The sequence below is a fragment of the Flavobacterium sp. KACC 22763 genome, assembly GCF_028736155.1.
Lineage (GTDB): Bacteria > Bacteroidota > Bacteroidia > Flavobacteriales > Flavobacteriaceae > Flavobacterium.
This window is the reverse complement of sequence record NZ_CP117879.1, coordinates 3,690,979-3,806,321: the sequence shown is the minus strand read 5'-3', so window position 1 is coordinate 3,806,321 and position 115,343 is coordinate 3,690,979. Positions and strand designations below refer to the sequence as shown.

The following is a 115,343-nucleotide window of genomic DNA, read 5'->3' as shown; positions in this document are numbered from 1 at the left end:
TTTTGGTGTTCAGTGTTCAGTTTTTTGTACATCCAATAAGTGCTCAGCTTAGAAAAAAAATATTTAAATGAAAAATAATCTGAATACTAATAGCTAAATAGTGAATATTAAAAAAGCTCCTGTGGAGGAGCTTTTTCTATTTATCTTATAATGAGTTTTCGTGTTGCCGATGCATTCTGTTCGCTTATTTTGATAATGTAAACGCCAGGTGGCAGGTCTGAAACATTTAATTCTTTTGATACTAAATGTGCCTGCAATACTTTTTTGCCTAGAATATCAAACACAATAATTTCTTTCTCTAAATCGTTTTTAGATGAGATATAGACTTTTCCGTTTGTCACTGGGTTAGGATACAAGCTTAGACCCTCAATAGAAGTAGATTCCTGAGGTCTTGGTAATTGCTTACTATCTTGCGCCGAAACGCTTAAAGTGAAGAAAAATGCCAATAAGAAAGTAATATAAAAGTAGTTTTTTGCCATCGCATGTATTTGATTACAGTAAATATACAAAAAAAAATACAAAAATGACGCCAAAAAAAAAACATCCTAATTCTTTAGGATGTTTTTAACAATTTATATTCGAAGTAAATTATTTGATTAAGCTAGCGCCATCAACTGAAGCCCAAGCTCCTGCTGCTAATGAAGCTCCAGTAGCTGTAGTACTTGTTGTAAAAGTTCCAGCTGGGAAAGCAACTGTAAAACCAGCAGCACCTGCAATAGGAGTTACGTTTGTTGTGTTAGAAATTTTTACATTTAAAATTTTAATTTTAGATGTATTTACTTGGTGAGTGTTAGTTGCTGCATCTAAGATACTAACTACTGCTCCTTGATAAGTTGTAGCTCCAGTTGTGAAGTTTCCGTAACCATCAACAACGATGTTGCTGTATTCTCCGTTACCTTCTCTTTTGAATTGGAAAGCATCAACTTGGTTATCTCCAACTTCAGGAACGTTTCCAGCTTCTCTTTTTAAAGTGATGTTAGTAACTTTTGGTCCGAAAGAATTATCATTAGCAGATGCTTCGATTTCCATTCCGTAGTTTCCTTTTCCAGTTTGGTAAGCGTACCAGTTTGTGTTAGCAGTTCCTTGCCATCCATCTTGCCAGTCAAAAGCATCATCATAGTTACCGTAAGAGATAGCGTTTGTCATACTTACAGTTCCTCCGAAGAATTCGAATCCGTCGTCAGCACCTTTGTAAGCTACTAAGTGATCTAAAGTTGTTCCAGAACCTACAGAGTAGAATGTGAAAGCATTGTTTTCTTTTGTTCCATCAGCTAATTTAGAACCAGCGTACTCAACTCTTACGTAGTTTAATGAACCACCATTGTGAGTTGCATTAGATCCTCCATAAGAAATATTGTTTCCATCTTCTGAAGTCGAAGAAGTTCCTCCTCCAGCAACTTTTGCAGGTGCATCACCGTACATGATGATACCTCCCCAAGAACCAGGAAGTTTAGATTTTTCAGTAAAAACAACTGGTTTGTCAGCAGTTCCGTTGATGATAAGTTTTCCTCCGTTTAAAACAACTAAAGCGTTGTCTCCAGTAGCTTTGTCTATAGTGATTGTAGATCCTGCATCAAAAGTTACAGTTACACCAGAATTAATTTTTACAATTCCTTTTAAAGTGTAGTTACCGTAAGCATAAGTTTTGTTAGCAGTAATAGGACCTGTAATTTCTCCTGTAGCAGGTGTCGGTGCAGGAGTTGGATCGTCGCTGCTTGAGCAAGAATTAAAAAATAAACCTGTAGCAAGTGCTAAAGCAAGAATTTTAGTTTTCATAGTTTTGTGTTGTATTATTCGTTTTTATTTTTGTCAAAATTATGAGGTTAATCCTTTTAGGGTGTTATCTGAGTATTACATTACGGTTATTAAAAATAGACTAAAATGTGAAGGGAATGTTAAGTAGATTTATGCAAATTGCTGCCATAAAAAAAGCCCCAGAATTTCTGGAGCTTTCAAGTATATTGTGTTCTTAATATTAGAATGTATAGCCAACTTTAACTGAGAATCCTACACCTTTTTTATAGCTGTTTGCTAATAAAGATGGTTCATCAACTTTTACAGTTCCGTTATTTCCAAATTCTAACTGTCTTGCTGGGTTTAATAAGTTGTCTGCTGTAAATTTCACATCAAAATGCTCTGAGAGTTTACTTCCCCAAACAAAGTCTAATTGAGATACAGGCAATTCATAAGTATTATCCTGACCGTTTGTTCCTACTGCATAAATTCTTTTTCCGAATACTCCATAAACAAGAGACATAGTGTTTGTCCAGTCTTTGCCTAAGTTAAATTCATATTTCAAATCTGAGTTTACTAACCAGTCTGATGCACCTTGCAATGATCTTGAGCTATGTGTTTCGATTGAATTTTTAACCGTTACATTTCCATCCTCATCCTGAGATTCGTAAGTTTTTGCAACATTTACTTTCGTAGACATTAATGAAGCGTTTAATCCGAAAGAGAAATGCTCAAGATTTTCACTAATTCTGTTTAATCCTAAAAGGAATTCAACTTCTGCTCCGTACAAAGTTGCATTATCTGAATTTAGGAAAGTAGTTACAGTTCCCGATGTAGCGTTTGCAATAAATGTTCTTTCGATCGGATTGTCAATATATTTTCCAAATATTCCAAAAGTGATCATTTCTTTTGCAGTTGGGAATAATTCGTATTTCAAGTCAACATTATAGTTATCACTGTTTTTCAATAATGAGTTACCTTGTGTTGAAGTATTATCTGCATTGATGTATGAGATAGGGAAAGATTCCATTACAACTGGTTTTGTATACGTTTTACTTGCTGCGAAACGAATATTAGACGTTTCTGTCATTAGATATTTCAAGTTTACAGAAGGTAAAACATAAAGATTGTTGTATGTTTTCTTTTTGAATGGATCATCAAAAGAACCTAAAGTTCTGAAGTATGTTTCTTTGATCGTGTTTTCAACTCTTACACCTCCGTTAAGTTCAAACTTGTCAGCAAATTTCCAGAATAAGTTTGCGTATCCTGCATTTGCACTTTCGTTAAGTTTTACTTTATAAGTTGTGTTTGAACTTTCAGCAAAAGCAACTACGTTGTTGTTGATGTCAGTTGTAATTTTCGAATCGATATTGTTGATGTCGTTTGATGAAAAGGTACCACCATAACTTGATACAAAACGGTAAGAAGATTCCATTTTAGAAAAATTTCCGTTATAACCAACAGTCAATTTGTTTTGTTTGTCTTTTCCAAATTTTAAATTGTATTCTAATAATCCAGAAACAAATACATTTCCGTCTACACTTAAATACTGACGTAAGAAGTTGTTACCTCCATAAGAAGTGTTAATTTGGTTGTCAGTTTCTTGAGTACCAGTGTAGAATTTTCTGTCTGGCTGACCGTATTTAGTATTTGCATAAGATACACCACCTTTTAAAGTTTGGTTTTTATCTTCTGTCAAATTGTATTCACCTAATAATTGAGTATTTAGATAATCTGTTTTATCCAATTGATTCGTACGGATAAAGTTGTTCTTGATACCATTATTGCTTAAAACTCCGTATTGATCTAAGATCGAGTTTAATGTAGTTTTCAGGTATAAAGTGTTGAAAGATAATTTGTATCGCTCAGCTGAATAATTTACACCAACTAATGCAGAAGTGCTAGTTTTGAAACGGTATTCAGTATTGATGAAGTCATTGTTGTATTTATCACCAAGTGTTTGTAGTGTTCTGTTAACACCTTCTCTAACTGCAAAGTTATTATCGAAATTAAGAGACAATAAGTATGAAAGGTTACGGTTGTTGCTTAAGTCAAATTTTTCAGCGTGCAGAAAATTGAAGCTTGAGTTTAATGGGCTTTTGCTTTTGCTAACGTTAAAACCTTTATCTCCGCTAACTGAGTTTAATGCCTGATCTTTTGTGAAAGTTGTTCTTCCGGCAGTTTCACTTAAGAAACTTGGCAATTCTCTGTCTTTACCATTAAACCCGAAGAAACCAGCAGCAGAATCTGCGTCTCCAGAAAGCAAGAAATCTTTGAAGCTGTTTCCTGTTGTATATCCTGCTCCAATATTTATTTTAGTGACAGCTTTTGTTGGTTTTGAAGTTTGGATATTGAAAGTTCCTCCAGCGAAATCTCCGTAAATATTTGGATTGAAAGTTTTGTAAACATCAATTACACCAACAATGTTTGTTGGGAATAAATCTAGCGGAACGATTTTTGAATATGGGCTGTTTGATGGAGCAGCAAGATCATTAATCAATAAGTTATTGTAACGATCTTCAAGACCACGTACAAATATACCTCTTGAACCTACTTTTGAGATTCCAGTTACTTTTGTCAAACCCTCTTCAACATCGCTTACACCTTTTCGAGACATTTCCTGTGCACCAATACTTTGTTTGATTACAACAGCATTTTTTTGATCTAAAAGTAAAGCAGTTTCTTTTTCTTTGTTAGCTGTTGATTTTACAACTACATCTTTAAGCGTATAGCTTCCAGAAGAAAGTCCTTTATTAACAGTTATAGTCTCGTTTGCTTTAACAGCTACTGGAGCTTCAACAGATTCATATCCTAAAAAACTAAAGATTAAAGTATAATTTCCAGGATTTACGCTTAAGGAATATTTTCCGTCTACGTCGGTATTTACGCTAATATTTGTACCTTTAACTAAAACATTAGCAAATGGTAGAGATGCGTTGTTCATATCTTTATCAGTTAGAACTCCAGAAATCGTACCTTTGTTTTGCGCGATCGAAATCGTACAGATAAATAATGCAATAAAGAGAAATCTTAAATTGAATTTCATTTTTTTTCAGTGTTGTGTTTGTGTCTTATTATTTTTGTGCAAAGAAAGAACCGCTCTGTGAAGTCCATGTTACCGACTTGTTATGTTTTTGTGTTGTTAAGATTATCAAATTGTTACGAGATTAAATTACGGTTAACACCATTTTTTAAAGGTTCTTTTGTTAGTATATTTACCCTGTGAAATAAGAAATATCGAATGTTTAATGAAGAAGTTTCGATATAAAAATCTCAATTTTTGCTATTTATGAAAAAAACACAAACTAAGATTTTATTAGTTGACGACGAACCAGATATCTTAGAAATCGTTGGCTATAACCTTGCTCAGGAAGGCTACCAGATTGTTACAGCTTCTAACGGAAAAGATGCTATAGCAAAAGCACAGAAAGAGCTGCCAGAACTAATCATTATGGACGTGATGATGGCAGAAATGGACGGAATGGAGGCTTGCGAGCATATTAGAAAAATTCCAGAATTAAATAATGTTATCATAACGTTCCTTACAGCAAGAAGCGAAGATTATTCTCAAGTAGCTGGTTTTGATGCCGGTGCCGATGACTATATAACCAAACCTATCAAACCAAAATTATTGGTCTCAAAAGTAAAGGCGCTGTTAAGAAGGTTAAAAGAACAAGAAGTTGTTACAGATACTTTAAATGTAGGCGGAATCGAGATTAACCGTGAAGAATACAAAATCATAAAAGGCAATGTAGAAATTGCTTTGCCAAGAAAAGAATTCGAATTATTTTATCTGTTGGCTTCAAAACCTGGAAAAGTTTTTAAAAGAGACGAAATCCTAGATAAAGTTTGGGGTAACGAAGTTGTAGTTGGAGGAAGAACAATTGATGTTCACATCAGAAAATTGCGCGAAAAAATAGGCGAAGATCTTTTTAAAACCATAAAAGGTGTAGGCTATAAATTTGAAGTTTAGATTTTGAAGTTGCTAAGGTTCTAAGATACTAAGTTGCTAAGGCACTTAGTTTTTAAATCCATTCAAATTCTTTTAAAAATATTCAATACATTTAAACCATATAAGAATTGAAGCTCTACAATCTTCATTTTCTTATATGGTTTTTGAGTTATTCATTTTTTGTTTTTTGATTTAATCAAAAGAAAAATAGCTTAAAGCAAAACTTAATTTTCTTAATTTCTTAATGGTTCAATTTTTTCAATGAAGATTAATTTTAAAAAAACATACAAATTTGCCATAAAATCGGCATTGTATATCAGTCTCTTTACAACAGCATTTGTACTGATGTTAATGTCATTATTTTATAAAAATCAACTAAAACATCAAGTTGCGTTTGGAATAATTTTCATAATCGTAATCTATATTTTTTCTTTTCTGGTTTTACAATATCGTGTAGAACGATTTATTTACCGAAGGGTAAAGAAAATTTACGATGAGGTTTCATTATTAGAATCCACAACATTAATTAATCAGCCGATTAATACCGATATGGAAACACTTTCGCGTGAAGTGAAAAAGTTCGCGACCGATAAAAAGCTCGAAATCGAAATGCTCGAAATTCGTGAACAATATAGAAGAGAGTTTTTAGGAAACGTTTCGCACGAATTGAAAACACCTTTATTTACTGTTCAAGGCTACGTTTCAACTTTGCTTGATGGAGCAATGGACGATAAAAATATCAGAAAGAAATACTTAAAACGCGCCGAAAAAGGTGTAGAGCGTCTTATCTATATAGTAGAAGATTTAGATATGATTACCAAATTAGAATCGGGAGATTTAGATTTGAATATGACTGATTTTGATATTGTTGAATTGATCCAGAATGTCTTTGAGCTTTTGGAAATGAAAGCAGACAAGAAGAAAATTAAACTGGCTTTTGAAAGTAAAAATGTGCAGTCTGTCATGATTAGAGGAGATCAGGATAGAATTCAGCAAGTACTGGAAAACCTAATTGTAAATTCTATTAAATACGGAAAAGAAGGTGGTCTGACTGAAGTTGGCGTGGTAAACTTAACCAAGAAAAAAGTCCTAATTCGTATTAGTGATAATGGAGAAGGCGTTGAAAAACAAAACATTCCGAGACTTTTTGAACGTTTTTATAGAGTGGATAAAAGCGGAACAAGATCTGAAGGAGGTTCTGGTTTAGGATTGGCGATTGTAAAGCATATTATTGAAGCGCATAAAGAGAAAGTTTATGTAGAAAGTGAGTTCGGAATTGGCTCTGAATTCTCTTTTACACTCGAAAAAGCAAATAAATCACTAAGAACTGACGTTAAAAAAACGTAACGAAGGTTTTGCTAAAAGCCCTAAAACAAAGGTGTTTAACAATAAATAAACATTTCGATTTAGGCCATAACATTAAATTTTTATTATAGTAACATCTGGTTAATGATTTCTTAACATAGGTGCTCCATCTTTGCATCCTGAAATTAAGGGAATTACAGAACTAATGATAAAAAGAAAACTATTGGCAGTTTTATTACTGCTAACTTGTGCTGCCAATGCACAGGAAACAAACAAGCAAGAGCTGAATAAACAGGATGTAAAAAACGAAGTAATGCGTATTTTAGATTCTATAAACAAAGCAAAACTTCCGGAGACTAAATCTGGAGGAGGAGTTGAAGAACATTGGTATGATAGAATCTCTTTAAGAGGTTATGCACAGATTAGATACAATGGACTGTTTTCTACAAACGATAAAGTTTCTTGTGAGCAATGTGATAGATCTTGGGGAACAACTTCGACAGCTCCAGATGCAAAAGCAAACAACGGACTTTTTATTCGCCGTGCCCGTTTAGTGTTTTCTGGACAAGTGCATCCGAATGTATTTTTCTATTTCCAGCCCGATTTTGCGAGTTCACCGTCAAGCGGAATTAATAACTTCGTTCAGATTCGTGACTTGTATTTTGATCTTTCTTTTGATAAGAAAAAAGAATATCGAGTACGTGTAGGGCAAAGTAAAATTCCATACGGATTTGAAAATATGCAGTCAAGCTCGCAGCGTTTAACTCTAGACCGCGCCGATGCAATTAACTCTTCAATTTTGAATGAGCGTGATTTAGGAATATTCTTTTATTGGGCTCCAGCCGAAATCAGACAGCGTTTTGAAATGCTGGTTAAAGACGGCTACAAAGGTTCTGGAGATTTTGGTGTTTTTGCACTAGGTGTTTACAACGGTCAAATCGCAAACAAATTGGATGGAAATAGAGATTTAAACGTGGTGGCGAGAGTAACTTATCCTTTTGTTATTGGAAGCCAGATTATAGAACCTGGAATTCAGGCTTACACTGGAAAATGGGCTTTTACAGGAGAAGTTTCACCAGGAGTTACGGTTAACGATCCTCAATATGTAAAAGATCAGCGTGTTGGAGCAACTTTTGTTTTATATCCAAGACCTTTCGGAATTCAAACGGAATACAACTTCGGAACTGGGCCTAGATACAATACGCTTACCAAAAATATTGACCAAACCGATTTGAATGGAGGTTACGTTTTGTTAAACTATAAATGGGATCTTAAAAAACAGCGTATTTATCCTTTTGCTAAATTTCAATATTATGATGGAGGAAAAAAATATGAAAAAGATGCTAGAAGTTATGTAGTAAGAGATTACGAATTTGGTGTTGAATGGCAGCCAATCAAAGCATTTGAACTTACAGCAGAATACGTTGTAGCAGACCGAACTTTTGAAGATAGCGCACTGCCAATAAACAGACAGCAAGGAAATGTACTAAGATTGCAAGTGCAGTTTAATTTCTAAAAATCAGTACACAGATAAAACGGATTCGCTATCGCGAAGACGCGGATAAAAACTGATTTTTTATTTTGAGAAAAAAATAATTGCCTCCAGCTAAAACTGGAGGTTTTTTTTTATTGTAGTGAAGAATACCGATAAATCCGCCTAATCCGCGTCTTTGCGATAGCGAATCCGTTTCATCCGCGTTTAATTACGCTGTCCTGTCTTCAAAAACCTTAAATAAAGAATCCCAGTCAATATTATTTTCAAATTGAGACAATCCTTTAAATGACTTTACTTTCGACAAGTCTCCAATGGTAAAATCATCCTGCATGGCATACGGTACAAGATTTTCTTCCTGCAGTTTTATCGCTAGATATTCCTGCTCATATTGTCCAGGTGTTGGAATAAAAAAGGCTTTTTTGCCTAGCTTTGCCAAATCCATAACAGTGGTATAACCCGAACGGCACAATACAAACTCACTTTCGTTAAAAGTCTGTTCCAGCTGTTTAGAGTTCATGAAATTATAATAAGTGACATTTCCAGCCTGCCATTTTTCTTGCGATTTTTCTACTTTTCCTTGTACAAAAACCACTTTTCCAGGATATTTTGCCGCTTCTTTCTGCAATTTTTCATCCAAGAAAGTGCGCTGAGGTTCAGGTCCAGACAATATAATCATCAAATCATATATTTTTGGAGTATCCTTTTTTTTCATTCGGCTCAACGGTCCGATATATTTTAGATTCAGCTCATTATTTTTCAAGTGGCCTAAATCTCCAGTCAGGTTTGTTTTTTCGTTGGAGTCGGGAACCCAGCATTCATTGTATTTTTTAATAAAATGCTGATGACATTTACTCGTAAACCAAGTTGTGTTTCCTGTCATGACATTCAATTGATGCGTAATAAAAACAGAAGGCACTTTTTTACTGATAACTCCCAATCTGTTGTCTGAGATAATACCATCAATGCTATGTTTTTTTATCCAATGATTGATCATTTTTTTCTCATCGAGAATAGCTGTAATCATCTTCGGAAGATTTTTAATCAGCTTCCATTTAAAGTTTTTGCCATTCTTTGCATATTCAATATGATAAGAAGGCAATTCTAAAGTTTGTATATATGGAAATTCTTTTCGTAATAGAGCCAGCGCAACACCATCGGAGGCGATAATCGGAATATAATTATTCTCCTGAAGCGCCTTGATAATAGGAATGCATCGAGTGGCATGTCCAAGTCCCCAATTTAATGGAGCCACTAAAATAGTTTTATTCGCAGAATAATCTATGCTCATTTTTAACACGTTTTTAAAAACGAAGATAGAAAAATATGTTTTTTATGTTATTTCGAAGGTATTACGAAATTATTAATTTAAGGTGCTAAGTTTCTAAGATGCTAAGTCTCTAAGTTCAAATATTTTCTGTTTAAAAAAAGAAGCCGAACTATAAGTTCGGCTTAATCTTAGAATCTCAGCGTCTCAGCATCTTAGAAACTTAATCCTGAATATACGTTTTATTACCATTTTTGTTAATGTAGTATTTACCGCCTCTTGGACCTGTATATACTTTTTTACCATTGTATTCGCCAGTAACTTTGTCTGGTACAGATGGCGCTTTTTCGTTCGTTTCTTTTAAAGTTTTAGTAGCCGACTTTTTAGCAGCTGTGGCATCTTTCTTTGTAGCGTCAGCTTTTGCAGTTGTTTTCTTGGCATCAGCTTTAGTTTTGTCTGCTGTGCTTTTTGCTTTGTCAGCAGTACTTTTTGCTTTGTCAGATTCTACAGTAGCTTTTTTTGCATCTGCTTTAGCTTTTGTAGCTTGTTTATCGGCAGTCTTTTTTGCTGCGTCAGCAGATTCTTTTTTGGCTTTTGTTGAAGCTGCTTTTGCATCATCTGCTGCTTTTTTAGATTTTGTGGCCTCTTTTTTTGCATCAGCCGAAGCTTTATCTGCGCTTGCTTTCGTTTTTTTTGCCGAAGCTTCTGTTTTACTTTTCGTAGTTTTTGCAGTTGTTTCCTGTGCGTAAAAATTAGAAGAGAAAACAACCATTAAACATAATAATACTAATTTTTTCATAAGGCTAAAAGTTTAAATTTCAATTAAAATTAAACAATTTATTGTCATCTTTTTCGCAACACATTAAAAATATGCACGAAGCTGAACATTTCCTGTATGAATCGTATTTCCTGTTTCACTTTTTCTTCCCTGATAATTTAAATTAATATCCAAAAAAGACGTAATGTTCTTTTGCAGAAGCAGTTTCCAAACCAAATTTGATCCCGCCTGAAGTCCTTCGAGCATTTGAAAACCGACTGAAGAGAATTCGTTTCCGTTAAATTTATTTTCATAAAAAGAGAATTCTCCATTAACTGTAACTTTCTTTTCGCCCGCATAAGAAAAAGAAGTTCCGATTCTGTTTTGGTCTAAAGTTTCAAAATTTCCAATTTGATTTTTTTTGTTTTGAAGTTCATAAAAGAAATCCAATTTGGTGTTTTTAGAAAATAAATAACTGACTTTTGGTGCCAGCTGCCAACCTTGAATATCATAGTTTTTCTCTGCAAAATCTTTTGAAACCAAATCGGTTTTTATGGTTTTGGTAAAGAAATTAAACAGCCAGCTATTTTGGTATAAATGTGTGTACTGAATTTGATGCGAATAATTTTGCACATGCTGCGAACCTACGGAAAGCAGACTCTTTCCTTTATTTATAAGGTAAGAATACGTAACCGAGTGTTTTTGTTTGCCTCGATTGTAAAATAAACTGTTTCTGAAACTCGAATTCAAACCCAGAATATTTTCTTCTGATGAATCAAACGGATTGAGTTCTAATTTTTCGCCCTCGCTCTTAACTTTTCGATCCATTATAAATGAGGTCTGATTATAAAAATAAGATAGCAATTTTTTAAAGCCTTTTTCATTCTGCCATTGCAACGGATTCAAAGTTAAAGACTGCGAAAATTTATTTTGATTGGTTTTAATGTAAATCTGATTCGGCAAAAAGACTCTAACATAGCGCGCTTGATCTTGGTAAACGGCAACTTCAAACTCTTCCAATTCCTGAATTCCGTTGCCATTATAATCATTCCAAGTATAAACACCTTGACCTGTTGGCACTTCTACATAAGTGAATTCCTGTTGCGCGATAGTTCCCGAACTCGTTTCATAAGCCGTTCCAATCTGCATGAACTGATTAAAAAAGCGGTCATTGTATAAAACTCTCGAATTTAACGAAGGTTCATTTTGTCTCGATTTATCAGTAAAATCTAAATTTCTATAACTCGCATAAACCGCCAAATCGGTTGTTTTGTTTTGAATCAATTTTGATTTTAAATAATACGTCTGCGAATTATTGACATGCTGTAATAATCCGTTTTGCAAACTATCGTTGCGTCTTTGCAGAAAACCAACTTCCACAAAAACTTTGGTGCTGTCGCCACGTCCGGTAAATACACCATATTCTGAAAATCTTTGGCTTAAAGCCGAAAACTGATTGGTAACTTTATCTTTCTGCTGATTGTCTTCCAATTGCATAGTTCCTCCAACCCAGTTTTTGCCAAAATGATATTTGGTTCTGGTTTGGTTTCTAATGAATTTTGAAGTAGAAGCTGTAGCATCAGAATTCAGGAAACTTCCGTTGTTTTCGATTGTCCAATTTTTCAATTTGAATAAAGCGTTTGTAGTATGTCTTGCTCCAGAATAACTTTCGCTGTAATCTAATTTCTCAAATTGATAAGTCAGCAAACCAATATTCGAAGTCTCTTTTTTCGAAAATAAATCAAAATTTAAACCCGTAACCAAAAGACTCTGATTGCCATATTGGGTTCCCGTTAAATTCCAGTCGCGGTTAAATTCGATATTATACAAACGTTCCACCGATTTAAAATTCTGCTGCACGAATTGATAATTCGCGAAAGCGTCTAAGTTCCAGCTTCTAGAAAAAAGACGTTTTTTAAGATTGGTTTTAAAAGCGACTCCTTGATTATTAGCATCATCAATTCCAGAAAATAGATTTTGGTCATTATTGCTGACAGCCAATTCAAAATCAACTAAAGTTTTCTCATTCGGATTATATTTTCCTAAAAACGTTGCCACCTGAAGTTTCATTGGTGCAACAAGCTGTACAATTGGTTCGTAATTTCCCTGTAGAATCCCGTTTACAGGTTCTACATATTGATAAATACGCTCAACAGAATTATTGTTTTGAATGATATAATTTCCAGAATTTGCACCAACTTGGCTAAATCTTACATTGTACAAAACATCAGCGGGATTATTCGAATATTCATAAGCTTCAACCGAATTGATGAGTGTCTTTTTATACAAAATTTTATTTTCGGCATAAGTATCTTCGTAAGCAGAAGGCGCTTTCATTAGATTAACATCATCACCTGCCTGACTTAAAATCTGAACTTGTTCTGGAGAAAGATTTTGCTGCAAAGGCTGATTTTTCATATCATTTTCAGAATAAATATATCCGCCAAAACTCCAGTTTTTGTTTTCGTGAGTTGCGCCTGCGTAAGTAACTAATCGGTTGTAATTTCGTTCAGAATATTGGTATTCCACATTAATACGCATTTCTGAAGTAATGGTAAAAAGCGAAGTAAAGACAATTTCTCCAGCATTATAATCGATGACATAATCGTTGTTTTCGCCTCTTTTTAATAAAACGCCATTTACATAAACCCGTTCAGAACCCGAAATTACCAAAACATACAATTCGCCATTTTGCCCTTTTAGTTTATACGGACCCTGATTTCCTTCCTGACCTGTAAAAGTACTTTTGGCGTATTGGCCTTTTACAAAAGCGACCGAAGCAAAAACATTGGTCTTGCTTTTTTCGGTATCAAAATCAAAGTTGGCAGAAAGTCCCTGAACTTTTTTATTAAAGCCTAAAAATTGAGTTTTTCTATTTTCTAAAAATACATCGCCGGCGCGAATGTTCCAGTCATTGCTAAAAAGTTCTATAAAAATATTGTCAAATTGATCGAGTTTCTGTGAATAACCGCCATCTTGCAACGGAATATTATTGTCCTGAAGAGAAGCCCTTAAACTAACTTTTTCTGAAAGCTTTCCTGTAATCTGTAAATCTAAATTGGAATTTAAAACTGTACTCTGGTTATTACCAACCGTAACGCCACGGGTAATACTTCCAGAAGTTTCAAGTCCGTCAAAAGGAGTTGCTTTTTTGGCATTTGAATTATTGTCTATGCGATACAATTTGTCTGTTCCAACATCACCGCTCACAATTTGATCCGATTTGTAAAGACTGTATTCTTTAGTCAAGAGATCAGGATAATTAAGATAATTGACAATTAAAGTATCTGAAACCGATTGGAAATTTTCATTTAAAAGTAAATATCCTTTTTGAAAATTGACCTTATAAAAAGCCGAATCAATTGGCTCATTTTTAGTATTCAGAATCTGGAAAAATCCAGAGTTAATGGAGACATTTTCGAGATGAATAGTGTCTTTTGAAACGATTACTTTTTTGGTTTTGTACAGAGATTCAGTTTCCTGAGCCTGAAGCGCAGAAAACCAGAAGAAAACCGTCAAAAACAGTAATTTTTTCAACATAAATACTCTAACTCTAAAAAGTCAAAAGTAGTATTTATAATCAAGAAATTACGAGGCTTTTATTTATTGGAAAATGAAGCAGTTTTTAGGTTTTTAAAATTGCAGAATAAAAAATAATTGCAGAAAAAATCTCACCTGAAGACAATCTTTTTTTTAGCTTTGTTAAGGATATAACTAACTTAAATTATGGATACTAGCAAAGAACTTTTATTCTTTTTTAGTGCTTTAGGAGCTTTCAACGGAATTATTCTCGGCATTTATTTTTTCTTTTTCACCAAGAAAAAATATCTGACGAATTATTTTCTGGGCGCGCTTTTGTTTGCACTAAGTATTCGTATTGGAAAATCTGTATTTGTATATTTTCATCCCGAACTGCCAAAAATGTATCTTCAGTTTGGACTTACAGCTTGTTTTTTTATCGGACCATGTTTGTATTATTTCATCAAATCGGCAGTCGATGAAGTTCAGATAATGCCCAAATTATGGAAATTTATTCTGGCATTTTGGGGAACCTTTATTGTAGCTGTTGGCATTTTATATCCGTATGAAACGTATCCGAAATTTTGGGGAGGCTTTTTGATAAGAATCATTTATTTTCAATGGTTTGTTTACATTGTTTCAGCTGGTTTTGCACTTCGTGGCGTTTTGAAAAAAATCCTCAGCCGAAAAGAAAAAGCAACTCCTGCCGAAATGTGGTTTTCAATGCTCTATTTTGGAAATGGTTTATTATTTCTATTTTACTTTTTGGCGATCATTGGCGCGCCAGGTGCAACATACATAAGTGGTGCGGTTGTTTTTTCATTCATTTTATATTTAGGAATTTCGATTCTTTTGTACAGAAAAAAAACAGAAGACTTGTTTTTGTTGAATGGAAAAATCTCGAATAGAAAAATAGAATCAGCGGATGCCATAATCTGGTCAGAAAAACTTGAAAAAGCCATGTTTGAAAAGAGTTTATATAAAAATCCAAACTTAACGCTTCAAGATCTATCTCAAGAAATTAATATTTCAAGTCATCAATTATCGCAGTTTCTGAATAATAATTTAGGAAAGAATTTTACCAGTTATGTAAACGAATTCAGAATCAACGAAGCGTGTAAAATTATCACTTCTTCAGATAAATTAACTTTAGAATCTGTTGGTTACGATGTCGGTTTTAATTCTAAATCTACCTTTTTCACAGCATTCAAAAAACATACGGGAACCACTCCGCTTAATTATCAGATTCAGGCTTTACAGCCGTAAATTGGGGTATTAATTTATAAATCCGTACTCCTGATTTCACTTTTTGGAATCTATTTTATTGATTTTCAGATGACTTTTGTTTCAAATAAAAGTCAAACTGCTAATCGTTAAAATTTATGAGATTTCTAAAATTGGTTATTATTTCTATTTTTTTCCTTGCTTTTTCATCAATAGAAATAAAAGGGCAACGCATAAAAAATAGTAAGGATAAAAGTTATTATAGTGATGATGTACTCCTCGAGAAAAAGTCATTAAAGTCTGCTCAAGACACTGTGGTCATTAAAGAGAAAGAGCACAATGAGTTAAATGAAGTGGTTATAAAAAGCCAACCTTCATTATTAAAATATGGAGCCAACGGAAATATTGATGTCAATGTAAACGGAACTATTCTTGCAACCAGCAGTTCGGTAAACGAATTGCTAGGAAGAGTGCCAAATGTTGTAGTTGCCGACGGAGAAATAAGCGTTGTCGGGAAAGGGGAAGCCATAATTTATCTCAACGGAGTTTTGATTAATTACGAACGATTTGCTGCAATTCCCGTTTCGCAGATTCAAAAGATTGAAGTTATTTCCAATCCTTCTTCGAGGTACGATGCTGAAGGAAAAGCCGTAATCAATATTGTAACCAAACAAAATATGGATAGTGGTGTAATGGGAACGGTCAATCAGCACGTAACAGTTTCTAAGTTTGGAGGAACACTTTATAACACGCTTTTGGATTTTAATTATTCTAAAGAGAAATTCTCTTTTGTTACTAATTATGGATTGCAATTGGGAAGAAACCGCGAGTTGCTGTACACAACGAGAACGCGTCCAAATCCTGATGATTTTATGAAATCTGAATTGACTACCGATTGGAAAAGAAGATTTAATAATTATTCTAATTTCGGATTTGGAGTTCAATATAGTTTTTCTCCAAATAATTATATTTCATTGGCTTATAGCGGAAATGTGAATGATTTAGGCGGAATTACAGAAAGCAGAAATTCCATTGCCAACAATTCTGGAAAGAGTTTTTATGCCACAGATGTTGATCGAAACGATGTTTTATTAAATCAGTTCATCAATTTGAATTATAATTGGACAACGGCCAAAGGTTCTTCACTATTTATAGGATCGCAATTTTCAAATTACAACCAAACCATAAGAGATTTTATTGAAGAAAGCAGTTTGGTAGAAGAAACAGATTCTGAAAGATTTTTAAAGAATAATGTGGGAAGCCGAATCAATATAATCGCAGTTCAAGCAGATTACTCGAAGAAAATAGATGAAAAAACTAAACTCGAAATAGGGGCGAAGTTTAGTCACGCTACAATAAACTCAGGAACAGATTTCTTGATTTCTAATGATGAAATAAATTTTGAGCTGGACGATGAGCTTTCGAGTGATTTTGAATACAATGAAAAAATTGCTGCCGTGTACTTTAATTATATTGGAAAATTAAACAAAAAGGTTAATTTTTCTCTTGGCGTAAGGGCAGAAAAAACGAGTTATAATTTATTTACAAATGCCAACGGAATTCAGAAATTTGATAAATCGTACGGTAATTTTTTTCCAAATGCACTTTTAAATTTTAATTTTTCAGAAGATTGGAAAGGGCATTTTTCGTATGTTTCCAGAATTACAAGACCCAGATATCAGGCTTTAAATCCGTATGTAATTTATCAGGATCCGTTTACGACGATTGAAGGAAATCCGAATCTGCTTCCAGAAAAAACACATGCTTTTGAAATAGGTGCGATGTACAAAAAGTTTGATTTTAAAGTCGGATACACTTATAAAATAGATCCGATTTCTGCGGCAGCTCTGCGTGGCGACACACCAAATAGCTATATTTTAAGAGCGCTGAATCTTGAAAAAGGGCATACTTTTTTTACTTCGCTTTCCAGATCTTTCAACGTCAAATGGTGGAATTCTGTTAATACTGCAAGCATCACATGGCAGAAATCTGTAGACAATTATTATGAGTTTGAATTTAGTCCTGTAGAACCTCAGATTTATTTATATACTAATAATACATTTACGATTCCTAAACTTTTTAAGCTCCAACTTTTGGCTTGGTATTTAAGCGATAGAAGTTATGGATTAGGAAGTGAAAACGGACGTTCGACAGTAACTTTAGGAATAGAGCGAAATTTTTTTAAAGATGCGCTAAGACTCAATTTTACTGCAAACGACATCTTTCATAAGTTTATGGTTTCTGGCGATTATAATGTGGGACAAACTCAGATTTATTATCACCGAACCTATAGCACCAATTATTTTAAATTAATTGCAACATACAATTTCGGAGATTCAAAAAAGACAACTTATAAAAAGTCAGAAGTGGAACAGTCGGAGAATAATAGGGCGAGGTAAATAATTAATTTTTTCTTCTTTTCAGTTGTGTATAGGTTATAAGAATTCCAACTGTAGATAAAAATGGACCGATTACCAATTTAAAATCTGAATAAGAAATGTCTTTTATGTCTTTTGCAAGTAATGGACTTAAAGATATACTGATGTATAATAAACCAAGAATAATGAAAACTAATAAAAAGCCTTTTTTACTCATTTTAAGTTCTTTAGAAAGAAAAGTAAATATAATCAAAAAATGATAAATGAAGAAAATTCTTTCGAAATAAAAAAGGCCTCACAATTATGTGAAGCCTTTTCAATAATTTTTGAATTAAATAATTACCTTTTATAAAGCAATATTAGATTAATTCTTTAGTGACAATCTGCATGGTTTCGCGGCTAACTTGTTTCAATAAAACTTCTTTGTTAGCTTCAACAGTCTGTGCTGCCTCTTCTGTAAAGTGACGGATTGTATATAAAGTTACATTTTCGCTGTATTCTACTTTGAATTTTTTAGAAAGGATAGCATTCAATTCTGGGAAATTTCCAAATTTATCTTCCACACAAACAGAGAAACTAATTGCTGAGTTTTGAATCAGGTTTACTTTGATTTTAAATTCGTGGAATAAACCAAAAATCTCACTAATGTTTTCCTCCATAATGAAAGAGAAATCAATAGAAGAAAGCGAAATTAAAAGCTGTTCTCTTTTTACGATAAAACATGGATATTGCGGTTCCAAATCAACTCCTTTAGAAACGCAAGTTCCTTTTAATAGTGGGTTGATAAATGATTTTACATATAATGGAATTTCTTTTTTCTGTAACGGTTGTAATGTTTTTGGATGAATTACAGTTGCTCCGTAAAACGCCAATTCGATCGCTTCACGGTACGAAATCTGGTTTAACAGACTAGCATTTTCAAAATAACGCGGATCGGCATTCATAACTCCAGGAACGTCTTTCCAGATTGTTACACTTTCTGCGTTTAAGCAATAAGCAAAAATTCCGGCAGTATAGTCAGAACCTTCACGGCCCAAAGTTGTGGTGAAATTATTTTCATCTGCACCTAAGAAACCTTGAGTAATATTTAGCTGTTTTCTAGGTACATTTTTGCTTATGTTTTGTTGTGTAGTTTCCCAATCAACTTCTGCATCTCTGTAGTTGGCATTGGTTTTAATGAAATTACGAACATCAAGCCATTGTGTCTGAATTCCTCTGAAATTCATATAATGACTTAAGATATTTGTAGAAATCAATTCACCAAAACTTACCACCTGATCATAAACAAAGTTGTAGTTTGGAGATTTATTGTGAGCTAAGAAATATTCTAATTCGTCAAACTGAGCATTTACTGCTGCAAAAACCGCATGACTTTCATCTTCAAACAAATCCAATAAGATCTGATTGTGGTATTTTTTAATTTCCTGAACAGAAGCATTTAATTCTGTCGATTTTTCAAAGTAATTCTTGATTACAACTTCGAGAGCATTTGTAGTTTTTCCCATCGCAGAAACTACCAAAATCACGTCTTCATAACCCACTTTTTGTAAAACGTCATATACGTTTTTAATTCCATCTGCATCTTTTACCGATGCACCACCAAATTTAAATACTCTCATTTTTAATTTTAGATTTTTAGATTTTAGATTTCAGATTCAAACCGAAACCTAGTATTTGTTTTTTGGCCACAGATTAAAATGATTTACACAGATTTTAAAATCATTTTAATCCTTATAATCTGTGGCTAAATATTTTTTTTATAATTTTTCTAAGAACGAATTAATTCCCGTTTCATCCATTTGAACAACCTGCCAGCCATCAAGAATTCTCGCGCCAGAATTTTTGTAAAAATTAACAGCTGGAGTATTCCAATCCAAAACATTCCATTCAACTCTTCTAACATTATCTCTTTTTCCTTGTTTCATGATTTCAGCATAAAGTGCAGAACCTAAACCAGTGCCTCGCATCTTTTCTTTTACAATCAAATCTTCAAGGTGAATTGTTTTTCCTTTCCAGGTAGAATAGCGATAATAGTACAATGCTATTCCAACAATTTCTTTTTGTTTTTCTTCATTTTCGATCTCCGCTACAAACACATTAAATAATGGTTTTTCACCAAAACCGTCGCGCACTAAATCTTCTTCTGTAATGACAACTGCATCGGGTTCTTTTTCGAATATAGCCAGCTCCTGAATAAGCCCTAACACCGATTTCATATCTTCAGGATTTCCTTTTCTAATATTCATATATTCCTATTTTTAGCTATTTATTATCTAAAAAAGCTTCATTTTAACTAGTGCTTTTTGCAGATTATTAGCAAATATACAATAGTAGCAAACAAACAAAATAATTTTTAAATCATTCTCACAAAATAAGCGATATTTGTGACTTAAAAATAAAACTATAACGATTTAGAAATGGAAGAACGCAATAAAACACTGGGAGAGTTTATTATTGAGAACCAAAAAGCATTTCAGTATTCGTCGGGAGAACTCTCGCGAATTATCAACTCTATTCGATTGGCAGCAAAAGTGGTCAATCATAAAGTAAACCAAGCGGGTTTAGTAGATATTGTGGGAGCGGCAGGCGAACAGAATATCCAAGGCGAAGACCAGCAAAAATTAGATGTCTATGCAAACGAAGTATTTATCCAGACGTTAATAAACCGTGAGATTGTCTGTGGTATTGCTTCTGAAGAAAACGACGATTTTATTACTGTTCAGGGGAGCGACAACAGTCATAATAATAAGTACGTGATCTTAATGGATCCGCTAGACGGATCTTCAAACATTGATGTAAATGTTTCTGTGGGAACTATCTTTTCTGTTTTCAGAAGAGTAACCCCAATAGGAACTCCGGTAACTAGCGAGGATTTTTTACAGCCGGGAATCAATCAAGTTGCAGCAGGCTATGTAATTTATGGAACTTCAACGATGTTGGTTTACACCACTGGACATGGCGTAAATGGTTTTACGTTAAATCCGGCGATTGGTACATTTTATCTTTCGCATCCAAACATGAAATTTCCAGAAAACGGAAATATTTATTCGGTAAACGAAGGAAATTATGTTCATTTTCCGCAGGGAGTAAAAAACTACATTAAATACTGCCAACGTGAAGAAGGTGACAGACCTTATACTTCAAGATACATCGGAAGTTTGGTAGCCGATTTTCATCGGAATATGATTAAAGGCGGAATCTATATTTATCCAACAAGTTCAAAAGCACCAAAAGGGAAATTACGTTTGTTGTACGAATGTAATCCGATGGCATTTTTGGCAGAACAGGCAGGAGGGAAAGCAACAGACGGCTTCGGAAGAATTATGGAAATTCAACCAACTGAATTGCACCAAAGAGTACCTTTCTTCTGTGGAAGTTATAATATGGTAGAAAAAGCCGAAGAGTTTATGGCCACGGCTGAGTGAAAGTATTCAGTATTCAGTTTTTAGTGTTCAGTCACAGTCGCAGTTTTCAGTCTGGACTATAAATAGCAAACCCGACAGTTTTTTTTTAACCTGTCGGGTTTTGTTTTGAATAAAATTTTTAAAAAGTAAAGTACAAAACTGTTAACTGCGACTGAATACAGAAAACTAAAAAAAAGACGCAACCATTTTTAGTTTTGTCAATCTTTAAAAAGAACCAATTGTTTATGAGAAATTATGGATTAATTTTTTTGTAAATGACTTAAAACTAATCAAAAACCAAAAAGTAAATTATTATGAAGAAAAAACTATTGATGATTCTATTCGGAATGTTTTCAGTTTTGTTTGTTGCCTGCAGTAGAGAAGAGCATGTTGATCCTCCAATTGGATTATCTGAAGATAATATTAAGCTTTCTAAAAAAGAAGCTTCTTTTACAGCAGAAACCAATACAGTTACGATTATTACAGAGTATAAAGGGTGGTGGGTAAATGGTTTTGCATTAGACAAAGTAAGAATTGACAAAGGAACTGTAAATTTGTCTGCTGACAATTTTATCTTTAAAAATGATGTTTTTGAGGTAGAAAGGAAAAACGGAAACACCTTGATTATTACCATGAGTAAAAATACAACGGGTACAGAAAGAATTCTTAATATAGGATTACAGTCAGGAAACTATTTTGATAATATAAATATCACGCAGTCAAAATAAAGGATTAAAAAAACAAAACCCGATAAAATCAATTATCGGGCTTTGTTTTTTAAATTTTTATTCGCAGTCAAGTTTCAGCACAAAAACTGAATACTAAAAACTGATTACTGAATACTATTTATGCATGTGCTGCATTTCGTAGATAAAAGTATCTGCATCAACTTTATTATCAACCAACGACAATGCTTTTGCAATGATATAATCTACGTTACTTGGCGTAAATCCTAACGCAACACTTATTTTTTTCAATAATACTTCTTGTTTGTCTTCAAGATGATGATCAACATGAACCATTCTTGTTAAATCATATAAACGCTCTAAACGTTGAACATATGAATAAGGTGGATTGATCGGATATTTTAAAGGATCGCTAAGAATTTCTTCGTATTCCGATTCTGTAATTTCTAAACGAGAAGCAAGTTTATCTAAAAAGGCTTTTTCTTCTGGATAAACAACACCATCAGCTAAAGCTACACGAACAATAGCAGAAAAGTGTCCTTTGTTTCTTTGCTTGAATTCGCTATCAAATAATTCTGAAAATGACATAATTAAAAGTGTTTTTGTTAAACAAAGATAAATTTTATTTTAAATTATCGATTTTAAAATTCTCATAAAATTTAACTTTTCTTTATTGAAGGATTTGGAGTCTTCAATATTTAAGTTTGAAAATTAATCGTAAGTTTACAACCCCTAATTATTTAATTACATTACACCTATGTCACAATTTTGGATTTATTTTCAAATAGGATTAAAACACGTTTTAGATATCAATGCTTACGATCACGTTCTTTTTTTAATCGCCTTAACCGTTCCGTATCTTTTTAAAGACTGGAAAAGAATTTTCTTATTGGTTTCTCTTTTTACAATTGGCCATACTTTGGCTTTAATTCTTTCTGTTTACGGCATAATTGCCATAAAAGTAGATGTTGTAGAATTCCTGATTCCGATTACAATTCTCATAACAGCACTTTATCATTTGTTTACGGCTGGAAAGACCTCAAAAAATGATGGCGTAAATCTGGTATTTTTCATAACTTTATTCTTTGGAATTATTCACGGACTAGGTTTTTCTAATTATTTCAAAACAATTTTAGGAGGTTCTGCAACCTCAAAATTGTTACCTTTGGGAGAGTTTGCCTTAGGAATAGAAGCTGCTCAGTTGGTAGTGGTTTTTGTTGTTCTGGTAATTTCATATATAGTGCAGACGGTTTTCCGTTTTTCAAAACGCGACTGGGCACTTGTAATGTCGGCTTTTATTATTGGAGTTGTAATTCCGATGATTATTGAAAGCCCAATTTGGAACAGATAAATTTAAATGGAAGTAAAAAAACTGAATAAATACGATAAAGCATATCTGCGAATTGCAAAAGAGTGGAGTTTGCTTTCTTACTGTAAACGTAAACAAGTTGGTGCTATCATTGTAAAAGACAGAATGATCATTTCTGACGGTTACAACGGGACACCTTCTGGATTTGAAAATTGCTGCGAAGACGAAGACGGATTAACACGTTGGGATGTTTTACATGCTGAAGCGAATGCTATCCTAAAAGTAGCAAGATCAACACAATCTTGCGAAGGAGCGACACTATATATCACGCTTTCGCCTTGCAAAGAATGTAGCAAATTAATACATCAATCTGGAATAAAAAGAGTAGTGTATAAAGATGGATATCGTGACGATTCTGGAATTCAATTTTTAATAAAAGCAGGCGTAGAGGTAGAACATATTCCTGTTTTAGAAGAGTAATGAAATTTAATCCGAAATATTTGCCAATAGTAATAGGAGCAACTTTTGCTCTTGGAACAATTGCTGGTAGCCTTATGAACGCTCCAGCAAGCGACCAACTTTTGGCTAAAAATTACTCTAAAACCAAACTTAATAAGCTTATTGATTTTATCAATACCGAATATGTTGATAGTGTCAATACAGATTCGATTGTGAATCTTACAGTCGATAATATACTTTCCAAATTAGATCCGCATTCAGTTTATATTCCGCCAAGCGAACAAGCTGAGGTTGCCGAAAGCATGAAAGGTGATTTTGTGGGAATCGGAATCAATTTTTATATGTATAAAGATTCGGTTGCGATTATAAAACCAGTAGAAAACGGACCTTCAGCAAAAGCAGGAATAAAATCTGGCGATCGAATTTTATTCGCAGGAAAAACCAAATTGTATGGCAGAAAATTGCCTTCAGATAGTTTATTCTCCAAATTAAAAGGACTTCAAGGTTCAGAAATCGAATTGACTGTTTTTAGAAAATCAGAACAGAAGAAACTGAAATTTAAGGTTAAGCGGGACGTTATTCCGATTAAAAGTGTTGATGCTTCTATGCTGCTTGGAAATAATATTGGCTATATCAAAATAAACCGTTTTGCAGAATCCACTTTTAATGAGTTTAAAACTGGTTTGACAAGATTAAAGCAAAAAGGAATTCAGTCGCTTGTAATTGATCTTCGCGATAATGGAGGCGGTTATATGGAAGAAGCGATTGCTATTGCTGATGAGTTTTTAAAAGATAAACAGTTAATCGTTTTCACGAAAAGCAAAAACGGCTCAACTGAAAAAACATACGCAACAAAAGCAGGAAGTTTTGAAACTGGAAAAGTATATGTTTTAATTAATGAGAATAGTGCTTCTGCAAGCGAAATTTTAGCTGGAGCAATTCAAGATAATGACCGTGGAACGATCGTTGGGCGCCGTTCTTTTGGAAAAGGTTTAGTGCAACGTGAAATGGACTTTAACGACGGATCTGCAGTAAGATTGACTGTGGCTCGTTATTATACGCCAACAGGAAGATCAATACAGAAACCATACAAAAAAGGAAACGAAGAATATTTTAAAGAATCAGAGTCTAGAATTGCTACAGGAGAACTTTATGCAAAAGACAGTATAAAAGTGGCAGATTCTTTAAAATTCAAAACTCCGAAAGGAAAAATAGTTTATGGCGGCGGCGGAATTGTTCCAGATGTTTTTGTACCAATGGAAGCAGAGCACGGAAATGAAAATGTGGCTTATTTGTTGCAAACAGGAATTGTTGGTCATTTTGTCTTTGAAGAATTAGATAAAAACAGAAATGCTTTTGCAGGCGATAGTTTTGCTGAGTTTTTAGCTAAAATGAAAAACTCAGATGTGTATTTCAAAAAGTTCAAAAATTATATCTTGATGACAGGTCTGGATCTGAAATTGGATAAAACGAAAGCGCTCGTAAACCGTCATATTACAGCTGAATTCGCACGACAGCTATATGGAGAATTGTATTATTATGATGTAATCTTAAAAGAAGATGCCATGATAAAAACAATTCTAACCCCGAAGAAATAACTTCAATCCTTATATCATGAAAATAGAAACCGTTGTTGATGCAGAAATCGAACTCTTGACTGCAATTAAAAAATCGGATGTTATGGCTTTGGAAACAATCCTTCATGATGATTTATTGTTTAATATGCCCGACGGACAAACCATCACTAAAGATTTCGATTTACAAACATACCGTTCTGGAAAGATTAAAATTGATTCATTGGAAGGTTCAGATCAAATCGTGAATATAATTGGCGATTCTGCCGTAGTCACTGTTACAGTCGCGTTAAAAGGAGCTTATGATGGCAATCCGATTAACGGAGTTTTCAAGTACATCAGAGTCTGGAAAAAAATAGGGAAAAATCTAAAAGTTATAGCAGGAAGCTGTGTTCAGCTGGCGTAAAGTTTGATGAAATAATTTAATGTTAACTTAAAATACAACTTTGCGAACCTTGCGTAAATCCTCGCGAACTTCGCGGTTAAGCTAAAATATATGAAAAATCTAAAAAGAATAAGTTTTCTTGTACTCTTAATGACCTTTGTAATCTCTTGCACCACTATGAAAAATGATGCGAATGCTATAGTTTCAGGAAAAGTTGATGGCATAGAAGCAGGTAAAGATGGTTACACGGCTAAAATTACAACAGACGCCAAAGAAGTATACTTTGCAACAATCAGTATTGTAAACGTTGGCGGACCTCAAAACTACAAACAATTAAAAATTGGAGATGTGGTATCTGTAAAAGGAGAAAAATGGAAAACCGAGGAGGAAAACCATATTAAAGTAACAGAAATCGTTTCGGTTAAATAATCGACAGACTAACAAAAAAATAAAGCATTAAGAGGTTAAGTTTATTAAGCTTTATAGCTTGTTTTCTTAATCTCTTAATGGTTTTTTGTTTGGAGTTTTTTTTTTTTTTTTTTTCTTCTTAATGAAACTTGATAATTAAGTTTTCGTCAGAATAACACTTAATTTTCTTAATCTCTTAATGGTAAAAACAAAAAATTATCGAATACTATCGTGAGCGTGAGTTTGCACGCCGTTATTCCATAAAGTAAGAATATCTGTTGCAACAGCCGCACCACTTCCAGCTGCAATTGCCAATTGACTTCTCCAACCCGCTAAAGTTCCGATTGCATAAATGCCGTCAGCTACTTTATGATCTTCATTTTTAAGTTGAATACGCTGTTTTTCTGGAAGTGCTTTTTTGTGAGGTTCAACAAATTGTATTAAACCTTCAATGTCGAAAGTATTGGCAGAACCAATTCCGACCACAATATTTTTAGTTTTGTATGAATTCTTGTTGGTAACTACAGTAAATTCAGGATAGCTGCCCTCAATTTTTATTACCTTTTCATTTGGAATCTGAGTAATATGCGGGTAAGTTGTGGCTAAATCCTGTGTGCTTTCAGTTAAAAGTTCAGAACCTAATTTTCCTGGTGTAATTCCGTAAGCGTTATAAAATATTGCCTCTTGTAAAGAAGAATTTTTCTGGTGGGTAAAAATTCCGATTTTTTTATCAGTAACAAAAGTTTTGTTTTTTGCGGACCCTAAGACCAGAGCACAAGACATGCCTGATACTCCTCCGCCGATAATTAAAACATCAAACATATTATCTGTTGTCATTCATTTTTTCTTCAATTCTTTTAGAAATTCTAAAAATCAAAAGAATCAAAACAGCGCAAAATGAAGCGGCGATTCCAATAAAAGCTACCATACTATCTCCTTGAAAAGGGTTTTGAAAGTCTAATAGCGTAATATTAAAAACAATTAAAGCTAATGCCAAAAGCACTAAGATTGAAGTGAAAATTTTCATAAGGTTGTTTTTGTTTTTGTCTAAAAATATAAAGTAGAACTTTATGGGAAAATTGCCTTAAAGTTGTATTTTAGAAATTTTACGGGTAAATTTATAAAAATAAAATTTAGACAAACAAACCTTTAACATTAGCAGCGAATAATTTAACAGCAATTGCTAAAAGTATCACTCCAAATGTCTTGCGAACCACTCCAAGTCCGTTCTCTCCCAATAGATTTTCTATTTTTTTAGAAGACTTCAAAACGATATAAACCAATATAATATTCAGCACAATTGCAATAATAATATTAATCGTATGAAACTGAGATCGAAGCGATAATAAAGTGGTCATGGTTCCTGCTCCTGCAATCAAAGGAAAAGCCAATGGAACGATAGAAGCAGATCCAGGTTCTTCGTCACGATAAATTCTGATTCCTAAAATCATTTCTAAAGCCAGAAAGAACAAAACGAACGATCCTGCAACAGCAAACGAATGAACATCAATACCAATTAAATTTAATAAACCTTCCCCAACAAAAAGAAAAACAATCATAATGGCACCTGCCACAATAGAAGCTTTTTCAGATTCGATGTGTCCGACTTTAGCTCTTAAATTCACTATAATCGGAATTGAACCAACAATATCAATTACGGCAAAAAGCACCATACTAACGGTAATGATTTCTTTAAAATCGATTTCTAACATATCGCTTTGATTTTTAGGGTTTAAAAAACTGCTGCAAAAGTAGTTAATAAAGTTAGGTGTTTTTTCGATACAATGTATTTTTGTTATAAAAACATGTTTTATTGATTAAAAAAGTGATATTTGTAACAATTGTAATTTTTGCCACAAAGTTTCACAAAGATTTTTCGCAAAGACTCGCGAAGTAATATTTTTTAAAATGGCAATATTCGAGAGAAATCTTTGTGGAACTCTGTGTTTAGCTTTGTGAATCTCTGTGATACATTTTTTATCTGCTTTCTTTGACTATCTTTGCACTTTATAAATTACAGTATTAAATATCATGTTTCAGTTAGGTAAAACTATTATTTCAGAGGACATTCTGGAAAAAGAATTTGTGTGCAACTTGTCTGCTTGTAAAGGAGCTTGTTGCGTTGATGGAGATGCGGGCGCGCCTTTGAATGAGGCTGAAACTAAAATCTTAGAAGAAATTTATCCAAAAGTAAAACCTTTTTTACGAAAAGAAGGAATAGAGGCAATCGAAGCTCAAGGAACTTGGGTAAAAGGAACTGATGGTGATCTTGAAACTCCGCTTATTGATAATAAAGATTGCGCTTACGTAATTTTTGATGGAAAAACTGCGCTTTGTGGAATTGAGCAAGCATATAATCAAGGAGTAGTCGACTGGAAAAAGCCAGTTTCTTGTCATTTATATCCAATTCGTGTAAAAGACTTCACAGAATTTGCAGCGGTAAATTATGATAAATGGGATATTTGCGATGATGCTTGTTCTTTAGGAAAAGAATTGGAAGTTCCGGTTTACAAATTTGTAAAAGAAGCGCTGATTCGCCGTTTTGGAGAGGACTGGTATTTGGAACTTGAAAAGGTAGCAGAAGAACTCAAAAATTCTTAAAATTTAAAGTGTGATTTATACCTTTTTTTGACTTCATTTTTTGACTCAAAAAAACAAAGTTTTAACTCAAAAAAAACTTTTTAAAACTATTTAAAATTTCTTGCTTTTTATATTTAAAAGTCTATATTTTACGGGGCTTTCGGGTGTAATTATTGGTTTTAAATGTTTCATTTACAGTAAATTAATTATTGTATGAAAAGTTTCTCAAAAAATTAACGTTGTTAAAAACTACAGCAAATTGTGAATAAGTTTGACTTTCATTTTTGGCGTTAATTGACAATCTTTGTAGTCTATTGAATTAGTAAAAAATTCGGTATAAAAATTAAATAAAAATTGTCATGTCTCAAGTAGAACCAATCTTACAAGAAAATAAAAATCGTTTCGTTATTTTTCCTATCAAACATCATGATATTTGGGAATGGTATAAAAAAATGGAAGCAAGTTTCTGGACTGCTGAAGAAATCGATTTGCACCAAGATTTGACAGATTGGAATAACAAACTGAATGACGATGAAAGATATTTCATTAAACATATATTAGCATTTTTTGCTGCTTCTGACGGAATCGTAAATGAGAATCTGGCTGAGAACTTTGTTAATGAAGTTCAATATGCTGAAGCGAAGTTTTTCTATGGTTTCCAGATTATGATGGAAAACATTCATAGTGAAACGTATTCTTTATTAATTGACACTTACGTGAAAGACGAAGCAGAAAAAACAGAATTGTTTAATGCTTTGGAAGTTTTTCCTGCTATTGCTAAAAAAGGAGAATGGGCTTTAAAATGGATCGAGTCAGATTCATTTGCTGAAAGACTTATCGCTTTTGCTGCAGTTGAAGGAATCTTTTTCTCAGGAGCTTTCTGTTCAATTTATTGGTTGAAAAAACGTGGTTTAATGCCAGGTTTGACTTTCTCTAATGAGCTGATTTCTCGTGACGAAGGCGTACACTGTGATTTTGCAGTTCACTTGCACAATCATCACTTGGTTAACAAAGTTCCAAAAGATAGAATCAAAGAAATCATAGTTGATGCCTTAGATATCGAAAGACAATTCGTAACAGAATCTCTTCCAGTAAGTTTAATTGGTATGAATGCTACTTTGATGACGCAATATTTAGAATTTGTTGCTGATAGATTATTAGTAGAATTAGGTTGTGAGCGTGTGTATGGATCAGCGAATCCGTTTGATTTCATGGACATGATTTCTCTTCAAGGAAAAACCAATTTCTTTGAAAAACGTGTTGCAGAGTATCAAAAATCTGGTGTAATGAACACAGATAGTGATGCTCAGAAAATTTCATTTGATGCAGATTTTTAGACAACAAAAATACTTTTAGCGACTGTTCTTCAAGAGACGCTGAAAAAAGATTAACAGAATATTTTTAGGTTGAATCTCTTTCCCCAAATCGTAGATTCAATAACAATTTTTGACGTATTTAAGTTCGGTTTTCGAATTTGAAACGAGTAACTATTGAGAATTTGGTAATTCTCAAAAAATAATTTAAAAACACGCAATGTTTAAGTGCTGGAGTCCGTTCTCTAGTTACTTTCATTTTTTCAATAACTATAAATGGTAAGCTTATGTATGTAGTAAAAAGAGATGGCCACAGAGAGCCCGTAATGTTTGATAAGATTACAGAAAGAATCAAAAAATTGTGTTACGGCTTGAATGAGCTCGTAGATCCAGTTAAGGTAGCTATGAGAGTTATCGAAGGATTGTATGATGGGGTTTCGACTTCTGAATTGGATAATCTTGCAGCAGAAACGGCGGCTTCTATGACAATTGCGCATCCTGATTATGCTCAATTGGCAGCTCGTGTAGCAATTTCTAACCTGCATTCAAATACAAAAAAATCTTTCTCAGAAACGATGAAAGATATGTATCACTATGTAAACCCAAGAAATGGTCAAGATGCGCCATTAATTGCTGATGATGTTTACAAAGTGATTCAGGAAAATGCTGCTTTTTTAGATTCTCATATCATTTATACAAGAGATTTTAATTACGATTACTTTGGTTTTAAAACCTTAGAGCGTTCTTACCTTCTTAAAATAAACGGAAAAATTGTTGAGCGTCCGCAGCACATGTTAATGCGTGTATCTGTTGGTATTCACTTAGACGATTTAAAATCGGTTATTGAAACTTACGATTTAATGTCTAAAAAGTTCTTCACGCACGCAACGCCAACGTTGTTTAATGCAGGAACTCCAAAACCTCAAATGTCTTCTTGCTTCCTTTTGGCAATGCAAGATGATAGTATTGACGGTATTTATGATACATTAAAACAAACGGCAAAAATTTCGCAATCTGCGGGAGGAATTGGCTTGTCTATTCATAACGTTCGTGCAACTGGATCTTACATTCGCGGTACAAATGGAACTTCAAACGGAATTGTTCCGATGTTGAGAGTTTTCAACGATACTGCTCGTTATGTAGATCAAGGTGGTGGAAAACGTAAAGGAAGTTTTGCGATTTACATCGAAACTTGGCATGCTGATATCTTTGATTTCTTGGATTTAAAGAAAAATACAGGAAAAGAAGAAATGCGTGCAAGAGATTTATTCTTCGCGATGTGGACATCAGATTTATTCATGAAACGTGTTCAGGAAGATTCAACATGGACTTTAATGTGTCCAAACGAATGTCCAGGATTATATGACGTTTATGGAGAAGAATTTGAAGCTTTATATACTGATTACGAATTTCAAGGAAAAGGAAGAAAAACAATCCGTGCTCGTGAATTATGGGAGAAAATCCTAGAATCTCAAATCGAGACTGGAACGCCATATATGTTGTACAAAGATGCGGCAAACCGTAAATCGAACCACAAGAATTTAGGAACTATCCGTTCTTCTAACTTGTGTACAGAGATTATGGAGTTTACTTCTAAAGATGAAATCGCAGTTTGTAACTTGGCTTCAATCTCTTTACCAATGTTTATTGACAACGGACAATTTGATCACCAAGCGCTTTACAATGTTACAAAACGTGTAACTCGTAACTTGAACAAAGTAATCGACAGAAATTACTATCCAGTAAAAGAAGCTGAAAATTCTAATATGCGTCACCGTCCGGTTGGTTTAGGTGTACAAGGTTTAGCAGATGCTTTCATTATGTTGCGTATGCCGTTTACAAGTGATGAAGCTAAAAAATTAAACCAAGAGATTTTCGAAACATTATACTTCGCTGCTGTAACTGCTTCTATGGAAATGGCAAAAGAAGAAGGACCATATTCTACTTTCGAAGGTTCGCCAATGTCTCAAGGAGAATTCCAACACAATATGTGGGGAATGAAAGATGAAGAATTATCTGGTCGTTGGGACTGGGCTTCATTAAGAAAAGAAGTTGTAGAGCATGGAGTTCGTAACTCTTTATTAGTTGCGCCAATGCCAACTGCTTCTACTTCTCAAATCTTAGGAAACAACGAAGCTTTTGAACCATATACATCAAACATTTACACACGTCGTGTATTGTCTGGAGAATTCATCGTAGTAAACAAACATTTACTAGAAGACTTAGTAAAACTAGGTTTATGGAACGAAGATTTGAAACAAGAAATTATGCGTCATAATGGATCTGTTCAGAATATTGATAAGATTCCGCAAGACTTGAAAGATCTTTACAAAACAGTTTGGGAAATGTCGATGAAAGATATTATCGATATGTCTCGTCAAAGAGGATATTTCATTGACCAGTCTCAATCGCTAAACTTGTTCATGCAAGATGCAAACTATTCTAAACTTACGTCAATGCACTTCTACGCTTGGCAGTCAGGTTTAAAAACAGGTATGTATTACTTAAGAACAAAAGCGGCTGTAGATGCGATTAAATTCACATTAAACAACGATAAAAAAGAAGAAACAGCTCCATCATTAGTTGCAGAAACTGAAGCAATCAGCGTTGAGGATTACAAAGCGATGTTGCTTAAAGCACAAGCTGCAGATCCTGAAGATTGTGAAATGTGTGGATCTTAATGATTTTAGATTTTTAAATTGATATATGAAAAGCAGTTATCGTCATGATAACTGCTTTTTTCGTTTATTTGTTGTTAAACGTATTGAGTATTAATATGAATAAAACTTTGATCTTAGTTTTCTTTTTAATGAATTCTGCATTTTCTCAGAAAAGAGATGTTATTTATAGAATCTCATATGATTCTTATACTGCAGGTGGATATTTTTATGGAATAAGTGTTTTGTATTTGCGAGATGATCATAGTTATAGACTTTCAGATCAAAAGTATAATGCCAGAAAAATGGCTAGAAAAAATGTTTTAAGGAGTTCGGTTGATGAATATGGTAAATGGAAAATGTCTGGAGATACCTTATTGCTTTATGATAATAGGCAGCAAATGAAGTTTATCAAAGTGAATAATAAAAAAATAGCTTTTTTAATTGATGATGTTGAAAGAGCTGATTATTGCTGGAAAAAAGTAAAATATTAATGTTCGAATGGATTTAAAAGTTATTCAGTGTAAAAATGAATATTATGAGTTAGCTCAAGAATATTTAAAAAAAATGGATATTCTTGACTTTAATATTAACGAAATCATTTCAAAATCAATCTCAATTTTAGTAGATCATGATTTTATTCCTACTCCATGCATTGAAATCAAACTAGATCTTTTCGAAAATCAAAAAAAGACGGCGAATTATTTTCTATATCTAAATGAAAATAAAGAATTCATAGACGAATTTTTATATTAAAAAGGTTAACGTTTTTTTGTAAAACATAGCCCGTGGTTTCAACCACGGGAGCACAATGCATTTCCCCAATCCGTTTCCCGTGGTTGAAACCACGGGCTATGTTTGATTATGATTATCAAATGTTGCGTAAACAATATCACCAAAAATTCCCCGTTCTAATTATTACCAAAGACTTTTAAAACTTAGCACCTCAGAATCTTAGTCCCGATAGCTATTGGGATAGCATCTTTTAAAATTAAACCTTTAAGAGAAAGGAAAGTCTTATTGTAATAATTTCTGAACGATGAAAAAAAGCAGTCTTTGGTCCTTACGATTAGGCTTCTCAGGAAAAGAAGCCGATGAAATCGAGAAATTAGGAATTGAAAAATTTCTGAAAAAGTCTTATGCTTCAAAAGCTGATAAACAACTCCCCGCTTTTTTAGAAGACGATCCTAAAACACTTCTTCAACTAAAGGAATTAAAACAATCCATTAAAGATGCTGATTCAGAAGCTAAGAAGAAAGTTCTGAAAAGAGAAATTTATTCGGCTATAGAATTCAGAAAGTGGTGGATTGATAAAATGCGGACGGATGAATTTCCCCTTCGCGAAAACATGGTTTGTTTCTGGCACAATCACTTCGTGTCGACGACCCAAAAAGTAAAAGTCAATTACTGGATTTATCAGCATAACATGATTTTGCGCGAAAATGCTTTTGGGAATTTTAAGGAATTAACCAAGCAGATTCTAAAATCGAATGCCATGATTAAATATCTGGATAATGTCGATAATAAAAAAGGGAAATTCAACGAAAATCTAAGTCGGGAATTATTGGAATTATTCACAATCGGAATTGGGAATTATTCTGAAAGCGATATTAAGAACGGCGCGCGGGCATTGGCTGGGTTAAATTATGGTGATGATGGCGCAGTTTATAGAAAAAATATAGAAGATAACAGCGATAAAATCTATTTCGGGAAAACCGGAAACTGGAAGGCAGATGACTTAGTCGATATTATTTTTGAACAGAAAAACATTCCGTATTTAATCACGCGAAAAATTCTTAAATGGTTTGTTTATGACAATCCGCCAGAAGATTTGGTGGTTCATTATGGCGATTACTTTCGAAAGAAAAACTTCGAAATTGAACCTTTGCTGACCAAAATTTTCACAGAAGAATATGCCAAAGACAATGCGGGAAACAAAATCAAAGATCCATTGGTTTATATTATACAGCTTATTGATGAATTGGAAATTAAAGATTTTGACAATGCCATGATTGCACTTTTCTTGAGACAACAAGGAATGGATTTGTACAATCAGGTGAATGTAAAAGGTTGGGATGGCGGAAATTCATGGTTGACTTCTCAGGTGTATTTGCAGCGAAACAATACTTCAGATTTACTTTGTAATGGAAGGACAATTTCGAGAAAAATATTAAACACAATGGATGGGCAAATTCAGTCGCCAAAAGCAGAATTTGAAAAAATCGATGTGAAGATTGATTTTGATTCCAGCGGAAACAATAAAACCATTATTACTGAATTATCTAACAGACTTTTATTTGATGTAAACGAATCGATGCAAAAAGATATGGAGAATCTTCTGAAATACGATTTTGACCCCAAAGATCCGCACGCTGATTTTGCTGTTGTCCGACTTTTCAACTACATCACAAAACTTCCCGAATATCAATTAATCTAAAAAGCAGTAATCATGAACAGAAGAAATTTTCTAACATTGACGGGAACTTTTACAGGCGGATTGCTAGTGCTTCCTGATTTTTTACACGCTTTTGGTTCTCAGAACAATTTGGTTGTGGGAGAACAATGTGTTGTTTTTGTACAGCTGAATGGAGGAAATGACGGTTTAAATACTTTCATTCCGTATGATGATCCTTTGTATTATGATTTACGAACGAAGATTGCTTTAAATAAAGATATTGTTGTTGGGAAAAATAAAGGAATGGCATTTCATCCTTCGTTAAAAGATTTTGCCCAAATGCAGCAAAATGGTGATTTAACGGTAATTCAGAATGTGGGTTATCCTGAGCCAATTCGTTCGCACTTTAGGAGTCAAGAAATTTGGCAGACTGCAACGGATTCTAATAAATACATAAATGAAGGCTGGCTCGGAAGATTTCTGGATTTGCAATGCAACGGACATCAGGCAACAGCTGGAATAAATTTAGATTCGATTGATAATTTGGCTTTAAAAGGAGTGGAGCCGAATTTTATAACGGTAAAAGATCCAAACCGATTTAAAGTCAAATCAAAAGAAGAAAATGTGACTTTGTCTCAGAATCCGCATTTGGATTTTGTTCGAAAAATAGCCAATTCGGTAACTGAAGGTTCAGATGAAATTCAGAAAGCTTTGGCAAAGTCTAAAACCGAAATCAGTTATCCAAAAACAGAATTATCTAAAAACTTAGAATGGATTGCGAGATTGATAAAAGGAAATCTAAATTCAAAAATATACTACACATCGCTCAACGGATTTGATACACACGATAACCAGCTTTCTATTCACGAAAGAAAACTAACTGATTTAAATGATGCCTTATATAGTTTTTATTCTGATTTAAAGCAGTCACAATTAGTGCAGAATGTCACAATTGTAGTTTTCTCAGAATTCGGGCGACGAGTAAAAGACAACGGCAACGGAACAGATCACGGAACTGCGGCGCCAATGTTTATCATTGGAGGAAATAATAAAGGAACTATTTTAGGGAAAAATCCAAATCTAGCAGACTTGGATAATGGCGATTTAAAATACGAAATTGATTTCAGAAGTGTCTATGCTTCTTTATTAAAAGAAAAAATGAACTTCGATTATGCTAAAATAGGGATTTCGAATAAGCCGATTTCGGGATTGTTTACATAAATAGCAATCTTGTCATTTCGAGGAACGAGAAATCTTCGCAAGTAACTCCATAATCAAAATCGCCAATCTTTGTCGAGCTTCCTGTGGAGATTTCTTGTTCCTCGAAATGACAAAAACACCGAGAGTAATCTGTGTAATTTGAATGAATTAACTACAAAGATTTGCCCTAATTCGTGAATTCGTGGCAAAAAAACTTAGAATCTTAGGAGCTTAGTATCTTAGCATCTTAAAAAAAGCCATTGTATATATCTCATTTTAAGCCGATTTTTTTATATTATCATACAAAACCTGCTAAATTTGTTAAGAAATCCCTTTTTGTTTCATAAAATGCAATCTTTTTTTTGGTGCACTAAAAATAATTTATACATTCGCAGAGAATTTACAAAATAACACAAACAAAATGGCAAGTAACCGTTTTTATTTTAGCAACAATTTTTATTTCTTCTTTAGTAGAAGTCAGGATTGTGCTATGGTTATTTGAGAAAAATTTTAAGACAAATAAAACTAATATACAATCCTGATGCAAATCAGGATTTTTTTTTGACTATATGACAACGAAAATTGCAATACAAGGTATAAAAGGATCATTTCATCATCAGGTTGTGAAAGAGTATTTCTCTGAAAATGTGGATATTGATGAATGCTTGTCTTTTGAAGAATTGATCGACAGCCTTATTGCCGGAAAATCGGATCAGGCTGTTATGGCAATCGAAAATTCAATTGCAGGGCCAATTATTCCAAATTATGCATTGATTGACAAGAATAATTTGCACATAATTGGAGAGCATTATTTAAACATTCAGCAGAATTTAATGGCTTTAAAAGGTCAGAAAATTGAAGACATAAGAGAAGTTCATTCACACCCAATGGCACTTTTGCAATGTATGGATTTCTTGAAACAATATCCAAATATCAAATTGGTTGAGGATAAAGATACAGCTGAAACAGCTAGAAGAATTCAAGAAAAACAGTTGACTGGAATTGCAGCAATTGCAAGCGTAACTGCTTCTGAAATGTACGATCTGGATATTATTGCATCATCGATTCAAACGATTAAAAACAATATGACACGTTTCGTAATCATTAAAAAGCAAAATTCATTTTTGCCAGAAAGCGAAATTAATAGAGCTTCTGTAAAATTTGAATTAGATCATAAAAGAGGAAGCTTAGCAGCAGTTTTGAATGTAATGAGTGACTGTAAACTGAATTTGACAAAAATCCAGTCGCTTCCAAAAATTGAAACACCTTGGAAATATTCATTCTTCGTAGATGTAACATTCGAGAAATACGAAGATTTTGCAAAAGCTAAAACATTATTAAACATCATGGCAGAATATTTCAAAGTGTTAGGAGAATATAAGAATACAAGACCTTAAAAAAAGGAAATTCCAATTTTGAAATTCCAAAGGTTAAAAATAATGAATTGTCAGGCTGAGCGAAGTCGAAGCCTACAAAGTTAGAAAGTTAAAAAAGAGCCTAAAGCCTAAAGCTTACGGCCTAAAGCAATAAAAAAATGATTACAACAGCAAAACGATTAGACACAGTTGAAGAATACTACTTCTCATCAAAACTAAGAGAAGTTCGTCAGTTGATGTCTGAAGGAAAATCGATCATCAACATGGGAATTGGAAGCCCTGATTTGAGTCCGTCAAAAGCAGTAATTGAGGCAGTCGCTGCAGCAATTCAAGATGAAAACGGGCATGGTTATCAAAGCTATCAGGGATTACCAGAAATGAGGCAGGCGATGGCAGATTTTTATCGTGATCAGTTTGGTGTTGAAGTGAATCCGAATAATGAGATTTTACCTCTTATGGGTTCGAAAGAAGGAATTATGCATATTTCGTTGGCATTTTTAAATGAAGGCGATCATGTTTTGATTCCGAATCCAGGTTATCCAACTTATACTTCGGTAACCAATTTGGTTCAAGCAGTTCCGGTTTATTATGATTTGAAAGAAGAAAACGGATGGGAACCAGATTTTGAAGCTCTTGAAAAACTGGATCTTTCGAAAGTAAAAATTATGTGGTTGGGATATCCACACATGCCTACAGGAGCAAGAGGAAGTTTAGCGTTATTTGAAAAATTGGTTGCTTTTGCTAAAAAACACAATATATTATTGATCAACGACAATCCGTATAGTTTTGTTTTGAATGATAATCCGATGAGTTTATTACAGGTTGAAGGCGCTAAAGATGTGGCTTTAGAATTGAATTCATTGAGTAAAACATTCAACATGGCAGGCTGGAGAGTCGGAATGGTTTTAGGAAATCCTGAAATTATCGACGCAGTTCTAAAAGTAAAAAGCAATATGGACAGTGGTATGTATTACGGAATTCAAAAAGGTGCAATCGCAGCGTTAAAATGTGATAAATCTTGGTTCGAAGATCAAAACAAAATTTACAGACGCCGTAGAGAATTAACAGAGAAATTAGCTGAAAAGCTAAACTGTAAAGTATATAAAGAAGGAGTTGGACTTTTTGTTTGGGCAAAATTGCCAGAAGGAATCGAATCAGCAGAGAAGTTCATTGACGAAATATTATATGAGAAACATATTTTCATTACACCGGGAACCATTTTTGGAAGTAACGGCGAAGGCTATATTAGATTCTCATTGTGTGTAAAAGAAGAAAAAGTACAGGAAGCTATTGATCGATTTTAGAGTATTGAGATTTTAGAAGCAAGAATCAAGACTTTTATCCAGATTGTCAGGCTGAGCGAAGTCGAAGCCATTTAATTGGAATTTGGAATTTTAAGACTTGGAATTTTTAAAAATTATGAAAGTATACGTAATAGGAATAGGGTTAATAGGTGGTTCAATGGTGTTAGACATCAAAGGGCGTTATCCTGATGCGACTATCTTAGGAATCGACAATAACGAAAAACATTTGCAGGAAGCAATTGACCTTGGAGTTATTGATGAAGCAGGAAGCTTCGAAGATTTACAAAAAGCAGATTTTGTAATCGTTTCGGTTCCAGTAGATGTAGCGCTGACAGTTTTGCCTAAAGTTCTGGATGCAGTTGGAGACAAGACAATTGTTTTTGAAGTAGGATCGACCAAAAAGCCAATTTGTGATGTGGTGGCCAATCATCCTAAAAGGAGAAATTTTATTGCCACGCACCCAATTGCAGGAACCGAATTTTCGGGTCCATCAGCAGCAATAAGAGGTTTGTTTCAAGGAAAAACAAACATTATCTGTGAAGTTGAAAAGACTGCTTTTAAATTACAAGAAAAAGCATTAAATCTTTTTACTTCAATTGGAATGAGAATTCGATATATGGATCCCGTTTCGCACGATAAACACATTGCTTATGTTTCGCATTTATCGCATATCAGTTCGTTTATGCTCGGAAAAACAGTAATGGTAAAAGAAAAAGACGAACAAGATATTTTTGATATGGCGGGAAGTGGATTTGAAAGTACCGTTCGTCTAGCAAAAAGTTCACCAGCAATGTGGACACCCATTTTTAAACAAAACAAAGAATACGTTCTGGAAACCTTAGAAGGTTATATTGCAAATTTAACTCAGTTTAGAGATTTGCTGGCAGAGGACAATTACAACGCCATTTTTGAAGAAATGGAAAGTGTAAATAAAATTAGAGAAATATTAAACGGAATAACTATAAAAAAGTAAACTATAAAAACGATGGAAAATAAAAAAGAAATGAGAAAGTGGTTAGAGGATTTCAATTTAAATCACCCACTTGTGATAGCTGGACCTTGTAGTGCAGAAACTGAAGATCAAGTATTGAAAATTGCTCACGAATTGAAAGATTCAAAAGTAAGCGTTTTCAGAGCTGGAATCTGGAAACCAAGAACTCGTCCAGGAGGATTTGAGGGTGTTGGTGAAATTGGATTGAAATGGTTACAGAAAGCTAAAGCTGAAACTGGTTTATTAATGGGAACTGAAGTTGCAACTGCAGCGCACTGTAAACTAGCTTTAGAACACGATATCGACGTATTATGGGTTGGTGCACGTACAACTGCAAACCCTTTCGCAGTTCAAGAAATTGCTGATACATTAAAAGGAACTGATAAAATTGTTTTGGTGAAAAACCCTGTAAACCCAGATTTAGCTTTATGGTTAGGTGGTGTTGAGCGTTTACACATGGCTGGAATCGAGAAATTAGGTGTTATTCACAGAGGTTTCTCTACTTACGAAAAAACAAAATACAGAAACATTCCAGAGTGGCAGATTGCTATCGAATTGCAAAACAAATTCCCTGATTTACCATTAATCATCGATCCATCTCACATTACAGGAGATCGTAAAATGATTTTCGAAGTAACTCAAGAGGCTTTAGACTTGAACTACGATGGTATGATTATCGAAACGCACATCGATCCAGACAACGCTTGGTCTGATGCGGCTCAGCAAGTAACTCCAGATGCTTTGAAACAAATCATTAAAGATTTGACTATCAGAAAAACGGATGATACTACAGATGAGTACAGCCAAAAAATGAAAAAACTAAGAGCTAACATCGACGTTTTGGATGCTAACTTATTAGAATTGTTAGGAAAACGTATGAAAGTGGCTGATGAAATTGGTCAAGTGAAAAAAGACGCTAACGTTGCGATTCTTCAAAACAACCGTTGGAACGAAATCTTAGGGAAAATGATTTTGGAAGGTGAGAAAAAAGGTCTTACTGAAGAGTTTGTTTTGAGAATGTTCAAAGCAATTCACCAAGAAAGTATTGGTCACCAAGAGAAAATTTTCAACGCATAATTTTGTTTTAAACCATATAAGTGATATAAGATGATTTAAGTTTTTTAAAAGCTTTGTTGTTGAGTTTAATTATATCACGCATTTAAAATTAGATTGTTTTTTAAAAATCCCTGTTGCTTTGAAAAAAGTGATGGGGATTTTTTTTGTTTTAAGAAGTGGCTATTTATATTCACTTATATAACTTATATGGTTTAAATTATTCATTTATCTTTGCAAAGATTTAGGTTTAGAATTTAAAAATCTAAAATCAGCAATTTAAAATTAAAGAATGACAGGAACCGTATACAAATCTACAGGAAGCTGGTACACCGTAAAATCTGAAAAAGGAGATTTTATAGAATGCCGTATGAAAGGGAAATTTAGAATAAAAGGTATCAAAAGTACCAACCCAATTGCTGTAGGCGATATTGTTGATTATGAATTGGAGGAAACGTCAGATGCCGTTACCGGAATGATTCATAATATTCACGAAAGAAAAAACTATATCGTTCGTAAATCGGTTAACTTGTCAAAACAGATTCATATTATTGCTTCCAATATCGATCAGGTTTTTTTATTGGTTACAATTGATAATCCGCCAACAACTACAAGTTTTATTGACCGTTTTTTGGTTACTGCCGAAGCTTACGGAATTGAAGCTATTTTGATTTTTAATAAAATCGATACTTTAAATGATCAGACTTTAGATGATCAGCTTTATTTGCAACATATTTATCAAGAAATTGGATATAAGTGTTTGAGAATTTCTTCAACAGAAAATAAAGGTGTTGACAAATTAAAGGAAATGATGATTGGTAAAGTAAGTATGTTTTCTGGACATTCGGGAGTTGGAAAATCAACTTTGGTCAATGCAATGGAACCTAGTCTTCATTTAAAAACAACAGTAATTTCAGAACAAAGTAAACAAGGACAACATACTACAACTTTTGCAGAAATGTACGATTTGTCTTTTGATGCCCGAATTATTGATACTCCAGGAATTAAAGGTTTCGGAATCGTTGATATGGAACCAACAGAAATCACCGATTATTTTCCAGAGTTTTTCAGATTGAAAGATCAATGTAAGTTTAACAACTGTTTACACAAAGAAGAACCGCATTGCGCCATAAAAGCTGCTTTAGAAAAAGATGAAATTGCTTGGTCGCGCTACAACAGTTATCTTAAAATCCTTGAAGGCGACGATGAGCATTATCGTACCGATACTTACGGTGAAGATCGCGCAGCGAGTGATGAAACACGTAAGTAAATAAAATCCAATTTTTAAATTCCAAATTCCAAAACAGAATACGAAAATGATTTATTGTAGTTAGATGCGCTGCAGTGCATCTAACATTAGAATTTAAAATCTCTTTAATCCTTTTAATCTGTGGCTAAAAATAAAATAAATGAAAGTTGTAATCCAAAGAGTTTCAGAAGTATCAGTGACCGTTGATAATAAAAGAACAGCCGATATTAAAAAAGGATTATTAGTATTAGTTGGAATTGAAGAAGTCGATACTCAGGAAGATATTGATTGGCTTGCTGGAAAAATCATAAAAATGAGAATCTTTGGTGACGAAAATGATGTCATGAACTGTTCGGTTCAGGATATCGACGGCGATATTATTGTTGTAAGTCAGTTTACGCTTCACGCATCAACCAAAAAAGGAAATCGCCCTTCTTATATAAAAGCCGCCAAACCAGATTTTGCAATTCCAATGTATGAAAACTTTGTTCAGGCATTAGAAAAAGAGTTGGAGAAGAAGGTTCAAACTGGAATTTTTGGTGCGGATATGAAAGTCAGCCTTTTAAATGATGGCCCAGTTACAATCGTAATGGATAGCAAAAACAGGGAGTAAAATATTATTAAACATTTGTTAAGGATTTCTGAAAATAATATATATTTGACGAAAATACCTACTAATGAAAAACCTGTTTTGCGCGTTATTTTTTATATTATTTACCGCCAATATTTCTGCTCAAAAGAACATATATCCTATAGCTGCCGTTGCTGATAGTTTAAAACAAAATGCGAATGCTGTTCTTCGTTTAAACCAAATGGATATCGTCATTGCTTCGCAAAGAAGTATGAGTATCAAAACTCAAAGAGTCGTTTCGGTTTTAAATGAAAAAGGTTTAAAAGATATTGATGCCTTTAGTCACTATGATAAAACAACTTCGATAAATAATATTGAAGCTATAGTTTATGATGCTTTAGGAAATGAGATAAAGAAAATCAAAAGAAAAGACTTTAGGGATCAGAGCGCTGTAAGCGGAAGTACACTTTTTTCAGATAACCGCGTGCTTTATTTAGATTATACCCCAATTTCGTATCCATTTACAATTGCTTTTTCGTGCGAGACTGAAACTTCAAATACAGCCTTTATACCGCAATGGTATTTTATTGATAGCTACAACTTGAGCGTAGAAAAATGTATTTTGAATATTACTTTTCCGAAAGGATTGGGATTTAAGAAAAAAGAGTTTCGATTTGATAATTTTAATATACAAAAAACAGCCGATACTGATACCAATTTAAGTTATATAGCAACGAATATAGTTGCTCAAAAACAAGAAGACCTTAGTCCTTCTCCTTCAGATCTTTTTCCTAAAGTTATGATGGGATTAGAAAACTTCCACTTAGAAGGAGTTGACGGAAATGCAACCACATGGGAAGCATTTGGTAAGTGGTATGGTGATAAAATCTTAACAGGAACAACTATTTTACCCGAAGAAACCAAAACAAAAATCAAAGCTCTTGTTGGAGATGAGAAAGATCCTGTCAAGAAAGCCAAAATCATTTACGATTATGTGCAAAAAAAATCCCGATATGTAAACATCGCAGTTGGCATTGGTGGCTGGAAACCTATGTTGGCAAATGATGTTGATCGTTTAGGATATGGCGATTGTAAAGCATTGTCAAATTATACAAAAGCACTTTTGCAAGTTGTAGATGTTCCGTCATATAATACGATTTTATATGGTGATCGCTACAAAGCAGATATTCAGTCCGATTTTGTATCGATGCAAGGAAACCATATGATTCTCGCAATTCCAAATAAAGATAAATACATCTGGCTAGAGTGCACAAGTCAGGAAGATCCGTTTGGTTATCAGGGAACTTTTACTGATGATCGTGATGTTTTGGTTGTAAAGCCAGAAGGAGGAGAAATTGTTCGTACTAAAATCTACGATGATAAAGGAAATACTCAAGCTGGCAAAGGAGTCTACACAATTGATGGAGCTGGAAATTTTTCAGGAACATTAAAAATAGCATCAGAGGGAAGCCAGTATGCTACTAAATTGCGCGTTGAGACCATGCAACCAAACGAAAAAGAAGATCATTACAAAGATTATTGGGATAATATCAGCAATTTGAAATTGGGTAAAATAACTTTTACCAACGATAAAGAGAACATTCGTTTTACTGAAGATGTTCAGTTAAGTGCTGCAAATTATGGAACGTTGACTGGGAATAAAATGATTTTTGTAGTTGACGCTTTTAATCAGTATACAGGAAATGTAAAACGAATTAGAAACCGAAAAAATCCATTTCAAATTCAGCGTGGCTATTTAGATACAGATGAAATCGAGATAAATCTTCCCGAAGGTTATCAGATAGAATTCCTGCCTTCAAATTATGAGCTAAAAGGAAAATTTGGTGAGTACAAAACAGAAATCATTAAAAAAGACAATAACAAATTGACTTATAAAAGATCAATGTTTTTGAACAAAGGAAATTATACAAACAAAGAATATGATGAGTATCGTTTGTTTATGGAACAAGTTTCTCGAAACGATAATGCTAAGATAATATTGACCAAAAGTTAACAATTATAACCTAAAATAAACCAAAAATTACCAATGAAAATTATTAAATTATTTAGTCTCACTGTGATTTTATTGATAGCTTCAAAAGCAATGTCGCAGGAATTTAAATTAGGAAAAGTATCCATTGCAGAATTAGAACAAAAAGTGCATCCGAAAGACTCTACAGCTGCAGCAGCGATTTTGTATAAAAGAGGGACAGCAAGAGTTGAATATGATCCTAATGATGGTTTTGTCATATTAACTGATGTGGAAACTAGAATTAAAATTTATAAAAAAGAAGGATACGATTGGGCTAATCAGGAAGTATGGTATTACAATACTACTAATTTAAAAGAAAAAGTCTTTTTTGATGATGCTGTTACTTATAATTTAGTGAATGGTAAAATTGAGAAAACAAAGCTAAAGAGCGATGGGGTTTTTGATGAAGTCTTGAATAAATACAGAGGTCAGAAGAAAATGACAATGCCGAATGTAAAAGAAGGTTCTGTAATAGAGTTTCGATACACTATAAAATGTCCGAGTGATAGAATCATTAGAGAATGGGCTTTTCAATCCAGCATTCCTGTTAATTATTCTGAGTTCTCAACTTTTATTCCTGAATATTATGTTTTTAATTCAAGACAAAAAGGATATCTTTTTCCGAAAGTTACTACAACAAAAAATCCAAAATCTATAACTTTTAATATTAAAGAAAGAAATAGTGGATATGCTTCTAAAACTACTTCTTTTTCAACAGAGAAACTTGATTATATAGAGAATCAGAGCACTTTTATTGCTGTAGATTTACCGGCAATGAAAGATGAGTCTTATGTAAATAATATAGAAAACTATATGTCAGCGGTTTCTCATGAGTTATCATTGACAAAGTTTCCAAATTCTCCAATGAAAGAATATTCTTCAGATTGGAATTCTGTTGTAAAAACAATTTATGAATATGACGATTTTGGCCCTGAATTAAATAAAACAGGATATTTTGAAGAGGATTTAAAAAAGCTGCTTGCAGATACTAAAACGTCAGAAGAAAAGATTTGGGTTATTTTTAATCATGTAAAATCAAACGTAAAATGGAACAATTACACAGGGTATAGCTGTGATAATGGGGTAAAAAAAGCCTACAAAGAAAAAACAGGAAATATTGCCGATATAAATTTAATGCTTACAGCAATGTTGCGTTATTCGGGTTTAACTGCAAATCCAGTTTTAGTTAGTACGCGCTCAAACGGAATTGCCCTGTTTCCAAACAGAACGGCATTCAATTATGTAATTGCTGCTGTCGAAACTCCAAACGGATATATTTTACTAGATGCTTCAGAAAAATTTTCGATTCCGAATGTTTTACCGCTAAGAGTTTTGAATTGGTCAGGAAGATTGATCAGAAAAGACGGGTCGTCGGAAGAGATTAATTTAATGCCAGAAAAAACTTCGGCCGATAATGTTTTTATGAATTATAGTATTGATAATACTGGGAAAGTTACAGGTAAAACAAGAAGACAGTGCATGGATTATAATGCAATGATTACACGAAGTAATATTGAAAGCTTAAAAGAAGAAGAATATTTAGAAAAACTAGAAAACCAAAATAATAAAATAGAAATTAGTGAGTACTCAAAAACGAATGAAAAAGATATGCTTCTTCCTATTATAGAAACGTATTCTTTTACAGGAAATAATCTATGCGAGCTAATTGGCGATAAAATATACGTAAGTCCAATGTTGTTTTTTACCAACGATAAAAACCCTTTTAAGCAAGAAGTGCGAGAATATCCAGTTGATTTTAGTTATCCTTTTGCAGATAAGTATAATATCACAATTAAGATTCCAGAAGGTTTTGCAGTTGAAACATTGCCAGCTCCGGCGGCACTAACAATGGAAGATAATCTGGGTGCTTTTAAATTTAATATTGCAGCCAATGGTGATACTTTACAATTGTCTATTTTACATCAGATAAATGAAGCGATTGTTTCTACCGAAAAGTATGATATGCTAAAAGAATATTATAAGACGATGATTGCCAAACAAACAGAAAAAATCGTTTTAAAACGTATTTAAATTATGCTAAGAATTTCCCTAGTTTATATTGCCTTTTTTTGGAGCGCAATGACGATTCAAGCCCAAAATTATGAATTGGGAAAAGTAACAATTGCCGAATTAAATGAAAAAGTTCACCCTAAAGATAGCAGCGCACCCGCTGCTATCTTGTTTAAAAAGGGAAGAACTTATTTTGGTTATAACAAAGACGTTGGATTTTATGCCAATCATGTATGTGAAGTAAAAATCAAAATCTATAAGAAAGAAGGTTTAAATTGGGCAGACCAGAAAGTGCGTTATTATATCGGGTATGAAAATTTAAATGAGGATCGTTTAGAGTTTTCAGAAGCGGTGACTTACAATTTAGAGAACGGAAACATTGTAAAAACAAAACTAAATAATCAGGGAGAATTTAAAACCAAGATTAATAAGTATTGGAAAGAAAAGACTATTACTTTACCCAATGTAAAAGTGGGGGCTATTATTGAGTACAAATATGTTTTGAGGTCAGAAAATCTTGTGAAATTCCCTGATTTCGACATTCAGTTTGATATTCCTCTTAACTATTTTTATTATAAAACACAGATTCCAGAGTTTTATATCTATAAACCGCTTTTGATTGGAGGAATTCCGCTTGAAACAGAATCTAAATTTACAAATGGTAGTCAGAGCTTTGATAACCTCTACAGTCAGACAAGCTCATTTAGCTATAAACAAATTGAAACTTTTTATACAGGAAAAGACGTTCCAGCATTAAAAGAAGAACCTTATATTAATAATCTTGAAAATTATCGTGGAAGCATTCAGCAAGAACTTGAAAGGGTTCGTCTTCCTGATCAGCCTGTAAAAGACTACAGTTTAACTTGGGAAGGTGTTGCCAAAACTATTTTTAAAGACGAAAGCTTTGGAAAACAGCTTAATCAAGGGGCTTTATTTACGGATGATCTGAATACATTATTGACTAACGTAGACGATAAAAAAGAAAGATTGAATCTGATTTTTACGTATGTCAAAAATCGAATGAATTGGAACGAAATTAATAGTTGTTATACAGAAAAAGGAGTTGAAAAAGCTTATAAAGAACAAACTGGAAATGTTGCAGAGATCAATTTTATTTTGATAAATATGCTTCGAGCAGCAGGTATAGAAGCAAATCCTGTTTTGGTAAGTACAATTCAAAATGGACTTCCGGTTTATCCCACAAGAACAGGATTCAATTACGTTATAGCGGCAGCCGAAATTGATGGTAAAAGAATTCTTTTGGATGCAACTCGTAAGCTTACAGCTCCCAATATTTTGCCATTAAATGTTCTAAATTGGAAAGGAAGGTTAATTACGAAAGATGGAAATTCGCAAGAAATTGAATTAGATCCGGCAATACAGTCGAAAGAGATTTACAGCCTTGTAGTCAAAATTGAACCTGACGGAAAAATGAACGGGCAGGGTAGAGTGCAGCGAACAGAATATGATGCCTATAGTTTTAGAGAAGAAAACAAAGCTAAAACGGAAGACGCTTATCTTGAAAAATTTGAGAATAATTTAGGAGGTTTGAGTATTTCAAATTATAAAATAGAGAATCAGAAATCAAATTTAGATCAGTCTGTTATTGAAACTTTTTCTTTTGTTTCAGGCAGTCGTTCGGATATTATCCAGGGTAAGATTTTTGTCAATCCACTATTGTTTTTTACGCGAAGTAAAAATCCTTTCAATCAGGAAAAAAGACAAATGCCAGTTTATTTCGGATATAAAAACATGGAAAAGTACAATTTTAGTATTCAGATTCCAGAAGGATATGCTGTAGAATCTATTCCAAAACCGGTAAAAATAACTTCAGAGGACAAACAGATGTCCTTTATCTTAAATTTTTCAGTTACAGAAAACAAAATTCAAATTGTAAGCCAAAAAGAAATCAACAATAGTATTTTTGCAGCGGAGGATTACGGAATGATAAAAGAGTTTTTTCAGAAGATGATCGTAAGCCAAAATGAAAAAATAATTCTTAAAAAGATATAGAAGATGGATTTGAAAAATGCACAGTTAGATGTTGATACCTGGATAAAAGAACATGGAGTTCGTTACTTTAATGAATTGACCAATATGGCGCAGCTTACAGAAGAAGTTGGCGAGGTTGCCAGAATTATTGCACGTCGTTACGGAGAACAATCTGAAAAAGAAAGTGACAAAAACAAAGATTTAGGAGAAGAATTGGCAGATGTTGTTTTCGTAGTGCTGTGTTTGGCCAATCAAACAGGAATCGATTTACAAGCGGCTTTTGACAAAAAAATGGATCTGAAATCGGTTAGAGATAAAGATCGTCACAAAAACAACGATAAATTGAAATAATTGTGAAATATCGCTTATAAGTTTTGAATTATGGGTTTTGAATTTTGAATTATGAATGGGGAGTGGTAAATTGCGGGGCTGAATTATGTTTCTAATCATTCATAGTTCATAAGTCACAACTTACAATTAAAAAAATGAATTTAAAACTAAGCACGAATTCAATATTCACTATTGATGATTCGCAACTAAATATTACAGGTTCTAAAAGTGAAACGAACCGTTTGTTATTACTAAAAGCATTATTTCCAAACATCACTTTAGCCAATACTTCAAACTCAGACGACAGCGAAGTAATGCAGAAAGCTTTGGCTGGAAATGACGAAATCGTAGACATTCACCACGCTGGAACTGCAATGCGTTTTTTAACTGCTTATTTTTCTGTTAATGAAGGTAGGGAAGTAGTTCTGACAGGTTCAAGCAGAATGCAAGAACGCCCAATCAAAATCTTGGTTGATACTTTAAGACAATTGGGAGTTGAAATCTCTTATGAAAAAGAAGAAGGATATCCGCCAATTCGAATTAAAGGAAAAAAAGTTACGGCTTCAAAAGTAAACTTGGCAGCAAATGTGAGCAGTCAATATATTTCGGCACTTTTATTAGTGGCTTCAAAATTAGACAATGGTTTAGAGTTGACTTTAGAAGGAGAAATTACTTCAATTCCATACATCAAAATGACCTTGGCTCTGCTAAATGATTTAGATATTCAAACAAGCTTTGAAGGAAATGTAATCAAAGTATTTCCTAAAGAATCAGTTGAAACTAAAGAAATGGTTGTTGAGTCTGACTGGAGTTCTGCTTCATATTTCTTTAGCTTAGTTGCTTTGGCCGATGCAGCAAAAATTACTTTGAGTAGTTACAAAGAAAACAGTCTTCAGGGAGATTCAGAATTAGTTTCTCTTTACGAAAAAATGGGCGTGAAAACGACTTTTCAAAACAACAAAATGACTTTGGAAAAAGTAGCTGGATTCAATTATCAAGATGTAAATTTTGAATTAAATAATACACCAGATATCGCTCAGACAATTGTAGTAACTTGTTTAGGTTTAGGAATTGGATGTCACCTAACAGGACTTCATACTCTAAAAATTAAAGAAACAGATCGACTAGAAGCTTTAAGAATTGAGCTTACAAAATTAGGAGCAAATATTTCAGTTACTAATGATAGCTTGACTTTATTGCGTTCTGGCGATATTAATCATGATGTGCATATTGCAACTTATAATGATCACCGTATGGCAATGGCATTTGCTCCATTAGCTATCAAAGTGCCAATTATTATTGATGATGCTGAAGTAGTTTCTAAATCGTATCCGGATTTCTGGAATGATTTAAAAGCTTTAAACTTTCAAATCTCAGAATTGTAAATTTTTTTTTGAACCATATAAGAAAATGTAAGTTCATTTAAATTAAAGCGCAATAAAACATAGCCTCTGGTTTTAACCAGAGGTCTTTTTATGTCTAAGTTTGAATATAAACGCAAAGTTTGTCATTTCGACGAAGGAGAAATCTCCGCAAGTAGCTCCGCAATCAAAATCTAATCTTTGTCGAGTTTCTTGTGGAGATTTCTCCTTCGTCGAAATGACAATAAAATGCTGAAAATGTTTTTTGTAGAAAAAAAACGTTTTTAATGGTTCTAGAAACCTCACTAAATCAAGGACTTTTGAAAATAAAAGCCAAAACACTTGACAACGCCTATCTCACAATCGTATATTTGCAACCGATTTAAATTTTTAGATAAACAAATCTAAAAGCTACACTCTAAAATCAACAACTCAAATATGAAATTATCACACTTCAATTTCAATTTACCGAAAGAACTTTTGGCTGAATTTCCAGCAGAAAACAGAGATGAATCTCGTTTAATGGTAATTGACCGTAAAAAAAACACAATCGAACATAAAATGTTTAAAGACGTGATCAACTATTTTGATGACGGAGACGTTTTAATTCTTAATAATACAAAAGTTTTCCCTGCTCGTTTGTACGGAAACAAAGAAAAAACTGGAGCTAGAATTGAAGTTTTCTTATTAAGAGAATTAAATTCAGAGCAACGCCTTTGGGATGTTTTAGTAGATCCTGCTAGAAAAATCCGTATTGGTAACAAACTTTATTTTGGTGATGACGATTCGTTAGTTGCTGAGGTAATTGACAATACAACTTCTCGTGGTAGAACTTTACGTTTCTTATACGATGGTTCTTATGAAGAATTCAGAAACAAATTGACTGAACTTGGAGAAACTCCAATTCCTAAATACATCAACAGAGAAGTAACTGCTGAAGATGCTGAAAGATACCAAACTATCTATGCAAAAGAAGAAGGAGCTGTAGCGGCACCAACTGCTGGTTTGCACTTCTCAAAACACCTTTTGAAAAAATTAGAAATCAAAGGGGTGAACTTTGCTGAGGTAACTTTACACGTAGGTTTAGGAACATTTAACCCAGTTGAGGTTGAAGATTTATCTAAACATAAAATGGATTCTGAGGAATTAATCATTACTCAAGAAGCTTGTGATATTGTTAACGAAGGAAAAGCAAAGAAAAAACGTATCTGTGCTGTAGGAACAACTTCTATGCGTGCCATCGAAAGTTCTGTTTCTTCTGCAAATACTTTGAATCCATACGAAGGATGGACAAATAAATTTATTTTCCCTCCTCACGATTTCAGTATTGCAAACTGTATGATTACAAACTTCCACACACCAAAATCAACATTATTAATGATGATTTCTGCTTTCTGTGGTCACGATTTAATGAAAAAAGCATATGAAGAAGCGATCAAAGAAGGATACAAATTCTATTCTTACGGAGATGCAATGTTAATCTTATAATCGTTGTAAAGATTTTGATAGAATAAAACCCGTCATTGACGGGTTTTTTTAATTTTTGGGTGTTATCTAAAAGATTTTGAAATTCGTGGCAATATGCTTTCAATTATTTCTTTATATTTTGTATCGTACATAATATGTAAACTATAAATTTGTCCTTTTTTAAAAATGGTTTTCTGATAGTTTATAATATTATTATTCTTTTCACTAATCACAAAAAAATTATCCTTCAAAGTATTATATTTAATACCTGTTTCAGTCTTAATACGTTGTTTGTATTCGTCTGTTAGATCTTTTTTTGTGCTTTTCCCATACATTTCTATGTAAAAAATTGTGTTTTTGTTTGGATTATCAGTAAGATAGCTGTCATAATATTGTATTTGAGAATTTGTAAAAATTCCTTCTTTGAAGTAACTAGGAAATTCAATCGTTACATCGTAATATTGATTATTTATTTTAAATATCTTCCAATTATTGGTCTGTGCTTTTGCTATTAATGTTATTAATGAGAAAAAAGTAATAAAGATTTTTTTTGAAAATTTCATTTTATTGTAATTGAGATCTGAATTTAGATATTCAAAGTTGAAACACTGTAAAATTAGTAGTTTTTTGGCTACAAAATGTTAAAATTTAATTAATTATTTAGATTTAGTATTGTCGATTTTTGGATGAATTAGCTAATTGTGTGTACTATATTCTAAAAGTTGTTATTTTAGCATCCAAAACAAAAACACAATGACTTTTCAAAATACACGCGAATTTGCACGAGAGCTAGATTCGAAAGATGCATTAAAACATTATCAAGACCAATTTATTTTTCCTAAAGTAAATGATAAACGAGTAATCTATTTTACAGGAAACTCATTAGGATTACAGCCAAAACGTACCAAAGCCTATATTGATGAAGTAATGAATGACTGGGCAGAATTGGCTGTTGAAGGTCATTTTTATGCCGAAAAACCTTGGTGGGATTATCAGGAAAGATTTGCAGAACCGTTGAGTAAAATTGTTGGTGCACTTCCGTCTGAAGTTACAGTGATGAATACTTTGACAGTAAATCTTCACTTATTGATGGTTTCTTTTTATCAGCCAAAAGGGAAACGTTATAAAATTATCTGCGAAGAAAAAGCTTTTCCGTCAGATCAATATATGTTTCAGAGCCAAGTGAATTTTCACGGATACAAACCTGAAGATGCGATTGTAGAAATTAAACGCAGAGAAGGAGAACATAATATTCGTCTAGAAGATGTTTTATCCAAAATTGAAGAAGTTGGAGATGAATTGGCTCTAGTTTTAATTGGCGGAGTAAACTATTATACAGGACAAGTTTTTGATATTAAAACGATAACCGCAGCAGGACAAAAAGTTGGAGCAAAAGTAGGTTGGGATTTGGCTCACGCTGCTGGAAATATCAAACTAGAACTTCACGATTGGAATGTAGATTTTGCCGCTTGGTGCAGTTATAAATATATGAACTCAGGACCAGGAAATGCTTCTGGTTGTTTTGTTCACGAAAAGCATCATAATTCAAATCTGCCAAGATTTGCAGGTTGGTGGGGACACAACAAAGAACGTCGTTTTAAAATGGAACCTACTTTTGACCCAGTTCACGGCGCAGACGGATGGCAAATTAGTAACTTACCAGTTCTATCTTTAGCGCCATATTTAGCATCTGTAGAAATGTTTGCTGAGGTTGGAATGGATGCTTTAATTAAAAAACGTGACCATATTACTTCATATCTGGAATTTATTCTTCACGAGATTGATAAAGAAGTAGAAAGTACTTTCGAAATCATTACTCCTTCAAATCCTGAAGAAAGAGCTTCGCAATTATCTGTTTTTCTTCATGGAGAAGGAAGAGCTTTGTTTGATTATTTAATGAAAAATGGTGTCATTACAGATTGGCGTGAACCAAACGTTATTCGTCTTGCACCGGTTCCTTTGTATTGTTCTTATGAAGACATGTATGACTTTGGACAAATTCTTAAAAAAGGAATTTTAGGGAAATAAATAATAATCTCGCAATCCCGATAGGTATCGGGATTGCGAGATTAAATCATCAGTTTAAAAAATAAAACTCAGCGAGAAACACCGCAAAAATCTTCAAATCTTATAAACTTTCTTAAAAATTCTGTAATAACCATTATAGCAGATATTAAGAACTTTGTGATGTATAATTATTTAAAAACTTATAATCATGAAAGGCTTATATATTTTATTGACCGTGATATTTTTAACTTCTTGCCAAAACCAAAGCAAAGAAGATATAAATAAAGCCAAACAAGCCAGCATTGATTCAATGAAAGTTGAGATTAACAAACAGCGTGTTATCGATTCGATGAAGACTGAAATGGCGAAATTAAATGAAGAGAAGATCGAAGCTCAAAAAGAGAAAGTTGTTGTAGTGCATCAGCAAGATGCAACGGCTGCTGCACCAGCTAAAAAGAAAGGTTGGAGTGCGACTGCTAAAGGAGCTGTAATTGGTGCTGGAGTAGGTGCTGCAACAGGAGCAATTGTTAGTAAGAAAAAAGGAGAAGGTGCCATTATTGGTGGTTTAGCCGGAGCTGCAGTTGGAACAGGAACAGGAGCTGTTATTGACAGTAAAAACAAAAAGAAAGAATAGTTATTCTATGCATAAAAAGAAACCCCAAATTAGCTGATAATTTGGGGTTTTCAATTTTAAACCAACTCTGAAACGGGAATTTTTATACCAACTAATTCTGATTTACAAGAATCGAGTTGATTTAAGTCTCCTTTAAAGGCTATAGTCGATTCAAATAAATTTTTATAATACTCAATTCCATCTAACAGATTAGATTTAAAAGTAGTCCATTTTTTAAGTTGAGCTGCTGTAAGTTCTCCAGAAACAGATTGAATCTCATTTCTAAAATAAGTAACATACATTTTAAGCTCTTTTATAAACAAGTTTGGGCGTTCGGTTCTAATAATCGATTTTCCTTGATAAATATGATGAATCATATCTTTTAAAGAAACTTCTTGATCAAAATAAGCTAAGTTCGGGCCCGGACAAATGACAACGCCTTGCGCTTGACCTTTTATTTTTATATCATTTTCTAGATAAGAAGCATTGGCCAGACCAACACATAAACATGATTTTTCGGTAATCTTGACTTTGCTTTTTTCAAATTCATCAGTAGATAGCGAATCTTTTTTTGCCTCTAATTCTTCCAATTTTATATCCTGATATTTTTTTGAAGCTGTGCAAATTCCGTGTGGGTCGTATTCTCTGCTTAAAGCTAAAAATTTCTTCGGACACGAACTTCCAGCTTTATTTTCGTGAATTCGTTTTTGTTTTAAAAACTCATTCGTGGTTCCTTTCAAAGTATTAAATGGAACTCCCAATGGAGAGATATTGCTTAAGTAAAAATCATCTTCTTTGGCATTCATTAATAAGTTGCGAGTTTCTTTATCGACAGATGTTGCTTCTGGAACCAATAAAAATGGCGAACCCCAACCTACAGAATCAACTTTATATTTGTCTAATAAAAACTCATGTTCTGCCGCTGTTCCAACTCCGCCTTGGACTGTAATTTTTAACTCTAAAGAATTTTCAGGAACAGGCAGATTTTTGGCCTGTAAAGCTTTAATCATTAAATCGTGGGCTGATTGTACCAATTGATCTTTTTTCTGCTTGAATTCCTCTAAAATGGTGCCCAATAAGAGGCCGTCAGTAGCAAAAGCATGTCCGCCACAGTTTAATCCCGATTCTATTCTGTATTCTGAAACCCAAAGCCCTTTTTTAGCCAAGAAATTTCCTTGAATCATAGCCGATCTAAAATCACTTACTTTTAAGATGATTTTCTTTCTGAGCTCATTATTTTCATTTGGAAAAAAATCTTTGAAGTTTTCGAAATAGCCAAACAATCTCGGATTCATTCCAGCGGAAAGCACTACTGAAGATTCCAAATTACTATTGGCAAAACCTCTTAACGCAGCATGCGCGTCGTTAAACTCAACTGGAAGCTGTTCGTTTTTGATGAAATTATCTTTGTCTAATTTCGTCATGATGTTTACATCAATTTCTCCTGGAAAAAGGTGTGTTTCGATATAATTTTGAATATTTTCCTTAAAAGCAATTCCGTCGTCCAATAAATTCTGAAATCCTTTTTTGATATCAGAAGTATTCGGCAGGATCGACATGAAGTTTTCTAAAGCCGTTTTGCTTTCAGCCAATTCTGTTTTAAAGTTTTCGAATTTCTCTTTTACAATTTTATCAACTAAATTCAAATAAGAGGTAATTCTTTCAGCGCGGTAATCATGAAATTTCTGGGTAATTTCTTCATAAGGAATGTTGAATTTGGTGCTGTAAAAATTACGCATCTTCTCAATCAGATCATCGTCTGCCAAGGCAACAACAGATGAAATTCCGTACTGCGCTACTCGAATAGGACTGTCAATGGTATAAGCAAGTCCCATTACTGGAATATGAAAAGTATGCAGATTATTTTTTGTCATTTGTATTCGGATTAAAATAGTGACAAATGAAAAAAAATATTTTCTCCTAAAACCTGATAAATGTCAGGTTTGCAGATTGGTTGCCACGAATTACACGAATTAACACAAATTGATTTTTTAAATCAGCCAGTAAGAATTAGTGAAAATTAGTGTAATTCGTGGCTAAAAAAAACTCCTAAATCAAAATCTTCTTCAAAGATTCGGCTATGCTTCTCCACAAAAGGTTGTAGAACGATCTGTCTTGAAGACGTTCTACTTCAACTTCGGCTGTTTTGGGTTCGTTTTTCGAATCGTTTTTAACTAATAAATTGGCAACAGCAGTTTTGAGTTTGGCCTCTTTTTCTGGTTTATTTTTTTTATATAATTTGACTTTGAGATCGTCATAATCTAGAGAAGCATTTCCTTTTGAGCCATTATCATTTCCGTAGAAATTAAATCGGTATTTATTGAAAGTTCCAGTAAAAGTTGTGTTGATGTATGGTTTGGTGAATCTTGTCATTCCTTGAACGTTAAAATTCGAAATCACGCCTTGAATATGAAATCCGTCACTTTTGTCCAGAACATTAAAACTCCAATCGACATCAAGAGGAGAATTTTTCATAAAAATACATTTGACCTTGATTTTTAAATCATCTGTTTTTGTTAAGCCAAAACCGCTTTTTAAATTGGTAGCCTGCAAATTGAATTTATCGAAAGTTAAAACTCCAGGACCTTTGGCAAAATCAAGTTCCTCTTCATAAACCAATTTCGATTTTAAAACTTGCAATGTGTCAATTTGAAGCGGAAATTTTAGATTTCGCAATAAATGGTTGTAAAGATACTTTTTGCTCGGATCGTCTTTCAGCATTTTACCACGATAAATATTGGCATCAAAATGATGAATTACAAGCGAATTGGCTTTAAAATAAAGACGGTCATTTTTGAAACCCCAGTCCATTTTTGCGACTTGAGCCGAATCAAATTTTAAATTGTAAATGTCCTTTTCTTTTTCAAGACGCTTTAAAAATTCGTATCGTTCAAATTGGGGAAGATTAGAAAAATTATTAATCTTTAAAAAATTCTTTTCGGTGCTTATTTTTCCAATATTGATGTAATAGAAACCATTTGGTCTGTAAAACAAACTGTCGCAAACCAAGGCGTAGTTTTTATATTGAAGCGGAATTTTTTCTTTTAATGTAGCATCGGTAATTAATATTCCTTCCAATTTTAAAAGAACTTTTTTTATGCTGAAAATAGGTTTTTCTGTATCTAAAGAGACAACATCAACAGATCCGTCGTTGAGGTAAATATTAGAAACTGCAATAATTTTTCGAAAAGGATCAATAATTTCTTTTTCAATGCTTTTACTGTTATTGATTAATTTTTCGCCTTTTTTGTATAAAATGATTCGCGGTTTATTGATTATAATGCTTTCCGCCTGAATGATATCCCGAAAAGCCAAATCCCAAATATTGAAGTGTTTTATAGTGATAGATTCGATTTTAGAGAAAAGTCCATTTTTGCTATCTTTTGGTTCATTTTTCGGGCTAACCAATAAAGTCTGTGCGTTGATATTTCTAGAAAAAAGAGAGACTTCAATTTTTTCATAATTGATATTATAAGCCGTTTTATTTTTTTCGTGAATAATAATCGGAAGCTGTTTTTTGATCCAGTAATTCAGCCCGATATTGACAAGAATTACAAGGGCAAGCAGAGAAAGTACGACAATAGCTATTTTTTTATAGATGGACATTTATAGTATTAATTTTAAATACATAAATTTAGAGTTTTAAAGACGGCTGTCTCTTATAAAATTTTGCGGAAAAGTTATATCATTACAAATTTCATTTTTTTAGAATATGAGAATAATTAAAAAAATCTTGTTGACATTATTGGTTCTTATTGTGATTCTTGCGATTGGTTTGTGCGCTTATATTTTTCATTTAAAACCGAAATATGAAGGTTCATTAGAATTAAAAAATCTTGAGAAAGAAACCACAGTCTATTTTGATGATTTTGGAGTGCCTCATATTTATGCAGATTCTGAAAAAGATGCTATGCGAGCACTTGGTTATGTGCATGCGCAGGAAAGATTATGGCAAATGGAATTGTTACGTCGAATAGCGCCGGGACGTTTATCTGAAATTTTTGGTGGAGTCGCGCTTAAAAATGACAAGTTTTTTGCGGGAATAGGAATTGAAGAAGCTTCAGCAAAAGCGATTGCAAAGTTGGATAAAAACAGCGAAAGCTATAAACTCACTCAAGCATATTTAGACGGAATTAATCAGTATTTAGAAGAAGGAGTAACGCCAATTGAGTTTACTTTGGTTGGCGTAAAAAAGCAAAAGTTTACTATAAAAGACGTTTATAATATTTTTGGATATATGTCTTTTAGTTTTGCTATGGCGCAGAAAACAGATCCATTGTTGACAGACATAAAAAATAAATACGGCGCTGCTTATTTGAAAGATTTAGGTATTGAAGGAGAATTCAATACTACTAGAATTAAAATCTCAAAAGAGAAAACTGAAGAATACACCGAGATTTCAAAATCTATAACTGCAATGTTGGATCAGTCTCCGATTCCGCCGTTTGTTGGAAGTAATAGCTGGGTTGTTGGGCCTCATAAATCGAAAACTGGGAAAGTTATTTTTGCGAATGATCCGCATATTGGATTTTCTCAGCCTGCCACTTGGTACGAAGCGCATATTGTAACTCCGAAACACGAATTGTATGGCTGTTATTTGGCAGGAACTCCATTTCCGCTTTTGGCACACAATAGAAATTATGCTTACGGCTTAACGATGTTTGAAAATGATGATATCGATTTTTATCAAGAAAAAAACAAAGCAGACGATGCTTCTCAATATCAGACACCGACAGGTTTCAGTAAATATGAAATCAGAAAGAAAACGATTAAAGTAAAAGATTCTTCGGATGTTGTCTTAACAATAAAGATTACGCGTCACGGACCAGTTATGAATGATTTTATAGATCGTTTAGAAAAGAAAAATCCAATTGCAATGTCATGGACGTATACGCGAGAACCAATCTTGATTCTAGATGCTGCTTACGGACTTTCGCATGCTAAAAACACTACCGATTTTAAAAAATCGGTTAGTTTAATTGCCGCTCCTGGATTGAACGTAATGTACGGCGATGCCAAAGGAAACGTGGCTTGGTGGGCGAGCGGGAAATTGTATCGACATAATGAGGGAGTTAACACTCATTTGATTTTAGACGGTTCAAGCGGAAAAGATGATATTACGAAGTTTTTGGATTTTGAAAAAAATCCATCAGCTGAAAATCCAGAATGGGGATATGTGTATTCTGCCAATAATCAGCCGGAAGCTATAGATAATGGTTATTTGTATCCAGGATATTATCTGCCAGAAGATCGCGCTAAAAGAATTTCAGGAATTCTAGATGCAAAATCAGACTGGGATAAAGAAGCCATCAGTAAAATGATTTACGATAATACTTCTGATGTGGCCGTTGAAACTACTAAAAACTTAATTGCAGCTTTAGATAATAAACCGCTTTCCTATAATGAAAAAGAGATTCTGGGTGTTTTAAAATCTTGGAAAGGAACAACAAATTTAGAAGATGTTGCACCAACGATTTATAACAAATGGATTTATTTGTATCTGAAAAACACATTTGAGGATGAAATGGGCAAAGACAACTTCAATTTATTTTTAGGAATTTCTCTAGGAAAACAAGTTATCGCCAATCAGATAAAAAATGAAAATTCGGTTTGGTGGGATAATATCAAAACAAAAAATGTGAAAGAAACGAGAACAGAGGTTGTTTCAAAATCTTTTCATGACGCTGTTATTGCTTTGCAAAATCAGTTAGGAGAAAATATTGCAGAATGGAATTGGGGAAAAGTGCATACGGTAGAACACGAACATCCATTAGGAAAAGTCAAAGCGCTTCGCGGATTATTTAATGTTGGGCCTTTTAATTCTCCAGGTTCAAATGAAGTAATCAATAATTTATTTTTCGGATTTAATGACGAAGGAAAATATTACACCAAAGGCGGACCTTCAACAAGAAGAATTGTCGATTTTGCCGATGTAGAAAATAGCTGGAGTATTTTGCCAACAGGTCAATCTGGAAATCCTTTCAGCAAACATTATAGCGATCAAGCCGAAATGTACAATGCAGGAAAGTTCAGAAAAATGAAATTGAACAAAGACGAAATTATAAAAACATCGACAAAATTGGTTTTAAAACCGAAGAAATAAAATTTTGTTTCAAGTTTAATGTTTCAAGTTTTAGCCTTTGTCAAAGTTTTAAACTTTGACAAAGGCTAAAAAAAACTTAGAACCTTAGTATCTCAGAACCTTAGCACCTTATTTAGAAATATACTTTCCCTTCACAATATCATCAGCAAAAATGTTCAGATTATTAATAAGCACTTTATTGTTGGTCATAACATTTTGCGTTTGATAAAGTGGATCTTTTTCATAGGCTTTCAATAAAGTTTCCAGTTCAACTTCATCAAAAACAACAAAACTGTTGTAAATCGCATCTCTAAAATTTTTGTAATTGATGCTTTGGGTAATTTCCATTGCTTTTTGTTCGTTCCAGCCTTCTTTTGCCGAAGCTTCATTTATTTTAGATAAGCAAAAATCGATCACATAGTTTTTATAACGTGCTGCTTCAACAATTTTATCAATTATAATTTTGTTTTGCTGACTTGGCATCAGTGGCTGATTGTTTTGCGATAAGGATTTAGAAGAAATAAAAAGGCATAATAATACAGCTAAGAAATTGTGATTTTTTAGATTTTTCATAGGTCATTCAATTATTTTGGGTGGGCTAAAATAGTACTTTAGAAAAATAAATCATCAGGTTTGAATGTCCCAAGTTGTAACAAAAAAAGCTCCGAAAAAACAGATTTTGAATCTGCTTTTTCGGAGCCATTTTTTAAGAATTTAAGCTATAATTATCTGTCTTTATTTTTTAGAAAGTTCTTCCAAAACCTTTTTTCCGCCTTCATTTGTAGGATCCAATTCAACAGATTTCTTGTAGTTAACCATTGCTAGTTTTTTATCTCCATTAGCCAAATAAGCTTCGCCTAAACTATCATAAGCATTTCCAGATTTTGGAAAAGTATCAACATTGATTTTGAAAACTTCAATGGCTTCTTTCTTTTTTCCAGTTTGCAATAATTGATATCCAACTCGGTTCATATCGCCTTCTTTAATCGCATAAGTTGGATCGGTTTTTAGCTTTTTGTAAGTTTCTGTTCCTGCTGTTGCACCTTTTTCAGTATAAACATCTAATAAATCAAGAGCCAGAGATTTTTTCGGCTGATTAAATGGCTGATTGTATAAAATATTGCGAATTGCAGTATTCATTTCGCCTAAAACAGTTCCGCCAGTATTATTCAATAAAACAACAAGATTTTTATCTTTAGGAATACGCGAAATAATGGTATTAAATCCGTTGATTCCACCTCCGTGCTCAACAACAGTCAATTTATCGTTTCCGTTTGGCACTTCATAAGTTGACCATCCGTATCCGTAGAAACCATTCCAAGCTTTGATGTAAGGTTTGAATAAAGATTCCATTGATTTTTCAGAAAGCAATTTATTGGTATAAAGAGCCTGATCCCATAAATACAAATCTTCTACAGTAGAATACAAAGATCCTGCAGCATACGGAATACTCATGTCAATGTACGAAGCATTGACAATTTTTTTGCCTTCTTTTTCGTAACCGGCAGCTCTATTTTTTATAATAACTTCACTATGGTCATAACCTGAATTTACCATTTTTAAAGGTGTGAAAATCGTTTCTTGTAAATTTTGCTCATACGTTTTGCCTGTAATTTTTTCGACAATGTAACCTAATAGAAAATAACCTGAATTGCTGTAATTAAACTTTTCACCTGGAGCGAATTCAAGTGGCAGACTAGAAAAAGTTTTTACAAAAGCTTCTGGAGTATAAGGATTTTTTGCTTTATCTCTAAGGAAATTTGGCGCGTTAGTATAATTTGGAATTCCAGATGTATGCGTCAATAAATGGTGAATCGTGATTTTATCGCCATTTTCTTTTGGATAATCTGGAAGATAAGTAGTAATAGGGACATCCAGTTTTATTTTTCCTTCCTCAGCCAATTTTACAATTAAAAGTGCTGTAAACTGTTTGCTGATAGAACCCAATCTGAATTTAGTATCCGTCTGGTTCGGGATATTCCATTCCATATTGGCAGAACCGAAACCTTTTTTGAAAATTACTTTTCCATTTTCGGATACTAAAGCAGAACCATTAAATTGTCCGTATTCGTTGTATTTGTTTAAAAGCTGTTCAATTTGTTGTGCTTTATCTTGAGCAAATGTGCTAAAGGATGAAAATTGAAAAGCAACAAAAAGTGCAACAAGTTTGATTGATTTTTTCATAATGGATTGATTATGGTTTAAGATTAATGAATGATTCGTTTTTTGATTGATGATTGAAACTTCTTAAATGAAATAAAAAAGATGCTCTAAAACTTTAGACGATTGATTTGCGATTTGGTTTCACGATTAACCCACTTTTTTTTATTTTTTTTAGAATATAAAAAAGTAGAGCACAGACAAGTTGTTTTAAAACTTAGTCTATGCTCATAACTAACAAATATTTTTAATGCTATTAAGCAGTCAAAATTTTACAGATGTATAATAATAAAAGGATAAAAAACTTTAGCATGTTCTTAGATTAGGGTTAATATCCAATTGAGGTAAAATTATTTCGTTTCAATATCAACTATTTTTTGGCCGTTTTCTCCGAGATAGTGCACAACAATATTTTCATAAACTTTATAGCCGTCATCAACATTGGTAAAAATGACTAAACCTTGTTTTGTTTTGGGAAGCAAAATAAAAATAGTCTGAACACCTTGATCTGCACCGCCATGCGAAAGAGCGTAGTTTTTATTTCCTAAGTCGTAAATTTCGAAACCTAGACCAAAATATTTATTCTTCTTGGTCTGAACTTGATGCGAAATCATATCTTCAGCAACCTTCTTGCTTAATCCTTCGCTGTTCATTACGCTCGATAAAAATTTGCCATAATCTTCAATCGTGGTCAATAAATCGTCGGCAGCATTTGCAGTTTTATTTTTTGTCAGTTCATAAGGATTGCCGTTTTTGTCATAATTGACAGCATATCTCGAAAGATCTATTTTATCATTCCAAATTAATTGAGAATCGGTCATTTTTAAAGGTTCAAAAACGAATTCTGAAGCCAATTGATCTAATGTTTTGTGGAATTTTTTCTCCAGCGCTTTTCGCAGATATTCAAATCCTTCACCCGAATATTGGTATTGTGTTCCAGGTTTAAATTTGAAATCTAATTTTTTAGATTCGTTAAAAGATCTCCAATTTGGAAAACCTGTTTGATGACTCAAAACAATTCTCGTGGTTAGTAATTTTAAATTTGGATCTTTTGCAATATCTGGATCGATCCAATATTTGTAAAGCGGTTCGTCCAAATCCCATTTTCCTGCGCTTACCAATTTCAAAACCGTTATGGCAGTTATAGGTTTTGTCAGCGAAGCTACATTCCAGATAGTATTATAAGGTGCTGAAACACCTTTTTTAAGTTCACCAAAAACTTTTACCTGTTTTAGTTTTCCGTCAGTAATAATTCCAATTCCTAAAGCGGGAATATTATTCTCTTTAAGCCATTTTTCGGTTTCTTGATCATTATCAAAAAGATTTGATATGCCAGCAGTAGAACTTGTCATTTGATGATTATAACTCAATGATCTTGCTAGTTTCCATTCTTTATTTTTTAAAAGCCATAGATGAGTAAATTTGGCAAAACTTCCAGCTTGTTCTGCATTTCCGGCAGAGCTTTCGTAAAAACGATGTGTTCCCATTTGTATCGCGCCATATAAAACACCATTTTTATACAAAGGATAAATTTCTGTGCTTCCGTTTATTAATTCTCTGCGATAATTATATTTTCTTGTTGGAGAACAGATTCCGCTTTGAAATGTTTTTAGAAATCGTGCTTTGTCAGAAATGCTGTCTTTGTCGTGATAAAATTCGAAATCTTCCGTGTAAAGATTTTCAAATTGTTTTACATCGCAGGTATTAAAACCAATGTCGAAAAGAAGACTGTCTTTTGCCATAATGGTTTTATATAAAGCCGAACTTTTAGCTTCTTGAGAAAATCCAAATTGAATTTGGATGAATGAAATTCCAATTAAAAGAAATTTTAATCGAAAATACGATTGATTGATTTTCATTTGTAATTGATTTTGATTGATGATTCTGCAAAAGTAAATCAATCAAAACTCATAAAATTGTACAAATGCGAAAACTTATCTTTTATGAGAAAGAAAATACGAATCGGGGTCGAATGTTTTCGGAGTGGTTTTAGTCACATCTTTAAACTTTTTGATAAAATGAGACTGATCAAAATATTTGTTGTAAAGTGCAATATCAGTCAGTTTTAGCTTTTCTAAGTCAGAATTCACCATTTGATCTACCGATTTTCTGAACTTCAAAATCTGAATGTATTTTTTGATCGTAAGACCAGTTGCGGTTTTAAATTTAATTTGAAGTGAACGTTGAGAAGATTTTAAAGCTTCACTAATTTCTGAAACAGATACTTCTTCTTTATTTTTAATGATTTCGCAGATTTTTTCAATTATGGTTTTCTCCGAATTTAGATCAGATAATGCTTCAAAATAAGCGTTGATTGTATTTAAAATAATTTCAATATCAGAAACAATCTTAATTTTAAAAGGCAATTCTTCAAGATTAATTTTGATAATAGAATCTGTAAAATCGCTTAAATCATACTTAGGAAACAAGGAAAGTGTCCAAGTGTGAAGCTGAACAATTATAACTTTAGTTTTTGGATGGATGTTGACTAAAACTTTATTAGTCATCTGCGAACAGAAGTAAACACCTGCGTTCATTTCATACTTGGCTTTACTTGTATGAACTTCGATAGCATTTCCAGTTACAAAAGCGAGATTAAAACAACCGTTTGGGAGAACGAGTTTGTTTTCGATCAGGCTTTCGCCAATGCTGTTGTCCAAACACCAAATTTTATTGACGAATCTTTCAGATTTTTGGGTCACGTAATGTTCTGAGTATAGTTGCATTTTAGTTCTGCGATATCAATTCATGATCTGAAATCGCAGACTAAATTACAGTTTTCTGCATTATTGTTTAGACAAACTCTGCAAAATAATCTCGTTTAGTATTTTTCCATTCCTCCAAAATAATACTGAAATAAACATCATCCTTACTGTTTCCGTCAGAATCTACATAATTATTTCTAAAAATGCCTTCTTTTACAGCGCCCAGTTTTTCAATAGCTTTCTGAGATCTTAAATTTTCAAGATCTGCACTGAATTGTATTCTTCTAAATTGAATTTGTTCGAAACCAAAATCCAATAGCTCATATTTGCACGCTTTATTTAAGCCAGTTCCCTGAAATTCTTTTCCGTACCAAGTCCAGCCAATTTCACATTTTTGGCTAGCGTGATTTAAATAACCGTAACGAGTGCTTCCTGCAACTTTGTCTGTCGCTTTATCTATAATAAGGAAAGGATAACAAATTCCATTTGCTTTTTGGTGTAATGTGTTTTTAATATAGTTTTCAAAGTCTTGATCGTTTCGAACATACATTCCCATATATTTCCAAATTTCCTCATCAAAAATGATTTCTTTTAGTTCTATATTTCTTTTGCTTTCAAAAGGGAGTAAAAGAACTTTTTCATTTTCTAAGATAATGTCCGATTGTAAAATTTCGCTGTTCATGAATTTTGTTTTTATAGAATGAATTAAATCGAAAGCGAAATTAGTTGTTTAATTTTTGTGAATAAATCAGATAAAACAACAATTTGTTATATTTTTTAAATGCCAAAAAACAGAATAATCTTTGTGAATCACTATTTGCAAACAATTTGTTCATTTATTTTAAGGCTCATGTACAATTATTAGTTATTTTTACGACCCAATATTAGATTTTCCCTCGATGCAAACATCATTAAAAATTGCTGTAGTTGGTTCTGGACTTGTAGGGTCGCTTCTGGCAATTTATCTTAAAAAAGCTGGTCATACTGTTCATGTTTATGATCGTAGCCCAGATATCCGAAAAATAAATTTTTCTGGCCGTTCTATTAATCTAGCAATGTCCAACCGTGGCTGGAAGGCTTTGGATGCAGTTGGTGTTGGAGATTCGGTTCGGGAAATTGCAATTCCGATGGATAAACGTGCCATTCACTTGGTAGACAAATTAAATTTTCAGAATTACGGTCAAGAAGGCGAATCTATATATTCTATCTCAAGAGGAAAACTAAACAGAAAGATGATCGATCTTGCTGAAGAAGCTGGAGCCGAATTTCACTTTGAACAGAAAGTTTGGGATGTTACCTTGAACGATGCTACGCTTCATATTGGTGAAAGCGAAAGAGGCGAGTGGGAAGAAAGAAAGTTTGATATGGTTTTTGGTGCCGATGGAGCTTTCTCTAGAATTCGTCACAGAATGCAGCGTCAGAGTATGTTCAATTATTCGCAGGAATTTTTGAATATGGGATATAAAGAATTGAACATTCCGGCAAATCCAGACGGAACTCATAAATTAGATAAAAACTCATTTCATATTTGGCCAAGAGGCGAGTATATGTTAATTGCGCTTCCTAATCTTGATGGAAGTTTTACTTGTACATTATTCATGCCTTTTGAAGGAGAAAATTCTTTTGAATCATTGACAGATCGTAAAATGGTCGAAGATTTCTTCGAGAAAAATTTCCCAGATTCTATTGATGTAATTCCAGAATTAGCAAATGATTTCTTTAAAAATCCAACGAGTACTTTGGTAACCATGAAATGTTTTCCTTGGACTTACGAAAATAAAATTGCCTTGATTGGAGATGCTTGTCACGCCATAGTTCCATTTTACGGACAAGGTATGAATGCTGGTTTTGAAGATATCACTGTTTTGAGCGAAATGATTGAAAAGTACCAAGACGATTGGAAGAAGATATTTTCAGAATATCAAATCTCTAGAAAACCGAATGCAGATGCGATTGCAGAGCTTTCGTATCGAAATTTCTTGGAAATGAGTACCAAGACAGCAGATGAAAAATTCTTGTTGCAAAAGAAAATAGAAAAAGTCTTTTCAGACAAACATCCAGACAAATGGATTCCGCTTTATAGTCGTGTTACTTTTAGTGACCGCCCGTATGCCGAAGCTTTAGCAATCGGAGATTATCAAAATGGAATTATGGAAGAAGTACTTCGAATGGAAAATATCGAAAACATCTGGGATGGTCCAGAAGTAGAAAACAAGATTCTGGAGTTATTAGAAAATAGATAAAATTTTTAAACCATATAAGTTATTTAAGTCAGTATAAATGCGTTTCGCATAAATTAAATGAACTTATATAACTTATATGGTTTAGTTTTTTATTTCTTAAATATTTTAGTTAAAACACCAAAAACGCCTCGTATAAAAGTAGCGCTTGTTACCACTTTCAAAACAGATTTTGTAACAACTTCTGTAGTGCTTGGCCCAGCTTTTGATGATTTGGCAGGAGCCTGCTCTTCTTGTTGTGCTGCGACCTCTGCTGCTTCCGTCAGTTTTTTGTTCAAAATTTCAAAAGCACTTTCGCGATCAATTTCTTCAGCATATTTTTTAACTAGTTTCGATTTACCGTTTATTTCATCAATTTCAGATGGAGACAAAACATCCATTCGACTCATTGGCGCACGCATCATAGTCGCCACAAGCGGAGTCGGAATACCTTTTTCGTTAAGCGCTGTCACCAAAGCTTCCCCAATTCCTAGACTCGTCAACAGTTCATCAGTCTTATAATAAGGAGAAGTAGGGTAGTTGTCGGCTGTTTTCTTAATCGCCTGACGGTCATTTGCTGTAAAAGCTCTAAGCGCATGCTGAATTTTTAATCCTAACTGAGCTAAAACACCACTCGGAACATCCATTGGGTTTTGTGTAACAAAATACAGACCAACACCTTTAGAACGAATTAATTTTACAATCGTTTCAATCTGTTCTAATAATGCTTTGCTAGCTTCATTAAAAATTAAATGCGCCTCGTCAATAAAAATAACCAATTCAGGCTGATCTGCATCTCCTTTTTCTGGCATCTTCTGATAAATTTCGGCCAAAAGGCTCAACATAAAAGTCGAGAATAATTTTGGTTTATCTTGAATATCCGTCAAGCGGATAATGTTAACGTAACCTTTGCCATTTTCATCAATTCGCATTAAATCATCAGTTTCAAAAGACAGTTCGCCAAAAAATAAATCGCCGCCTTGCTGTTCCAATTCTATTATTTTTCTAAGAATGGTTCCTGTCGTGGCAGTTGAGATTTTGCCATAACTAGCCGCAATTTCATCTTTACCTTCTTCAGTAATATAATTGATTACTTTTTTAATGTCTTTTAAATCAAGTAGAGGCATTTTGTTATCATCGCAATATTTGAAGATAACTGCTACAACTCCAGCTTGAGTATCATTTAGATCTAAAATTCGTGAAAATAGGACAGGGCCAAACTCAGAAACAGTAGCACGCAGACGAACACCATTTTGTTTAGATAAAGACATCAACTCAACAGGAAATGCGGATACATTATAAGGTATATTAATTTTAGCATGACGTTCTGTAATAAAACCTTCTTCTTTACCTTCTTTGGCTATACCGCTAAAATCCCCTTTAATATCCATCATTAATACAGGAATTCCTGCACTAGAAAGCTGTTCAGAAAAAACCTGAATTGTTTTGGTTTTTCCTGTTCCAGTTGCACCAGCAATTAATCCGTGTCGGTTTAAAGTTTTTAGCGGAATTTTCACATGGGCTTCTGCAATTGGCTCACCGTCAAGCATTGCCCCTCCAAGTATAATACTGTCTCCCTTCGAAGAATACCCTGTAGTTATATCTGAAATAAAATTCTCTTTTTTATTCATGTTTTTATTTGTAATTTAGATTGTTATATGAGTATTGCTTTGTTTTTGGGTGCTTTTTATGTGGTTTTTTTTAGTAAGAAAAAGCTTTTTTTGATTGAAAATTTAATAAAAAAAAAATTCGCAACTTTTTAAGAAGATATCAAAGGAATCTTTGAATATTTACTAAAACGTTGTAATTTTTCTAATTATCCTCCTTTTTTTTGTTTTATCTAAAAAATGACGTGGCCAATTTAATGAGATATTTTTTAATTTGAAGTTAAATTTCGGTCAATTAAATTAAAAAAAGTTTTTTTATTTAAACTAAACGTATAAATTTGCTCCTCTACAAGTTAAATATAACTAAAAAATAAAAATTATTTAAAACTATTAAAATTAAAAAAAATGGCAAACGTTAAAGTTAAAAAAGAAAGCACTTCAAATGGCGGAGGAATGATCACAGGAATCATTATTGTAGCGTGTATCTTAGTAGGGGTGTTTATTTGGAAAGTAATCATGGGGGATTCTGCGAACTTCGAAGGAGGTAATCCAGAAACAGGACATCCAATCAATACATTAGGACAAGTATATAAAGGAGGTTTCATCGTACCAGTATTATTAGGTATGTTTTTAATGGTTGTTGTTTTTTCTATTGAAAGATTTATTGTTATCGGTAAAGCTGCAGGAAAAACTAACCTTGACAAATTCATGAAAAGCGTTCAAGGTAGTATTAAAGAAGGAAACATCGAAGCTGCTATCGCTTCATGTGACAAACAACAAGGTTCAGTTGCAAACGCAATTAAATCTGCTTTGGTAAAATACCAAGATGTTAAAAAAGAAGGATTCAACAGCGAAGAAGCTTCAGAAGTAATCCACAAAGAAATCGAAGAGGCAACTTCATTAGAAATGCCAATGTTAGAGAAAAACATGACTATTATCTCTACTTTAGTATCTTTAGGTACATTAGGAGGATTATTAGGAACTGTATCTGGTATGATTAAAGCGTTTGGTGCGTTAGCTTCTGCTGGTACTCCTGACCAAGCTGCTCTTGCAACAGGTATCTCTGAGGCACTTATCAACACTGCTACAGGTATCTCTACTTCTATCTTAGCAATTGTTTCTTACAACTTCTTTACTGCTAAAATTGACGATTTAACTTACTCTATCGATGAGGCTGGTACTACTATCGTTAATACTTACAGAAAATTCAGAGGAAGTTTAAGACAATAATTAATTTTTGATTTTATAATCAAAAAAATAAAATAAAAGATAATGGCTAAAATAAAAATGAAAAAAAAGTCTACATCGACAGATATGACTGCGATGTGTGATGTAGCGTTCCTTTTGCTAACGTTCTTTATTTTGACCGCTACTGCTAAAGTGCCTGAGGCATTGCCTGTGGATATGCCTGCTTCTGTTGCGATAAGTAAACTGCCAGATACTGATTTGGCTATTATTACAGTAGGAAAAGGGAAAGTATTTTTTGACATCAAAGGAAGAGAAGTCCGTAAAAGAACTCTTGAAGGAATGGGTGCAAAATATGGTATTGAATTTTCAGAAGAAGATAAAACCAAATTTGCTCTTATGGATGATTTTGGTGTGCCAATTACAGGTTTAAAGCAAATCATTGATATGAAAGCGGCGGACAGAACCAAAGCAAACCAACCTGGAATTCCTTTGGATTCATTAGATAATCAATTAAAAGAATGGCTTCTAATTTCTAGAAGAGCTACAATTGATTTGGATGACAAAGAATTGCAGATTGCGATTAAAGGAGATGCTAAAGAAGAATATCCAAGAATTAAAAAAATTATGGATATTTTGCAAGATCAGAAAATCAATTCCTTTAACTTAGTTACAGGTAAGAGAGGAAGAGACTTTTAATTAAAAAATATACACTAAGATGGCTGAATTAAATACCGGCGACGGCGGTGGTGGTAAAGGTGGTAAAGTAAGAAGTAAAAAGCAGAATTCGAAAGTCGATTTAACAGCGATGGTGGATTTGGCATTCTTATTGATTACATTCTTTATGTTAACTACTTCGTTGTCAAAACCTCAATCGATGGATTTGTCATTGCCTAATAAAGAGGAGGATGAAAAACCAACCGATAAAACTAAGGTAGATGAAAACCGTACCATGACAGTGATGTTAGGTGGTGATAATAAAATGGTTTTCTATATGGGATTATTGGCATCACCAAAAGTGGGGCCGAAAGATATTACATATGGTAAAGATGGTATCCGTAGAGAATTGTTAAAACAAAAGAAAAATGTTTTGGCGTATTCTGCAGCTTTAGGGAAACCTAAAAACGGAATCATTGTGATCATTAAACCAACTAAAAAATCAAATTACCGTAATTTGGTTGATATTTTGGACGAAATGGCTATCACTGGAGTTGATACGTATGCGATTGTTCCTGAGTTTACACCGGAAGAAACAAAAGTGATAGATAAAAAATAAGAGCAATCTTAAATTTTATCGACTTAAAAATCAAGAAGTATGAAATTAGATATTATAAAAAATCAGTGGCTTGATATCGTATTCGAAGGACGTAATAAGATATATGGAGCATACGAGCTGAGAAAATCAAACGGAAAAACAACTGTGAAAGCACTTGTTATTGGTTCTCTTATCTTTAGTGCTGCTGTAGCTGCTCCTCTTATTGCGAGTTTGTTACCAGACTCTACAGAAGAAGAAGAGGTTAAAGAGGTTAAGATGGCTGCGGTAAAATTACCTCCGAAAAAAGAGGAAGTTAAGCCTAATATGCCACCGCCACCGCCACCGCCACCAAAAGTGGATCAGGTTAAATTCGTTAAACCTGTGGTTGCAAAAGCGGAAGAAGTTACTGAAGACCCACCAAAAATTGTTGATTTAAAAGACAAAAAAGTTGGTGCTGAGACTATCAAAGGAGATCCAGATGCAGTTTTAACTGTTGATGAGCCAGTTGGAAAAGGACCAGTAGCAGAGGTGGTACAAGAAGATAACACTGTATATAATACAGCTGGTATCGAAGTAAAACCAGATTTCCCAGGAGGTATTGATAAATTCTACAAATTCGTAGGAAACAACTACAAAACTCCTGAAGAAGAAGGTTTAAAAGGTAAAGTTTACGTTACGTTTGTAGTTGAGAAAGACGGGTCATTAACAGATATCAAAGTTTTAAGAGATATCGGTTATGGTACAGGAGCAGAAGCAATTCGTGTTCTTAAAAAATGTCCGAAATGGACTCCCGGCGAGCAAAATGGTAAAAAAGTTAGGGTATTGTACTCTCTTCCTATTACTATTCAATCTGCAGAATAATGTTAAAAGATATGCTTAATAATATTCAGAAGAAATCGCTCAAAGAGCGATTTCTTCTTGTTTTAGGAATACTGTTTTTTTTAATTTATCTTGTGCTCGGTTTAATGATTATGTTCTGGGAGAAACTCCCGCTAAACATGGAATGGAAATACAGATATGCTTTTGGAGGATTGCTAATTGTGTATTCGGGAATAAGATTTTTAAGATTAATTAATTCAAAAGAAGAATAATTATGTTGAAATATAGTAAGGCTTTGGGTTTGGTTGTTTTTGTCTTTTTGTTTGCCATGTGCAACCAAAAAAGCAAAAGTGAAACTGAAAAAGAGACCATTTTGAAAGGATCACTTGATATTGCGGTTGACGAAACAGTAAAGCAAATTGTAGACGATCAGGTTGCTGTTTTTGAAGGTACTTACTATAATGCAAAAATAACAGTAAAGCCAAATTCAGAAGCTGAAGTAATTAATGATCTATTAAATCAAAAAACTAAGGTTGCAATTACAACTCGAGATTTAACTGCAGAAGAAAGAGCTCGTTTTGATAAAAGTAAAATTAATCCGAGAGTAACTCCATTTGCCCATGACGCTATTGCTTTTATTTCAAACAAAAGCAATAATGATACTTTAATTGCGTTGAAAAGTGTTATTGATTTCATGCAAGGTAAAACAGATGGTAAAATTAAAGGACTAGTTTTCGATAATCCTAATTCAAGTACTGTTCGTTACATGAAGGAATTAGCGAAGGTGAAGGAAATACCTAAATCAGGAGTTTTCTCATTTAAAACAAATAATGAAGTAATCAAATTTGTTTCAGAAAACGAAGGAATGATTGGGGTTATTGGTATTAATTGGTTTTATCAGCCAACACCTGATATGACTGAAACTATTAATAAGATAAACGTCCTTTATGTTAAAGGGTTGAATAGTAATGAATATTACAGTCCTACTCAGAATGACTTAGAAATTGGGAAATATCCTTTGGCACGTGATTTGTTTATTATCAATTGTCAAGGTTATTCGGGACTTGGAATGGGATTTGCTTCATTTATAGCAGGCGATATAGGACAGCGAATAGTTTTAAAATCTGGATTGCTGCCATATAAAACTCCAGGGCGAAAACTAAAGATTAGAAGTGAAATTATAAAAGATAAAGAATAAATTAATTACAATAAAGATGAATAAATTTAAAATTTTAAGTCTTGCATTAGTTGCTTCGGCTACCGCAGCAAAAGCGCAGGATATCAACCAAGCAAAGAAGGCAATTGATGCTGAACAATTTGATAAAGCAAAAACAATCCTTAAATCAATCATCAAAAGTAAACCTTCAGATGGGGAAGCAAATTTTGTTTTAGGTAATGTTTATTTAAATCAATCTGTTGTCGATTCTGCAAAAATCTATTACAATAATGGATTACAAGCTTCAGACAAGAAAAATTTAAGCTATATCGGTTTAGGACAATTAGATCTTGATGCTAAGAATAGTGCTGCTGCTCAAGCTAATTTTGCTTTGGCAACAAAAGACATGAAGAAAAAAGATGTAAATGAATTTATTTACATCGCAAGAGCTTACATGAATTCTGAGAATCCAGATTATAAAAATGCTACTGAAGTTTTGAAAAGAGCTTTATTAGTTGATCCTCAAAACGCACAAGCATTATTAGCAATTGGTGATGCTTACTACGGAGCAAACAACCAAAATGATGCTTATAAAGCTTACCGTGATGCTTTTACTGCTGACAACACTTTGTTGAGAGCAAAAATGCAATTAGGAGTTTTATTAAAAGGTGCTAAATCTTATGATGAAGCAATTAAATCATTCAATGAAGTTATCGCATTAGATGCTAGCTACGGGCCAGTTTACAGAGAACTTGCTGAAACATATTACAAATGGGCAAGAAACAAACCTTCTACTGCTAAAGTTAACTTGCAAAATGCAATTACAAACTACGAGAAGTACTTAAGTTTGACAGATTACTCTCTTGATTCTAAAATGCGTCATGCGGATTTCTTGATCTTGGTTAAAGATTACAAGCAATTAGAAACTGTTGCAAACAAAATGATCGCTCAAGATAAAGTAAATCCTAGAATTTTCAGATATTTAGGATATGCAGCTTACGAAAACGGAAATGTTGATGTAGCTATTAAATCTCTTCAAGATTATATTAATACACCGTCAAACAAAGTAATTGGTAGAGATTACTACTATTTAGGACTTTCTAAAATTAAAAAAGGAACTGGAGCAGATGGTACAGTAAATCAAGCAGCTTTTGATGCTGGTTTAGCAGATATCAAAAAAGCGATTGAATTAGAGCCTTTAGTAGTTGAAGAATTCGCAGATTTTGGAAAAGAATTATTCGGTAAAAAACAATATGCTCAGGCAGCATCTATTTTTGAACTTGGAGCAAACAACCCTGAGTCTAAAAATTACTTAGATGACAGTGTTTATTATGGAATTTCTTTATACTATGGTAATGCTAGTAAACCAAAAGAAAGCCGTGATGCTGTTGCTTTAGGAAAAGCTGATGCAGTTTTCGATAAAATTTTAACTACTGCTCCTAGTTATGATGAAGCATATTTATATAAAGCTAGAATCAACTCTCTATTAGATAAAGATGATATGATCATTAAAAACTACGAAGAGTATGTTGCTAAAATTTCAGCAAAAGGTGCAGAGGAAGTGGCTAAGCCAGCTGTAGCTAAAAAGTTTGTTGAAGCTTACAATGGTATTGGTGCTGCTTATGCTAATACAGATAAAGCTAAAGCTATTGAGTATTTCAATAAAACTTTAGTTTTAGATCCAGCTAATTCATATGCTACACAATCTATAAAAGCTTTAAAATAATTAGAAGATTTTAAAGAGAATATAAAAACCGATAGTTCTAAAAAAACTATCGGTTTTTTTGTTCCGTATTTTATTGACTATCTTTGCACTCTTAAAATAGTATAATGTTACCAAAAGAAATACAATTAGAAGTAAATAAAGGAGCTATGCTTCCGTTGATGGAAGAATTTTATACCATTCAAGGAGAAGGTTCGCATACAGGAAGAGCTGCTTACTTTATTAGGATTGGTGGGTGTGATGTAGGTTGTCATTGGTGTGATGTGAAAGAAAGCTGGAATGCTGAACTTCATCCTCCAACGAAAGTAGATTTAATTGTGGAAAATGCTGCAAAATATGCTGATACAGTTGTTGTAACTGGTGGAGAGCCTTTGTCTTGGGATATGACTTTTTTGACAAAACGTTTAAAAGAGAAAAATTTAAAAGTACATATTGAAACTTCAGGTGCTTTTCCATTATCAGGAACTTGGGACTGGATTTGTCTTTCACCTAAAAAGAATAAACTGCCAACTCAGACAGTATATGATAATGCTCACGAATTAAAAGTGATCATTTACAACAAACATGATTTTATTTTTGCTGAAGAACAAGCAGAATTAGTAAATGATAATGCGATTTTATTTCTTCAGCCAGAATGGAGCAAAAAAGAAGAAATGACTCCGCTCATTGTTGATTATGTTATGAATAATCCAAAATGGAGAGTTTCATTACAAACGCATAAATATCTTAATATTCCATAAAAACAACAAAAAAACTCTTCAAGTGAAGAGTTTTTTTGTTTGGTAAAGATACATCTGTATTAAAACTGACGAGTGATTATTTCCAGTTTTTATATTTTTTCAAAGAAGTGATATGTGTCAAATGGTGATTTCCATGCCAAGCATACATTCCAATCATTCTTTTGAGTTTAATTTCTGAATTATCAGAAGGATGTATAAAAGTTTTTTCTAAATCAGTTGTTGATAAACTTCGCATGATATAGCCCAATCTGAAATGAAGTCCTTTCAGTAAATCTAGAGTTGGTTGGATTGGCATTGTCAGATTGTCGCTTAATTCAGACCAAAGAACTTCGTCATAAGGCTTAATTACGGGATTATTTTCCGTTAAAGCCCATTTTAGGCGAACGTAGCAATTCATATGGCTTTCGGCACAATGATGAAGAACTTGTCTTACTGTCCATCCGCCAGGTCTATAAGGAGTATCCAGTTGTTCGTCGGTTAAATGAATCGTTTCTTTTGCTAGTTTTTCAGGGAGAGTTTCAATTTCTGTAATTTTTTCAGAAATATATTCTGTTGAATACTGCTCTGGAGCTGTAAATTTTCCAATCGGATATTTTAATTTCTCTAAATCTAGTTCATTCATGGTTTTATGGTTTGTTTTAAATGGAAAGTTTAGCTAAATAATCGTAATGTTCTCCTTCAAGAATAAGTTCGCAGTTTAAGCCATTTGCAACTGCTGCATTTTGAAGCGTATTATAATCTAGATATAACCAGTCAAAAGATTCTTCTTTTTCTCCTTTATAACTAATATTAAAAACAAGTTCACCATAATAATCATTTTCAGACGGAATCCATTTGCCGCCATCTTCATCTTCATCAAACATATAAATGATGTCAGAACTGTCAATTAAAATTTGTCCGCCAGGATTTAAAAGAGATTTTAGCTTAGACAAATATTTATTACAGTTTTTTAGCTGGCCAAAAATACCTGTACCATTCATTAAAAGGAGGATTGTATCAAATTTTTCTCCTTGAAAATCTAAAACATTTTCAACTTTAGCATTTTTTATTCCTCTAAGGCGACAGGTTTCAATTGCCTTTTCTGAAATATCAATTGCGGTTACCTCTAGATTACGTTCATTTTGCAATGATAAAGCATGGCTTCCGGCTCCACATCCCACATCCAATATTTTTCCTTTAGCCAATTGTAAAGCTTTTTGCTCAATTTTAGGCATTTCATTGTAAGTTCGGAAAAGATATTCAACACTCATTTCGTCTTCTTCAGAAATCGAAGTTTCGGTGATAATATCTTCAGGCGAATTTTTGGTATAAAAATCAAATATTGCTTTCCCAAAAAGATCTTTCATTGTTTTAGTTCAAAGTTTAAGGTTTCAAGTTCAAAGTTGCTTAATTTTGCAGATCAACTTTAAATTTTAAACTTGAAACAGATTTTAAATAACTTAAGTAAGTTAGCCAAAGATAAGCATAACGAGAATAAAAAGTATTTCGGTAAGCTTAAAAAGAAGCCACCAAAAAATTTAGACTATATTATGCAGGATTTGCACAATGCTGAATTTAAAAAAACGGATTGCTTAAAGTGCGCTAATTGCTGTAAAACAACAGGCCCCCTATTTACTTTGGCGGATATTGAGCGAATTTCGAAACATTTTAGACAAAAGCCACAGCAATTTATTGATCAGTATTTGCGAATTGATGAGGATAAAGATTATGTTTTGAAAAGCGTTCCCTGCACTTTTTTGGATAATGAGAATTATTGTATGATTTATGATGTTCGTCCAAAAGCCTGTCGAGAGTTTCCTCATACAGATAGAAATAAATTCTATCAGATTTCAAATCTAACTCTGAAAAACGTCGAAATTTGTCCAGCGGCATATAATATAGTAGAAGAAATGAAAAAGAAATTACCATTATAAAAAGAAAGGGACAATTGTTAGTGGTAATATCATCGTTTTCTTTTTTTAAGATGTACTTTTGAGAAAGGAATAATTAATCAACCTAGAGAAAACTTATAATTTGAACTTAGAATATTTTATAGCCAAAAGACTTATTACTGCAAAAGATTACAAAAGCAGTATTTCGGCACCTATTATAAAAATTGCTATTTCTGCAATAGCGATCGGAATTATTATGATGATTGTTTCTGTAGCAACTGGAATTGGTTTACAGAAAAAAATTCGAGATAAAGTCTCTGCATTCAATGGTCAAATTATAATTTCTAATTATGATAATAATAATTCAGAAGTTACAACGGTTCCAATTTCGAAGAAACAAGATTTTTATCCTAATTTTAAGTCAGTGCCAGAAGTAAGCCATATTCAAGCAGTGGCAAGTAAAGCTGGAATAATTCGAACAGAAAACGCTTTTGAAGGAATTATATTTAAAGGAGTAGGGGCAGATTACGATTGGAACAATATTAAAGAGTACATTGTAGAAGGTAAACTGCCAGATTTTACAAAAGCATTAAATGAAGATGTTATTATTTCAAGGTTTCTAGCAGACCGTTTAAATTTGAAAGTCGGAGACGAATTCAATACCTTTTTTATAAAAGAAGAACAAGGGAAACTTCCGAACAGTCGCCGATTTAAAATCGCAGCTATATTTAACTCAGGTTTCCAAGATTTTGATGCTACATACATTATTGGAGATATTCGCCACATTCAAAGAATTAATAAATGGAGCGAAGATCAAATTGGAGCATTTGAGATTTTTGTAAAAGATTTTGACGAAATTAAAGCAGTTGGGAATAAAGTTTATGAATCAACTTCGTCTAATCTCGATACAAAAACCATTATAGAAAAATACAGCTACATTTTTGATTGGCTCCAATTATTTGATTTTAATATCGTAATTATTTTAGGAGTTATGATATTGGTTGCAACAATTAATATGGTAGTAGCCCTCTTGGTGCTTATTTTAGAAAGAACCCAGATGATTGGAATAATGAAATCTATGGGAGCCAATAACTGGTCAGTTCGTAAAATATTTTTGTATAATGCCTTTTACTTAATTCTACGCGGATTGTTCTGGGGAAATCTAATAGGAATTTCAATTCTTTTAATTCAGCAGCAATTTGGAGTAATTCAGCTCAATCCTGAAAATTATTATGTTAATCAAGCTCCAGTTTATCTAAATTGGATTTATATACTCTTGTTAAATTTGCTCACTATTACTGTTTGTTTCTTGGTATTATTAATTCCGTCTTATATAATAACAAAAATATCCCCAGTTAAAGCAATTCGTTTTGATTAGATAAAGAGATTTCAGATAAATACAACCCGACAGGTTTTTAAAACCTGTCGGGTTTTTTATTATGCACTATAATATATAGAGTCAGTCTGCCGGTCTGAGCGTAGCGAATCGCATCCGGTTTTGGGATCTGGGATTTAAAAGATTGGAATTTTGCGTTTAATCAGGAGCCTGATCCCGCTATCCGCTTCAATCTTTTGGGGCCGAACCCCGGCCCCAAAAGGATTTCCGCTCCTATCGGGGCTATGGGCTTCGGCTTTCAGAAGAAGCTTTTGGCAGACGGGCCCCTTAAAAAGAATGGAAAATCGGCAGAAAGAAGGGGGAGGGGCTGAAAATTCCCTAAAAATGGAAAGCTTCAGCCCGCAAAAAATACCGAAAAGGCATGTAAAGGAAGAAAAATCCCACGCATATCCGAAAAATCATAAAATGTAAACCATCTGTTATGAGACAGTTAAGGAATAATCCGAAAAAAGACTGAAAAAAGCTGGGCAAAAGCATTGGAAAAGCGGAAAAAGGTTCTACTTTTGCACCCGCAACAGCGAAAAACGCTCTTAGACATTCCGGCAGCTTGATCACATTTGAGGAAAGAGATTTCCGAAAAAAAAGATTAAAAAAAGCTTGCGGGAAAAGAAAAAGCTTTTTACATTTGCACCCCGCAAAACACGGAAAGTTCCTTGAGATACTGGTAAGAAAAACGAAAAGATGAGGCGAAAAGAAAGCTTCAAAAATTTTTTAAGTTTTTCTTGCGAGAAACAAAAAGAAGTTTTAGTTTTGCACCCGCTTTGAGATACAGGCGAAGACAGAAAAAGATACGTTCGTAGACATATTGAATTGACAGCCGTTTTGAAAGAGATTTCAAAACAAAATAGAATAAGAGTAATGGAATCGAGAGATTCGAAAAGAACCGATAGATAAAGGCATCGAATATATAATATTAAAATATACGATGAAGAGTTTGATCCTGGCTCAGGATGAACGCTAGCGGCAGGCTTAACACATGCAAGTCGAGGGGTAGAAGTCTTCGGGCTTTGAGACCGGCGCACGGGTGCGTAACGCGTATGCAATCTGCCTTCCACAGAGGGATAGCCCAGAGAAATTTGGATTAATACCTCATAGCATAGCCAAACCGCATGGTTTGGCTATTAAAGTCACAACGGTGGAAGATGAGCATGCGTCCCATTAGCTAGTTGGTAAGGTAACGGCTTACCAAGGCTACGATGGGTAGGGGTCCTGAGAGGGAGATCCCCCACACTGGTACTGAGACACGGACCAGACTCCTACGGGAGGCAGCAGTGAGGAATATTGGTCAATGGGCGCAAGCCTGAACCAGCCATGCCGCGTGCAGGATGACGGTCCTATGGATTGTAAACTGCTTTTGTACGGGAAGAAACACTCCTACGTGTAGGAGCTTGACGGTACCGTAAGAATAAGGATCGGCTAACTCCGTGCCAGCAGCCGCGGTAATACGGAGGATCCAAGCGTTATCCGGAATCATTGGGTTTAAAGGGTCCGTAGGCGGTCTTGTAAGTCAGTGGTGAAAGCCCATCGCTCAACGGTGGAACGGCCATTGATACTGCAGGACTTGAATTACTGGGAAGCAACTAGAATATGTAGTGTAGCGGTGAAATGCTTAGAGATTACATGGAATACCAATTGCGAAGGCAGGTTGCTACCAGTGGATTGACGCTGATGGACGAAAGCGTGGGTAGCGAACAGGATTAGATACCCTGGTAGTCCACGCCGTAAACGATGGATACTAGCTGTTGGGCGCAAGTTCAGTGGCTAAGCGAAAGTGATAAGTATCCCACCTGGGGAGTACGAACGCAAGTTTGAAACTCAAAGGAATTGACGGGGGCCCGCACAAGCGGTGGAGCATGTGGTTTAATTCGATGATACGCGAGGAACCTTACCAAGGCTTAAATGCAGACTGACCGATTTGGAAACAGATCTTTCGCAAGACAGTTTACAAGGTGCTGCATGGTTGTCGTCAGCTCGTGCCGTGAGGTGTCAGGTTAAGTCCTATAACGAGCGCAACCCCTGTTGTTAGTTGCCAGCGAGTCATGTCGGGAACTCTAACAAGACTGCCAGTGCAAACTGTGAGGAAGGTGGGGATGACGTCAAATCATCACGGCCCTTACGCCTTGGGCTACACACGTGCTACAATGGCCGGTACAGAGAGCAGCCACTGGGTGACCAGGAGCGAATCTATAAAGCCGGTCACAGTTCGGATCGGAGTCTGCAACTCGACTCCGTGAAGCTGGAATCGCTAGTAATCGGATATCAGCCATGATCCGGTGAATACGTTCCCGGGCCTTGTACACACCGCCCGTCAAGCCATGGAAGCTGGGGGTGCCTGAAGTCGGTGACCGTAAGGAGCTGCCTAGGGTAAAACTGGTAACTAGGGCTAAGTCGTAACAAGGTAGCCGTACCGGAAGGTGCGGCTGGAACACCTCCTTTCTAGAGCCCAAAGTGTTAGCTGTAAGGCACGCTTGGGAAATAAGATGCCGGACATTAGGTTCTGGATCTTGAAATTGCATTACTCTTGCTGTTAATTTAAAGAAATAAACTTTTAAGTAAAAAAAAACAGAGTCTCGTAGCTCAGCTGGTTAGAGTACTACACTGATAATGTAGGGGTCGGCAGTTCGAGTCTGCCCGGGACTACTTTTTAAGGCTTAAAGAGAAGGAAATTCTAGAGTTGAAGCGTTATGAATCTTAATTCATAATTCATAATTCACAATTCATCATTAGATTTGGGGGATTAGCTCAGCTGGCTAGAGCGCCTGCCTTGCACGCAGGAGGTCAACGGTTCGACTCCGTTATTCTCCACAGTTCCGAAAGGAAAAAAGTTCATTGACATATTGAGATAAGAAAATAATAAGAAAGTAGAAAGCGTTTTTTGCAGCTATGCTGTAAAGGACAGAACAAAACGGTCTTGTTTTAAGGAACAAGATTGGTGCAATAAGCAAAATAAGGGCGCATGGGGGATGCCTAGGCTCTCAGAGGCGATGAAGGACGTGATAAGCTGCGAAAAGCTGCGGGGACGGGCACACACCGATTGATCCGCAGATATCCGAATGGGGCAACCCGCTATATTGAAGATATAGCACACCGATAGGTGGGCAAACCCGCTGAACTGAAACATCTAAGTAGGCGGAGGAGAAGAAAACAAAAGTGATTCCGTAAGTAGTGGCGAGCGAACGCGGATTAGCCCAAACCAGGATTGTTACGGCATTGCTGGGGTTGTAGGACCGCGACATTTCTTGCATAAAGAATTAGAATCTGCTGGAAAGTAGAGCCATAGAGAGTGATAGCCTCGTATAAGTAATGAATGTAAAGGATAGCGGTATCCTGAGTAGGGCGGGGCACGTGAAACCCTGTCTGAATTCGGCGGGACCATCCGCTAAGGCTAAATACTCCTGAGAGACCGATAGTGAACCAGTACCGTGAGGGAAAGGTGAAAAGAACCGTGAATAACGGAGTGAAATAGATCCTGAAACCATGCGCTTACAAGCGGTCGGAGCCCCTTCGTGGGGTGACGGCGTGCCTTTTGCATAATGAGCCTACGAGTTAACGCTGCTGGCAAGGATAAGTGGTTAAGCCATGGATCCGCAGCGAAAGCGAGTCTGAATAGGGCGCTTTAGTCAGTAGTGTTAGACGCGAAACCGTGTGATCTACCCATGGGCAGGTTGAAGCTGTGGTAACACACAGTGGAGGACCGAACCGGTTGACGTTGAAAAGTCTTCGGATGACCTGTGGGTAGGGGTGAAAGGCCAATCAAACTCGGAAATAGCTCGTACTCCCCGAAATGCATTTAGGTGCAGCGCTGATAATAGTTATATAGAGGTAGAGCTACTGATTGGATGCGGGGGCTTCACCGCCTACCAATTCCTGACAAACTCCGAATGCTATATAATGTTTTACAGCAGTGAGGGCTTGGGTGCTAAGGTCCAAGTCCGAGAGGGAAAGAACCCAGACCATCAGCTAAGGTCCCCAAATATATGCTAAGTTGAAAGAACGAGGTTTGTCTGCCCAGACAGCTAGGATGTTGGCTTGGAAGCAGCCATTCATTTAAAGAGTGCGTAACAGCTCACTAGTCGAGCGGACGAGCATGGATAATAATCGGGCATAAGCATATTACCGAAGCTATGGATTTTGTGGCAACACAAAGTGGTAGGGGAGCATTCTGACAGGGCTGAAGGTGTATCGTAAGGTATGCTGGACCGGTCAGAAAAGAAAATGTAGGCATAAGTAACGATAATGCGGGCGAGAAACCCGCACACCGAAAAACTAAGGTTTCCACAGCTATGCTAATCAGCTGTGGGTTAGTCTGGACCTAAGGCGAACCCGAAAGGGACAGTCGATGGCCAACGGGTTAATATTCCCGTACTTCTTATTGCTGTGATGGGGTGACGGAGTGATGAAAGCGCCGCGAACTGACGGAATAGTTCGTTAAAGCACCTAGCTATAGGCTCTCTAGGCAAATCCGGAGAGTTTGGTGAAATGCGATAGTACTCGGAGTCTTCGGACAAAGAGATAGTGCGCCTAAGGGCTTCCAAGAAAAACCTCTAAACTTCAGGCAGTAAGAACCAGTACCGTAAACCGACACAGGTAGTTGAGGAGAGAATCCTAAGGTGCTCGAGAGATTCATGGCTAAGGAATTAGGCAAAATAGACCTGTAACTTCGGGAGAAAGGTCGCCCCGAGCAATCGGGGCCGCAGTGAAGAGGTCCAGGCGACTGTTTATCAAAAACACAGGGCTCTGCAAAATCGTAAGATGAAGTATAGGGCCTGACACCTGCCCGGTGCTGGAAGGTTAAGAGGAGATGTTATCTTCGGAGAAGCATTGAATTGAAGCCCCAGTAAACGGCGGCCGTAACTATAACGGTCCTAAGGTAGCGAAATTCCTTGTCGGGTAAGTTCCGACCTGCACGAATGGTGTAACGATCTGGACACTGTCTCAGCCATGAGCTCGGTGAAATTGTAGTAACGGTGAAGATGCCGTTTACCCGCAGTGGGACGAAAAGACCCTGTGCACCTTTACTATAGCTTAGTATTGACCTTGGATAAATGATGTGTAGGATAGGTTGGAGACTGTGAAGGGGCGTCGCCAGGCGCTTTGGAGTCATTGTTGAAATACAACCCTTTGTTTATCTGAGGCCTAACCCCGCGATGTGGGGGACAGTGCTTGGTGGGTAGTTTGACTGGGGTGGTCGCCTCCAAAAGAGTAACGGAGGCTTCTAAAGGTTCCCTCAGTACGCTTGGTAACCGTGCGTAGAGTGCAATGGCATAAGGGAGCTTGACTGAGAGACATACAGGTCGATCAGGTACGAAAGTAGAGCATAGTGATCCGGTGGTTCCGCATGGAAGGGCCATCGCTCAAAGGATAAAAGGTACGCCGGGGATAACAGGCTGATCTCCCCCAAGAGCTCATATCGACGGGGGGGTTTGGCACCTCGATGTCGGCTCGTCACATCCTGGGGCTGGAGAAGGTCCCAAGGGTTGGGCTGTTCGCCCATTAAAGTGGCACGCGAGCTGGGTTCAGAACGTCGTGAGACAGTTCGGTCTCTATCTACTGCGGGCGTTAGAAATTTGAGTGGATCTGATTCTAGTACGAGAGGACCGAATTGGACTAACCTCTAGTGTATCTGTTGTCCCGCCAGGGGCACCGCAGAGTAGCTACGTTGGGAAGGGATAAGCGCTGAAAGCATATAAGCGCGAAACCCACCACAAGATGAGATTTCTTTTAAGGATCGTGGAAGATGACCACGTTGATAGGCTACAGATGTAAAGGCAGTAATGTCACAGTCGAGTAGTACTAATAATCCGTAAGCTTATGCACACCCTTTTTCCCGAGCCAATGGCTCGGGAAGGAACTTTCTTAAATAAAGCTTATTTGTTTCTTTATCTCAGTATGTTAAAATATTGTCTGATTGATAATTAACAATTTACAATTGATAATTAATAATCAGAAGCTGCTTGCAGCGAATAGCCTTAAGGTGGTTATTGCGGCGGGGCTCACCTCTTCCCATCCCGAACAGAGAAGTTAAGCCCGCCTGCGCAGATGGTACTGCATTATTGTGGGAGAGTATGTCGTCGCCTTTCTTTTAAGAATCCTCATCATTATCTGATGGGGATTTTTTGTTTTATGCCGGTTTGGAATCTGATAGAAATCAATCTTCAGATACTTGAAAGATTCTCTTTGGGAAAACCTCTTAAAAATAATGTCTTTTTACAGCGATATTTTATTTTGTGATTGAGACGCTGTAATTTTAATATTTTAGCTTTAAATAGCAAGTCTCAAGGTTGGATGCGGGTTCAGCAATAGAAAGCCGTGTTAGTGATGGGAGCGACATCCTTTTGCGGGACACGCAAATCTTCTTTTTTCTCCTTATTCTTCTCCTGCAGAAGATACGGATCGCTGCGTGACTCCAAGGGGAAAACAGCGCTAATTGAGTTGTTTGTTATTAAGGCTGATTTATGTGCTTTAATTGCATTAATTTTTATTATTAAAGTTGTAATGTCAATTTATTATTAGGCTTCAAGGCTCTTGTGGTCTATTGGAAATATTGGTTTGTTAATAGAAGTTAGCTTTTGTCTTAATAAAGAAAAGGTGGAAGCGAAAACTTTTTGAAAAGCTCTAATTTTTTGAGGATTTTGATAAAGCTTTTTGTGTCATTCGTAAAAAGTTAAAATTGGCAAAAGAATGAAGTATTTATCAAGAATTAATATCTAAAGAAGAAGTCCTGGATTTTAAACCGGAATCACTTCAGTTTCACTCGGTCTAAAAACTCTTCTTTTTGGGGTTGTATTTTAAGTAGTATGTGGTAAAATAAAAAAGAGAGATCTATTGGTGTTGTGCTTCTGTGTCAAATTAACAATTTAAAAGATTGTATTGGTGAGGATTTTTATATTTTCCAAACGTGTAATTAGGGATATGTAGTAAGGTTTTGAAAATTATAAAGATTCTGGTAAAGGAATAAAAAGAATAAAACATTGTAAAAACGGAAAGCTTCAGCCTGCAAAAAATGCCGAAAAGCCATGCTAAAGAGGAAAAGTCCTACGCATGGCTGAAAATATCCAAAATGCAAACCTGCCGTTATCAGTGCATTAAGAAATAATCCGAAAAAAAATCAAAAAAAGCTGGGCAAAAGCATTGGAAAAGCGGAAAAAGGTTCTACTTTTGCACCCGCAACAGCGAAAAACGCTCTTAGACATTCCGGCAGCTTGATCACATTTGAGGAAAGAGATTTCCGAAAAAAAAGATTAAAAAAAGCTTGCGGGAAAAGAAAAAGCTTTTTACATTTGCACCCCGCAAAACACGGAAAGTTCCTTGAGATACTGGTAAGAAAAACGAAAAGATGAGGCGAAAAGAAAGCTTCAAAAATTTTTTAAGTTTTTCTTGCGAGAAACAAAAAGAAGTTTTAGTTTTGCACCCGCTTTGAGATACAGGCGAAGACAGAAAAAGATACGTTCGTAGACATATTGAATTGACAGCCGTTTTGAAAGAGATTTCAAAACAAAATAGAATAAGAGTAATGGAATCGAGAGATTCGAAAAGAACCGATAGATAAAGGCATCGAATATATAATATTAAAATATACGATGAAGAGTTTGATCCTGGCTCAGGATGAACGCTAGCGGCAGGCTTAACACATGCAAGTCGAGGGGTAGAAGTCTTCGGGCTTTGAGACCGGCGCACGGGTGCGTAACGCGTATGCAATCTGCCTTCCACAGAGGGATAGCCCAGAGAAATTTGGATTAATACCTCATAGCATAGCCAAACCGCATGGTTTGGCTATTAAAGTCACAACGGTGGAAGATGAGCATGCGTCCCATTAGCTAGTTGGTAAGGTAACGGCTTACCAAGGCTACGATGGGTAGGGGTCCTGAGAGGGAGATCCCCCACACTGGTACTGAGACACGGACCAGACTCCTACGGGAGGCAGCAGTGAGGAATATTGGTCAATGGGCGCAAGCCTGAACCAGCCATGCCGCGTGCAGGATGACGGTCCTATGGATTGTAAACTGCTTTTGTACGGGAAGAAACACTCCTACGTGTAGGAGCTTGACGGTACCGTAAGAATAAGGATCGGCTAACTCCGTGCCAGCAGCCGCGGTAATACGGAGGATCCAAGCGTTATCCGGAATCATTGGGTTTAAAGGGTCCGTAGGCGGTCTTGTAAGTCAGTGGTGAAAGCCCATCGCTCAACGGTGGAACGGCCATTGATACTGCAGGACTTGAATTACTGGGAAGCAACTAGAATATGTAGTGTAGCGGTGAAATGCTTAGAGATTACATGGAATACCAATTGCGAAGGCAGGTTGCTACCAGTGGATTGACGCTGATGGACGAAAGCGTGGGTAGCGAACAGGATTAGATACCCTGGTAGTCCACGCCGTAAACGATGGATACTAGCTGTTGGGCGCAAGTTCAGTGGCTAAGCGAAAGTGATAAGTATCCCACCTGGGGAGTACGAACGCAAGTTTGAAACTCAAAGGAATTGACGGGGGCCCGCACAAGCGGTGGAGCATGTGGTTTAATTCGATGATACGCGAGGAACCTTACCAAGGCTTAAATGCAGACTGACCGATTTGGAAACAGATCTTTCGCAAGACAGTTTACAAGGTGCTGCATGGTTGTCGTCAGCTCGTGCCGTGAGGTGTCAGGTTAAGTCCTATAACGAGCGCAACCCCTGTTGTTAGTTGCCAGCGAGTCAAGTCGGGAACTCTAACAAGACTGCCAGTGCAAACTGTGAGGAAGGTGGGGATGACGTCAAATCATCACGGCCCTTACGCCTTGGGCTACACACGTGCTACAATGGCCGGTACAGAGAGCAGCCACTGGGTGACCAGGAGCGAATCTATAAAGCCGGTCACAGTTCGGATCGGAGTCTGCAACTCGACTCCGTGAAGCTGGAATCGCTAGTAATCGGATATCAGCCATGATCCGGTGAATACGTTCCCGGGCCTTGTACACACCGCCCGTCAAGCCATGGAAGCTGGGGGTGCCTGAAGTCGGTGACCGCAAGGAGCTGCCTAGGGTAAAACTGGTAACTAGGGCTAAGTCGTAACAAGGTAGCCGTACCGGAAGGTGCGGCTGGAACACCTCCTTTCTAGAGCCCAAAGTGTTAGCCTCAGGGCACGCTTGGGAAATAAGATGCCGGACATTAGGTTCTGGATCTTGAAATTGCATTACTCTTGCTGTTAATTTAAAGAAATAAACTTTTAAGTAAAAAAAAACAGAGTCTCGTAGCTCAGCTGGTTAGAGTACTACACTGATAATGTAGGGGTCGGCAGTTCGAGTCTGCCCGGGACTACTTTTTAAGGCTTAAAGAGAAGGAAATTCTAGAGTTGAAGCGTTATGAATATTAATTCATAATTCATAATTCACAATTCATCATTAGATTTGGGGGATTAGCTCAGCTGGCTAGAGCGCCTGCCTTGCACGCAGGAGGTCAACGGTTCGACTCCGTTATTCTCCACAGTTCCGAAAGGAAAAAAGTTCATTGACATATTGAGATAAGAAAATAATAAGAAAGTAGAAAGCGTTTTTATTAGCAATAATAAAAACAAAACAAAACGGTCTTGTTTTAAGGAACAAGATTGGTGCAATAAGCAAAATAAGGGCGCATGGGGGATGCCTAGGCTCTCAGAGGCGATGAAGGACGTGATAAGCTGCGAAAAGCTGCGGGGACGGGCACACACCGATTGATCCGCAGATATCCGAATGGGGCAACCCGCTATATTGAAGATATAGCACACCGATAGGTGGGCAAACCCGCTGAACTGAAACATCTAAGTAGGCGGAGGAGAAGAAAACAAAAGTGATTCCGTAAGTAGTGGCGAGCGAACGCGGATTAGCCCAAACCAGGATTGTTACGGCATTGCTGGGGTTGTAGGACCGCGACATTTCTTGCATAAAGAATTAGAATCTGCTGGAAAGTAGAGCCATAGAGAGTGATAGCCTCGTATAAGTAATGAATGTAAAGGATAGCGGTATCCTGAGTAGGGCGGGGCACGTGAAACCCTGTCTGAATTTGGCGGGACCATCCGCTAAGGCTAAATACTCCTGAGAGACCGATAGTGAACCAGTACCGTGAGGGAAAGGTGAAAAGAACCGTGAATAACGGAGTGAAATAGATCCTGAAACCATGCGCTTACAAGCGGTCGGAGCCCCTTCGTGGGGTGACGGCGTGCCTTTTGCATAATGAGCCTACGAGTTAACGCTGCTGGCAAGGATAAGTGGTTAAGCCATGGATCCGCAGCGAAAGCGAGTCTGAATAGGGCGCTTTAGTCAGTAGTGTTAGACGCGAAACCGTGTGATCTACCCATGGGCAGGTTGAAGCTGTGGTAACACACAGTGGAGGACCGAACCGGTTGACGTTGAAAAGTCTTCGGATGACCTGTGGGTAGGGGTGAAAGGCCAATCAAACTCGGAAATAGCTCGTACTCCCCGAAATGCATTTAGGTGCAGCGCTGATAATAGTTATATAGAGGTAGAGCTACTGATTGGATGCGGGGGCTTCACCGCCTACCAATTCCTGACAAACTCCGAATGCTATATAATGTTTTACAGCAGTGAGGGCTTGGGTGCTAAGGTCCAAGTCCGAGAGGGAAAGAACCCAGACCATCAGCTAAGGTCCCCAAATATATGCTAAGTTGAAAGAACGAGGTTTGTCTGCCCAGACAGCTAGGATGTTGGCTTGGAAGCAGCCATTCATTTAAAGAGTGCGTAACAGCTCACTAGTCGAGCGGACGAGCATGGATAATAATCGGGCATAAGCATATTACCGAAGCTATGGATTTTGTGGCAACACAAAGTGGTAGGGGAGCATTCTGACAGGGCTGAAGGTGTATCGTAAGGTATGCTGGACCGGTCAGAAAAGAAAATGTAGGCATAAGTAACGATAATGCGGGCGAGAAACCCGCACACCGAAAAACTAAGGTTTCCACAGCTATGCTAATCAGCTGTGGGTTAGTCTGGACCTAAGGCGAACCCGAAAGGGACAGTCGATGGCCAACGGGTTAATATTCCCGTACTTCTTATTGCTGTGATGGGGTGACGGAGTGATGAAAGCGCCGCGAACTGACGGAATAGTTCGTTAAAGCACCTAGCTATAGGCTCTCTAGGCAAATCCGGAGAGTTTGGTGAAATGCGATAGTACTCGGAGTCTTCGGACAAAGAGATAGTGCGCCTAAGGGCTTCCAAGAAAAACCTCTAAACTTCAGGCAGTAAGAACCAGTACCGTAAACCGACACAGGTAGTTGAGGAGAGAATCCTAAGGTGCTCGAGAGATTCATGGCTAAGGAATTAGGCAAAATAGACCTGTAACTTCGGGAGAAAGGTCGCCCCGAGCAATCGGGGCCGCAGTGAAGAGGTCCAGGCGACTGTTTATCAAAAACACAGGGCTCTGCAAAATCGTAAGATGAAGTATAGGGCCTGACACCTGCCCGGTGCTGGAAGGTTAAGAGGAGATGTTATCTTCGGAGAAGCATTGAATTGAAGCCCCAGTAAACGGCGGCCGTAACTATAACGGTCCTAAGGTAGCGAAATTCCTTGTCGGGTAAGTTCCGACCTGCACGAATGGTGTAACGATCTGGACACTGTCTCAGCCATGAGCTCGGTGAAATTGTAGTAACGGTGAAGATGCCGTTTACCCGCAGTGGGACGAAAAGACCCTGTGCACCTTTACTATAGCTTAGTATTGACCTTGGATAAATGATGTGTAGGATAGGTTGGAGACTGTGAAGGGGCGTCGCCAGGCGCTTTGGAGTCATTGTTGAAATACAACCCTTTGTTTATCTGAGGCCTAACCCCGCGATGTGGGGGACAGTGCTTGGTGGGTAGTTTGACTGGGGTGGTCGCCTCCAAAAGAGTAACGGAGGCTTCTAAAGGTTCCCTCAGTACGCTTGGTAACCGTGCGTAGAGTGCAATGGCATAAGGGAGCTTGACTGAGAGACATACAGGTCGATCAGGTACGAAAGTAGAGCATAGTGATCCGGTGGTTCCGCATGGAAGGGCCATCGCTCAAAGGATAAAAGGTACGCCGGGGATAACAGGCTGATCTCCCCCAAGAGCTCATATCGACGGGGGGGTTTGGCACCTCGATGTCGGCTCGTCACATCCTGGGGCTGGAGAAGGTCCCAAGGGTTGGGCTGTTCGCCCATTAAAGTGGCACGCGAGCTGGGTTCAGAACGTCGTGAGACAGTTCGGTCTCTATCTACTGCGGGCGTTAGAAATTTGAGTGGATCTGATTCTAGTACGAGAGGACCGAATTGGACTAACCTCTAGTGTATCTGTTGTCCCGCCAGGGGCACCGCAGAGTAGCTACGTTGGGAAGGGATAAGCGCTGAAAGCATATAAGCGCGAAACCCACCACAAGATGAGATTTCTTTTAAGGATCGTGGAAGATGACCACGTTGATAGGCTACAGATGTAAAGGCAGTAATGTCACAGTCGAGTAGTACTAATAATCCGTAAGCTTATGCACACCCTTTTTCCCGAGCCAATGGCTCGGGAAGGAACTTTCTTAAATAAAGCTTATTTGTTTCTTTATCTCAGTATGTTAAAATATTGTCTGATTGATAATTAACAATTTACAATTGATAATTAATAATCAGAAGCTGCTTGCAGCGAATAGCCTTAAGGTGGTTATTGCGGCGGGGCTCACCTCTTCCCATCCCGAACAGAGAAGTTAAGCCCGCCTGCGCAGATGGTACTGCATTATTGTGGGAGAGTATGTCGTCGCCTTTCTTTTGAAAAACCCTATCCAAATCGGATAGGGTTTTTTGTTTTTATATGATTTTGAAATCTTGATCGAAATCAATCTTCAGATACTTAAAAGATTCTCTTTTGGAAAACCTCTTAGAAATAATGTCTTTTTACAGCGATATTTTATTTTGTGATTAAGACGCTGTAATTTTAATATTTTAGCTTTAAATAGCGAAAAAAGAGGCTTTGGATAGATGTTTTCATTTGCCGGTTATATTGCTTTATAATTTTCGAATTAAAACTTTAAATTTGAAATTATAATATAGAAAATAAATGGAAGAGCTAATTCAAGTCATTAATAGTTTTCAGGAATTAGATTCGGAGACAGAACTTGCGCTGAAAAAATATTTTGTAGAAGAAACTTTTAAAAAGAATGATTTTATTATTAAAGGTGGTAAAATTTGTGATAGGATCTATTTTATAAAATGTGGGGCGGTAAGAAGATTTTGCATTGAAGATGGTATAGAAGTTACGAAGTGGATTTATACCGATAATCAGTTTATAACTTCGATGAGTAGTTTTTTTGAACAAAAGCCATCATTTGAGAATTTTCAAATTTGTGAAGAAACAATCGTTTATTCGTTGTCTTATTTGGATGAACAGGTTTTGCTAGAGTATCCTTTATTTGTGAAGTTTCATATTAAACAGCTTCGATATTATCTTTCTAAAATAAACGAATTCAATCATTTATTTCGTTTAATGACTGCTGAGAAAAAATACTTATTTCTGTTGGAGTCATTTCCTCAAATTATTAAAAAAGCCAAGTTGAAGCATATTGCATCATTAATCGGGGTAAGCCAAGAAACATTGAGCAGGATTCGAGCATCAATTATTTGATATTACATCAAAAAAAAAGATTTAAACTTTTTCAACTTTTGTGTTTTATTTTAAAATACTAAAAATTGAAAAATACTTTCATTCATAAACAAGCTGTAATTGGGACCAATGTCAATATTGGAAACTGCGTTACTATAGAAGACGATGTAATAATTGGTAAAAACACTCAAATTGGAAATAACGTTTCAATTTTAAGAGGAACAAGAATCGGTGAAAATTGCCAGATACATTCTAATGCCGTTTTAGGTGGAATTCCGCAAGATCTTAAATACAAGGGAGAATGTACTTTTTTAGAAGTAGGGCATAACAATATAATCGGAGAATTTGTTACGATAAACAAGGGAACTATTTCCAAAGGCATAACTAGTATCGGAAATTCTAATTTGATTATGTCCAATGCCCATATTGGTCATGATTGCGTTATTGGCAGTAATTGTATAATTGGCTTTAGCGTCGGAATGGCAGGTGAAGTAACTGTCGAAGATTGGTCTAATATTAGCGGATTAACAGCTATTCATCAGTTTTCATTGATTGGTGAAAATACTATGATTAGTGGTTTAAGTCGGGTTGTAAAAGATATTCCTCCTTATATCATGGTTGCACATGAACCTTTACGTTTTGCTGGGCTAAATACAGTAGGATTAAAAAGACGTGAATTTGACTCTTGCAAAATTGATGAGCTAAAAGCTATCTATAAAATTATATTTCAAGAAAAAAGAAATACAAAATTTGCGTTAGAATTAGTCAAAAGAGAATTTGAACAGACTTTAGAGAGAGATAAAATCTTAAATTTTATTCATAACTCAAAAAGAGGAATTCTTAAAGGGGTTGAATTTTAATTAAATGATTTATTATCTTTAGTAAACTATTTTTTAATGAAATTGTATATGACAAAATATAGCGCAAACTCTAAAGTTGATTTTTATTTTGAAAAAGCTGAAAAATGGAAAGCCGAAATAGAACAAATGAGAGAAATTGTTTTAGACTGTCATTTGTCTGAAGAATTGAAATGGGGATCTCCTTGCTATACGTTTGAAGAAGCAAATATTGTATTGATCCATTATTTTAAGGAATATTGTGCTTTTTTGTTTTTCAAAGGTGCTTTAATGAAAGATCCAGATAATATTCTGATTCAACAATCAGATAATGTTCAGGCAGCGCGTCAAGTTCGATTTACGAATGTGGAAGATATTTTGGCTAAGAAAGAAATTTTAAAAAAGTATATTTTTGAAGCTGCTGAAATTGAAAAATCAGGACAAAAAGTAGAGTTGAAAAAAGTTTCTGAATTTGAAATTGCCGTAGAACTTCAGCATAAATTTGATGCTGATTCTGATTTTAAAAAAGCTTTTTATGCTTTAACTCCAGGAAGACAACGTGCATATTTGCTTCATTTTTCTCAGCCTAAACAATCTAAAACAAGAGAAGCGAGAGTGGGAAAAAATATTTCGCGAATTTTAGATGGAAAGGGATTGAATGATTAAAAAGTATCGATAAAAAGAAAAACTCCTTTTGTACAAAGGAGTTTTTTGTTTTATACTGCTAAGAGATTGGTTGCTCTACCGTATCTTTCTTTCGGATAGAAATTATAGATTGGAGCAGAACGGAAGTCATTACCAAACTTATTCCTATGTAAAAAGAGAAATTAACCGATTGGCCTTCATTAAAAAATAAAAAGGCTAATATTATTGAATAAATTGGCTCTAGATTGAAAGTTAGATTTATCGTAAAAGCAGGAATCTTTTTAAGCGATTCTGCAAACATTACATAAAGAGCAACCGTACAGCATGAAGCCAAAATCAATAAATAGTAAATGTCTTTTAGACTTGGAATAAAATTCTGTTCTGGAAAATTATAAAAATAAAGTGGTAGAATTAGTCCTAATGCTAAAGTTCCGCCAAGCATCTGATAAAAATTAATGAGTTTACTGTCATAAAATTGTACTAGCCTTTCATTGTAAATAGTGTACAAAGCAGCAAATGCAGAAGAAATTATCCCGAGTAAAATTCCGAGCTGATAAGAAGAATCAAAATGAAAAATCAGACTAATTCCTAGTAAGGTTAGCATACTTAATAAAACCTGAACCAAATTGAATCTTTTTTTGTTGAGTATAGGTTCAAAAAAAGCTGTAAAAAAACTTGTCAGACAATAACAGACGACACCAATTGAGATGTTAGAATATTTAATGCTGGCATAGAAGAAAATCCAGTGAATGGTAATCAACACTCCAGCTTTGGAAATTTTTATGGCTTCAGAAAAAGACTTCAGCATTTTAAGATTATAAATTTTTAAAATGAAAAAGAGAATAATTGAAGCAAAAAATACTCTGTACCAAACTAGGGTAATTTCGTTGAGAGAAATAAGTTTTCCGAAAACGCCAGTAAAACCAGCAAGTAAAACTGCAGTGTGCAGTATTAGATAAGATTTTTTCATAAGAAGTTGTCTATCCTTTTTTGGAGGATATATTTTGAATATTAATAATGTGATTGAGGTAAAGACACAAGAAATCGGACTGAAGATTCAGTCGAGTGTCAATACTAAAAAAGTAGTATTAATTTTCTGGTGGTGAAAGACAACCTGCTACGTGCATGCTTAAATTTGAATTTTAGCAAACTTATGCAAATGACGGGAAATGAAAAAATGTAAAAAGTTATTTAAATGTGAAACTTCAAACATTTTAACAATTGAATTGAATAAATCTGATTTTGATTTCAGTATTAATTTGTAGAACTTGCAACGATACCAAATTACCTAATTTATAAGTTTATTACAATCTAATGAGTACAAGCCAGCCTACTACAGTAGTTCTTGAAACAAAACAGCATTTTGAAATTTTAGATGGATTAAGAGGTATCGCAGCTTTTGCAGTTGTTGTGTTTCATTTTATGGAATGGATTTTTACTGATCCAAGTCAGAATTTTATAGGACATGGATTTTTGGCTGTCGATTTTTTCTTTTGCCTTTCGGGATTTGTAATAGGATATGCTTACGATGATCGTATTGCAAAAATGGGACTTCGCAATTTCTTTATATCGAGAATTATCAGATTACATCCTTTAGTTATAGCAGGATCAATATTAGGATTACTGGCTTTTTTGTTTGATCCGTTTGGGGGACATTTGGAATTGTATAGTACAGGAAAAATTATTTTGACATTTATTTGTTCTCTGTTTCTTATTCCCTTTCCTGTTATTGCCGATCGCGGATTTAATTTATTTAGTTTTAATGCGCCTGCTTGGTCATTGTTTTGGGAATATATTGCCAATATAGTTTATGCATTTGTTCTTTATAGAATTAGAAAAAGCTTTCTGTTGCTGTTAACTATATTATCTGCGATTGCTATTTGTTATGTCGGATATAATTCAGGAAATTTATTAGGAGGTTGGAGCGGACCAACTTTTTGGGATGGATGTGCTAGAATTTCATATTCTTTTTTAGCAGGATTACTTATTTACAGATCCAATTGGATTATTAAAAATAAGCTTGGTTTTGGCGGATTAACCTTTTTATTGCTTTTAGCTTTTATTATGCCATTTTCAGAATTGAATTGGATTGCGGAACCATTAGTTGTGTTGGTTTATTTTCCATTATTAATTTCTTTGGGAGCTGGAGCTGTCTTAAGACCTGGATTAAAAAAAGCCTGTATTTTTTCTGGGAAAATATCTTATCCATTGTATATGACGCATTATGCAGTTTTATGGATGTTTGGAAATTATTATACCAACTATAAACCAGATACAACACAATTGACTTTAATTGTAACAACTTCTGTCATTTCGTTGGTTGGGTTTGCATATTTAGTAATGGTTATATATGATATTCCGTTACGAAATTATTTGAACAATAAAAGAAAGAAAAGGGCAACAGCAAATCCTTAAGTATAAATTTTCGATATGAGCTTCTGGTTATTTCTGTTAATTGCGATATCAGAATTAATAAACATAGTATATTAGCTTTATAATCTTACAAACGGTTTAATAACTTAAAATAAGTCAGCTTGAAAATTAATATTGTAACAAAGTATTTGTTTCTTCTTTTAGCAGTACAAACATTTGGGCAAAATGCCACTTTTAAAATTAAATATTCAGAACAGTTGGCTGTTTTTGTTTTTTTGGAAAATTTATCTGATTATTATCCAGACAATGCTTTTAAAACAGAATTTCAAAACTCAAGATACAATATTGAGAAGTATAAAAATATAATCTCAAAATTTGATCAGTTGTCTATTTCTTATAGTTTTCGATTTGAAGATTTTCCGTACGGATCAAAGAAAACAATGCAGACGCAGGATATTTTGAAAAAGAATTTGATTGAAACGAATAATTTAAATGATTTCAAAGTTCGTTCTATGGGAATGATTCCTAATAAAACTTTGAGCGATTTAGGAGAATGTATTTCGGAATTTACCCCGATTTACAATGAATTGATCTATAATCAGAATAGAGAAAAGTTCGAAAAGCAGCTAGATGAAATTAAAAAATATTCTGAAGAACATCAGATAGAAAATTATTTTAAAACAGGATTAGTGTTTTATAATTCCAGTTGGGATAATTCAATTCCGTTTGAAGCTGCTTTTTATCCGCTACCCAATTCAAAAGGATTTACGGCCTCTGCTTTTTGCAATAATTTCGTGAGTGCAATTCAAACAGATTTAAAATCACATAAAGATTTGTTTAGTGTAATGATGCACGAGACCTACCATATCATTTATGACGAACAATCGCTGGAAGTCAAAAGAGAAATGGACACTTATTTCAAGGAAAACAAATCAAAATACAGCAATTATGCGTATCAGTTATTAAACGAAGTTTTGGCGACCGTATTGGGCAACGGATATGTTTATGAAAAATTGGATGGAAAAGTAGATGCTGGAGAATGGTACAATAATAAATATATCAATTTGATGGCAAAACAAATTTATCCGTTAGCCAAAGAATATATTGAACAAAAGAAGCCAATTGATAAAAATTTCATAGATCAGTACATTCAGCTATATGAAGCCAATTTTCCAGATTGGATTAACGAACTAGACAACATAATGACGTATCGTTATGTGATTACAGAAAACGAAAAAGATTTTAGAGATATAAACAAGATATTTCGTTATCGTTCCAGAACAGAATACGAAGATCAAATCACAGAAAATAGTATAGAAAAAATGAAGCAGACGCCATTGACCAAAATGGTAATTATTTCAAAAGACAGTAAGGGAAAAATTAAATTGCTAAAAAATAAGTTTAATGAATTGAAAAACTGGAAAGCAAATCCCGATAAAGAATTTGCAGACAAGTTTTTTTTAGCCGATAAAAGTCAGTTGATAATTGTGAATCAGAAAAAATCTGATTTGCAAGTATTAATTAATTCTATAAAATAAGCTCGGCGATAATATTTCTTATATTCGTCTGATTGAAAAAAAATAAAACCAAAAAATAAAATAGTGAATGGATAAGATTAATGTATTAATTATTGCAACCATAATTACTTTGTTCATTTCATTATTGCTAATATTTTTTCTGCTCACCGTTAAAACAAAAAATAAAACAAGTAATATTCTTTTTGCTGTTTTTCTTTTTATAAATGCAATAGACTTAACAGATCCTCTCTTCGGATTAATGTTTGATGGTCCCTCAAATCTTGGAATGTTTAAAACTACAATTGCTTTTTTTCAAATTCCGATATTTTACCTTTATGTATTATCCGTTTCCTATTCTGACTTTAAATTAAAACCGAAATATCTCATACATGCAATTCCGTTTTTAATAGTAAATGCAGTTTTAGTGCCACGTTTTTATGCTGTGGATGCCGCTTCGAAAATGGATTTTATTATAAATCGCAGAAGTATGATCGAACTGCAGTTTACTCATATTTTAATACATATTCAGATCATTGTTTATTTTACAGCTATTTTTATGCTATTAAAAAAAGCGAAAAAGCTGTATCTCGAGAATAATGCTGGCACTCATATTAATTCTTATAATTGGTTATTTCAGTTTACAACTGTTCTTGCGATTCTGTATTTGATTGTCATTGTAAAAAATATTTTCAAATTTTCAGAATATCCATATATCTCTGAATGGATAAAAGTTGGAATTATGGTATTACAGCTCTTTATTATTTGCTGGTATTTGTTTAAAGCTTTAAATAATCCTGATCTATTCAGGAATATCGATTCAAAATTAAAACTGGTAAAAGATATCGTTTCTGAAGAAAAAACTAATACACCTACAGTAGTAGGCGAAAAAGAGTACAATGAGGAGCTATTGAAACTGCAGCGTTATATGAATGAAAAAAAGCCATTTCTTAATCCTTCTCTAACAATTCAAGATGTCTCAAATGAAATTCAAATTCCTGTTCGAGATTTATCTCTTTTGATCAACCATAAACTAGAACAGCACTTTTACGATTTTATTAATGCTTATCGCATAGAAGATGCAAAGAATATTTTAAAAGATATTACAAAAAGTAAAGTGACTATTTTAGAAATTTTGTACGAAGTAGGCTTTAATTCAAAATCTTCTTTCAATACTGCTTTTAAAAAACATACTGGTTTTACTCCTACTGATTTTCGTAAATCCTTGTAGATTATAGTTTTGTAATTATTCGTACGCGTTTTTTTTTAAGAAATGCGTACGAGTAGTTTTATTCGGTCGCGTACCATAAGTTTCTTTCCCAAGTTTGTATCGAAATAAATTTATAACCATAAAAAACGATACGATGAAAACTTCAGTAAAACTTTTAGCAGCACTTTTATTAGTAACTAATTTTTCTTTTGGACAAGGAATTTCTCAAAAGATTGATTCGATAATAAAAGATACTCACCAAAAAAATCCCAATGTAAGCATTAGTGTAGGCTTTGTTTTAAACAATGAAGAATATTATACAGCATACGGAAATTTGAATGCTGAGAGTCAAACAAAAATTGACAAAAAATCAATATTTGAAATTGCGTCTATTACTAAAATTTTAACCTCTAACTTAATCGCACAGGCTGTTATTGAGAAAAAATTAAAACTAGAAGATTATATTGACAGCTATTTGCCAAAAGAATATGTGCTTCAAAACAATCTTAAAAACAAAATTAAAATTTCAGACTTAGCATCTCATCAATCAGGTTTGCCAGACATAGATTTTGGAAAATTAATAGAATTAAATCCGCAACAGCCTGTAAGTAGCGTAACCAAAGAATCATTGGCTGCAATTGTAAATAACTGCACAGAATTAAAAGATTATGGAAAATACCGTTATTCTACAATCGGATATACTTTGCTTGGGCAAATATTAGAAAAAGTGTATAACAAAAGTTACGATGAGATTATCACCAGCAAAATGATAAAACCATTAAAAATGACTCATACCTTAACTAAAGATTTTAATGTAAAAAACCGTACCGTTGCCCACAATCCTGATGGAGGCATTCAAGAGTTTTTTAATTGGAATATTACTGCACCTGCAGGATTAGTAAAATCTAATGCTTCTGATATGGTTACATATTTAAAAGCAATTTTAAACAAAGAAACTAAAGTAGGAAAGGCAGCCCTGGTTACCGAAAGTATATTTTATAAAGATGAAAAGAGAGAATTAGGATTGGGTATAAATATTGTAACAGATGAGAAAAATACGATTTACATGAAAACAGGCGATTCAATGGGACAGTCTTCAATAATATGTTATGACAGAGCTAAGAATTGGGGAATCGTAATACTGTTAGATTACAGAAATTCAAAAATGAGACAAACGCTGTTCAATACTATTTATGACACGATCTTAAAAGATATGAAGTCAGATAATGCAAATTTGTAATAGACGTAAATAATATCATTAAAATAGAATGCAAAAACTCCTTAAGAAATTAAGGAGTTTTTTACGTTTTAATAGTTCCATTTTTAAACGATCGATTTATGTAATAAGGTAGATTTTATGTGTGAATAGAGAAGTGGGAGATTTTTATTTTAGTCCGAATAAAAGAAACGGTCTATCAAAAGAATATTTACTTTCTGTTTTAAGATGTTGTTTTACAGTGTTTTGTAATTACTCGTACGCATTATGCCAGACAAATGCGTTCGAATAGTTTTATTCGGTCGTGTAGGTTTAATTTCTCCCACATCTTTGTACCGAAATAAATTACTAACCTTAAAAAATCCAATATCATGAAAAACATTATTTATTTATTACTTCTTATAGTAACAGTTACAAGTGGTCAGACAAATAAAAAAGTACTGTCAAAAGAAAAAGATTATGGCTTTCTTACTGATAGCTTAAATATCGAATCACAATTAGAAAAAAATAAACTTGCTGGATTTAGTGTTGTTGTTTTTGAGAATTACCAGATTGTATACTCAAACCAATTTGGTGTAAAATCGATAAATTCAAAAGAGAAAATAGATCAAAATACTGCTTTTTCTACGGCTTCAATTTCAAAACCAATTACTGCACTTCTTTGTTTTATTCTGGAAGAAAAAGGACTCATAAATTTAGACACTCCAATAGATGGTTATTTAAAACGCTGGCATTTGCCAAAAAGTAAGTTTACCGAAAATAACAGTCCAACATGGAGACAATTTCTTAATCACACGACGGGCACAAGCCAAAGCGGATTTGCAGATTATTATGAAGGTGATACCATACCGACAATAAAAGAAAGTCTTTTAGGGAAAATTCCGAGATATGATAAAGAAATTGAATTCTTGTTTGCACCAGGAACAGATTGGGCATACAGTGGCGGAGGTTATGTAATTGTTCAAATGGCATTAGAAGATACTTTTAAAAAGTCTATTGGAGAACTTGCCAAAGAGTATATCTTTTTACCTCTTGGATTAAAAAATACTACAATGATACAGCCTAATGAAAAAGGTTTTCCAACAAACGTAGCTCTTGTACATGATGAAAACGGAAAAGTGATTAGAACAGGTTTACCTATCACACCGCAAGTTGGGGCTTCAGGAATGTGGTCAACGCCAACTGATTTAGCTAAAATTGCTATCGAGATGCAAAATGCTTTGCGTAATAAAAACAATAAAGTGATTTCTAATACTGTGGCAAAAAAAGTAACTCAAGTAACTGCCTTAAAAGATGCTGTTGGCGGATGGAGTTACGGATGGCAAAAGTCTTTTGGTTATAATAACTATGATTGGTTTGTGTGTAATGGTTCAAATACAGGAGTTGGAGGAAGTGTTTTTGCGACGATGACAGACGGAAATGGCTTTGTGTTTTTGACCAATGGCGAAAAACCAAATCGTTTTCCCGTGATGAAACAAACTCAAAGAAAGATTTTAAAAGTGATGAACTGGAATAAAAATGCATCTAATGAAGAAGTTCAGGAAATGCCTTCTAGCCTAAAAGAAAAACTAATTGGTTCTTATGATGATTTTCTTTATGCACAAGGTGTAGAAACTAAAATTGTAGAGAAAAATAATCGCCTGTATGTTGAATCCATGTTATTGGATCATTTTAAAGGAAAAAATGATAATGAGCTAATATATCTTAAAAACGGATATTTTAAAATTGTTGATTATCCGAACTTACTGAAATTTGGTTTTAGCGATGGAAAATTAACTTCTGTAACTTTAACAAGAGATAAACTCAGTACAGAAGCTCAAGTTCAATTAACCAAAAAAGAAAAATAATCTTTTAGAAAAAAAACTCCAAATTCAACTGACTTTGGAGTTTTTTAATTTATTAAATAAAAGCGAACTTCTTTTATAGATTATCTTTAATTCGTTTTGTTATTTCTTCAATTGTTCCCATTCCGTCAAAAGTTAAAACTTTAATTTTTGACTTCATGTATTCGATTGCAGGTCTAGTAGAACTTTCAAAAACATCAATTCTTTTAAGATGAATATTGGCATCTTTATCATCTTTTCTGTTAGAAGTTTCAGCTCTTTTTTGCGCTCTCTTTAAAAGTTCTCCTTTTGGAACATCAATATTAATTACTTTTCCGATTTCCAGATTTTTAGATTTTACGAGTTCTAATAAATCATTCACTTGTGGTTTAGTTCTTGGGTAACCATCAAGAATAATTCCGTTAGCATTTCTGTTTTCATCCAATATTTTACTAAAAAGATCTTTCATTATAGAATCTGGAACCAAATCTCCTTTTTCTTCATATTGAGACATGATTTTTCCAATCTCGGTTTCATTTTGTTTTTCCAAACGGCATCTGTCTCCGGTTGAAATATGTTCAAAATGAAGTTCGTCTTTTAAAATTTCGCACTGAGTGCCTTTTCCAGAATACGGAGGACCAGTAATTATTAATATTTCCATTTTATTTATAAAGTTTTTAATTCTCTTTTGATTCTTTAAAGTTAAGAATGATTTATTCTATCCTTGCAAGGAATCGTAAAATTTAAAAGAAAAATATCTCTTTTCTCTGATAATGTAAAGCTTCATTATATGAGATATTGATAAAAAAAAATGTTGAAGAATGCGACAATTCATCAGTTGTAAACGACAATTCGGTCAATAAAAATTGAATGTTGTATTGAATAAAAATACTTTTACATCAAAATCAAAACAACCATAATCCATAACCATGAAGAAAATTTTAAAATTTATCAAAATCACGTTTATTAGCCTTTTGAGTATTATTTTACTTTTTATTGCTTATTTATACATCAGCAATAAAATATTTTTAGAATCGAAAGATGATGATAATGTAAAGTATTTGGCAGAAAACAATGTTCAGATTGGAGCTTCTATTGACGAAAAGTTGTTTGATGCAGATTTTTATAAGTCACAAGTTTTTTTACTAGGAGAAATTCATGGTTATGCCGATAATCAAAAGATAGATCAAGAAATGCTTTTTTTCTTGAATAAAAAATTAGGAATCAAATATTATATTGCCGAGATGGATAGTTTGACAGCTAAAAAGTTAAATGCTTTTTTATTTTTAGAAAGGGAAAAAAATAAAGTGGCTTTGAGAGAAGTCGTTGAATCTATCAAAAGAAGAATTCCACAGCAATCTAGCCAAGAATTATTTGATAAATGGAGCGCTGTGCATGATTACAATCAAAATTTGGCTGACTCTCTAAAAATTACGGTTATCGGAATTGATAAAAATTTTGATGATGAATCAAAAGGTTCTAGAGATGAAGCAATGGTGAGTAATTTTAAAAATGCAATTCAGAAAAAGCATCTTGAAAATGAAAAATTCTATGGACTTTTCGGATATTTCCATACACTGCAAAAGAAAACAGAATCGGGCAGAGCAACTTTTGCTGCAGGATTAAAAGATTCGGGAGTAAAAGTGACAAGTTTTGTAAGTTATACAATTGACAGCGAAATGTATCTGCCTAAAAATCCTCAATTTCCAACTCCTAAAGATGAAAAAGTAAATTGGATAAATGCCGATGGACCATTAATGCTAGTAAAAGGAATTAATGATTTGAAAGAACTGAGCAAACCAGAATCAATCACACTTTTTAAACTTGATTCGAAAAATTCACCTTATTCAAAATCTCAGAATCTAATAACAGTAAAATCGAGAGCGTTTGGAGAAAATATTGTGCCTCTGAAAGATGCTTCTGCGACTGATTATTTTCAATACGTGTTTTTGCTGAGAAATTCTAAAGCGTTGACGAAATTGAAATAAAAAACTTCTATATAAAAAAAAGCTCCATTAGAAATAGTGGAGTTTTTTTTATGTAAAACCTTATTTCTCGTGTTTTAAAATTTTAAAAGTAAAAACAATTAGTATATTTGTATCTCATAAGTATAGACTATACTCTATGCTTTATTGTTTTTAAAAAAAATAAAGTTATGCTAGTAAACGAATTATCAAAAAGAACAGGATTGTCAATACATACTATTAGATATTACGAAAATTTAGGAATGATCAAAGGGGTGACTGATGAAAATGTGACATCTAATAATTATAAACATTATGATGCTAATACTATTGAGCGTTTAGAAATCATTATAGAAGCAAGAGAAGTCGGATTTACATTAGCAGAAATAAAAAAAATATTGATAAGCTGGTTCGAGACAACAGATTCGAAACCAGAAACGCTAGAGCTTTTTCAAGCCAAAATAAAAGAGATCGATGATAAAATGAAATATTTCAAGCAAACCAAAAGTCTTCTTGAAAAAGTATGCGAGAAAATACAAAGTAATAATGATTGATTATTAAAGTTTAAAAGCGTGTAGAGAACTCCTTAAGAAATTAAGGAGTTTTTTTATGGTTCTTATTTTAACTGTTTAATAAAAGTTTTATGTGGAATTTAAGAAATTAGTAAGAGATTTTGCAAATAGTCTTATATTCGCTTTTGAACTTATAGAATTAAATACCGTAATAAAAGAAACTACAAATAACAACCAGAATTAAAATTTCAAAATTAAATTATGCAAGAAGAAATAACCAAGCATTCAAACAAAATTTATAAAACTGTGAAAAATACAGAACATACATTAGGAGAGAAAGTAAAAGAAATCATAATAGAAATATTCATAATCGTTTTTGCAGTGACGCTTTCAATATGGCTACACGGATGGAGTGAGCATAGACACCAACAAGAAGAAGTATCTGTTTTTCTTGCTAATATGAAGAATGATTTAAAGAATGATGTAGAAAGTATCGACAGAGAAATACACGCATACCAAAAGACAAATGCAGACTACGAAAAAATTTTAGCATTAACGCCTTCTCAACTAGATAGTATTTATAAATCTAAAGGTAAAGTAAACTTTCCAATTCATTCGCACGGACAAACATTAACTATAGGTAACTATGAAAGTTTTAAGTCTAGTGGTAAACTGGGCTACATTGAAGACGAAAAATTGAAACAGAAAATCTTAAACTACTACCAAATATTTGTTCCAGCTGCTAACGAAGTTGATAAAATGTACACTGAGTTTTTGTTTAAGTGTTTTGATAAAGAAATAGAAAATGCAGATAAGCCAGAAAAAGAATTATACTCTGACCCAAAATATAAAAAGACACTTGCATATCTTGTTAAATTAGGTAAGAATAATATAAGGGTTTATAAAGAAAATACAAAACCACTTGCAGTTGAGCTTATTAAAGAAATTGACAAAGAGTTGGGTAAATAAAAAAGTTTAATCATAAAAAAACTCCATTAGAAATAATGGAGTTTTTTTATGCTTTACTCTTCTATTCCTTGATCTTCATATTTCCAATATTCTGTTCCATACTTTTCTCTTAACAAATGATATTTTTTAAGGCCATTAGCTATAGCTTCAAAATCATTTTTGTTACAGAAACCTAGTTTTACGTAATCTTTTGGTCTAGTGTCTCCATGAGTTTCTTCCTTATGTAATTTGAAAAGTATTTTTGGAATTTCTTTTTCAAATCTAAAAACTAATAAATTTTTGTGTCCCCTGTCAATAGTGTCTGTTGGCGCCCATCCTTCATAGATTGATTGAGTTAAAATAAATTTCTCGAAAACAAACTCGTCAGGGTTGTTGATGTTGAAAATGCAATCGAATTCTTTATATATCTTTAAGTCTGCATAAGCATAAAGTGTAAAGACAATGATTTCATTTTCTTTTCTTTCCCAGTTTATATATCTGTGGTAGAACTCATCTTTATTGCGATTTTCGAATCGTTTAATTATTGCCTTTTTTGACAATTCAATTCCTTTGTCAGATAGATACATATCAGAAAATAAATATCGATGAATTCTTGGGTAATCTTCTTCATTTTTCATGTATGCTTTTTTTGCTAAGTAAAGAGTTCTTTAATTTTTCAAACGCAATTATATCTGCTTTTAAAACAAAAGGGTTGTTTTCTGAATCAATATCAATCCATTCTAATTTTTCCAATCCCGGAATTTGAACATTTAAATCTTCAATATTTAGTATTTTGACAGTATAATAAATATTAAGAATCTGTTTGTTGTCTTTAATACGAGATTCAATAAAATCTTCCTGTGTATAGTGATGGTCTAATATTTCAATCTTTAAGTTTAGTTCTTCCTGAAATTCTCGATGAAGACATTCAATTGTTCCTTCTCCAAATTCAAGACCACCTCCAGGTAATTTGCATATTGGTGTTCCTGCATATCTTTCGTGCAGTGCCAAAATTTTATTTTCATTTATACAAAAGGCATAAACCCTAATATTGAATCCGATCAATTCACTCATAATTTTAAATTTTAGAAAAACAGAATTAAGTAAAGGGCAAAAAAAAACTCCTTAATTTCTTAAGGAGTTTCTTGGTGGGCGATGAGGGGTTCGAACCCCCGACCCCCTCGGTGTAAACGAGGTGCTCTGAACCAGCTGAGCTAATCGCCCTATTTTACTAGGTTGCTATCGTTTGTGATTGCGAGTGCAAATATACGCTAGTTTTTGAGTTCTGCAAAGAAATTCGAATAAAAAATAAAACTTTTTTAAAAATAGTTTATATCTCCTTGTTTATGAATTTGTTATTAAAATGACTTTTTTGAAGTTTTTTCTATATCAAAAGTATATTTTAATTCAAAGGCAGTTCGGCAACCACAAAAGTGCTTCCGCCAACATAAATAAAATCATTTTCCGAGGCATTTTTCTTTGCTTCCGCGAAAGCGATTTCAACAGAATCGTATTTTTCTCCTATTAAACTGAATTTTTCGGCTGCATTCTTTAAAGTTTCGGCAGGCAAAGCTCGTGACGAATTCGGATGACAGAAATAATATTGCGCTTCTTTTGGGAAAAGAGGTAAAATAGAATCCAAGTCTTTATCATTTACAACACCCAAAACAATATGAAGTTTCTCGTATTTTTCGTTTTTCAGCTGATTCATTACAACCGATAATCCGTGTTTGTTGTGAGCCGTGTCGCAGATTATTTTTGGATTTTCTCCCAATTGCTGCCATCTGCCTTGTAAACCAGTATTTTTTACAACATTAAGCAAACCTTCTTTTAATTGTTCGGTCGAAATTTTAAAATCGGTTTCGTTATTCAAAATCGAAATCGTCTGCTGAACCGTTTTTTTATTATGAAACTGGTAATCTCCAATCAAATCAGACAAATAAATCTGGTCAATCAAATCTGAAGCAAAATAAATTGGCGCGTTGTTCGCTTCGGCTTTAGCCAAAAATACAGGTTTAGTTTCATCGGTATATTCTCCAATAACAACAGGGACGTTTGGTTTAATAATTCCAGCTTTTTCGCCTGCAATAGCTTCCAGAGTATTTCCTAAAAACTGAGTATGGTCTAAACCAATATTGGTAATTACCGAAACCAAAGGCGTGATAATATTAGTAGCGTCCAATCTTCCGCCCAAACCAACTTCGATAATCGCAATATCTACCTTTTCGGCAGCAAAATAATCAAACGCCAATCCAACCGACATTTCGAAGAAACTCATATCATTGGCTTCAAAAAAAGATTTGTGTTTTGCGACGAATTCAATCACGAATTCTTCAGAGATTTCTTTTCCGTTTATTTTAATTCTTTCTCTAAAATCTTTCAAGTGCGGAGAAGTATATAATCCGACTTTGTAACCCGCTTCTTGTAAAACAGAAGAAAGCATGTGAGAGGTAGAACCTTTTCCGTTTGTTCCCGCAACATGAATGCATTGCAATCTGTTTTGCGGATTATCAAGATGAGCTGTCAATAATTTGATATTCGTTAAATCCTCTTTATACGCAGAAGCACCTTGCGATTGGTACATTGGAAGCTGATTAAACATCCAATTGGTAGTCTCTTGATAGTTCATTTGTTTAGATAAAATGGTTGTTCATTGAAATAAATTTCGATTTTTGTAGTTTAATATTACAGCGAAAATTATCTTTATTGCAAATTTCAAATATTTTTTAGAATTAATTATTAAAAACCAGAATTAATATATGTTTACTTTTATTCAGTTACAAACAGATACAATCGCAAATGCTTCAAATGTAGTGGTCGAAAAGATCGCAGCACCGCAAAATGAAATTTCAATGTTTGGTTTCATTATGAAAGGGGGAGTGTTCTTAATTCCAATCGCGTTGTTGTTGTTTTATACTATCTACCTGATTTTTGAACGTTATATGTACATTAGCCGCGCGTCTAAAATTGACAGCAGATTAATGCAAGATATTGGCGAAAAATTACATTCTGGAAATATTGAATTGGCAAGAACAATTGTAGAAAGAAACAATACTGCGGCTGGAAATATTTTAAAAGAAGGCGTTCTAGTAATTGGAAGACCAATTGCCGAAATTGAAGCCAACATGGACCGTGCTGCCGATATCGAAATTGGCGAAATGGAAAGACATTTAGGTCATCTTGGACTTATTGCTGGTATTGCGCCAACGTTAGGTTTCATTGGAACGATTTCTGGGGTTATTAAAATTTTCTACAGCATTTCGGTTACCGAAAACATCAGTATCGGAAACATTTCTGGAGGTTTATACGAAAAAATGATCAGTTCAGGATCTGGATTAATTGTGGGTATTATTGCTTATAGCGCTTACCACTTATTGAACGGAAAGATTGATAATTTTGCTTTAAAAATTCAGAAACAGATTTTAGAATTTGTCAATATAATTCAAAGAGCATAAGCCATGTCTATTAAAAGAAAAAGAAGATTTCACGCCGAAGTTGCGACTTCATCTTTGAGCGATATCATGTTTTTCCTGCTGTTGTTTTTCTTAATTATCTCAACACTGGCAAATCCGAACGTGATTAAGATGACATTGCCAAAAGCTAAAGCGAATGAAAAGACCAATAAACAGTTAATTAGTTTATCGGTTACCGAAGATAAAAAGTTCTACATTGACAAACAGGAAGTAGATTTTGAAAATCTAGAAACCAGCTTAATGTCAAAAATAGGAACAGATAAAGAACAAACTGTTGTTGTTCGTATTCCGTTTAACCTGCAAGTTCAAGACTTAGTAGATGTTTTACAGATAGGAGTGAAGAATAATTTGAAGTTTGTAATTGCAACGAGTCCGAAGTAGTCATTGCGAGGAACGAAGCAATCACATTAAGGAATGTGCTACAATCTTGTCATTTCGAAGAAGGAGAAATCTGCACAAGTAACTCCGCAACGAAAATCCAATCTTTGTAGAGCTTCTCGCGAAGATTTCTCCTTCGTCGAAATGACAAACTAGACGAAGTGAGCGAGTCGAAATAAAACTCAATAAAAAAAGGCTTTCAGATTCCTGAAAGCCTTTTTCTATGACGGCAGATTTAGTGTAAATCTGTATAACTCGTGTTTTTTAATCCAAACTGAAATTATAAATAATTTTTCCAACTTGTTTAGCAGGAGCATCACTATCAGATTCCCATTTGGTATTCATTGCCGCAATTCTTGCTTGATCTAGCAAGCATTTTGCAGTATTGGTAGTTCCTTTAATTCCAGCTGTTGCGCTTATCGTTTTTCCGTTCTGATCCACGCTAACTTCAACTACAACCTTGCCTTCTTCATTACAAGTATATTTTGGTGCAGGTTTAGAAAGTGCTTTTCTGTTTCCTAGAGAATACCCAGTTCCTCCACCAGAACCGCCACCAGTTCCTGCTCCGTAACCGCTTCCGGTTCCAATGCCATTTCCAGTTCCGTTACCGCCTCCAGTTCCTCCGCCAGAACCACCAGAACCGTAATATCCGCTAGAGTTTAGACTTCCGTTTGCTTTTCCTTTATTTCCTGCTGCTTTATCGTCTCCGTCACCACCTTTGTTTGAACCTTTCATTATACTAGCTAACGCATCGTTTGTCGAATTAGAAACTTTTGGTTTTTCTGGTACCGGCTTTTGTACAGGTTTCTCAACAGGGACAGGTTTCTTTGGTTTTTCCTTCGTCGGAATCACAACATCATTGTCTGCAGTTGTATTTTCCTGTGTAATTATTGATTCCTCTTCTGGAGTTGCTTTTGCTGGAGCTTGTTTTACATTGTTTTTTACATCTAGAACTTCGCTTTTATAATTGGCGCCAGAACCTAAATCACTGTCTCCAAAATTTATGGTTACGCCACCGCCGCCTCCGCCGCCATCGGCAAGAGCTACATTATTTTCTGGATTGTATGGTGGCCAGAAACGGATAAAAAACAGTAATAGAATTATTACTGCATATATAGCTGTTGTGAATAGCAATGATTTCTTTTGATCTGAAGAAATTGAGGAACTCATTTAAATTCTAAATTTTGAAATGTATTATTTTAAAAACGTTTAAAAGTAGTAAAAATTGTTTAGAATGAAAGAGAGAATTTAACCGCAAAGGGTGCTAAGGTTTTTTAAAAAATTATAACGCAAAGCACGCTAAGATTTACGCAAAGAAACGCAAAGTTTTATTTGTCTTAACTTTGAGTAAATCTCCGATTGAAGTTCGCAAAGCTAGATGTACACAAAGCTTTGCGAACTTAATATTTAGATATTGCTTGCGCTTCAAATTAAAATGCCTTAGCGTACTTTGCGTTAAAAACTGCTAGCTATTTAACCGCAAAGCACGCAAAGGTTTACGCAAGGTTCGCAAAGCGGTTTTTTTTAATCTCGCAAAGGCGCAAGGTCGCAAAGAAACTTAAAAAAGAAAAACTTTGCGACTTCGCGACTTTGCGAGAAATAAACTAGCGTTCCTTGCGCAAAACCCTTGCGTGCTTTGCGGTTTAAAAATCTACACTACAAAAAACGAGCCAAATAGAAATCAGGCTCGTTTATATATTAAAGTGTAGAATATATTACACTAACTGTTTCAATGCAATCTCAAAAGCAGTTGCACTAATATTTGTTTTTGACGAACTCAAAGCGTGAGCTTTAACAATAGCATTTTTAATTGTATCTGAAGTATCATTAAAAATAGCCTCGTCTGTCATTTGAACTTTTTTCTCCATGAAATAAGCAAAAACTCTTGCCATTCCGCAGTTTGAAATAAAGTCAGGAATCAAACTTACTTTGCTGTCTACTTCTTCCATAATAGAACCGAAGAAAATTTCTTTGTCAGCAAAAGGAACATTTGCACCACAAGAAATTACTTCCAATCCGTTTGCAACTAAACTGTCAATTTGAGCTTGCGTTACCAATCTTGAAGCGGCGCAAGGTGTGAAAATCTCAGCACCAATTGTCCAGATTTTAGAATTGATTTCCTCAAACGGAATCATATTGTCGGCAACTAATTTGTTTCCGTCTTTATTTAAAAACAAAGTTCTGATTTCTTCAAAAGAAAAACCTTCTTCTTTAATTAATCCACCATCGCGATCAATAATTCCGATTACTTTTGCGCCCATTTCAGCTAAATAGAAAGCAGCGGCAGAACCTACGTTTCCGAAACCTTGCACAATTGCTTTTTTACCTTTAATATCTCCGCCGTAAGTCGCGTAGAAATGACGAACTGCTTCTGCTACACCATATCCAGTAATCATATCGGCAACAGTATATTTTCTAGTAACGTCTGGTGAGAATTTTGGGTTTTCGATTACCTTAATTACACCTTGACGCAATTGCCCAATTCTATTGATTTTGTCAGCTTCTGTTGGTTTGAAGTGTCCATTGAAAACACCTTCCTGCGGATGCCAAACACCACATTCTTCTGTCATTGGAATAACTTCGTGAATCTCATCAACATTCAAATCTCCTCCAGTTCCGTAGTAGCTTTTTAATAACGGAGAAACGGCTTTGTACCAACGCTGCAAAACACCTTTTTTGCGGGGATCGTTCGGATCAAAATTTATTCCAGATTTAGCTCCTCCAATTGCAGGACCAGAAACTGAGAATTTAACTTCCATAGTTTTAGCCAAAGACAAAACTTCGTTCATGTCCAGACCTTTTCTCATTCTTGTTCCTCCACCCGCAGCTCCTCCACGAAGTGAATTAATAACAGTCCACCCTTCGGCTTCTGTTTCTGAATCTTTCCAATTGAAAACAATTTCAGGTGCTTTGTTTTCAAATTGTTGTAATAAATCTTTCATTTTGTTGTGATATGTTTATTTTGCGTAAATGTATAAAATAGAATAATGCGAATAATGTATTTCGCATCAAATTTATAAAACAAAAAAGAAAAGCCAAAAACTATTCCGTTTTCGGCTTTTCGAATATTTAAAAAATTAAGATTTATTGTCCTAATAAGTGTTTTTTCAAAGTTTCGTCAACTGGTTTGTCAGAAAGCCAGATTCCGAATAATGCTTTTTTAAAATCGAATCCAGGAATTTTTCCTTTCAGAACTTCATTTTTACTTACGTAAACATTTTGATCTAAAGGATTGTATGCTAAAATGAAAACATCTTTTTCAGTAATGGCATCACTTAGATAACTTTTTAACTGCTCAATTCTTGGGCGCAACTGCTCAAGATTTGCTCCCGCAGATTTTTCAAAACCTGTATTCATTGCTTTTGTCAGTTTACTTGAAGAAACCATAGAAGAAGTAATTTCGATTCTAACAGCCATTTCAGTATCACTATCGATAATGAATTGAGGATCCTGAGTTAATTGTGATAAGTACAATGCTTGAACATAAACTTCCAACCACATTTTTGATCTTCCGCCTGCTCCGTTTAATTGTAATGGCTTGCCTTGAAATTCTATTTTTCTAGGAACTGTAACACCATTAACATCAATTTGGGTTTGGGCTGAAACAGTAGAAAATTGCAAACTTAAAAGGACTGTCAGTAAAAGTAAAATCTTTTTCATATTCTATCAAATTTTTATTTTTAAGGCAAAAATAATAGTAATTTATTAATATTTAGGTCATATTGAAAATGTTTTTTTACTAAAATTTTGATGTTTGGACTTTGTATTACATTAACAATCAAATTAGTAAGAGTAGGTTTACGTACTTTTGCTGATTTTAAGAATTGTTTAATTTTTTGGGTGGTAAAAAACCGCATTTTTCAAATTTTAGAACACTTTCGAGCCTAATTTTTCAATCAGAAATTTTATAGAAATTGTTATCAAATTAATGCTCTTTTCAAAAAAAAGTTAAATAATAGCGAAAACGTTATCGTAATCTTTGCTGATCTATTAATTTTATATGCGCGCATTGTAATTTAAACATTTAAAAAGTATCTTTGGAAGCCTTTGTATAAAAAAATAAGGCAACGAAAAATCACAAAAAAACATAAAAAATCATCAACTAAAGAAATCTGTTTGAAATCTGGTTGAGAAAAACATTTAAAGTAAACTACTATGGATTTTAATCTTACCGAAGAACATTTAATGATTCAGCAGGCAGCAAGAGATTTTGCTCAAAATGAATTATTGCCGGGAGTTATTGAACGTGACGAAAAACAAATTTTTCCAACTGAGCAAATCAAGAAAATGGGTGAGCTTGGATTTTTGGGAATGATGGTTGATCCTAAATACGGAGGAAGCGGTCTTGACGCTATTTCTTATGTTATTGCGATGGAGGAAATTTCTAAAGTTGATGCTTCTGCTTCTGTTGTTATGTCAGTAAACAATTCATTAGTTTGCTGGGGATTGCAAGAGTTTGGAACCGAAGAGCAAAAACAAAAATATCTGCCAGGTTTAGCTTCTGGAGAAATTCATGGTGCATTCTGTTTAAGTGAGCCTGAGGCAGGAAGTGATGCAACTTCACAAAAAACGACTGCAATCGATATGGGAGATCATTATTTAGTTAATGGTACAAAAAACTGGATTACAAACGGAAATACAGCATCTGTATATTTAGTAATTGCACAAACTCATCCAGAATTGAAGCATAAAGGAATCAATGCTTTGATTATGACGAAAGATATGCCAGGTTTCTCAGTTGGTCCAAAGGAGCAAAAAATGGGAATTCGCGGTTCTGATACGCACTCTTTAATGTTTTCTGATGTGAAAGTTCCAAAAGAAAACAGAATCGGTGAGGATGGTTTCGGATTTAAATTTGCAATGAAAACTCTTGCTGGAGGAAGAATTGGTATTGCTTCTCAAGCTTTAGGAATTGCTTCTGGTGCTTATGAATTGGCTCTTAAATATTCAAAAGAGCGTAAAGCTTTTGGAACTGAAATCTGCAATCATCAAGCAATTGCTTTCAAATTGGCTGACATGGCTGTTAATATTGAAGCAGCGCGTCATTTATGTATGAAAGCGGCTTGGGATAAAGACAATCATAAAAATTACGATGTGAGTGGCGCAATGGCAAAATTATTTGCTTCGCAAGTTGCAATGGATACTACTGTAGAAGCGGTTCAAATTCACGGAGGTAACGGATACGTAAAAGAATATCATGTAGAGCGTTTAATGCGTGATGCAAAAATTACTCAGATTTACGAAGGAACTTCTGAAATTCAGAAAATCGTAATTTCTAGAGCGGTTATTGCTGGATAAATAATCTTAGATTTTTTTTTATACCCTTTCGGCTTTTAGTTGAAAGGGTTTTTTTATGAATATTCTATTACTTTTCATAAGTTTATACTCCAATAAAATTTATTATCAATCATCAATAAAAACAGAAAACCATGAGAAAGCTTTACTTTTTGCTTCCAGTTATTTTTTTAGCCTGTAAATCGGGAACTTCTACGACAAAGGAAAATGAAGTAAAAACAAATGCAAAACCACTAGAAATTAGCTATAAAGTAAAAGAAAATGAAATCTCAGATTTTTTGAAGTATCTTTCTTCTGATGAATTGGAAGGACGTGAAA

General features: G+C 34.4%; 92 protein-coding genes, 5 tRNA genes and 6 rRNA genes (1 of these 103 running past the window's edge). 70 read left to right on the top strand and 33 right to left on the bottom strand.

Annotated elements, in window-relative coordinates; all coding sequences use genetic code 11:
- Positions 1 to 140: 140 nt before the first annotated feature.
- The 3 genes from PQ463_RS15885 to PQ463_RS15875 form a co-directional block, all read right to left on the bottom strand.
- Complete coding sequence (locus PQ463_RS15885) at positions 141 to 479, bottom strand: T9SS type A sorting domain-containing protein (RefSeq protein ID WP_274254499.1); 339 nt, start codon at positions 477 to 479, stop codon at positions 141 to 143.
- Between the two features lie 109 nt (positions 480 to 588).
- Positions 589 to 1,776, bottom strand: a complete 1,188-nt coding sequence (locus PQ463_RS15880) for a beta-helix domain-containing protein (RefSeq protein ID WP_274254498.1) — start codon at positions 1,774 to 1,776, stop codon at positions 589 to 591.
- Positions 1,777 to 1,975: 199 nt separating this feature from the next.
- Positions 1,976 to 4,780, bottom strand: a complete 2,805-nt coding sequence (locus tag PQ463_RS15875; protein WP_274254497.1) for a TonB-dependent receptor — start codon at positions 4,778 to 4,780, stop codon at positions 1,976 to 1,978.
- Between the two features lie 243 nt (positions 4,781 to 5,023).
- Here PQ463_RS15875 and PQ463_RS15870 point away from each other — a divergent pair, with 243 nt between their 5' ends.
- The 3 genes from PQ463_RS15870 to PQ463_RS15860 all read left to right on the top strand — a co-directional run bounded on the left by PQ463_RS15870 (position 5,024) and on the right by PQ463_RS15860 (position 8,507).
- Positions 5,024 to 5,707, top strand: coding sequence for a response regulator transcription factor (locus PQ463_RS15870; RefSeq protein ID WP_008465097.1), 684 nt, complete (start codon positions 5,024 to 5,026; stop codon positions 5,705 to 5,707).
- A gap of 240 nt (positions 5,708 to 5,947) precedes the next feature.
- The gene (locus tag PQ463_RS15865; RefSeq protein ID WP_274254496.1) at positions 5,948 to 7,033 is read left to right on the top strand and encodes a sensor histidine kinase; all 1,086 of its coding nucleotides are present in this window, start codon (positions 5,948 to 5,950) and stop codon (positions 7,031 to 7,033) included.
- Positions 7,034 to 7,196: 163 nt separating this feature from the next.
- Positions 7,197 to 8,507 (top strand): porin, encoded by a 1,311-nt coding sequence (locus tag PQ463_RS15860; RefSeq protein WP_274254495.1) that lies wholly within the window; start codon positions 7,197 to 7,199, stop codon positions 8,505 to 8,507.
- Between the two features lie 187 nt (positions 8,508 to 8,694).
- Here the strand turns inward: PQ463_RS15860 and PQ463_RS15855 are convergent, their stop codons facing one another.
- The 3 genes from PQ463_RS15855 to PQ463_RS15845 form a co-directional block, all read right to left on the bottom strand.
- Positions 8,695 to 9,774: a glycosyltransferase gene (locus tag PQ463_RS15855; protein WP_274254494.1), complete on the bottom strand. Its 1,080-nt coding sequence runs from the start codon at positions 9,772 to 9,774 to the stop codon at positions 8,695 to 8,697.
- Between the two features lie 199 nt (positions 9,775 to 9,973).
- Positions 9,974 to 10,549, bottom strand: a complete 576-nt coding sequence (locus PQ463_RS15850) for a hypothetical protein (protein WP_274254493.1) — start codon at positions 10,547 to 10,549, stop codon at positions 9,974 to 9,976.
- A 63-nt stretch (positions 10,550 to 10,612) separates the two neighbouring features.
- The gene (locus PQ463_RS15845) at positions 10,613 to 14,047 is read right to left on the bottom strand and encodes a DUF8818 domain-containing protein (protein WP_274254492.1); all 3,435 of its coding nucleotides are present in this window, start codon (positions 14,045 to 14,047) and stop codon (positions 10,613 to 10,615) included.
- Between the two features lie 186 nt (positions 14,048 to 14,233).
- On the opposite strand from PQ463_RS15845, the gene PQ463_RS15840 reads away from it, so the two are divergent.
- Positions 14,234 to 15,292 carry a helix-turn-helix domain-containing protein gene (locus tag PQ463_RS15840; protein WP_274254491.1) on the top strand — a complete coding sequence of 353 codons (1,059 nt, stop codon included), beginning with the start codon at positions 14,234 to 14,236 and terminating at the stop codon, positions 15,290 to 15,292.
- A 116-nt stretch (positions 15,293 to 15,408) separates the two neighbouring features.
- Complete coding sequence (locus PQ463_RS15835; RefSeq protein ID WP_274254490.1) at positions 15,409 to 17,649, top strand: TonB-dependent receptor domain-containing protein; 2,241 nt, start codon at positions 15,409 to 15,411, stop codon at positions 17,647 to 17,649.
- Positions 17,650 to 17,653: 4 nt separating this feature from the next.
- Here PQ463_RS15835 and PQ463_RS15830 read toward each other — a convergent pair whose 3' ends face one another.
- From PQ463_RS15830 to PQ463_RS15820, 3 genes are all read right to left on the bottom strand, one after another.
- Positions 17,654 to 17,845, bottom strand: a complete 192-nt coding sequence (locus PQ463_RS15830; RefSeq protein ID WP_274254489.1) for a hypothetical protein — start codon at positions 17,843 to 17,845, stop codon at positions 17,654 to 17,656.
- A gap of 142 nt (positions 17,846 to 17,987) precedes the next feature.
- Complete coding sequence (locus PQ463_RS15825) at positions 17,988 to 19,247, bottom strand: aspartate kinase (protein ID WP_111365939.1); 1,260 nt, start codon at positions 19,245 to 19,247, stop codon at positions 17,988 to 17,990.
- Between the two features lie 138 nt (positions 19,248 to 19,385).
- The gene (locus PQ463_RS15820) at positions 19,386 to 19,874 is read right to left on the bottom strand and encodes a GNAT family N-acetyltransferase (protein WP_111376506.1); all 489 of its coding nucleotides are present in this window, start codon (positions 19,872 to 19,874) and stop codon (positions 19,386 to 19,388) included.
- 171 nt (positions 19,875 to 20,045) lie between these two features.
- Here PQ463_RS15820 and fbp point away from each other — a divergent pair, with 171 nt between their 5' ends.
- Complete coding sequence (gene fbp, locus PQ463_RS15815; RefSeq protein ID WP_274254488.1) at positions 20,046 to 21,053, top strand: class 1 fructose-bisphosphatase; 1,008 nt, start codon at positions 20,046 to 20,048, stop codon at positions 21,051 to 21,053.
- 293 nt (positions 21,054 to 21,346) lie between these two features.
- Positions 21,347 to 21,760, top strand: coding sequence for a hypothetical protein (locus PQ463_RS15810; protein ID WP_274254487.1), 414 nt, complete (start codon positions 21,347 to 21,349; stop codon positions 21,758 to 21,760).
- Positions 21,761 to 21,874: 114 nt separating this feature from the next.
- On the opposite strand, the gene PQ463_RS15805 is transcribed toward PQ463_RS15810, so the two are convergent.
- Entirely contained in the window at positions 21,875 to 22,306 is a 432-nt protein-coding gene (locus tag PQ463_RS15805; RefSeq protein WP_177211913.1) for a TerB family tellurite resistance protein, read from the bottom strand.
- Positions 22,307 to 22,475: 169 nt separating this feature from the next.
- On the opposite strand from PQ463_RS15805, the gene PQ463_RS15800 reads away from it, so the two are divergent.
- The 5 genes from PQ463_RS15800 (at position 22,476) to PQ463_RS15780 (ending at position 25,874) form a co-directional block, all read left to right on the top strand.
- Entirely contained in the window at positions 22,476 to 23,069 is a 594-nt protein-coding gene (locus PQ463_RS15800) for a HupE/UreJ family protein (RefSeq protein ID WP_260671621.1), read from the top strand.
- A 6-nt stretch (positions 23,070 to 23,075) separates the two neighbouring features.
- Positions 23,076 to 23,507: a deoxycytidylate deaminase gene (locus tag PQ463_RS15795; RefSeq protein ID WP_012022621.1), complete on the top strand. Its 432-nt coding sequence runs from the start codon at positions 23,076 to 23,078 to the stop codon at positions 23,505 to 23,507.
- Entirely contained in the window at positions 23,507 to 25,084 is a 1,578-nt protein-coding gene (locus PQ463_RS15790) for a S41 family peptidase (RefSeq protein ID WP_274254486.1), read from the top strand. The genes PQ463_RS15795 and PQ463_RS15790 overlap by 1 nt, the downstream gene beginning before the upstream one ends.
- Before the next feature lie 16 nt (positions 25,085 to 25,100).
- The gene (locus PQ463_RS15785) at positions 25,101 to 25,466 is read left to right on the top strand and encodes a nuclear transport factor 2 family protein (protein WP_111365862.1); all 366 of its coding nucleotides are present in this window, start codon (positions 25,101 to 25,103) and stop codon (positions 25,464 to 25,466) included.
- A gap of 90 nt (positions 25,467 to 25,556) precedes the next feature.
- Positions 25,557 to 25,874 (top strand): hypothetical protein, encoded by a 318-nt coding sequence (locus PQ463_RS15780; RefSeq protein ID WP_274254484.1) that lies wholly within the window; start codon positions 25,557 to 25,559, stop codon positions 25,872 to 25,874.
- A gap of 195 nt (positions 25,875 to 26,069) precedes the next feature.
- Here the strand turns inward: PQ463_RS15780 and PQ463_RS15775 are convergent, their stop codons facing one another.
- The 3 genes from PQ463_RS15775 to PQ463_RS15765 form a co-directional block, all read right to left on the bottom strand.
- Positions 26,070 to 26,675 carry an FAD-dependent oxidoreductase gene (locus PQ463_RS15775; protein ID WP_274257964.1) on the bottom strand — a complete coding sequence of 202 codons (606 nt, stop codon included), beginning with the start codon at positions 26,673 to 26,675 and terminating at the stop codon, positions 26,070 to 26,072.
- A gap of 1 nt (position 26,676) precedes the next feature.
- On the bottom strand, positions 26,677 to 26,880 hold the full coding sequence (locus PQ463_RS15770) for a hypothetical protein (protein WP_095928256.1): 204 nt from the start codon (positions 26,878 to 26,880) through the stop codon (positions 26,677 to 26,679).
- Between the two features lie 106 nt (positions 26,881 to 26,986).
- A complete protein-coding gene (locus PQ463_RS15765; RefSeq protein ID WP_008465051.1) occupies positions 26,987 to 27,565 on the bottom strand; it encodes a MarC family protein in 579 nt (192 codons plus the stop codon).
- Positions 27,566 to 27,884: 319 nt separating this feature from the next.
- Here PQ463_RS15765 and PQ463_RS15760 point away from each other — a divergent pair, with 319 nt between their 5' ends.
- The 19 genes from PQ463_RS15760 to queA all read left to right on the top strand — a co-directional run bounded on the left by PQ463_RS15760 (position 27,885) and on the right by queA (position 51,755).
- Positions 27,885 to 28,454: a DUF3109 family protein gene (locus PQ463_RS15760; RefSeq protein ID WP_111425084.1), complete on the top strand. Its 570-nt coding sequence runs from the start codon at positions 27,885 to 27,887 to the stop codon at positions 28,452 to 28,454.
- 338 nt (positions 28,455 to 28,792) lie between these two features.
- Positions 28,793 to 29,770, top strand: a complete 978-nt coding sequence (locus PQ463_RS15755) for a ribonucleotide-diphosphate reductase subunit beta (protein WP_111425083.1) — start codon at positions 28,793 to 28,795, stop codon at positions 29,768 to 29,770.
- Positions 29,771 to 30,033: 263 nt separating this feature from the next.
- Positions 30,034 to 32,427: a ribonucleoside-diphosphate reductase subunit alpha gene (locus tag PQ463_RS15750; protein ID WP_111376513.1), complete on the top strand. Its 2,394-nt coding sequence runs from the start codon at positions 30,034 to 30,036 to the stop codon at positions 32,425 to 32,427.
- Between the two features lie 95 nt (positions 32,428 to 32,522).
- Positions 32,523 to 32,897 (top strand): hypothetical protein, encoded by a 375-nt coding sequence (locus PQ463_RS15745; protein WP_274254483.1) that lies wholly within the window; start codon positions 32,523 to 32,525, stop codon positions 32,895 to 32,897.
- 7 nt (positions 32,898 to 32,904) lie between these two features.
- Complete coding sequence (locus tag PQ463_RS15740) at positions 32,905 to 33,159, top strand: hypothetical protein (protein ID WP_274254482.1); 255 nt, start codon at positions 32,905 to 32,907, stop codon at positions 33,157 to 33,159.
- A 283-nt stretch (positions 33,160 to 33,442) separates the two neighbouring features.
- Positions 33,443 to 34,840, top strand: coding sequence for a DUF1800 domain-containing protein (locus PQ463_RS15735; RefSeq protein ID WP_274254481.1), 1,398 nt, complete (start codon positions 33,443 to 33,445; stop codon positions 34,838 to 34,840).
- A gap of 12 nt (positions 34,841 to 34,852) precedes the next feature.
- Entirely contained in the window at positions 34,853 to 36,019 is a 1,167-nt protein-coding gene (locus PQ463_RS15730) for a DUF1501 domain-containing protein (protein ID WP_274254480.1), read from the top strand.
- 548 nt (positions 36,020 to 36,567) lie between these two features.
- A complete protein-coding gene (locus tag PQ463_RS15725; RefSeq protein WP_091135504.1) occupies positions 36,568 to 37,395 on the top strand; it encodes a prephenate dehydratase in 828 nt (275 codons plus the stop codon).
- A gap of 137 nt (positions 37,396 to 37,532) precedes the next feature.
- On the top strand, positions 37,533 to 38,678 hold the full coding sequence (locus PQ463_RS15720) for a pyridoxal phosphate-dependent aminotransferase (RefSeq protein ID WP_111376515.1): 1,146 nt from the start codon (positions 37,533 to 37,535) through the stop codon (positions 38,676 to 38,678).
- Between the two features lie 115 nt (positions 38,679 to 38,793).
- Positions 38,794 to 39,651: a prephenate dehydrogenase gene (locus PQ463_RS15715; RefSeq protein ID WP_274254479.1), complete on the top strand. Its 858-nt coding sequence runs from the start codon at positions 38,794 to 38,796 to the stop codon at positions 39,649 to 39,651.
- A gap of 12 nt (positions 39,652 to 39,663) precedes the next feature.
- Positions 39,664 to 40,746, top strand: a complete 1,083-nt coding sequence (locus PQ463_RS15710) for a bifunctional 3-deoxy-7-phosphoheptulonate synthase/chorismate mutase type II (protein ID WP_026728420.1) — start codon at positions 39,664 to 39,666, stop codon at positions 40,744 to 40,746.
- Between the two features lie 268 nt (positions 40,747 to 41,014).
- On the top strand, positions 41,015 to 41,992 hold the full coding sequence (gene rsgA, locus PQ463_RS15705; RefSeq protein WP_274254478.1) for a ribosome small subunit-dependent GTPase A: 978 nt from the start codon (positions 41,015 to 41,017) through the stop codon (positions 41,990 to 41,992).
- A 139-nt stretch (positions 41,993 to 42,131) separates the two neighbouring features.
- A complete protein-coding gene (dtd, locus tag PQ463_RS15700) occupies positions 42,132 to 42,584 on the top strand; it encodes a D-aminoacyl-tRNA deacylase (protein WP_274254477.1) in 453 nt (150 codons plus the stop codon).
- Positions 42,585 to 42,648: 64 nt separating this feature from the next.
- Positions 42,649 to 44,556, top strand: coding sequence for a DUF3858 domain-containing protein (locus tag PQ463_RS15695; RefSeq protein ID WP_274254476.1), 1,908 nt, complete (start codon positions 42,649 to 42,651; stop codon positions 44,554 to 44,556).
- Positions 44,557 to 44,589: 33 nt separating this feature from the next.
- A complete protein-coding gene (locus tag PQ463_RS15690) occupies positions 44,590 to 46,605 on the top strand; it encodes a DUF3858 domain-containing protein (protein ID WP_274254475.1) in 2,016 nt (671 codons plus the stop codon).
- A 3-nt stretch (positions 46,606 to 46,608) separates the two neighbouring features.
- Positions 46,609 to 48,597: a DUF3858 domain-containing protein gene (locus tag PQ463_RS15685; RefSeq protein WP_274254474.1), complete on the top strand. Its 1,989-nt coding sequence runs from the start codon at positions 46,609 to 46,611 to the stop codon at positions 48,595 to 48,597.
- Positions 48,598 to 48,600: 3 nt separating this feature from the next.
- Positions 48,601 to 48,927 (top strand): nucleotide pyrophosphohydrolase, encoded by a 327-nt coding sequence (locus PQ463_RS15680; RefSeq protein ID WP_012022600.1) that lies wholly within the window; start codon positions 48,601 to 48,603, stop codon positions 48,925 to 48,927.
- 134 nt (positions 48,928 to 49,061) lie between these two features.
- On the top strand, positions 49,062 to 50,291 hold the full coding sequence (locus PQ463_RS15675; protein ID WP_274254473.1) for a 3-phosphoshikimate 1-carboxyvinyltransferase: 1,230 nt from the start codon (positions 49,062 to 49,064) through the stop codon (positions 50,289 to 50,291).
- A gap of 414 nt (positions 50,292 to 50,705) precedes the next feature.
- Positions 50,706 to 51,755 carry a tRNA preQ1(34) S-adenosylmethionine ribosyltransferase-isomerase QueA gene (queA, locus tag PQ463_RS15670; protein WP_111376525.1) on the top strand — a complete coding sequence of 350 codons (1,050 nt, stop codon included), beginning with the start codon at positions 50,706 to 50,708 and terminating at the stop codon, positions 51,753 to 51,755.
- A gap of 62 nt (positions 51,756 to 51,817) precedes the next feature.
- On the opposite strand, the gene PQ463_RS15665 is transcribed toward queA, so the two are convergent.
- Complete coding sequence (locus PQ463_RS15665) at positions 51,818 to 52,297, bottom strand: hypothetical protein (protein WP_274254472.1); 480 nt, start codon at positions 52,295 to 52,297, stop codon at positions 51,818 to 51,820.
- 190 nt (positions 52,298 to 52,487) lie between these two features.
- Between PQ463_RS15665 and kynU the strand changes: the two genes are divergently transcribed.
- Complete coding sequence (gene kynU / locus PQ463_RS15660; RefSeq protein ID WP_274254471.1) at positions 52,488 to 53,762, top strand: kynureninase; 1,275 nt, start codon at positions 52,488 to 52,490, stop codon at positions 53,760 to 53,762.
- 187 nt (positions 53,763 to 53,949) lie between these two features.
- Positions 53,950 to 54,375, top strand: coding sequence for a YMGG-like glycine zipper-containing protein (locus PQ463_RS15655; protein ID WP_274254470.1), 426 nt, complete (start codon positions 53,950 to 53,952; stop codon positions 54,373 to 54,375).
- A gap of 56 nt (positions 54,376 to 54,431) precedes the next feature.
- On the opposite strand, the gene PQ463_RS15650 is transcribed toward PQ463_RS15655, so the two are convergent.
- Positions 54,432 to 56,228, bottom strand: a complete 1,797-nt coding sequence (locus PQ463_RS15650; protein WP_274254469.1) for a hypothetical protein — start codon at positions 56,226 to 56,228, stop codon at positions 54,432 to 54,434.
- A 175-nt stretch (positions 56,229 to 56,403) separates the two neighbouring features.
- Complete coding sequence (locus tag PQ463_RS15645; protein ID WP_274254468.1) at positions 56,404 to 57,960, bottom strand: hypothetical protein; 1,557 nt, start codon at positions 57,958 to 57,960, stop codon at positions 56,404 to 56,406.
- A gap of 106 nt (positions 57,961 to 58,066) precedes the next feature.
- Here PQ463_RS15645 and PQ463_RS15640 point away from each other — a divergent pair, with 106 nt between their 5' ends.
- Complete coding sequence (locus PQ463_RS15640) at positions 58,067 to 60,457, top strand: penicillin acylase family protein (protein ID WP_274254467.1); 2,391 nt, start codon at positions 58,067 to 58,069, stop codon at positions 60,455 to 60,457.
- 108 nt (positions 60,458 to 60,565) lie between these two features.
- Here PQ463_RS15640 and PQ463_RS15635 read toward each other — a convergent pair whose 3' ends face one another.
- The 5 genes from PQ463_RS15635 to PQ463_RS15615 all read right to left on the bottom strand — a co-directional run bounded on the left by PQ463_RS15635 (position 60,566) and on the right by PQ463_RS15615 (position 65,983).
- Positions 60,566 to 61,009 carry a hypothetical protein gene (locus tag PQ463_RS15635; protein WP_274254466.1) on the bottom strand — a complete coding sequence of 148 codons (444 nt, stop codon included), beginning with the start codon at positions 61,007 to 61,009 and terminating at the stop codon, positions 60,566 to 60,568.
- 162 nt (positions 61,010 to 61,171) lie between these two features.
- Positions 61,172 to 62,620, bottom strand: coding sequence for a serine hydrolase (locus PQ463_RS15630; protein WP_274254465.1), 1,449 nt, complete (start codon positions 62,618 to 62,620; stop codon positions 61,172 to 61,174).
- A gap of 326 nt (positions 62,621 to 62,946) precedes the next feature.
- The gene (locus PQ463_RS15625; protein WP_274254464.1) at positions 62,947 to 64,455 is read right to left on the bottom strand and encodes a serine hydrolase domain-containing protein; all 1,509 of its coding nucleotides are present in this window, start codon (positions 64,453 to 64,455) and stop codon (positions 62,947 to 62,949) included.
- A gap of 75 nt (positions 64,456 to 64,530) precedes the next feature.
- On the bottom strand, positions 64,531 to 65,322 hold the full coding sequence (locus PQ463_RS15620) for a helix-turn-helix transcriptional regulator (RefSeq protein ID WP_274254463.1): 792 nt from the start codon (positions 65,320 to 65,322) through the stop codon (positions 64,531 to 64,533).
- Positions 65,323 to 65,389: 67 nt separating this feature from the next.
- Positions 65,390 to 65,983, bottom strand: a complete 594-nt coding sequence (locus PQ463_RS15615; protein ID WP_274254462.1) for a GNAT family N-acetyltransferase — start codon at positions 65,981 to 65,983, stop codon at positions 65,390 to 65,392.
- Between the two features lie 217 nt (positions 65,984 to 66,200).
- Here PQ463_RS15615 and PQ463_RS15610 point away from each other — a divergent pair, with 217 nt between their 5' ends.
- Positions 66,201 to 67,544 carry an FAD-dependent oxidoreductase gene (locus tag PQ463_RS15610; RefSeq protein WP_274254461.1) on the top strand — a complete coding sequence of 448 codons (1,344 nt, stop codon included), beginning with the start codon at positions 66,201 to 66,203 and terminating at the stop codon, positions 67,542 to 67,544.
- Positions 67,545 to 67,633: 89 nt separating this feature from the next.
- Here PQ463_RS15610 and PQ463_RS15605 read toward each other — a convergent pair whose 3' ends face one another.
- Positions 67,634 to 69,151, bottom strand: a complete 1,518-nt coding sequence (locus PQ463_RS15605) for a helicase HerA-like domain-containing protein (RefSeq protein WP_274254460.1) — start codon at positions 69,149 to 69,151, stop codon at positions 67,634 to 67,636.
- A gap of 381 nt (positions 69,152 to 69,532) precedes the next feature.
- Between PQ463_RS15605 and PQ463_RS15600 the strand changes: the two genes are divergently transcribed.
- From PQ463_RS15600 to PQ463_RS15565, 8 genes are all read left to right on the top strand, one after another.
- Entirely contained in the window at positions 69,533 to 70,357 is an 825-nt protein-coding gene (locus PQ463_RS15600) for a MotA/TolQ/ExbB proton channel family protein (RefSeq protein WP_008464979.1), read from the top strand.
- Positions 70,358 to 70,399: 42 nt separating this feature from the next.
- Complete coding sequence (locus PQ463_RS15595) at positions 70,400 to 71,011, top strand: ExbD/TolR family protein (protein WP_274254459.1); 612 nt, start codon at positions 70,400 to 70,402, stop codon at positions 71,009 to 71,011.
- A gap of 19 nt (positions 71,012 to 71,030) precedes the next feature.
- Positions 71,031 to 71,588 carry an ExbD/TolR family protein gene (locus PQ463_RS15590; RefSeq protein WP_111365903.1) on the top strand — a complete coding sequence of 186 codons (558 nt, stop codon included), beginning with the start codon at positions 71,031 to 71,033 and terminating at the stop codon, positions 71,586 to 71,588.
- A 39-nt stretch (positions 71,589 to 71,627) separates the two neighbouring features.
- Positions 71,628 to 72,428: an energy transducer TonB gene (locus PQ463_RS15585; protein WP_111365904.1), complete on the top strand. Its 801-nt coding sequence runs from the start codon at positions 71,628 to 71,630 to the stop codon at positions 72,426 to 72,428.
- The gene (locus PQ463_RS15580) at positions 72,428 to 72,658 is read left to right on the top strand and encodes a hypothetical protein (RefSeq protein WP_111365906.1); all 231 of its coding nucleotides are present in this window, start codon (positions 72,428 to 72,430) and stop codon (positions 72,656 to 72,658) included. The genes PQ463_RS15585 and PQ463_RS15580 overlap by 1 nt, the downstream gene beginning before the upstream one ends.
- A gap of 2 nt (positions 72,659 to 72,660) precedes the next feature.
- The gene (locus tag PQ463_RS15575) at positions 72,661 to 73,584 is read left to right on the top strand and encodes a PstS family phosphate ABC transporter substrate-binding protein (RefSeq protein ID WP_111376542.1); all 924 of its coding nucleotides are present in this window, start codon (positions 72,661 to 72,663) and stop codon (positions 73,582 to 73,584) included.
- 16 nt (positions 73,585 to 73,600) lie between these two features.
- Complete coding sequence (locus tag PQ463_RS15570) at positions 73,601 to 75,268, top strand: tetratricopeptide repeat protein (RefSeq protein WP_111376543.1); 1,668 nt, start codon at positions 73,601 to 73,603, stop codon at positions 75,266 to 75,268.
- Between the two features lie 104 nt (positions 75,269 to 75,372).
- Positions 75,373 to 76,005 carry a 7-carboxy-7-deazaguanine synthase QueE gene (locus PQ463_RS15565; RefSeq protein WP_111376544.1) on the top strand — a complete coding sequence of 211 codons (633 nt, stop codon included), beginning with the start codon at positions 75,373 to 75,375 and terminating at the stop codon, positions 76,003 to 76,005.
- Positions 76,006 to 76,081: 76 nt separating this feature from the next.
- Here the strand turns inward: PQ463_RS15565 and PQ463_RS15560 are convergent, their stop codons facing one another.
- Both PQ463_RS15560 and PQ463_RS15555 read right to left on the bottom strand, forming a co-directional pair.
- The gene (locus PQ463_RS15560; protein WP_274254458.1) at positions 76,082 to 76,627 is read right to left on the bottom strand and encodes a YfiT family bacillithiol transferase; all 546 of its coding nucleotides are present in this window, start codon (positions 76,625 to 76,627) and stop codon (positions 76,082 to 76,084) included.
- A gap of 16 nt (positions 76,628 to 76,643) precedes the next feature.
- A complete protein-coding gene (locus PQ463_RS15555) occupies positions 76,644 to 77,351 on the bottom strand; it encodes a class I SAM-dependent methyltransferase (RefSeq protein WP_274254457.1) in 708 nt (235 codons plus the stop codon).
- A 72-nt stretch (positions 77,352 to 77,423) separates the two neighbouring features.
- Here PQ463_RS15555 and PQ463_RS15550 point away from each other — a divergent pair, with 72 nt between their 5' ends.
- From PQ463_RS15550 to PQ463_RS15480, 15 genes are all read left to right on the top strand, one after another.
- Positions 77,424 to 77,918 carry a YkgJ family cysteine cluster protein gene (locus PQ463_RS15550; RefSeq protein WP_274254456.1) on the top strand — a complete coding sequence of 165 codons (495 nt, stop codon included), beginning with the start codon at positions 77,424 to 77,426 and terminating at the stop codon, positions 77,916 to 77,918.
- Between the two features lie 100 nt (positions 77,919 to 78,018).
- Positions 78,019 to 79,254, top strand: a complete 1,236-nt coding sequence (locus PQ463_RS15545; protein WP_274254455.1) for an ABC transporter permease — start codon at positions 78,019 to 78,021, stop codon at positions 79,252 to 79,254.
- 940 nt (positions 79,255 to 80,194) lie between these two features.
- Positions 80,195 to 81,708 (top strand): 16S ribosomal RNA (locus PQ463_RS15540).
- A 130-nt stretch (positions 81,709 to 81,838) separates the two neighbouring features.
- Positions 81,839 to 81,912 (top strand) — tRNA-Ile (locus tag PQ463_RS15535).
- Positions 81,913 to 82,003: 91 nt separating this feature from the next.
- Positions 82,004 to 82,077, top strand: a tRNA-Ala gene (locus tag PQ463_RS15530).
- A gap of 129 nt (positions 82,078 to 82,206) precedes the next feature.
- A 23S ribosomal RNA gene (locus PQ463_RS15525) occupies positions 82,207 to 85,089 on the top strand.
- A gap of 153 nt (positions 85,090 to 85,242) precedes the next feature.
- A 5S ribosomal RNA gene (rrf, locus tag PQ463_RS15520) occupies positions 85,243 to 85,352 on the top strand.
- A gap of 1,497 nt (positions 85,353 to 86,849) precedes the next feature.
- Positions 86,850 to 88,363: ribosomal RNA gene (locus PQ463_RS15515) — 16S ribosomal RNA — on the top strand.
- 130 nt (positions 88,364 to 88,493) lie between these two features.
- Positions 88,494 to 88,567 (top strand) — tRNA-Ile (locus PQ463_RS15510).
- Positions 88,568 to 88,658: 91 nt separating this feature from the next.
- A tRNA-Ala gene (locus tag PQ463_RS15505) sits at positions 88,659 to 88,732 on the top strand.
- A gap of 126 nt (positions 88,733 to 88,858) precedes the next feature.
- Positions 88,859 to 91,741 (top strand): 23S ribosomal RNA (locus tag PQ463_RS15500).
- Between the two features lie 153 nt (positions 91,742 to 91,894).
- A 5S ribosomal RNA gene (rrf, locus tag PQ463_RS15495) occupies positions 91,895 to 92,004 on the top strand.
- Together the 16S, 23S and 5S rRNA genes with 4 tRNA genes alongside form the textbook arrangement of a ribosomal RNA operon.
- 291 nt (positions 92,005 to 92,295) lie before the next feature.
- A complete protein-coding gene (locus PQ463_RS15490; protein WP_274254454.1) occupies positions 92,296 to 92,859 on the top strand; it encodes a Crp/Fnr family transcriptional regulator in 564 nt (187 codons plus the stop codon).
- Positions 92,860 to 92,924: 65 nt separating this feature from the next.
- Entirely contained in the window at positions 92,925 to 93,698 is a 774-nt protein-coding gene (gene lpxA / locus PQ463_RS15485) for an acyl-ACP--UDP-N-acetylglucosamine O-acyltransferase (RefSeq protein WP_274254453.1), read from the top strand.
- A 48-nt stretch (positions 93,699 to 93,746) separates the two neighbouring features.
- A complete protein-coding gene (locus tag PQ463_RS15480; RefSeq protein WP_274254452.1) occupies positions 93,747 to 94,340 on the top strand; it encodes a YdeI/OmpD-associated family protein in 594 nt (197 codons plus the stop codon).
- A gap of 58 nt (positions 94,341 to 94,398) precedes the next feature.
- Here the strand turns inward: PQ463_RS15480 and PQ463_RS15475 are convergent, their stop codons facing one another.
- Positions 94,399 to 95,289 (bottom strand): DMT family transporter, encoded by an 891-nt coding sequence (locus PQ463_RS15475; protein WP_274254451.1) that lies wholly within the window; start codon positions 95,287 to 95,289, stop codon positions 94,399 to 94,401.
- Positions 95,290 to 95,633: 344 nt separating this feature from the next.
- On the opposite strand from PQ463_RS15475, the gene PQ463_RS15470 reads away from it, so the two are divergent.
- The 5 genes from PQ463_RS15470 (at position 95,634) to PQ463_RS15450 (ending at position 102,479) form a co-directional block, all read left to right on the top strand.
- Positions 95,634 to 96,734, top strand: a complete 1,101-nt coding sequence (locus tag PQ463_RS15470; RefSeq protein ID WP_274254450.1) for an acyltransferase family protein — start codon at positions 95,634 to 95,636, stop codon at positions 96,732 to 96,734.
- 119 nt (positions 96,735 to 96,853) lie between these two features.
- Positions 96,854 to 98,230, top strand: a complete 1,377-nt coding sequence (locus PQ463_RS15465) for a hypothetical protein (RefSeq protein ID WP_274254449.1) — start codon at positions 96,854 to 96,856, stop codon at positions 98,228 to 98,230.
- A 67-nt stretch (positions 98,231 to 98,297) separates the two neighbouring features.
- Positions 98,298 to 99,437, top strand: coding sequence for a helix-turn-helix domain-containing protein (locus PQ463_RS15460; RefSeq protein ID WP_274254448.1), 1,140 nt, complete (start codon positions 98,298 to 98,300; stop codon positions 99,435 to 99,437).
- Between the two features lie 133 nt (positions 99,438 to 99,570).
- Complete coding sequence (locus PQ463_RS15455) at positions 99,571 to 100,656, top strand: serine hydrolase domain-containing protein (protein ID WP_274254447.1); 1,086 nt, start codon at positions 99,571 to 99,573, stop codon at positions 100,654 to 100,656.
- Between the two features lie 347 nt (positions 100,657 to 101,003).
- Positions 101,004 to 102,479, top strand: a complete 1,476-nt coding sequence (locus PQ463_RS15450; RefSeq protein ID WP_274254446.1) for a serine hydrolase domain-containing protein — start codon at positions 101,004 to 101,006, stop codon at positions 102,477 to 102,479.
- 73 nt (positions 102,480 to 102,552) lie between these two features.
- On the opposite strand, the gene PQ463_RS15445 is transcribed toward PQ463_RS15450, so the two are convergent.
- A complete protein-coding gene (locus tag PQ463_RS15445; RefSeq protein WP_274254445.1) occupies positions 102,553 to 103,116 on the bottom strand; it encodes an adenylate kinase family protein in 564 nt (187 codons plus the stop codon).
- A 268-nt stretch (positions 103,117 to 103,384) separates the two neighbouring features.
- On the opposite strand from PQ463_RS15445, the gene PQ463_RS15440 reads away from it, so the two are divergent.
- The 3 genes from PQ463_RS15440 (at position 103,385) to PQ463_RS15430 (ending at position 105,900) form a co-directional block, all read left to right on the top strand.
- Positions 103,385 to 104,443 (top strand): hypothetical protein, encoded by a 1,059-nt coding sequence (locus tag PQ463_RS15440; RefSeq protein ID WP_274254444.1) that lies wholly within the window; start codon positions 103,385 to 103,387, stop codon positions 104,441 to 104,443.
- Positions 104,444 to 104,610: 167 nt separating this feature from the next.
- On the top strand, positions 104,611 to 104,973 hold the full coding sequence (locus tag PQ463_RS15435; protein ID WP_111380279.1) for a MerR family transcriptional regulator: 363 nt from the start codon (positions 104,611 to 104,613) through the stop codon (positions 104,971 to 104,973).
- Between the two features lie 219 nt (positions 104,974 to 105,192).
- The gene (locus PQ463_RS15430; protein ID WP_274254443.1) at positions 105,193 to 105,900 is read left to right on the top strand and encodes a DUF6090 family protein; all 708 of its coding nucleotides are present in this window, start codon (positions 105,193 to 105,195) and stop codon (positions 105,898 to 105,900) included.
- Positions 105,901 to 105,953: 53 nt separating this feature from the next.
- On the opposite strand, the gene PQ463_RS15425 is transcribed toward PQ463_RS15430, so the two are convergent.
- The 4 genes from PQ463_RS15425 to PQ463_RS15410 form a co-directional block, all read right to left on the bottom strand.
- Positions 105,954 to 106,517, bottom strand: coding sequence for a hypothetical protein (locus tag PQ463_RS15425; RefSeq protein WP_274254442.1), 564 nt, complete (start codon positions 106,515 to 106,517; stop codon positions 105,954 to 105,956).
- The gene (locus tag PQ463_RS15420) at positions 106,507 to 106,953 is read right to left on the bottom strand and encodes an NUDIX domain-containing protein (protein WP_274254441.1); all 447 of its coding nucleotides are present in this window, start codon (positions 106,951 to 106,953) and stop codon (positions 106,507 to 106,509) included. The genes PQ463_RS15425 and PQ463_RS15420 overlap by 11 nt, the downstream gene beginning before the upstream one ends.
- 72 nt (positions 106,954 to 107,025) lie before the next feature.
- Positions 107,026 to 107,103: transfer RNA gene (locus tag PQ463_RS15415), tRNA-Val, on the bottom strand.
- Positions 107,104 to 107,281: 178 nt separating this feature from the next.
- Positions 107,282 to 108,508 carry a bifunctional folylpolyglutamate synthase/dihydrofolate synthase gene (locus tag PQ463_RS15410; RefSeq protein ID WP_274254440.1) on the bottom strand — a complete coding sequence of 409 codons (1,227 nt, stop codon included), beginning with the start codon at positions 108,506 to 108,508 and terminating at the stop codon, positions 107,282 to 107,284.
- A gap of 130 nt (positions 108,509 to 108,638) precedes the next feature.
- Between PQ463_RS15410 and PQ463_RS15405 the strand changes: the two genes are divergently transcribed.
- Together PQ463_RS15405 and PQ463_RS15400 are read left to right on the top strand one after the other, a co-directional pair.
- The gene (locus tag PQ463_RS15405; RefSeq protein ID WP_008464191.1) at positions 108,639 to 109,334 is read left to right on the top strand and encodes a MotA/TolQ/ExbB proton channel family protein; all 696 of its coding nucleotides are present in this window, start codon (positions 108,639 to 108,641) and stop codon (positions 109,332 to 109,334) included.
- 3 nt (positions 109,335 to 109,337) lie between these two features.
- Positions 109,338 to 109,733, top strand: a complete 396-nt coding sequence (locus PQ463_RS15400; RefSeq protein WP_008464192.1) for an ExbD/TolR family protein — start codon at positions 109,338 to 109,340, stop codon at positions 109,731 to 109,733.
- A gap of 261 nt (positions 109,734 to 109,994) precedes the next feature.
- Here the strand turns inward: PQ463_RS15400 and PQ463_RS15395 are convergent, their stop codons facing one another.
- The 3 genes from PQ463_RS15395 to PQ463_RS15385 all read right to left on the bottom strand — a co-directional run bounded on the left by PQ463_RS15395 (position 109,995) and on the right by PQ463_RS15385 (position 113,390).
- A complete protein-coding gene (locus PQ463_RS15395) occupies positions 109,995 to 110,900 on the bottom strand; it encodes an energy transducer TonB (RefSeq protein WP_274254439.1) in 906 nt (301 codons plus the stop codon).
- Positions 110,901 to 111,445: 545 nt separating this feature from the next.
- Positions 111,446 to 112,672 carry a Glu/Leu/Phe/Val dehydrogenase dimerization domain-containing protein gene (locus PQ463_RS15390; RefSeq protein ID WP_111379674.1) on the bottom strand — a complete coding sequence of 409 codons (1,227 nt, stop codon included), beginning with the start codon at positions 112,670 to 112,672 and terminating at the stop codon, positions 111,446 to 111,448.
- A 142-nt stretch (positions 112,673 to 112,814) separates the two neighbouring features.
- Positions 112,815 to 113,390, bottom strand: coding sequence for a chalcone isomerase family protein (locus tag PQ463_RS15385; protein ID WP_274254438.1), 576 nt, complete (start codon positions 113,388 to 113,390; stop codon positions 112,815 to 112,817).
- A gap of 495 nt (positions 113,391 to 113,885) precedes the next feature.
- Between PQ463_RS15385 and PQ463_RS15380 the strand changes: the two genes are divergently transcribed.
- Both PQ463_RS15380 and PQ463_RS15375 read left to right on the top strand, forming a co-directional pair.
- Positions 113,886 to 115,028, top strand: coding sequence for an acyl-CoA dehydrogenase (locus tag PQ463_RS15380; protein ID WP_274254437.1), 1,143 nt, complete (start codon positions 113,886 to 113,888; stop codon positions 115,026 to 115,028).
- Between the two features lie 131 nt (positions 115,029 to 115,159).
- Positions 115,160 to 115,343: the beginning of a M28 family peptidase gene (locus PQ463_RS15375; RefSeq protein WP_274254436.1), read on the top strand. The gene runs 794 nt beyond the window's last position; only the first 184 of its 978 coding nucleotides appear in the window; the start codon lies at positions 115,160 to 115,162; its stop codon lies off the right edge, out of view.

Excerpts from the sequence above, each read along its gene's own strand:
- kynU (WP_274254471.1), top strand. The coding sequence starts at position 52,488 with ATGACTTTTCAAAATACACGCGAATTTGCACGAGAGCTAGATTCGAAA.
- PQ463_RS15400 (WP_008464192.1), top strand. The coding sequence starts at position 109,338 with ATGTCTATTAAAAGAAAAAGAAGATTTCACGCCGAAGTTGCGACTTCA.
- PQ463_RS15810 (WP_274254487.1), top strand. The coding sequence starts at position 21,347 with ATGAAGAAAAAACTATTGATGATTCTATTCGGAATGTTTTCAGTTTTG.
- PQ463_RS15830 (WP_274254489.1), bottom strand. The coding sequence starts at position 17,845 with ATGAGTAAAAAAGGCTTTTTATTAGTTTTCATTATTCTTGGTTTATTA.
- PQ463_RS15405 (WP_008464191.1), top strand. The coding sequence starts at position 108,639 with ATGTTTACTTTTATTCAGTTACAAACAGATACAATCGCAAATGCTTCA.
- PQ463_RS15860 (WP_274254495.1), top strand. The coding sequence starts at position 7,197 with ATGATAAAAAGAAAACTATTGGCAGTTTTATTACTGCTAACTTGTGCT.
- PQ463_RS15575 (WP_111376542.1), top strand. The coding sequence starts at position 72,661 with ATGTTGAAATATAGTAAGGCTTTGGGTTTGGTTGTTTTTGTCTTTTTG.
- PQ463_RS15475 (WP_274254451.1), bottom strand. The coding sequence starts at position 95,289 with ATGAAAAAATCTTATCTAATACTGCACACTGCAGTTTTACTTGCTGGT.
- PQ463_RS15790 (WP_274254486.1), top strand. The coding sequence starts at position 23,507 with ATGAAATTTAATCCGAAATATTTGCCAATAGTAATAGGAGCAACTTTT.
- PQ463_RS15855 (WP_274254494.1), bottom strand. The coding sequence starts at position 9,774 with ATGAGCATAGATTATTCTGCGAATAAAACTATTTTAGTGGCTCCATTA.
- PQ463_RS15675 (WP_274254473.1), top strand. The coding sequence starts at position 49,062 with ATGAATTTAAAACTAAGCACGAATTCAATATTCACTATTGATGATTCG.
- rsgA (WP_274254478.1), top strand. The coding sequence starts at position 41,015 with ATGACAGGAACCGTATACAAATCTACAGGAAGCTGGTACACCGTAAAA.
- PQ463_RS15410 (WP_274254440.1), bottom strand. The coding sequence starts at position 108,508 with ATGAACTATCAAGAGACTACCAATTGGATGTTTAATCAGCTTCCAATG.
- PQ463_RS15600 (WP_008464979.1), top strand. The coding sequence starts at position 69,533 with ATGGCAAACGTTAAAGTTAAAAAAGAAAGCACTTCAAATGGCGGAGGA.
- PQ463_RS15490 (WP_274254454.1), top strand. The coding sequence starts at position 92,296 with ATGGAAGAGCTAATTCAAGTCATTAATAGTTTTCAGGAATTAGATTCG.
- PQ463_RS15580 (WP_111365906.1), top strand. The coding sequence starts at position 72,428 with ATGTTAAAAGATATGCTTAATAATATTCAGAAGAAATCGCTCAAAGAG.
- PQ463_RS15430 (WP_274254443.1), top strand. The coding sequence starts at position 105,193 with ATGCAAGAAGAAATAACCAAGCATTCAAACAAAATTTATAAAACTGTG.
- PQ463_RS15725 (WP_091135504.1), top strand. The coding sequence starts at position 36,568 with ATGACAACGAAAATTGCAATACAAGGTATAAAAGGATCATTTCATCAT.
- PQ463_RS15765 (WP_008465051.1), bottom strand. The coding sequence starts at position 27,565 with ATGTTAGAAATCGATTTTAAAGAAATCATTACCGTTAGTATGGTGCTT.
- PQ463_RS15770 (WP_095928256.1), bottom strand. The coding sequence starts at position 26,880 with ATGAAAATTTTCACTTCAATCTTAGTGCTTTTGGCATTAGCTTTAATT.
- PQ463_RS15690 (WP_274254475.1), top strand. The coding sequence starts at position 44,590 with ATGAAAATTATTAAATTATTTAGTCTCACTGTGATTTTATTGATAGCT.
- PQ463_RS15820 (WP_111376506.1), bottom strand. The coding sequence starts at position 19,874 with ATGAATATTAGAAAAGGAAATCCTGAAGATATGAAATCGGTGTTAGGG.
- dtd (WP_274254477.1), top strand. The coding sequence starts at position 42,132 with ATGAAAGTTGTAATCCAAAGAGTTTCAGAAGTATCAGTGACCGTTGAT.
- PQ463_RS15780 (WP_274254484.1), top strand. The coding sequence starts at position 25,557 with ATGAAAAATCTAAAAAGAATAAGTTTTCTTGTACTCTTAATGACCTTT.
- PQ463_RS15385 (WP_274254438.1), bottom strand. The coding sequence starts at position 113,390 with ATGAAAAAGATTTTACTTTTACTGACAGTCCTTTTAAGTTTGCAATTT.
- PQ463_RS15850 (WP_274254493.1), bottom strand. The coding sequence starts at position 10,549 with ATGAAAAAATTAGTATTATTATGTTTAATGGTTGTTTTCTCTTCTAAT.
- PQ463_RS15605 (WP_274254460.1), bottom strand. The coding sequence starts at position 69,151 with ATGAATAAAAAAGAGAATTTTATTTCAGATATAACTACAGGGTATTCT.
- PQ463_RS15835 (WP_274254490.1), top strand. The coding sequence starts at position 15,409 with ATGAGATTTCTAAAATTGGTTATTATTTCTATTTTTTTCCTTGCTTTT.
- PQ463_RS15885 (WP_274254499.1), bottom strand. The coding sequence starts at position 479 with ATGGCAAAAAACTACTTTTATATTACTTTCTTATTGGCATTTTTCTTC.
- PQ463_RS15610 (WP_274254461.1), top strand. The coding sequence starts at position 66,201 with ATGCAAACATCATTAAAAATTGCTGTAGTTGGTTCTGGACTTGTAGGG.
- PQ463_RS15710 (WP_026728420.1), top strand. The coding sequence starts at position 39,664 with ATGGAAAATAAAAAAGAAATGAGAAAGTGGTTAGAGGATTTCAATTTA.
- PQ463_RS15620 (WP_274254463.1), bottom strand. The coding sequence starts at position 65,322 with ATGCAACTATACTCAGAACATTACGTGACCCAAAAATCTGAAAGATTC.
- PQ463_RS15480 (WP_274254452.1), top strand. The coding sequence starts at position 93,747 with ATGACAAAATATAGCGCAAACTCTAAAGTTGATTTTTATTTTGAAAAA.
- PQ463_RS15760 (WP_111425084.1), top strand. The coding sequence starts at position 27,885 with ATGTTTCAGTTAGGTAAAACTATTATTTCAGAGGACATTCTGGAAAAA.
- PQ463_RS15570 (WP_111376543.1), top strand. The coding sequence starts at position 73,601 with ATGAATAAATTTAAAATTTTAAGTCTTGCATTAGTTGCTTCGGCTACC.
- queA (WP_111376525.1), top strand. The coding sequence starts at position 50,706 with ATGAAATTATCACACTTCAATTTCAATTTACCGAAAGAACTTTTGGCT.
- PQ463_RS15840 (WP_274254491.1), top strand. The coding sequence starts at position 14,234 with ATGGATACTAGCAAAGAACTTTTATTCTTTTTTAGTGCTTTAGGAGCT.
- PQ463_RS15395 (WP_274254439.1), bottom strand. The coding sequence starts at position 110,900 with ATGAGTTCCTCAATTTCTTCAGATCAAAAGAAATCATTGCTATTCACA.
- PQ463_RS15870 (WP_008465097.1), top strand. The coding sequence starts at position 5,024 with ATGAAAAAAACACAAACTAAGATTTTATTAGTTGACGACGAACCAGAT.
- PQ463_RS15420 (WP_274254441.1), bottom strand. The coding sequence starts at position 106,953 with ATGAGTGAATTGATCGGATTCAATATTAGGGTTTATGCCTTTTGTATA.
- PQ463_RS15645 (WP_274254468.1), bottom strand. The coding sequence starts at position 57,960 with ATGTCCATCTATAAAAAAATAGCTATTGTCGTACTTTCTCTGCTTGCC.
- PQ463_RS15455 (WP_274254447.1), top strand. The coding sequence starts at position 99,571 with ATGAAAACTTCAGTAAAACTTTTAGCAGCACTTTTATTAGTAACTAAT.
- PQ463_RS15625 (WP_274254464.1), bottom strand. The coding sequence starts at position 64,455 with ATGAAAATCAATCAATCGTATTTTCGATTAAAATTTCTTTTAATTGGA.
- PQ463_RS15845 (WP_274254492.1), bottom strand. The coding sequence starts at position 14,047 with ATGTTGAAAAAATTACTGTTTTTGACGGTTTTCTTCTGGTTTTCTGCG.
- PQ463_RS15745 (WP_274254483.1), top strand. The coding sequence starts at position 32,523 with ATGAATAAAACTTTGATCTTAGTTTTCTTTTTAATGAATTCTGCATTT.
- PQ463_RS15435 (WP_111380279.1), top strand. The coding sequence starts at position 104,611 with ATGCTAGTAAACGAATTATCAAAAAGAACAGGATTGTCAATACATACT.
- PQ463_RS15585 (WP_111365904.1), top strand. The coding sequence starts at position 71,628 with ATGAAATTAGATATTATAAAAAATCAGTGGCTTGATATCGTATTCGAA.
- PQ463_RS15565 (WP_111376544.1), top strand. The coding sequence starts at position 75,373 with ATGTTACCAAAAGAAATACAATTAGAAGTAAATAAAGGAGCTATGCTT.
- PQ463_RS15875 (WP_274254497.1), bottom strand. The coding sequence starts at position 4,780 with ATGAAATTCAATTTAAGATTTCTCTTTATTGCATTATTTATCTGTACG.
- PQ463_RS15755 (WP_111425083.1), top strand. The coding sequence starts at position 28,793 with ATGTCTCAAGTAGAACCAATCTTACAAGAAAATAAAAATCGTTTCGTT.
- PQ463_RS15785 (WP_111365862.1), top strand. The coding sequence starts at position 25,101 with ATGAAAATAGAAACCGTTGTTGATGCAGAAATCGAACTCTTGACTGCA.
- PQ463_RS15775 (WP_274257964.1), bottom strand. The coding sequence starts at position 26,675 with ATGTTTGATGTTTTAATTATCGGCGGAGGAGTATCAGGCATGTCTTGT.
- PQ463_RS15640 (WP_274254467.1), top strand. The coding sequence starts at position 58,067 with ATGAGAATAATTAAAAAAATCTTGTTGACATTATTGGTTCTTATTGTG.
- PQ463_RS15460 (WP_274254448.1), top strand. The coding sequence starts at position 98,298 with ATGGATAAGATTAATGTATTAATTATTGCAACCATAATTACTTTGTTC.
- PQ463_RS15665 (WP_274254472.1), bottom strand. The coding sequence starts at position 52,297 with ATGAAATTTTCAAAAAAAATCTTTATTACTTTTTTCTCATTAATAACA.
- PQ463_RS15445 (WP_274254445.1), bottom strand. The coding sequence starts at position 103,116 with ATGGAAATATTAATAATTACTGGTCCTCCGTATTCTGGAAAAGGCACT.
- PQ463_RS15865 (WP_274254496.1), top strand. The coding sequence starts at position 5,948 with ATGAAGATTAATTTTAAAAAAACATACAAATTTGCCATAAAATCGGCA.
- PQ463_RS15655 (WP_274254470.1), top strand. The coding sequence starts at position 53,950 with ATGAAAGGCTTATATATTTTATTGACCGTGATATTTTTAACTTCTTGC.
- PQ463_RS15735 (WP_274254481.1), top strand. The coding sequence starts at position 33,443 with ATGAAAAAAAGCAGTCTTTGGTCCTTACGATTAGGCTTCTCAGGAAAA.
- PQ463_RS15555 (WP_274254457.1), bottom strand. The coding sequence starts at position 77,351 with ATGAAAGATCTTTTTGGGAAAGCAATATTTGATTTTTATACCAAAAAT.
- PQ463_RS15720 (WP_111376515.1), top strand. The coding sequence starts at position 37,533 with ATGATTACAACAGCAAAACGATTAGACACAGTTGAAGAATACTACTTC.
- PQ463_RS15450 (WP_274254446.1), top strand. The coding sequence starts at position 101,004 with ATGAAAAACATTATTTATTTATTACTTCTTATAGTAACAGTTACAAGT.
- PQ463_RS15795 (WP_012022621.1), top strand. The coding sequence starts at position 23,076 with ATGGAAGTAAAAAAACTGAATAAATACGATAAAGCATATCTGCGAATT.
- PQ463_RS15635 (WP_274254466.1), bottom strand. The coding sequence starts at position 61,009 with ATGAAAAATCTAAAAAATCACAATTTCTTAGCTGTATTATTATGCCTT.
- PQ463_RS15825 (WP_111365939.1), bottom strand. The coding sequence starts at position 19,247 with ATGAGAGTATTTAAATTTGGTGGTGCATCGGTAAAAGATGCAGATGGA.
- PQ463_RS15440 (WP_274254444.1), top strand. The coding sequence starts at position 103,385 with ATGAAGAAAATTTTAAAATTTATCAAAATCACGTTTATTAGCCTTTTG.
- PQ463_RS15750 (WP_111376513.1), top strand. The coding sequence starts at position 30,034 with ATGTATGTAGTAAAAAGAGATGGCCACAGAGAGCCCGTAATGTTTGAT.
- PQ463_RS15380 (WP_274254437.1), top strand. The coding sequence starts at position 113,886 with ATGGATTTTAATCTTACCGAAGAACATTTAATGATTCAGCAGGCAGCA.
- PQ463_RS15740 (WP_274254482.1), top strand. The coding sequence starts at position 32,905 with ATGGATTTAAAAGTTATTCAGTGTAAAAATGAATATTATGAGTTAGCT.
- PQ463_RS15880 (WP_274254498.1), bottom strand. The coding sequence starts at position 1,776 with ATGAAAACTAAAATTCTTGCTTTAGCACTTGCTACAGGTTTATTTTTT.
- PQ463_RS15650 (WP_274254469.1), bottom strand. The coding sequence starts at position 56,228 with ATGACAAAAAATAATCTGCATACTTTTCATATTCCAGTAATGGGACTT.
- PQ463_RS15800 (WP_260671621.1), top strand. The coding sequence starts at position 22,476 with ATGTCACAATTTTGGATTTATTTTCAAATAGGATTAAAACACGTTTTA.
- PQ463_RS15425 (WP_274254442.1), bottom strand. The coding sequence starts at position 106,517 with ATGAAAAATGAAGAAGATTACCCAAGAATTCATCGATATTTATTTTCT.
- PQ463_RS15590 (WP_111365903.1), top strand. The coding sequence starts at position 71,031 with ATGGCTGAATTAAATACCGGCGACGGCGGTGGTGGTAAAGGTGGTAAA.
- PQ463_RS15680 (WP_012022600.1), top strand. The coding sequence starts at position 48,601 with ATGGATTTGAAAAATGCACAGTTAGATGTTGATACCTGGATAAAAGAA.
- PQ463_RS15390 (WP_111379674.1), bottom strand. The coding sequence starts at position 112,672 with ATGAAAGATTTATTACAACAATTTGAAAACAAAGCACCTGAAATTGTT.
- PQ463_RS15630 (WP_274254465.1), bottom strand. The coding sequence starts at position 62,620 with ATGAAAAAATCAATCAAACTTGTTGCACTTTTTGTTGCTTTTCAATTT.
- PQ463_RS15715 (WP_274254479.1), top strand. The coding sequence starts at position 38,794 with ATGAAAGTATACGTAATAGGAATAGGGTTAATAGGTGGTTCAATGGTG.
- PQ463_RS15805 (WP_177211913.1), bottom strand. The coding sequence starts at position 22,306 with ATGTCATTTTCAGAATTATTTGATAGCGAATTCAAGCAAAGAAACAAA.
- PQ463_RS15560 (WP_274254458.1), bottom strand. The coding sequence starts at position 76,627 with ATGAATGAACTAGATTTAGAGAAATTAAAATATCCGATTGGAAAATTT.
- PQ463_RS15730 (WP_274254480.1), top strand. The coding sequence starts at position 34,853 with ATGAACAGAAGAAATTTTCTAACATTGACGGGAACTTTTACAGGCGGA.
- PQ463_RS15615 (WP_274254462.1), bottom strand. The coding sequence starts at position 65,983 with ATGAACAGCGAAATTTTACAATCGGACATTATCTTAGAAAATGAAAAA.
- fbp (WP_274254488.1), top strand. The coding sequence starts at position 20,046 with ATGGAAGAACGCAATAAAACACTGGGAGAGTTTATTATTGAGAACCAA.
- PQ463_RS15695 (WP_274254476.1), top strand. The coding sequence starts at position 42,649 with ATGAAAAACCTGTTTTGCGCGTTATTTTTTATATTATTTACCGCCAAT.
- PQ463_RS15595 (WP_274254459.1), top strand. The coding sequence starts at position 70,400 with ATGGCTAAAATAAAAATGAAAAAAAAGTCTACATCGACAGATATGACT.
- PQ463_RS15470 (WP_274254450.1), top strand. The coding sequence starts at position 95,634 with ATGAGTACAAGCCAGCCTACTACAGTAGTTCTTGAAACAAAACAGCAT.
- PQ463_RS15685 (WP_274254474.1), top strand. The coding sequence starts at position 46,609 with ATGCTAAGAATTTCCCTAGTTTATATTGCCTTTTTTTGGAGCGCAATG.